This window comes from Kribbella swartbergensis, from assembly GCF_054784135.1.
On the sequence record NZ_BAAGPM010000017.1, the window covers coordinates 640,140 to 722,314 of the forward strand.

Sequence of the window (82,175 nt, forward strand, 5' to 3'; positions counted from 1 at the left end):
CGACCACAAGGCTTGAAGAACTCCCTCGTCGACAACGCGCACCCCGGGCTCCCGCCGTGCTGAGCGCAGCAACCGTTGCGTCACGATCCATTGCACCGAGCAACGAAGGAGGTCGGCGAAGCTCGGCTGCCGCGTTCGGGCGATGGCGGCGACGCACGCTGCCGAGAACTTCGGATGCGCGAGTGTCTCGGCGAGCGCGAGTGATGCCTTCACCAGAATGCGGCGGGTGGCGCCGACGGTGGGTGCGATGGTCGAGGCGCCGGCGCGTACGGCGTGGCCGTGACGTGCGAGCTCGGGTATCAGCGCGCCGGCCAGCGTACTCTTGCCGGCCCCCGGCAGGCCGCACAGCTCGACGACCAGTCCAGGCTCTTGCCTTTCAGGTCGAGTCTCACGCTTGTGGCTGAGCATGCGCCGGCACCGAAACTGTCAGCTCTGCTGCCGCGCGTCATCAGCTCCGAGCGCGGCGAGAACCCCGTCGACCATGGTGTGGAGGATGTCTCTGCTGCTGTCCAGTCGAAGCACGCGAGGTCCGTTGTCACTCGTCACTTGCCGGATCACCTCGTCGTACTCGACTCGGGCGTTCGCCAACGCGGCCAGCGCGGGCCCGCGCGGGAGGTGCCGGAGACTGTGCGCCTTGACTCGCGTCGTGATGCGCTCGACGAGCACAGAGTCGGGAGCGTCGACAACCACGATCAGGTCGAGCAGGCCGGCCAGCTGCAGTGACTTGGTGTGGCGCCAGCCGGCAAGCGGACCGCCGGCCGGCAGTCCCCGATCCCGGTCGGAGAGTCGTGCCAGCGTGTAGAGCGGGCCTTGGTCGAACACGATGGTCGTGCGATGTCGTTCGAGCATCCGCAGCCCCGCTTCGACCCTGGCGATCCAGGCGAGTTGCCGCCGGTTGAGCGAGCGGCCGATCCCGTCGCGCAGTGCGACCGATGCCACCGCGGGACCGGCGCGCAGAACGAACGGCAGGCGATCGATGCCGCGGTAGTGCTTGACGATCCGAAAGTCCGGGGTGCGGTCGGCGAGCGCGGCGGCGAGCGTGGATTTCCCGGCACCGGGCGGCCCGATCACCTCGAGCGCACGGGCCGCGTACTGCCGGCCGCCGGTCATAGCTCGGACCAGACGACTGCCTTGACCGCGGCCAGGACGTCGGTCCGCGGGCGGTTGGCGTCCACGACATGGCCTCGCGTCCCGGTCCAGTCGGCGTACCACACCTCCTGGCTACGCGGCCGGACGAAGTCGGGATCCTCGTCGGCGCGGGCCACCGCCACCTCAGGGTCGACTCGAAGGACGATGAGCACGTCCGGCTCACGGATGTGCTCGTAACACCGCCGCTCATGTGCGGCCAGAATCCGGGCCGGCGGGCCGACTGCCGGGAGGGTCTCGACAACGCCCGTACGGCGGCCGTCCATCGAGCGCAGCTGGGGGAGGGGGTAGCGATCGGATACGACGATGCCGCCGCGTGCCGTGAACCGCCGGGCCCGGCCGTACTCACGGCGGCGGTCCCGGGCGGTCAACAGGTGCCAGACCAGCCAGGGATAGCCTGGGAAGCCGTCGACGCCGGCCCATGGCGGGCGGCGGGTGGCGCGAAATGCGCCGAAGCGGCGACCGACGGCCATGGTGCCTTTCAGGACGAGTGTGGTGATCGACCTCGGCGGCTTCCCGAGATGGATCCGTTGTACGTCCAGGGCCTGCGCGAGCCAACCGGACAAGTTCTCGACCACGGTCGATTTCCCGGCACCGTCGCCCCCGACGACGGCGATGACGGCCCCGCCGCCGGCGAGTCGCTTGCGAGCCCGTCGACCCAGCACGTGCCGGCGAATACCCCACACGATTCGGCGCCAGACGCGCAGCATGACGTCGAGCGGCTCCGGCCGGCGGAGGTGCACCGTCAAGGCGCGCATCAGCCGGCGGGCAGCCGCCGCCCGCGTCAACGCGGAAACCTGTGGCTCCACGGCCGCACGGCAGTCCTGCCACAACGGTTCCCCGACGAACGGCAAGTGGTCTCGTACGACGCCTGCCAGCCGTTCCGGGTCGGCTCGTCCGGTGAGGTCGGTGAGCTCTCGCTGTTCGCTCGGGGACAGTCGTCCCCGGCCGCAGGCGATCGCGTCCCAGGTCGCGTGTTTGAGGATCATCCGGATGACCAGTACGGCGAGTTCGAACTCGACGGACGGTACGCGGAAGAGCGGGCCGTTGGCTGCGGACGCAAGGTAGGGTTCCTCGATCGGCAGTCGGCAGTTCTTCGTGGTGTCGTCGCCGATGACGAGCTGGTACTGGACGTGCACGTGAACGAGGCGTCCGGACTCTTGATCGAGCCCGTAGTAGTGCAGTACCGAGGGGCGCTCGCGTTTCGGTGGCAGTCGAGCTTCCTTGAAACCCAGGTGACACAGCACCTCGGTGAATCTCTGCACGTGACGGCGAGCTACCAGGAGGTCCAGATCGTTGTCGCCACTGGCCGACCGGTCGAGCGCCTCGTTGCTCTTCCAGTGGCAGTACGCGATGCGCTGGAGGTCGAGGATGTGGCACAGCCGCCGTACGAGGTCGAGTGCCGGTGTCGGCAGTCCCGCCGCCCGCTCGACAGCGGGCGGGTTCTGGACGTCAGTCATCCCCTCGGCCCCTCTCGGTCGACGACCATCCCCAGCCGAAGCCGGCGACGCCGCTGATACCGCGCCCGGCCGTCGGATCGGGGACTGCCCATGCCGGCGCCAAGGTCTTCCGTCGCCTGGGGCCAGTCTCATTCCGAGCGCCTGCGGCGGCTTGTGCCGGCCGCTCGACTCGTCGCCGGGGCACCGCGGCGCGGCGGCGTTCCAGCAGATACGTGACCGGAATGCCGACCATGATCCCGAGAGCCACGGCCAGCACCACGGTCTGCTGGGTTCGCGGTGAGGACGGGATGGGGGAGGCGTGGGCCTTCTCGAGGATCTCCATCGAGGCCGACGCGCTACCGGGGGGCCGGAGAGATTCCAGGTCGGCGTAATTGCGTTGCCATGTGGCAAGGGTCTTCTCTGCGAGGTCGATCCGCTTCTGCAGATGCTGCCGGGCGGCCGGCGTCGTCGCCGCAGCCTGCTGCTTCCGCAGACTGACGAGGTAGGCGTCCGTGGCCGTGATCTTGGCTTGCAGGCCGGTGAGCTGGGCGTCGACAAAGGCCCGCTTCTCGCCGGCGGCACGGCTCGGGCTGACGGCGAGAAGCTGATTGGCGACCGCGCCTGCGATCGCCTGGGCCTGCTGCGGGGAGGCCGCCTCGACGGTGACCTCGATCAGCTGCGGATCGCCGGCGGGACGCTCGACGTGAACCCGGCGGGCGAGTTCCTCCGGGCTGGTACCGAGCTGAAGGGTTTTGACGACTCCCTCCATCACCGGCCGCCTGCGGATCATGTCGGCGTACGTCCGGGCAACGGCCTCGGCGGACTTTATCGCTCTGGTGTCCACCTGGGACGCGCGCAGGGTATCGCCGACGAGAATGCTCGTCGTGCCCTGGTACATCGGCGTCATCCTGGCGGTGATCATGGCAGCGGCCGCCCCACCGACGAGGCCGAGAGCGGCGATCAGCCACCACAGCCGCTTGATCCCGCGCGCAAGTGCGCTGAACTCCGGTGTGCCGGGCTCGGCGGTCTCCGTCACGACGAACCCCCCTCCGCTGTGGTCACGGCGACCCGCCGATAGACCGTGTTCAACGAGTCGTGCATCGCGGTGATCCCATATCTGTTCTCCACCACACGCCGGCAGGCCCGGCCGATGTCGATGCGCTCCTGCGCGGGCATCGCCCGGAATCGCCGGATCTGCTCGGCGAAAGCCTCCGCATCGTCGGCCGGGACGAGCGGGATGAAATCCGCACCCCGGGCGATCTCCCGGTGAGGTGGAATGTCCGAGAGGACCACCGGCCGGCCGCAGGCCATCGCCTCGAGCACGGCCACCGGCAGACCTTCGCCGTACGACGTCGACACGCACAGGTCCGCATGGGCCACCTGCCGGTACACCTCGTCTCGATCGACGAGGCCGGCGAAACGCACCTCAGCCGGTTGACGAAGGGCATCGGCCGCGGCCTCCAGCCGTGGGCGGAGGGGTCCGTCGCCGACCACGACCAGGCGGCTGTCGCCCGGCTCGCTCCGCACGAACGCGTCGAGCAGGGTGAAGGGGTTCTTGATGTCGACGAGCCGCCCGACGGACACGATCGTGAAGGGGTCGCCGGCGCAGTTCATGCTCATGCCGCCGAGAGTGCGGTCGATGCGGGCGAGGTCGACGGCGTTGGGTACGACGGTGATCCTGGATCCGCCGAGCATCCGCAACACCCGGGGAAGTGTTTCGCGCACGGTCTCCGAACACAGCACGATGGCGGGAAACATGGCGAAGATCGGGACGAGGAGCAGCCGGTTGCGAAGGCGGTAGTTCCGGAACGAGTTCTGCATCGTGAACACGCATCGCGCCATGGACCGGCGGCGGGACAGGTTCGCGGCGAGCAACAGCGCCCCGCTGGCCGGCGCGTGCGCATGCACCACCTCGTAGTCGTCGTGGTCGAGCGCACGCCGCAGCACCTGGAGCCCGCGATGGACGGTTCCATCACAGTCCAGGAGGGTGACCTCGGGAGGTGGGACAACGGATGATCGGCGGAGCGCGCAGATGGTGATCCGGCGCTCATGCGCGAGCGGCAGGCAATGTTCGTGGTACTGCCCGTTGGTCGGCGCGACATTGACGAGGATGTGCAGAATGCTGCTCGGTCCAGGTGTTCGGCTCATAGCTGGTCTCTCCGCTCTTCCTTCCTCGACTGGGGGATCGGATCCGAGCTGCTGCTCGGCCGATGGGCGACCAGCGCGAGTCCCAGGCCGTAGAGCAGCCAGTAGTGACGCTGGTTCATGACCGGGACCGTCATCAGGATCGTCATGATCGAGGCCATCGATGCGACGAAGGCCAAGACCAGGCCGCCGTGTGCGTCGCCGACCGGGGTGAGGGCGCAGGCTCGGTAAAGTCGCCGGAACCACCATGCGATCAGGTACAGGAAGGCCAGGGTGCCGACCAGACCAACCTGTGCCAGCGACTGGATCCAAAGGTTGTGCGGCGCTTGACTGGTGGCGAGTGGGTCGTATCGCGCCGCGACATTCCGGAAGTTGTCGAGCCCGGTGCCGACCAATGGCGACGTGGCGAACTCGCGCAGGCCCGCCAGCGCGAGGTGCTGACGCTCGGCCAGCAGCGTCGCTTGATCCTCCGGCGACATGGTCCGCTCGATTCGGTCACCAAGCGTCTGCGAGAACCCCTGGAGGTTCAGCATGACCCAGCTGGCACTCGCCACCAGGACCGCCACGATGACGATGCGTTGCAGTGCGCGTCGCGCGCCTAGACCGGGCCGAAGGACGAGATAGGTGAACAGCCCTACGATCGCGCCCGCTGTCGCACCGCGCGACGCCGACGCCGCGAGTGGCCACAACAGCAGGTAGGACAGCACACCTCCGAGCACGACCGCCCACAGCAGCCGATCGCGATGCCACAAGGTGTTCACCAGATAGAGGGCGAAGGGCAACAGGTAGGTCGCCAGGTAACCGAGCCGGTTCGGGTTGTCGCTGATGAATGCGAGCACGCGATCGGCGCCCTGAATCCGTCCGGCCACCATTGCCTGGACCACAGCGGCCAGCGAGCCGGCCGCGAACAAGAGCACGGCCCAACGGACCATCAGAGCGTCGCGGGCCATCGTGAGCACCACGGGAAGCTGGATGAAGAAGATGAACGCGAACTGGCCGAGCTGTTCGACCGCCTCTTCCATGTTCGTCGCCCGGAACGTGCTCGCCACCGCGGCACAGAGAAAGACGTAGCCGGCGACGACCACGCCGGCCGGCGGTGACACGATGTGCCGCCCGCCGGCAAGGATGACGAAGCCGGTGGCCAGCACCAGCACGTCGTACACGCTCAATGCGCCGACGATCAGAAGGTTCAGCGGTGCCACGAAGGCGCTGAGCAGGAACAGGCACTCGGGCAGGTCGAGCGGCGGCCGGCCGAGGAATGCGGCCGCCGGTGGCGCAGCGATCCTTGTACTCACTGGGGCCTCATCCTCGAGTCCGCCCGAGCACGGTTCGGATGCGGGCGACCAGGCGCCGCCGCTGACTCGCCGACAACCCCGCCCGACTTGCCACCACGGTGAGGATTCCGGCCGTACAGGCAGCGCCGGCGATCAGCATCGGCCACGACTCCGTCGCCAGGTGCGGTTGCACCGCCAGTGCGGCGGCGAACAGCGCCACCGTCGTCACTGCGGGACGCAGGATCCCGTGCAGTTGTGCGGAGAGTGGACAGCCGAGAGACCGGCCCACCTGCCAGGGATACGCCAGCGTCAGAACCATGCGCCCGGCAACGATTCCCGCGCACAGCCCGACGATTCCACGGTCGTAGACGCCGACAAGGGCAGCGGCGAGCCCGATCGACACAATCGTGGACGCCGCACCGGTGAGCACTTTGACCCGGAGATCGAGCGTCGCATCGATCAGGAAACCGTCGTTCCGGATGAAACAGAACTGCCCGACCATCACGACGATGAGCAGCGTGGCCGACGCTCCCGCATAGTGCTCCGCGCCCACCCACACGCCGACGAACGAAGCGTTCCACAGCAGGATGGAGGCACCGACGACGGTGACAACCAGCCAGTTCATCGCCATCAGCTCGTTCCGCACCTGCATCGCCCTGCTGTGCTTGCCCGCGCCCACGAGCCCGGCCAGGCCCGGCGTCACGCCGTTCACGACCGCCACGAGGAGCCGGTTGAGCGACTCGGCCACGAACTTGCTGATGACGTAGACGGTGACCAGGCTCACCGACGCGAGCATTCCGAGGAGCAGTACGTCGCTGGCGGTCATCAACTGGATGACGAGCTTCCAGCCCAGGAACCAGGCGGACAGGCCGAGGAACCACCGCACGGTCGCTCGCGCCGGTCGCGCCAGGCCGAACCACGGTACGTACCGGTGGGCGATGGACCAGAACAGCACACCGGTCAGTACTGTGCCGGCCAGATTCGCCGCCGCCACACCGACGATGCCGGTACCCAGCAGCAGCGCGGTCGCCGTGAACCCGCCCCCGACCACGATCAGCGCAGCGGACAGTCCCATCCGCTTGTAGCCCAGGTTTTCGCCCTGGAGGACGGAGCGGGAGGAGCTGAGCACCGTGAGCACGATCGCGTCCATAACCAGCAGCGCGGCCGCCCAGCGGACCTCCGACACCAGATCGGACCGGACCCGCAGAACCACGGGGGCAAGCCACACGCCGAGAGCGCCCACACCGATCAGCACTGGAAGGAACAGCAGCCAGACCACGACCGCACTGCCCACGTAGCCTCGCTTCTCCTGGTCGTCGGCGACGTGCTGCCGATTCGCGACGGCGAACTGCAGCGCCTGCGACGACCGGCCGCTGGTTGCCCAGACGTATCCGGTCCACTGCCACAGCACGCGCCACGTGCCGTAGAGGTAGGCACCGAGACCGGCGACCAGCAGCGGGGTGAGCACCAACTCGACCACGCTGCGGGCGGCGAAGTCGAGTCCGGACGCGAGAGTGTTGAGCGACGCCCGGCGCGACAGGTTCCCGGTCGGCCGGCCCGGCGTGACGCTGCCGGCGACTTCGCGGTCGGATCCCATCGCTGTCCTTCCCTTGGACGAGCAGACGGCGCACCTGGTGCCTCTGGCTCGAACATAGGAACACTGCCCACGGCTGGGATGAGGGCGAGAGCGTATCCCTGACTACGTCGAACGGATGAGAAGCCTCCGGCGAGTACCGGCAGTCAGCGCCGGTGCGCGCCATCGGGCCCCGACAGCGGCGTGGACGCGTCGACGACATCGCGCCGTACGACCTGCTGAGGCGCGGGTTCGGTCACGGGCTCCGGCAGACCGAGCAGCCGCGCATATAGATCGTCGAGGCGGGCGCACATGGTCGCCTGGCCGAAGAATGAGAGCACCCGGCTGCGGCCCCCTTGCGCCATCCGCTCGGCAAGCTCCGGATGGTCGAGCAGCCAGACGACACCGGCAGCCAGCCCGGCCGGGTCGGCAGGATCCGCGAGGAGGCCGGTGGACCCCGGCTCCACGAGATCAGGGACTCCGTTCACGGCGGTAGCGACCACCGGGCGGCCGGAGGCCATCGCCTCGGTGAGTGCTCGCCCGAGCCCCTCGTACAGGGAGGAGATCACGAACACATCGAACCCGGCCGCGATCCGTGGCGCATCCGCGCGGAACCCGGTGAAGTCGATGGCAACCCCGAGGCGGTCCGCCTCTTCGCGGGCCTCCTGCTCCAGCGGCGCGCTCTCCAGCGTCCCATCGCCCACCATTGCGAACCGGACGTCCGGGCGCGCCTGGTGCACCAAGGCCGCCATCCGGACGAAGTCGAGTGGCGCCTTCTGCCGGCAGAACCGGCCCACCGTTCCCACCAAGGGTGCATCGCTCGGGATGCCGAGTTCGAGCCGCACCGACGGGTCGATGCGCCCGGGGATCCTGTCCAGGTCGACCGCGGAAGGGACCACCGTGATGGATCCGGGCCGCACGATCCTGCGCTCCACCGCCTCGCGCGCTATACGGGGTGAGACGGCAACGTACTGATGAGCGAGCGGCCGGGTCAGCCGGTCGAGGAGAAGGTACGCCGTTCGGCGCGCCCGGCTCATGAAATCGTGCGCGGAGAAGGCATGGAACGTGTGCACCACCACCGGTACTCGGGTGAGGCGTGCGGCGAGCCTGCCGAGCAGACCGGCCTTGGCGCAGTGTGTGTGCACGACTGTGAAACGCTCTTGGCGCATCAGCCTGACGAGACCGAACAGGGTCATCAGGTCGTGCAGCGGCGAGATGCGTTCGCGCAGGTGCGGCAGCTCGACAGTTCGGACGCCTGCCTGCCGCGCCTGCTCCCACAGCGGTCCGCCGGGCGCGGCTGCCACCCATGTCTCGTAGCGCTTCTCGTCCATCCCCGCGGCCGACAGCAGCGTATTGCCGCCGGAACCGCCGAAGAACCGGGTGATGACATGTAGCACCTTCACTCGTTCGGGTGCCGGCTGTGGGGGTAACGCCGATCCGGGCACGACGGTCGGTGGTGCGGCAGGCCAGGTAGCTCTCATCGAAGGGGACGCTAGCCTCCGCCGGACACTCGGGCACCGCGTCGCCGACGTACGCCGAGCTACGTCGATCGAGGGACGGCCACCACGGCGCGCGAGGTGAAGATTGCGTCAGCCGTGTCGCGAACGGAGGGAACGTGACGGATCGGATCACCGTGCTGGGCACCGGCTATCTCGGGGCAACCCAGGCGACATGTCTGGCCGAGCTGGGATTCGAGGTGCTCGGCATGGACGTCGACGCCGAGAAGATCGCCGCGCTGTCCAGCGGACGACTGCCCTTCTACGAGCCCGATCTCGAGCCGCTGCTGCGTAAACATGTCGAGTTGGGCAACCTGCGCTTCACGACTTCCTTTGCGGAGACCGCGACCTTCGGCGAGGTGCATTTCCTCTGTGTGGGCACGCCGCAGCGGAAGGGCGACGACGCCGCCGATCTGACCTTCGTCGATGCTGCCGTCGACGGACTGGCCCAGCATCTCGAGCGAGAGTGCCTCGTCGTCGGCAAGTCGACCGTTCCGGTCGGCACCGCGCAGCGGCTGGCCGGGCGGATCGCCGATCGCTCACCGGCAGGCCCGCTCGCGGAGATCGCCTGGAATCCGGAGTTCCTCCGCGAAGGCCATGCCGTCGATGACACCCTCCGACCGGAGCGCCTGGTGGTCGGCGTGCGTTCCGAGCGTGCCGAGCGGGTCCTGCGCGAGGTCTACGCGAAGCCGATCGCGGCAGGTACGCCGTTCCTCGTCACCGACCTGGCGACCGCCGAGCTGGTGAAGACCGCCGCGAACGCGTTCCTCGCCACGAAGATCTCGTTCATAAACGCGATGGCCGAGCTGTGCGAGTGTGCCGGCGCCGACGTGGTCCGGCTGGCCGATGCGATCGGCTACGACTCCCGCATCGGCCGCCGGTTCCTCGATGCCGGCCTCGGCTTCGGTGGCGGCTGTCTGCCGAAGGACATCCGGGGGTTCATGGCTCGCGCGACCGAGTTGGGTGCGGGCCAAGCGCTGCAGTTTCTCCGTGAGGTCGACGCGATCAACCTGCGCCGGCGGACCCGGGTCGTCGACCTTGCCCGCGAAGCATGCGGCGGTTCCTTGGCCGGCAGGCGCGTCGGAGTCCTCGGCGCCGCGTTCAAACCCAACTCCGACGATGTCCGGGACTCACCGGCGCTCGGCGTCGCCGGCCAGGTCGGTCGCCAGGGTGCCCAGGTCACCGTGTACGACCCACGGGCGAACGACAACGCCCGCCGGCTGTTCCCGGCCCTGGCCTACACCGACTCGGCCGTCGAGGCGTGCACGAACGCAGAGGTGGTACTGCACCTGACCGAGTGGCCGGAATTCCGCACGATGGACCCGACGATCCTCGACCCGGTCGTCGCGCAGAAGTACATCGTGGACGGCCGTAACGCGCTGGACGCCGACGCCTGGCGTCGCGCGGGATGGATCTACCGCGGCCTCGGGCGGTCCTGAGGTACGACAAACATCGATGCCGGAGGTGGCTCCGACCGCCGGATCAGGGCGGGCACGGTGCGCGCCATGACCTTGAGATCCATCCACAGCGACCAGTTCTCGATGTAGTCGTTGTCGAAGTCCACCCGGTCCTCGATCGAGGTGTCGCCACGCAAGCCGTGCACGGCCGCCCACCCCGTGAGTCCGCCGGGCACGCGGTGCCTGTCGTCGTAGCGGGAGATCTCCCGGGCGAAGCGCTGCGCGAAGAACGGGCGCTCCGGCCTCGGACCGACGATCGACATCTCTCCACGCAGGACGTTGACGAGCTGAGGTAGTTCGTCCAGCGACAGTGCGCGCAGGAGCCGGCCGACTCGTCCGACCCGATCGTCGTTGACGATCGTCCATCGGGTGTGTGACTCCGTCTCGTCCGCCGGGTGCATCGACCGGAACTTCAGCATCATGAACGGCCGGCCGCCACGACCCAGCCGTTCCTGACGAAAGATCACCGGGCGGCCGATTGCCATGCGTACGGCGAACGCGATCGTCAGCAGGAGCGGCGCCAGCACGGCCAGCGCGACACCGGCGAGGAGCACGTCCAGCATCCGCTTGACACGCCACGAAGGCCGGCAGGACGCGGGCGGCTGCAGGCGCACCAGCCGCCCGCGCCACACTCTGTCGTTCGTGGCGCACGTCCCGGCGGGGGGAGCGAGGTAGACGTCGAGCCCCCGCTCGCCGCAGGTGCGTTCCAGGTCGAGCATGTCCGGCCCGGGATCAGTGCCAAGTACCACCACAACGGCGTCGACCGGTGAATCGCCGTACCCGTCGAGTGCCGCTCCGGACCGGCCGCCCTTGCCACGGTCGACGATTCGCAACCCGTACGCAGGATGGTCGGCGAAGTCGCGGACAAGTCGCCGGCGATCAGAGTCCGCGCCGACCACGATCGCCCGCTGGAGGAGCATCCCGCGGGACCGAAGCCGGCGCACCGTTGCGTACGTCGCGACGCGTACGAGCGATGCCCCCGCGCCGAAGCCCAAGGCATAGGTCACCGCCCCGCGCTGGACGTCGTCGCGATCGACGAGCCAGCTGAACACGGACGACACGGCGATCGCCGTGAGTACCGATCTGACCAGCCAGGGAAGGTCGTCGAGGACGGACAGCGAGCACCTGAAACGATAGAGGCCCGCGGACGCCCAGCCCGCCATCGTGGCGATGAGGACGAGGAAGTGCATCGCGTCCGAAGGCAGTCCGATCAGTGCCGACAGGGCGACGAACGCCAGCACGTCTCCGCAAACCAGCAGTCCGCCCAGAGCACGCGACGATCGCCGCCGGGCTATTCCGGCGACGCCGCCGCCAACTGCGGCCGATGAGACGCGCGAGGTGACTCCGACTGTCACGTGAACCGATGCCCCTATCCAACCCCGACCGATCCCGCCGTCCGCTCCGCCTCGACCATGAGAGCCAACCCCTCATCGAGACCGACGGTGGGCCGGAATCCGAACCGTCGGCGCGCGAGAGTGCAGTCGGCGGCCGTATGGCGTACGTCGCCGCGCTGAGCGGGACGGCGGATGACGTCCACCTGCCCCAGCAGTCCGGAGACGATCCGCACCACCTCGTTCATCGAGGTGCGACTGCCGCCGCCGACGTTCGCGACCCCGGTCCACGACGATCGTGCGGCGGCCCGGAACGCGGCAACCACGTCTCCCACGAAGGTGAAGTCACGCGTCTGCTCCCCGTCGCCGAACACGGTGAACGTCCGTTGATGGAGCGAAGCGGTGATCAGCCTGGAGAAGGCCATGTCCGGTCGTTGCCGCGGACCGTACACGGTGAACAGCCGCAGCGAGACGGTCGGCACGTCGTACGCCACGCGATACAGCTCGCACAGATGCTCCGCCGCAAGCTTGGTGACGCCGTACGGCGATATCGGGCGCGGCCGGAGCGTCTCCGCAGTGGGATACGCCTCGGCGTCGCCGTACACCGACGAGCTCGACGCGTAGACCAGCTTCGAGGGCCGGACGTCGCGGACGGCCTCGAGAAGCCGCTGGGTGGCCAGCACGTTGTGGTCGACATAGGTCGCGAACCGCTCGCCCCATGACGGCCGCACCCCGGGCTGCCCAGCCAGGTGGAAGACCACGTCGGCACCCTCGAAGAGCGACGCGATCGCGGCGTGCTGCAGCGCCACGCGATGCAGCACGAAACGATCCCAGCCGAGGAGGTGAGCAACGTTCGCCTCCTTGTACCGAGGGTCGTAGTAGTCCGTGAACGCGTCGATCCCGACGACCTCGCAGCCATCGATCAGCAGCGACTCGCACAGGTGCGAACCCACGAACCCGGCCGCACCGGTCACGACAGCGCGCATCGTCCTGCCCCCATGGCGTCCGCCCTCTCCGCTGGCAGTGCCGACGCTAGGCGGGTCGAACCTTCGCGACCTCAGGCGGGGTGGTGACTCCTGATACGTCACATTGCCGAGAGCCTGCAACCGGTACGCGCGTCGTCCACCGGATGCATCACGCCTGGCTGCTGCAGATGTATGACGGCATCCGTTTCGCCAGGTTCGACAATCTCCTCAGTCGGCTGGAGAACTGACATTTGGTGTTGACGAAAGCTACCGCGCAGCGGCTCGTGCCACGGCCCGCCGGCATGGTCCCGCGGCATCGCAGGCCCCGGAGGACCCGGGGACCTCTCGTCGTGGCTGCCGCGGTTCTGGTCATCGTCGCGGCAGGGGTCGTGACGCAGGCGCTGTCGACACGCGATGCCGGCCAGCCGTCCTTCCCCGGTGCTCAGGGCTTCGGCGCGAGCACCCCTGGCGGACGTGGCGGAAGGGTTCTGCACGTCACCAGCCTCGAAGACTCCGGTCCCGGCACCCTGCGCGAGGCACTCAATGCGCGCGGACCACGCATCATCGTCTTCGACACCGGCGGCACCATCAAGCTGGCGTCATCCATCCGGATCAAGGACCCCTATGTCACCATCGCCGGTCAGACCGCGCCCGGTGACGGCATAGCGTTGCGCATGCGTAGCTCACAGGATTCCGGACTCCTGGACGTCAACACGCACGACGTGGTCATTCGCGGACTGCGACTCCGCCAGGGGCCACACAAGAAGGTGGACGCTGCGATCCCGCTCGAGCTCGCCGACGGCGCCAAGCGGGTCGTGATCGACCACAACTCGTTGTCCTGGGCCACCGACGAGGTGCTCACGACGTACGACCACAGCGCCGACATCACGATCTCGTGGAACATCATCGCCGAGGGTCTGTCGCACTCCCGTCACTACAGTGGGGAGCACTCGCGCGGGCTGTTCCTCTCCGGCGACGACTCGCGCAACATCACCGCCCACCACAATCTGCTCGCGCACAACATGCGGCGCAATCCGGAGGTGTCCATCGCCGGGGTCGCAGACATCCGCAACAACGTGATCTACGACTACGGGACGGTCGCCACGTTGGTGTCGGACAAGCGCAACTCGCCGGGGATGAACGTCGTCGGCAACTTCTACAAGCCAGGCCGGGACTCGTCGCTCGACGTACCCGAGATCCGTGGCTACCCCGAGGGTTCCGGCATGCCGTTGTGCGCGGCGGGGAATCTCCGGTCGAACGGTCAGCCGGCGCGCCTGAACGCCGATGCGAACAGGTGGCTCGTCTCCTCGGCGGCTCCCGCGCCGCCCGTGGCCACGACCAGTGCCTTGCAGGCGTACGACGACGTACTCGCCGGCGCAGGCAGCCGGGCACCGCGGCTGGACAGCGTCGATCGGCGAATCATCGCCGACGTACGCAACGGGACGGGTCACATCATCGACGACCCTGCCGACGTCGGCGGATGGCCGGACCTGACCCCGGGGACTCCCGCGGCAGACACCGATGCCGACGGAATGCCTGACGAGTGGGAGACCCGGCGCGGACTCGACGCGAACACCGACGACTCGGCCCGCGACCGCGACCGCGACGGCTACACGAACATCGAGGAATACATCAACGCGTTGCTCCCCACTCCACCGCACGCCGACTCCGCAGGCACCGGTGCATGTTCGCGCTCGTGAATCGGCCCATCCTCGAACAGGTCGCCGTGGGCACGACGCGGCAAGGTCTCATGCATTCGACGTAGTGCGCTGTCGCACTTTGTGCCGACCTACGCGGGACCGAAACGCATGATGATGGTGGGAGCCGAGGCCGGCGGAACGCCTCGGCAAGTGGAGCGCGTGCAATGAGGGGGCCGTCAGTGCCACATCCGCAACTCGGCTCAGTCCTGGTCGGCACGTGCGCGGTTCTCGGGGCCTTCCTCGTTGCCACGGCCGCGGATGCGGCACCCGTCGTGTACGAGGCCCGGGAGATCCGTTCCATCTACACGAGCGAGCTGGGTCTGGACCGGCCAAACGGCGTCGCCTACTCTCCGTCCGACCGGATGCTGGTCGTCCTCGAGGAGAAGGGGACGACCGCCAGGGCCGTCCGGGCCTCGACCGCCGGGGACAAGGTCGGCGAGGTCGACGTACCTGTGTCGATCGACGGCACCACAACGGCATTCGACCCGTCACAGCGCGGGCTCACGACGCTGACAGGCGGCAAGCTCGTATCCGTGCCGCTCACCGGCGCCTCGGCGGTCAGGCGCATCGATGCGGCACCGCTGCGTGTCCAGGAACCGGCTGGGCTGACGCTCGACCCCTCCGGAAACCTGGCCGTCCTGGACACCGCCGACGGGGAGATCGTCACCCTGCCGGCCGGTGCGAACCCCGGGGCCGCCCGCCACACCACACTGCGCGGGCTTGACGCGAAGAACCTCAGAGGGCTCGCCTACAACCCGGAGGACAGGCTGACGTATGTCGCAGACACTTCGGCCGGCCGGTTGTACGGGTTGAATCCGGGAGGCAACGTGGCGGCGACGTACGACATCGGCAACGTCGGCATCGCTGACCTCCGGTCGATGACCTTCGCTCCTACTGCAGACCCCACCGACAAGCCGGCCGCGCATGACCTGTACGTGGCCGACGGCGGCAGTGGACACACGCTCGGTCGCGTGGTGCAGGTCTCGTTGACCGCTGCGCAGCTGGCCAGTACCGCAACGACGACGGCTACCCTCGTCCGCACTATCGACACTTCGGCGTGGAACCCGCCGAGCCCCGACCCGGCGGGCATCGCGTACATTCCGAGCAGCGGACGGCTCCTGGTGAGCGACTCCGAGGTCGAGGAGATGCCGATCTACCAGGGCGTCAACCTCTGGCAGTCGACCCTCGTCGGCGCGGTTCAGGCCACACGCACCACCGTTGGATACAGCAACGAGCCCACCGGGGCCGGCTTCAACGGCACCAACAGCCGCATGTACATCTCGGATGACGACGCCGACCGCATTTTCGAAACCCGCCCCGGCACCGACGGCCGGCTCTGGACCTCCGACGATGTGGTCAGGAACTTCAGCGTCAGGTCGATCGGCAACAAGGACGCTGAGGGAGTGGACATCGATACGACCAACGGCGACGTCTACGTCATCGACGGTGTCGCGACCGACGTCTACCGGTACACCGCGAGCGGCACGTTCCTGGGCAATTTCGACGTCGGGCAGTACGGCGCCCGTGACCCCGAGGGCATCGCGTACGACGCGGTGCGCGACCACCTCGTCGTCGTCGATCACAGCTCGAGGGCGATCTACGAGATCACGAAGGCGGGGGCGCTGGTCAACGTCATCGACATGCGCTCTGTCAACAGCGTGAAGGCCGCCGGCATCACAGTCGCACCGGCGAGCAACGGGTCGGGTGCGTCCAACTTCTATGTGGTCGACCGCGGCATCGACAACGACTCGGCCCCGACCGAGAACGACGGCAAGATCTACGAGATCTCCGCGAACCTCTCGACGGTCGGCAACGTCGCGCCGGTCGTCGGTGCGGGTCCGGACCAGACCATCGCTCTGCCGAACGCAGCGAACCTCGATGGAACCGTCAGTGACGACGGGCGACCGAATCCGCCCGGCACGGTGACCAGCACCTGGTCGAAGGTCAGCGGTCCCGGCACAGTGGGCTTCGGCAACGCCAACGCGGTCGACACCACCGCCGCCTTCTCGGAGGCTGGCACGTACCTGCTGCGGCTTACGGCAGACGACTCGGCTCTCTCCGCTTCGGACGAGGTGACCGTCACTGTGCAGGCAACAGCCTCGGCGCAGGCCGTCGACGTTCCCGTGGCCGGCAGCTCCGACGACGCCGAGGAACGCGTTTCCACCGGCATCCCCGATCTCACCAGCAGCGATCTCGAACTGACCTTCGACGGCACCAGCAGTTCGGCCAACCAGGTCGTCGGCATCCGGTTCACCGCTGTCGACGTACCCCGGGGCGCGACCATCACGAAGGCGTACGTGCAGTTCGAGGTCGATGAAGTGTCGATGGGTGCCTCCTCGCTCACCATCAACGGTGAGGCGGCCGACAATGCCGTCACCTACACGGCTGCGACGAACGACGTCTCCTCGCGACCGCGCACCACCGCAACCGTGTCGTGGACGCCCCCCGACTGGGCCGTCGTCGGAGAACGCGGCGTGGACCAGCAGACGCCGGATCTCCAGCCTGTCATCCAGGAAATCGTCAACCGGAGCGGATGGGCGAGCGGAAACGCGATCGCCGTGGTCGTCAACGGCACCGGCAGACGCACCGCACAGGCCTTCGACAGCTTCCAGCCGGGAGCGCCTCTCCTGCACATCGAGTACACGACCTGAGCAGCGAATCCCGCACACCCACCCCGGCGGCGCCAGGCCCATAGCGGGAGGCCAATCCCGAAGCCACGTCCAGCGGCGAACGGCACGTACAGCGACGGTTGAGGGGAACGTGCCAGTCATCGAAGGCGCTGAGCAGAACCCACTCCCGCGGAATCCGGCCGTCAGCAAGACTGCACCGTGCGCCATCCGCAGTTCCGACAGGAGGTCACGCCACGAGACCCGAGCCCACAGCGACACCATCCCGTCGCAGCAACCCGAGACCCGATTCAACTGGCCCAGCATCCAGCCGTATGGTTCGGCCGAACTCAGGCCAGGCAAAGACGGATCGGTACGAAGGACACCCGTCGCAGCCAGCTCCTGGTAGGCGCGTTCAGCTTGAACGGAGTACATCACGAGAGTTGTCGCATCAAGGCCATGGCTCCATCGCCATGGCGCCGCCCGCCACGGCGGCGCAGCTCAACCACACGTCGGCACTTCGAGGTTTGAGTACGACTCGAAAGAGGCGCGAACGGGCGAGCGCGATGTAGCAGGGCGGCGGGTCTGTTCCTCGCAGTGTCTTGGGTGAGGGATTTCCATCGTCACGCCGGAGGGAGCAGTGAGGAGTGAGTTTCACGCGTTCAGTCCGGTGGGAGGTTGCCGTGGTCAGCCGATCGGCGGAACTGACTCCAGCCATTGCGGCTCGTCAGGCGGGCTGGCTGGCTGTGGGGTGTGCCGTTCGGCTGCGGGGGACGAACGCGGTCGAGGTCGTCCCGGGACTTCGTATACCCGCCCGCATGCCATGCACTCCAGCACCAGCCGAGGCTCCACGGCGTTGACCGCGAGCAAGAGAACCCGATCGTCGAACGGGCAGGAGAACACTGAGGCGTAATAGCCAACCGGGCGCTGGGGCGTAGCGCTATCCGCCCGCGTGGTGGGTCGACGGGGCTCGTACTCGATCCGTACGCGCCGACAGATCACGTCGTACATGCCGTGCTCGTCGAATGCGATCCGGAAGTGCCGCAAATCCCAGTTGAACCCTTGCTCCGCCAGGGCGGTCAATCGCTCCGAATCCTCGAGCTCGCCCAACTCCAGGCCGCCTTCCTCCGGCGCCGCGCGTTCGCCCGCGTCCCAGTCTCTCCAGCGGTAATGGCGACACGAGAGTGGGATCGGTCGGGCCTCCTGCATGACTGAACCGAACATCTAATGGGGATGTGTCCGCAACATTCCGTCTGCGTCGACCAGGTCAACGGTCACGGCTTTGTGACCGTCGTTCAGGGGAGCCGGCAAGGTGCCCCAGACGATCCGTTCACCTCCGGTGTGGTGGATCAAGTGCTCGGTGAGTTCGCTCGGCCCGCTGATGATGTCCATGTTCAAGACGACATCGGCTTCATTGGGGTATCCCAGAATGATTTCTCCCGTTGACGTCACTTCGTCGAACATCTGCTGGCGAGTACCTTCGTCATCTTGGCTGATGTGCACTCCGCCGTCGAAGTAGAAAGACACCCGGCTGCCGGCCCGAAGCTCGTCGTACACCTCCCTGACTTCCTCAGCCGACCGCACCATGAACCACCGGGTGCCACCCCCACCCCTGGCCAGCCGCTCAAGGACCACGACGTCAGCCCAGGGCTCACTCCAGCGTCGCGCCAGAACCTCATGCTTGCCCAACTGAAGAGACATCGCGGATGCCATGAGGCCCCACTTCGGTAGACGATACGAGCCGAATTCTTGCAGCCTGTCGAGCATCTGCTCGTCGCGACCGGTGCCGGCGGTGCCGGAGTAGCAGCCAGCGGTCATATGTCACGAGCCGGAACTCGCTGCAACACTTCGCTGCTGTGCCCCGCGTCCGGCAGTGAGAGGCGCTGGCTCGACCTCCAGGTCACGTCATTCATCGACGACCAAGCGATAGTTGGGGACCTCGGCTTCTCGCCGCAGGGTTCCCGCCAGCCCATCGGGCAGAGCACCAACTTGAGGCGGCAGTCCCCGGAGGCACTGGCCGCACCAGAAGGAGGACACGCCTTGAGTGTCATCCACTCCGTCCACCACGTAAACCAAGATGAGGCAGCGGTGTCCGCAAGCAGGACATTCAAGCTTGGCCAAATTCTCGGGCGCTCGCCATGCGGCGTCGAAGGCGCCGAGCCAGCGTTCAAATTCAGTCATCTCGTTACCAGAGGCTATTCCACCAAACGTTCGCGATCGCCTCGGCTCGCCGCTCCGTATACCGATACGTGCCTCGTGCAACGTCATCAGGAAAAGACCGAGGATCGGGGAGACCCATCTCGCAAGGTTGCCCACAACAGTTCAGCGGCAACGGTGCTCCGGGTGGCGGGCTGCGAGGCGGGCGGATCGTGGTGTCGTGCCATGCTGGCGGGGTGGAGGATGGGCTGATTGCGGGGCTTCGGTTGCCGTCGCCGGTGGTCGAGATTGACGACGGTCGATTGACTGCCGCAGGGGTGCGGGTTCTGCTGAAGCGGGACGATCTGATCCATCCGGAAGTGCCTGGGAACAAGTGGCGGAAGTTGAAGTACAACGTCGCGACTGCTCAGGAGTTGGGCTTCGAGACTCTGCTGACCTTCGGCGGGGCGTATTCGAATCACATTCGGGCGACCGCTGCCGTCGGGTACTACTGCGGTTTCAGCACGATCGGCGTGATCCGGGGTGAGGAGCATCTGCCGCTCAACTCATCGCTTCGGTACGCCGTCTCGCGCGGTATGCGGCTCACGTACCTCGACCGCGCGACGTACCGAGCGAAGACCTCAGACGCCGTCATCGATGCATTGCATCAGGAATTCGGCGACTTCTATCTCATCCCGGAAGGCGGCAGCAACGCTGATGCCGTACGAGGTTGCGCCGAACTGACGGCGGAGCTGGACCCGTCCTTCGACGTCCTGTTCTGTGCGGTCGGTTCCGGAGGGACGCTCGCCGGAGTGGCTGCCGGTGCGCGGCCCAGCCAGTTGGTGATCGGGATTCCGGTCCTGAAAGGTGGTGCATTCCTCGAGGACGACATCGCTGGGCTGCAACGGCAGGTATATGGCGCGCGTACCGGGTTCTGGCGGCTCGAGTGCGACTACCACTTCGGCGGCTACGCGAAGCGGACTCGTGAGCTGGTTCAATTCATCGACGACTTCGAGGCGCGGCACGGTCTGCGTCTGGACTGGGTGTACGAAGCGAAGATGATGTACGCAGTGTTCGACCAAGTGGCCCGCAACGGGTTTGCGAGAGGTACGACGATCGTGGCCTTGATCAGCGGCTCCGGCGAGGTGCCAGACATCTGATGATGGCTAAGCCTTGCGGCCACTCTCGATCGAGGGGGAGCAAGAGCTGCAGCGTGATGATCCGCCAGTCACCGGGGGAGCTGTTGGCCGTCGCACCGGACGAGGCTGTCTCGGGACTTGAGTGCCGGCCCGCATTCCCTCGTAGAAGGTGGCCTGTTGGACCTTCCGCAGGGCGAGGTCGGGTCGTAGGTTGCGTCTCGTGTGGGGCAACGCGGTCACGCACGCGAAGGGAGTCATTACGATGCGTAGAGGACGATTGCTCGCGACGGCGCTCGCCGGTGCGATGGTCGCGGCGTACCTGACCGGCATGGCGGCGACGGCTTCGACAGACTCAGGGACAGTGACGGCGAACGGGGTGGAAACCAGCTACCTGGTGCTGGCGAAGAAGGGTGCCTCGGCCGAGGCCGTCGCGCAGCGGTTGCGCTCAGCTGGCGCCACTGTCACCCACGTCAACGCGGCCATCGGGCTGGTCGCCGCGCGATCGTCCGACGCGCGTTTCCGCGAGAGCGCCGGCGCCCTTGCCGAGGTGCAAGGCGTCACGGCTGACGCTGCCATCGGCACCGCTCCACAGCGGGCCAAGGGTCCGGACCCGGTCGAGCAGGAACACATGTTCGACCGGAGCCGGGCGAACGGCACCGGCAAGGGCGTTCCGCCGGCCCCGGCGGACCACGACCCCTTCGACGGGCTGCTCTGGGGCATGGAGATGATCCAAGCGATCGAGGCGCACGCCGTCGAGCAGGGGGACAAGGTCCGCGTGGGCATCCTCGACACGGGCGTCCAGGGCGACCACCTCGACATCGCGCCGAACTTCGACGCCACGTTGTCGCGGAACTTCACCACCGACATCCCGGCGATCGACGGGCCCTGCGAGGAGGCCGGCTGCGTCGACCCGGCGAACGAGGATGACAACGGGCACGGCACGCACGTCGCCGGCACCATCGGCGCGGCACTCAACGGCCTGGGGGTCAGCGGTGTCGCGCCGCAGGCCGACCTGGTCAACATCCGCGGTGGTCAGGACAGCGGCTACTTCTTCCTCGGCCCGGTCGCCAACGCGCTGACCTACGCCGGCGACAACGGCCTGGACGTCGTCAACATGTCGTTCTACGTCGACCCGTGGCTCTACAACTGCGTGGGCGGCGCCCCGCAGGATCGCGCGTTCCCCCAGGCTGTCGCCGAACAGATGACGATCATCGAGGCGATGAATCGCGCGCTCGACTACGCCCATGGCAGGGGCGTCACCCTCGTCGGTGCCCTCGGCAACAACCACGAGGATCTGACCAAGCCCCGCCAGGATCTGTCGAGCCCCGATTACGACAACCCGGCCTACCCGTGGGACAACACGCCGTACGCGCGAACCATCGACAATGCCACCTGCTACGACCTGCCGGTCGAGGGGCCTCACGTCCTCGGTATCTCATCACTCGGCCCGTCAGGCACCAAGGCGGACTACTCCAACTACGCGACCGGCCTGTCGCCTGAGATCGAGCTGTCGGCCCCGGGCGGCTGGTACCGCGACGGGTTCGGCACGGACTCCTACCGCACCAACGGCAACCTGATCCTGTCTTCGGTACCGCTGGTGTCGCTCACGGACACCGGGGAGGTCGACAAGAACGGCAACGTCACCAAGCTCGGCCGCACCAACGGTGTTCTCAAGGCCTGTGACAACGGCAAGCAGAACGAGAACACCGCGACGTGCTCCTACTACGCCTGGTACCAGGGCACGTCGATGGCCGCTCCGCACGCCAGCGGGGTCGCCGCTCTCGCCGTGGGCGCCCACGGCACGGGCACGGCGGCCGCGAATTTCGGGCTCGCGCCCGACACGGTCCGTTCGCTCCTGATGTCCACCGCCACAAACCACGCCTGCCCGGTAGGAGGCGTGCAGTCTTACGAGCGCGAGGGCCGCTCCGCGGAGTTCACGGCGACCTGCTCGGGCACGGTGGACTTCAATTCCTTCTACGGGGACGGCATCGTCAACGCCCTGGGCGTCGTTCAGTGACTCCCTGAATTCGGCAGGCGGGTCCCGTCGCCTCAGGCATCGGGACCCGCTGTCGTCCACTCACGTCTGGCGGTTGCGGCCCGCTCGTAGTCTCGTACTGCGTTCGGCTGCGCAGCGTACGGCCGGTCTCCAACGCTGCCCGGCGGGCTCGCGTGCCCGCTCAGGCGGGGGAGGCCAGTTCTGGTATCGGACGAGAGGACCGGACTTGTCGATCGGACGACCGGGGAGATGCTGGAGTTGACGACACCTGGGGAGGTCCGCGCGCATCGGGCCAGACCTGACTATGCCCACGTGACGATGTGTGGCTACGTTCTTGCGACCTGCTGACATGGACTTTCGCGCGCGCCGAATTCCTGCCGCGAATGCAGCGCTCATCCAGCCGAATGCCTCGGTCGCGGACTCGGGCGGCGTCACTGCGGACAGCCGTTCGAGCAGCCGGGACATCGCTGGAGCGACGGCGGATCCCCAGCAGAACAGCAGAGCGGTGAGGACGCCCGGGTTGGGAGCGACCACAAGGGTGGCCAGTCCGATCGCGACGAACAGCATCAGGTGGCGTAGCTGGGCGCGATGGCGCTTGCGCAGGCCATAGAGTACGCCGCCAACGAGGGAGCCGAGGCTACCCACAGCCACGACGACGCCCGAGCGCGAGGTTGCCTGTGCTCCGCTGACCATTGCTACGACGCCGATGACCTCGCTGCTGAAGGCGAATACGAGCAGTGTTCCGGCGACCAGCACGCGGGGGACACCCGGCGAGATGATCCACCGCCGCCGGAGGCTCCGATGGGCGACCCTGAATCGATTGATTGGTCCGAGCGCGCCGCGACCTTTCTGGGCGGGATCACACCGCAGTCGTTCAACAGCCGGCGACTTCATGCCGCGGAGCTGGCCGGGGCGAGCGGCATCGCGTCGGCCAGCGGGTTGGCCAAGATCTGGTCGGCGACCGTCACACCGACCGACGGCGTGCGGCTGATCGGGGACGACATGGTCAAAGCGCTTCGCGAGCCGCGCAGCGTAGGCGTACCACGCTTCGTCACCGGACCGCCGCCGTACCAGGCCTGGGGCGCCGGCGTCATGATCCCGTCCGACTGGCAGCCGTACCTGTCCCCGACCTCCTTCGGCCACGACGGCGCCGGTGGCCAAGTAGCCTTCGCCGACCCCGACGCAAAACTCGGCTTCGCCTACCTCACCAATCAGCTGGGCGACTGGTCCCGCGGAATCGCCGTCATCGAAGCCTTGACCCGCGCCCTCGAGTGACCGTCGACCCCATCGACCCCCACCGCCACATCGTCGCGGCGATGACGGCCGCGCTGCGGAACCTTCTCGGACCAAGGCCCTCCCGAACGCGTAGGGCTGCCCGGCCTTTGAACGCGTAGACCACCGGCCGCCGGGACGGTAGGGCCCGAGTCTCTGGCGGAGAGACAGCTTGGCGTGTAGCGTGAAGTATCACTTCACACTACATCTGGAGTTGCTGTGATTAATCGGGTTGTTGAGATCGCTACACGTGTCGCGCTCGTCGGGATTGGGGTCTTCACCGCGGTGCCTGTGACGGTGCTGTTCAGGCAGGAGCAGTTGGAGTCCTACGGCATCGTTGATCCGGATCCGATGGTGCTCACGCTGCTGCAGCACCGAGGCGTGTTCCAGTTGCTCGCGGGTGCGGCGCTGGTGTGGGTTGCGTTTCGGCCCGACCTTCGCATCCCGATAGCCGCCGGTGTCATCGTGGCGAAAGGCGCGGCCCTGTTGTTGACGTTTTCGCGGCCGGAGGCGCAGGAGCAGGCCAGCAGGTTCATCCAGGGTTTCGACGTGGTGTCTGTCGCGGTCTTGCTGGCGATCATCGTCGCGAGCGCGGGGAAGTCATTGCCCGGGCAGCGCCGGGCTGACGCGAGTATGGAAGTGGCGCGGTGAGTCTGCGCCGAGTCCTGCGGGCTGTCGTGGTTGGTGTCGGCGCGATCGTGCTGGCAAGCGCGCTGGCCCTCGGCGTTCTGCTGGTCGTAGTGTCGCCACCGGTCGCGGACTTCGATCCCGAGGGTTGGCGGCCGGGCCCAGGTTTCGGGGTCGATCGGCGATCGTCGGTCAACGCGACCGCGGTCACGGTCGATGCGCCCTATGGGCCGGAGGACATCGCCGTCGACCGTAGCGGGGTGGTGTACACCGGCGATCGGCACGGCATGATCCGGCGGATCCGGCCGGATGGGTCGATCGAGGCCTTCGCGGACGTCGGAGGGCGGCCGCTCGGGCTGGCGTTCGACCGGCGTGGGAATCTGATCGTCGCCAACCATGGCAGGGGGCTGCAGGCCGTCGATCCGGACGGGAGGGTGAGGTTGCTGGCGGACGAGGCGGCCGGCCGGCCGATCCTCTTCGCCAACGACCTTGTGATCGATTCGGTCGGCGCTGTCTGGTTCTCCGATTCGAGCTTCCGCTACAACACGGCCACGCTTGGCGATGTGCCGTCGTACCTGGTGCCTGATCTCGTGGACGGGCGCGCCGCTGGTCGGCTGCTGCGGTACGACGCGCGCACGGGTCTGACCGAACAGGTGCTGGACGGCCTCTATTTTCCGAACGGGGTTGCGCTGACCGCTGACGAGACGGCGGTGTGGATTGCGGAGTCGACCCGCTACCGGATCCTGCGGTACTCGATCGGCGAACGGCGGACCGATGTGCTGGTCGACGACGTGCCCGGCGTTCCCGATGGCCTGAACCGCGACGCCGATGGGTCGATCTTGGTGGCGCTGTACGACCGGACGCCGGCGCTCGACGACCTGATCCTGTCGACGGCGCTCGGCCGCCATGTCATGATCCGGCTGCCGAACTCCCTGTTCGTCAACGAGGATGATCCGTTGACCGGCGCGATCCTGGTGCTGGAGGCGACCGGCGTCGTACGTCGTTTGCACACAGGCCTCGATCCGGCGGCGACGAACGTCGTACCCCATGAAGGCCGCTGGTATCTGGGTGCGTTGCTCACGCATCCGGTTCGGTCGACGGCGGCGCGTTGACAGCGCGGGGTTCCGTATAGTCGCCGACGTCAGGAGTTCGTAGAAAGAGGCCTTTGCATGCGGATGACCGAGCTCAGTGAGCGTTCTGCGGTGCCGATTCCGACGATTCGGTACTACATCCGGGAAGGGCTCTTACCGCCTGGAGAGTTCACCAGCCGGAACCAGGCGATGTACGACGACTCTCACGTCCGGCGCCTCGCGCTGATCCGCACGCTGGTCGAAGTGGGCGGCATGTCGATTGCCGCCGTCGGCAACTTGTTTCGGACTCTGGAGGCGAAACAGAGCGACGAGTTCGTGACGCTTGGCCTGGTGCAGTACGCCCTTGTCCGCGAGTCGGCAGCACGGGAGGAGGCGCTGGCTCCGGAGACGGTCGCACTGGTGCAGGAGCTGCTCGATCGTCTCGGCTGGCACGTCCGTGACCACCATCCGGCCCGATCGGTGCTCGCGGCAACGATCGAGCGCCTTCAGCGGCTCGGCTACGACGACGTCGTCGGGCTGATCGAGCAGTACGCCGCAGCGGCGCACGACTTGGCCGAGGCAGAGGTCGATCTCATGCTGGCTCGTGCAGGCACGGACGAGCGGGCGGGTGCCGTGGTCATGATCGGCGCCCTCGGCGACGCGATGCTCAACGCTCTGCGCCGCATGGCCCAGGAGGACGCCACCACGCGCGCCCTCCGCCCCGGCGAAGTCACCGGATCCACCAAACGCCGCGCTGGTCAGTGAAAATCCCGCCGGTGCTGCCTGGTGTGGAAGTCGGATCGTCACTCGCCTGCGCTCGAGTTGGCGGCGGCGGGGGCGTACTGGTCAGGCAGGGATGGCCAGCGTAGCGAGGCCCACTTCGACCATGTTGCGTGGTCTGGTGGGACTGGTGGAATCTCAGCACCCTGCAGTTCCTCGTCGTCCGGCGGTTGAAACTGAGCCCGCCACTGCTTCAGTTCAACGTCGCTCATGTGCCACGTTTGGTGGGGCGTAGTTGCGAACCGATTGGTGACACGCCTGCGTTGTTCCTCGTGGTCTATCGGCAGGTAGATGACTTGGCTGCGCGCGCCGACAGTGCCGGCGATCCAACGGAGCGCCGATCGTTCGTCCTTGCCCCAGAATCCGAAGTCGAACACGACGTTGGTGCCCAGCTCGGCGGCCCGCATGCCGAGCTGAATCAACTTGCCTTCAACGAGGTCACGCTTGTCTGGCGGGTTTTGATCGCCGAACAGCATGAGCTGCCACTCGTCTGGCGTCAGCCGGAGGGCCGACGCGCTGGCCTCCAGTTCCTTCGCGTGAGTTGTCTTTCCTGCGCCGGGAAGGCCAACGATCAAGTAGACGATTGCGGGTCCGACGCGCGGAGCGGTCGGCTTTGGGTGCTTGGGTGGGTACATGCGGCGGCTCCTGAGGGATGGCAGGGGCCGGGCAACGCGAGGCAGCCGCCCGGCAGGAAGCCGGCGGCGAGGAACCGTGGAATTTATCTACCGACTGTCCCAACGCCGTCAGCGAAACGGCGGGGACGAGTCACGGAAGCACCAGCGCACATGCCCAAAACTCTACCAATGAATGGTCGGGCCGCTGTGGCCCTGGCCGGCGCTCCCTGACAACGGTGAGGGTTTCTAAGCGGGGCCGTCCCCCGGACCTGGCCCTTGTCATGCGTCCGACAGGTTGGACTAGCGGGGGTACGGCATCACCGCCCGGCGGACAAGATTCGACCGCTCAGGCCTCAGTACCGCCGGTCAGGGGCCTGCTCTTGGGCGCGGGTTGCTGCGAGTGTGCCTAGTAGCGCGAGGGCTTCCGCGCTGGCCGAGCCAGGTTCGGCGTGGTAGACGACGAGCTGCTGGCCAGGGGAGGCGCGGACATCGAAGGCCTGCATGCGAAGCGTCAGTTCTCCCACCTCGGGGTGGTGGAACCGCTTGACCTCGACGCTCTTGCCCCGAGCATCGTGGCGCTCCCAGAGCTCGGTGAACTCGGGACTCTGCTCGCCGACCATGCGCAGGACATCCTGAATGCGCTGGTCGCGCGGCGAGTTGCCATGGAGCAAACGGAAGCCGGCGACAGTGTTGGCGGCGGTCGCCTCCCAGTCCGGGTAGAACGTGCGCGCCTCAGGATCCAGGAAGACCTTGACAAGCAGGTTGGGTCCCTGACGAAAGCCGTCGAACAGGGCGTAGGCCAGTTGGTTGCCGGCCAGTACGTCGTACGCGCGGCCCAAGACCAGCGCCGGGTTGTCCGGCCACATATCCATCAGGCGGAGCAGCTGCGGGTCCACTTGCTCGGGCGCGGCCGCCCGGTACGGGCTGGGCGTGAGGCCGGCGACGCGGTACAGGTGGAGCCGGGCGTCATCATCGAGCTGTAGCACCCGGCTCAACGCGTCGAGGACCTGCGCGGAGGGGTTGCGTTCCCGGCCCTGTTCGAGTCGCACGTAGTAGTCGACGCTCATCCCGGCCATCATCGCAACCTCTTCGCGGCGCAGTCCGGGTACGCGGCGCACGCCATACGTCGGCAGCCCAGCGTCTTCGGGACTGACGTGTGCACGCCGCGCTCGCAGGTAGTCGCCCAACGGAGTAGCAGCCATGACACCGATCCTAAGTTGGCCTGGCACCGGTTGGGTGGGTGCAGCACGCCCAGGTGCCTGGCGTCCTTCCTCCCCGGCGCGGGCGCAGCAATCGTGGTCGTCATGACATCACAGACGACCCCTCCCACAGCGCCGGACACCCTCAGCGAAGACAAGGCAGCTGCCACCGCGCCCTCGCAGCGCCGAAGCAAGCAGGGCAAGGTGATCGTGATCACCGGAGCCAGCAGCGGTATCGGCGAAGCGACAGCTCGTCGCCTGGCCACCGAGGGCCACACGGTGATCCTTGCCGCACGACGTACCGACCGCCTCGACAGGCTGGCCGGTGAACTCCGTGACGCCGGTCACCGAGCCGAGGCCCATGCCCTGGACGTCACTGATCGGAACGCGTTCCGTGACCTGATCGATAGCGCCGTCGCGCGGCACGGACGCATCGATGTCCTCGTCGGGAACGCCGGCGTCATGCTCCTCTCCACCCTCGATGCACTGCTCGTCGAGGAGTGGGACCGGATGTTCGACGTCAACGTCCGTGGCCTGCAGTACGGCATCGCTGCCGTCCTTCCGCACTTCAAGGCCCAAGGCGGCGGCCACGTCGTCACGGTCGCCTCCATCGGGGCCCACCAGGTCGTGCCCACGTCGGCGGTCTACTCGGCAACCAAGTACGCCGCCTGGGCTCTCACCGAAGGCCTGCGGCTGGAGTCGGACCCCAGCATCCGCGTTACCACCATCTCGCCGGGGGTCGTCGAGAGCGAGCTCGCCGACCACATCACCGACCCTCACGCTGCCGCGGCGATGGAAACCTACCGGGCGGCAAGCATCCCGGCCGACGCCATCGCGGGCGCCATCAGCTACGCGCTCGGCCAGCCCGAGGGTGTGGACGTGAACGAGATCATCATCCGCCCGACCGCCCAGCGGTAGTCACGCCGGGCCCTCCACCAACCACCAGGAGACGCACTGTGCCACGACCTCGCCTCCACACTGCCGTCACCATCGTCCTGGCGATCGCCATCTGGTCGACCGCGGAACTTCTGTGGACGCCCTCAGCTCCCACTCCCCGCACTGAGTCGATCTCAACCGCGTCGCCCGCAGCGCCGCTTGCCGATACTCCGCCGAGTACGGCGCGTCCGCCACGCGCGCCGGAGTCCGCCGTACCATCACGAGAGGAAACCCGTATGCCGAACAACGACGCAAACAAGTACGTCGGCCTCTGGGTCACAGCCGACAATCACGTCCGGCAGGAGCTGCTGCCCACCGGCCGGTACGTCGAAGCCAGGGGAACGCGCGAAGCCGCCTACACCGGCCGCTACGAGATCACCGGTGACCACATCGAATACTGGGACGACTCAGGATTCCAAGCAGATGGCGAGTTCCGTGACGACGTCCTCCACCACGGCGGCATGGTGATGCGTCGTTCCACGAAGTGAACCGCCGGCCTGAGCAAGATGCCTCCGGCACCATCCGCCTCAGCCGTTGACCCGCGCCTCCACAGCTGTGCGGAGGTGGGTCATGTTGGCCCTTTCCTCCTTGCGCATCTGGCGGAGGAAGAGCGGGAAGATCAGGCGGAACCAGCCGTGTGGCGTGGCGTCGAAGTCGGCGTAGAGCCTGGTGCCCGTCGCGGTGGGTTCGAAGCGGGCGGTGAAGGTGACCTCGATGGGGCCACCGTTGTGGTACGCCCACCGCAGCGGGCGGTCGTACTCGACGCACTCGACGTCGACCCACGGACTGCTCTTCCACTTGGCCCGGTACGTCGTGCCGAGCGCGATCGGGCCGTCGGTGATCTTCTCCATCGCTTCCACCCGGGGGTTCCACTCCAGCTCGTTGCGCAGGTCAACGAGGTAGTCGAACGCTTCCTCCGGTGTGCACCTGATATCCGAGGTATTACTGATCATCACCATGGCTGTCCCCCTTCTCCCCGAGCGCAGCACTTGCTGGGACAGCCGTCAAGCCCTGACTCGAGAGCGAGCCAGGGCTCGCGGGCGCTGTGCTCAGGCGTTGTGGCGTTGGTCGCGCCGCTTTGCGAAGGATGCCGCGCGCTGCAAGGCAGGACGTCGAGGCAAACGATCGAGGTCGCCGACGACGGACCGGGCTTTCCGCCGACAGTCCTCGATTCGGCCTTCCAACGCTTCGTTCGCGGCGACCCGGCCCGCACACCGGGCACCTCGGGCGCCGGCCTCGGCCTCGCGATCGTCCGCGCGATCATCACCGCCCACGGTGGCACCGTCGAGGCGCGCGACGACGGTCCCCTGGGCGGCGCCGCAGTTACAGCAACACTTCCGCTGAACCGACCGACTGGATGACCCGCCGAACCTTGTGCACGGGCCCGCCAACGGCTCCCAGGGGTGTGTAGGGGAGCGGCCGGCGGACGGCTGTCGCTCTGGTTGTGCGTGTCTACTTGGCGTACATCAGGGTGCCGAAGCCGGTTTGGTCGAAGCCGCCGCTGGTCGTGCCGTAGTCGCCGCCACCTCCTTCCGGGCGGACCTGTGCCGCCATCGCGGAGATGTACGGCACCGAGAGGTACTTACGCCTGGTGTAGTGGAAGTGCAGGATGTCCCACACCGGCCGGAGTTGGGCCCGGCTCGCGCTGGAGATGACCGTGTGTTCGTGGTAGGCGCAGTTCTGGCCGGTGCCCCAGGTGCACTTGGTGACGGTACGTCCTGGCCGAGCTTGTACTTCGCGACGTACTGCGCCGCCTTCAGGAAGCGGTTGTCGTCGTAACCGTAGAGGTCCTCGCCCTGGTTCCACGCCATCTCGCAGAAGGCGCCCATCTGCCCGATCCCCATGATCGTGTGGCCCTGGTCGCGACCCGGTTCCTGCCATTGGGCCGGCCCCTGGTCGTCGTAGACGAACGGCACGGCGTACCGGATCGACCCGTTGCCGGCACCGTTCTTGAAGTAGTTCACTGCCTGGTCGTACTTCGCGGCGTCGCACAGAGGATGCCGATGGCAAGGATCGAGTCCATCGTGCACAGGTCCCAGTTGGCCCAGTAGTTGGTGATGCAGGCGTCGTTGTGCTACTGTCGAGCGCGTCGCTGGCGGTCGGAGCGACCGCGCCCTGACCGACCCGTGAGCGCTACGACCGCGCCGAACCGGCTAGCCTACAGACCATTTGCTGTGAGCCTCGCCGGACCTCAGGCCTGCGACCAGGGCATCGACGTTTCAGGACCTCCTGCGCATCCCGGATCGGTGAGCTGATCCGGTGGTGGGTGACCGCCGTCAGCATGAGGAATCGGGCCTGGGCCGAGTCGAAGGCACCATCCAGCCAGTCCGCACGCTCCATGTCAGCCCTGCCCTCCTGGCGATGCGCCCACGGTGGTCCGAGCTGCGTTGCTGCTCCTTCGATGCTGCCGTGCAGGGTGCTTGATCCACAGCCCGGCCAGCGACCTTCCACGGTCGGGCAAGCGTGAATCCGCCGTACCCGCTGGCAGGTGCGCCCTCGACGGCGGAACGGGTCTGGAGCACCGGCGGCGTGCGTCACCGCCGAGGTGCGGCGGGCGGGTGTGTCAGCGGGGCATGCTGTTGTCGTGCAACGCCGACAGGCGGGCCTTCACGCTCAGCAGAGACTCGATGATGAAGTCCTCCCGGCCTTGGTCGAGACGGCTGAGGGGGACTGCGACGCTGAGCGCGTCGACCGATGTGCGTGAGAAGGGTAGCGCGACGCCGAAGCAGCGCACGCCCAGGCAGGATTCCTCGCTCTCCTCTGCGTAGCCGAGCTGCTTGGCTTTGTCGATGATCGCGAGCAGGGTGCCTCGGTCTGTGGTCGCCTTGGACGTGAGCGGCTCGATCTGGTGGGGGATGAGCGCGTCACGGACTTCTTCGGGCTGCTCTGCGAGCATCGCCCGGCCGAGGGACGTGGCGTAGGCCGGCAGGCGTCGACCGACGGCCGAGTACATGCGCAACGGGTGCTTGGACTCGCGCTTGGCGGTGTAGATGACGTCCGCGCCATCCAGACGACCCAGGTGCACCGTCTCCTCGGTGGCTGCCGCGATCTCGTCCATCACGGCGGACGCCTGCGAGAGGACCGGGTCGCCATCGAGGTAGGCCGAGCTGACCGTCAGGGTGTGGATCCCCAGCCGGTAGACGCTGCCGGTCGGGTCGGTCTCCAGCCAGCCGCGGGCACACATGGTGCGCAGAAGTGCGTGCAGGCTGCTCTTCGGGATGCCCAGGCGATTGGCCAGTTGCAGTTGGGTGCCGGGTCCGCGAGCGGCGATGTCGTCAAGGACATCGAGGACGCGCGCAGCAGACTTCACCTGCCCGGTGACGGAACTGCCGTTCGCCGTCTTCTCCATGCCCACCGAGACCTCCTAATTGGGGTGCAACCTTCTCCCGCTCGGTGAAGATTCTACACCACCGTCCACATATATGGACTGACTTCGACCCCTTGACCGTGATCGGGGCCACAGGTACGTTCAACCGAGTTCACGTGGCAGAACGTGGTTCAGATAGCGAGGAGATCGCGTTGATCGAAGTGAGGTACTCCGCATCGCCGTCCAGCGTGGAGACGGCGACGAATGCGGACCTGCGGGAGAACTTCCTCGTACAGAACCTGTTCCGCACCGGAGAGGTGAACGGGGTGTACACGCACGACGACCGGTTGGTCGTCGGCGGAGCGGTTCCCGGTTCCGGTCAGCTGGAGCTGCCGGCCTGGGACGTGCTCGGCACCGCGTCCCACCTTGAGCGCCGCGAGCTCGGCATCATCAACGTCGGGCAGCCCGGCCATGTGCTCGTCGACGGTGAGAAGTTCGAACTCCAACACCTCGACGGACTGTTCGTCGGCCGCGGCAGCGAGGTCGTCTTCGTCGGCGCCGAGGCCGCGTTCTACTTCGTCTCCGCCCTGGCACACGCGACCTACCCCACGACCGCGCTGAGCCACCGGGCGATCGAGCCGGTAGCGCTGGGCACGGCGCAAGGCGCCAACGAGCGCAGCCTCTACCGGTACGCCTGGGGCCAGGAACTGCAGACCTCGGTGCTCCAGTTCGGCGTGACAGTCATCGCCGACGGCTCCGTCTGGAACACCTTCCCGCCGCACCGGCACGACCGGCGGACCGAGGTTTACCTGTACGTCGACCTCGACGAGGAGGATCGGGTCTTCCACTTCCTGGGTCGGCCCGGCGCGACCCGCCATCTCGTGGTGCGGAACCGCGAGGCCGTCATCTCGCCGCCGTGGTCGATCCACTCGGGCGCCGGCACCGGCTCGTACGCCTTCATCTGGGCAATGGCCGGTGAGAACAACACCTACACCGATCTGACGCCGGTAGCGCTGGAGGAGCTGTGACCACGCAGACGGCCGTCGAACTCCGCTCCCCGTTCGACCTGCACGGCCGCTGCGCCGTCGTGACCGGCGCCGGCCGCGGCCTGGGACAGGCCGCCGCTCTCGGGCTGGCCCAAGCAGGGGCCGACCTGGTCCTGCTGGGCCGGCCCGGAAGCCAGTCCTCCACCCGGGACCAGGTGGCCGACCTCGGCCGTGACGTGGAGGTCGTCGACCTCGACGTCAGCGACCACGACGCCGTCCAGCGGGTCGGAGCCGAGGTGGCTGCCGATCGCCAGGTCGACATCCTGGTCAACAACGCCGGCATCATCGAGCGCGAGGACTCGGTGGCCGTGAGCCAAGAGTCCTGGAATCGGGTGCTGGACGTCGATCTGACCGGCGTGTTCTTCCTGTGCCAGCAGTTCGGGCGCCCGATGGCCGAGCGCGGACACGGCAAGATCGTCAACGTCGCCAGCCTCCTGTCCTTCCAGGGCGGGCTCCGCGTCGCGTCGTACGCCGCCAGCAAGCACGGGGTCGCCGGGATCACCAAGGCTTTGGCGAACGAATGGGGCCCGCTCGGCGTGCAGGTCAACGCCATCGCGCCCGGCTACATCGCCACCGACAACACGACCGCACTGCGTGAGGACCCAGACCGTTCCCGGTCCATCCTCGAGCGCATCCCGGCCGGTCGCTGGGGAGTGGCCTCCGACATCGCCGGATCGGTCGTCTTCCTGAGCTCGGCCGCCGCCGACTACGTCAACGGCCACGTCCTCGTCGTCGACGGAGGCTGGATGGCCCGCTGACCCCCGGCCCCGACAGCGCCGATCCGGCGCAGAAGTACGACTGCCGCGCCACCGCCCCACCCGGCAGCACCCGCAGCACCGCAGCAGCCGCACTCGGGCGGCAGTTCTCATTCCGTCAGTGTCACTCCGCCGGAGCGCCGGCACCGAAGAAATCGAGGATCGACCATGAAGTTCACCTCACGTCCCGCCGCGGCCCTCATCGGCCTGTCGCTGGTGACCACTGCGCTCGCGGGCTGCAGCGAGGAGGCCGGCGGCGGCAATGCCTCCGCCGGCGCGGACAGGTGCGAACCGTCCGAGGTCAGGCTGGTGGGCCAGGTCCGCAACGAATCCAACCCCTACGAGGCCTCGTGGCTCGCCGGCGGCGACGTCTTCGCCAAGTCGGTCGGCCTGACCCAGGAGCGCCTGACCTACGACGGTGACTCGACCAAGCAGCAGGAGCAGGTCAGCCAGGTCCTCGCCGGCGACACCAAATGCCTCGTCATGAACGTCCTGCCCAACGGCGATTCGGACACCACTCCGATCGTGAAGAGTGCCGACCGGGCCGGGGCCTACCTCGTCACCCAGTGGAACAAGCCGGCCGACCTCAAGCCGACCGACTACTCCAAGTGGCTCACCCACATCACCTACAACGGCGTCGAGTCGGGCCAGCAGATCGGTGACGCGCTCGCCAAGGCGATCGGAGGCTCGGGTGGCATCATCGCGTTGCAGGGCGTCCTCGACACTGCGGCAGCCAAGGACCGGTTCGCCGGCCTCGAGGCGTCGCTGAAGAAGAACCCCGGCGTCAAGCTGCTCGACCAGCAGGCCGCCAACTTCTCGCGCGCCGAGGCGCTCGCGGTGACCAAGACGCTGCTGACCAAGCACGGCAACAACGTCAAGGGCATCTGGGCAGCCAACGACGACATGGCGCTCGGTGCACTGGAGGCACTCCAGCAGGCCGGCCGCGCCGGCAAGGTGGCCGTCGTCGGCATCGACGCCGTTCCGGACGCTCTCACCGCGATCAAAAGCGGACACATGACCGCCACCGTCTCGAGCGACGGTGCCTGGCAGGGAGGGATCGGTCTGGCGATCGGGTACTGCGTTGCCACCGGCAAGCTGTCGGTGGACGACATCGCCGACGAGCACCGGGCGTTCTTCGCCGAGCAGTTCCTCATCACCAAGGACAACGTCGCCGACTTCCTGCAGCCGAAGACGAACCCGTCCGACTTCGAGTGCGGCAACGTCTTCAACCGCGTGGCTGGTCCCCTGTCGTGACCATGACATCGCGAGCCGCAACCGCGTCTCGCCCCCGGCCACGGCGGGGGGTGTCGTTGCGGGACGCCGGCCCACCGGTCGCCCTGGTCGTCATCTTCGTGGTCTTCTCGACCCTGAGCTCGCAGTTCCGCAGCATCGACAACGTCCAGAACATCATGGACGCCGCCGCGGTGCTTGCCGTCGTCACCTGCGGCATCACGTTCGTGCTGGTGATGGGGTCGATCGACCTCTCGGCCGCCGGCGTGATGGGCGCCGCGGCCCTGACCGTGTCGCTCCTGGTGGCGAACAATCGCAACGACAACGACTTCGGGATCCTCGGCATCCTGGTCGCGGTGCTGCTGGGCGCCGGCCTCGGCTGCGTGAGCGGGCTGGCGCTGGTCTTGCTGAAGGTGCCGTCGTTCATGGTCACGCTGGGCGTGTCGGCCATCGGGCTCGGTGTCGCGACCCTGATGTTCGCCGGCGTCCAGCCCAATGTCTCCGACACCATGCTCGAGAGCTGGGCGATCGAGCGCCTCCTCGGGTTCTCCTACCTGACCTGGATCGCCGCCGCCTGCCTGGTGGTGGGGTGGCTCATCCAGCGCTACACCCGGCTCGGTCGCTACGCCTTCGCCATCGGTGGCGCCGAGGAGGTGCTCATGCTGTCGGGGGTCAAGGTCGAACCGTACAAGGTCGCGGTCTTCACTCTCGCCGGAGCGTTTTACGGGCTCGGCGGGGTCATGGTGACCAGCCAGCTCGGCGCCGGCCTCGTCCAGGCCGGTGACGGGTACGACTTCTCGGCCATCACCGCCGCCGTCGTCGGCGGCACTCTGCTCACCGGGGGCCGGGGTGGCATCCTGCACTCCGCCGTCGGAGTCCTGCTCGTCGTGGTGCTCACGAACGGTCTCGTGCAGGTCGGGGTCAGCCCTTACTGGCAGAGCGGTGTCGAGGGCCTCATCGTCGTGGCCGCGGTGGCCGCGGCAGTCATCCCCCAGCGTCGAAGGAACCAGGTGGTCAAATGAGCGTTCACGTCGCGCAGGAGCCCACGACGTCCGCGTCGGTTCCGGTGCCGGCGCTGGAGGTCCGCGGCCTCGTCAAGCACTATCCGGGCGTGAAGGCCCTCGACGGCGTAGACCTGGTGGTGCGCCAGCACGAGGTCCTCGGTCTCGCCGGCGAGAACGGCGCGGGCAAGTCCACGCTGCTCAAGGCTCTGGTCGGTCTGGTCCGCCCCGACGCCGGTGAGATCTATGTCCGCGGCGAGCCGGTCAAGCTGCGCAGCGTCGTCGATGCCGCCAACCACGGCATCGGGATGGTGTTCCAGGAGCAGTCCCTGGTGCCCAACCTGACCGCTGCCGAGAACATCGTCCTCGGCAGCGAGGGGATCGCGGTCCGCCGGGGTGTCTACCGCTGGGACGCCATGCGTCGCCTGGCCCAGGAGCAGCTGGACAAGATCGGCTCGGACATCGACCCCCTCGCCCGCACCGACACGCTGACCTTTGCCGACCGGCAGATGGTCGAGATCGCGAAGGTGCTGCGCATCGAGGAACGGAGCCAGCACCCGCCGGTCATCATCCTCGACGAGCCCACCTCGGTGCTGGAGTCGAAGGAGATCGAGACCCTCTTCGAGCAGGTTCGCCGGCTGCGTGAGTTCGCCTCGGTCGTCTTCGTCTCGCACCGATTGGACGAGGTGCTGGAGGTGTGCGACCGCGTGACCGTACTGCGCAGCGGTCGGTCTGTCGGGGAGGTCGCCACGGCCGGTGCCGTGCCGCGCGAGCTGCACCGGATGATGATCGGCTCCACCGGGTCCGACGACCACTACCACGAGAACGCCGCCGTGCCCGTCCTCGCCGAGCAGCCCCGGCTGTCCGTGCGCGGACTGTCGGGCACGTCGTTCCGCGACGTCGATCTCGACGTCGCGGCCGGCGAGATCGTGGCGATCGTCGGCGTCCACGGATCCGGTCGCGAGGAGCTCTGCCGCGCCCTCTTCGGCGCCGAGCCGACGACGGCCGGTGAGATCCTGATGGACGGGAAGAAGCTCGACTTGACCGGCACCCGCGCCGCGTGCGCCGCCGGTATCGGCTACGTACCGGCTGAACGCAAGACCGAGGGCATGGTCGGCCCGATGTCGGTGGCCGAGAACATGACCCTGGCCAAGCAGAAGGCCCGCTGCTCGGGACCCCTCGTGGCGCCCAAGAAGCAGGCCGCTCTCGTGGACAGCTGGATCAGCCGGCTCTCCATCCGGACGCCAGGCCGCGACACCGCCATCCAGCGGTTGTCCGGCGGCAACCAGCAGAAGGTGGTGCTGGCCCGCTGGCTGGTCGGTGGTGACATCAGGCTCCTCCTGCTGGACCACCCCACGCGCGGCCTCGACATCGGAGCCCGGTCGGAGGTGTACCGACTGATGCGCGAGCTCGCCGCGAGCGGAGTGGCGACTGTGCTGCTGGCCGACAGCCTGGAGGAGGCCATCGGCATGGCCGACCGAATTCTGGTCATGAACGACGGACGGGTCGCGACCGAGGTCGCCTGCCCGAACGGCGGCAAACCGAGCCCCCTGGACCTCGTGAAAGAGATGGTATGAGCACCCCCGTCGTCATGAAGCCGGACGCTGGGCAGGCCACCGTGAAGGGTGGTCCCGGCCCGGCCCAGCGACTCACCAAGTTCATGCCGCTGATCGCCCTGGTGGCGCTGCTGGCCGCCCTGACCATCGCCGACCCGGACTTCCTGACCCAGCGGAGCCTGACCGCGGCATCGCGGACGGCCGCGCCGCTCATCGTGCTCGCCGCCGGGGCGACGCTCGTCGTCCTCTGCGGCGGCATCGACCTGTCCATCGCGGCGTTGGCCTCGTTGTCGACCGTCCTGCTCGCCCTGTGGCTGCCGGACCTCGGTGCTCTCACCACGCCCGCCGTCATCCTCGTCGCGGCGACGATCGGCGCGGCGCAGGGCGTGGCGCACGTGCTGCTCCGGATACCGTCTTTCATCGTCACCCTGGGCGGAATGAGCATCTTCTCCGCGGTCGCCCTCGTCGTCTCCGGTGCCGGCACCGTTCGGGTCGTGGACGACTCGACGATCAGCTGGCTGGACCTCTACATCGGGGGCTACGTGCCGATGTCGGTCGCCGTGGCGATCATCGTCGTCGCCGTCATCTCCGTCGTCCTCAAGGCAACCCCGTTGCACAGCTGGATCTCCGCCACCGGCTACTCCGAGTCGGCCGCGCGACTCGCCGGCACACCCGTCGACCTGGTCAAGGTCGGTGCCTTCTGCGTCTCCGGTGCCTGCGCCGGGCTCGCTGCGGTGATGCTGGTCTCGCGCCAGTTCAGCGGCAGCCCGACGATGGCCGACAACCTGCTTCTTCCGGCCGTCGCGGCGATCGTCGTCGGCGGCACCGCGATCACCGGCGGCCACGGCAGCGTGTGGCGAAGCCTCGCCGGTGCGCTCGTCGTGACGCTGCTCCGGGTGGGCCTGCCGATCGTCGGCGTACCGTCCGCCTACGAACAGATCCTGTACGGCGCGATCATCGTCGCCGCCGTCGCACTCACCCTCGACCGGTCGAAGGTGCTGATCATCAAGTAGCCGCGCCGAATCTTTGTTGCCACCGCCACGTTCTCCAGCCCGCACCTGTTCTCAGCCCACACCTACGGAAGGCCACCATGCCGCACGAGAACTCCGCCCTCTTGCCCGCCGTCCGCTCGTTCCTGTCCTCGCCCAAGCAGCTGCTCATCGACGGCGAATGGGTGGACGCGAAGGACGGCCGGACCTTCGCCACCGTCAACCCGTCCACCGAGGAGGTGCTCGTCCAGGTCGCGCAGGCGTCGGCCGTCGACGTCGACCGCGCCGTGGTGGCGGCTCGCACCGCGTTCGAGTCGCCCTCACCGTGGTCGAAGATGACGCCGCGCGACCGCTCCCATCTGCTGTGGCGCATCGGTGACCTGATCGAGGCCCACGCCGACGAACTGGCCCAACTGGAGGCCCTCGACAACGGCAAGCGCGTCGAGGCGGCCCGCGACGGCGACGTCGCGACCTCCGCCGAGCTGTTCCGCTACTTCGCGGGATGGGCGACCAAGGTGGAGGGCACGACCATCCCGATGTCGGTGCCTGGCCGAGATTTCCACGCCTACACCCGCCGCGAGCCGGTCGGCGTGGTCGCGGGCATCGTGCCGTGGAACTTTCCCTTGCTGATGGCCTGCTTCAAGATCGTGCCGGCCATCACGGCCGGCAACACCGTCATCCTCAAGCCTGCCGAGCAGACCCCGCTGACCGCACTCCGCCTCGGCGAGCTTCTGCTCGAGGCCGGCGTGCCCGCCGGCGTCGTCAACGTCGTTCCCGGCTTCGGTGACACCGGTGCCGCGCTCGTCGACCACCACGGTGTCGACAAGGTCGCCTTCACCGGCAGCACGGAGGTCGGCAAGAAGATCGCCGCCGCTGCCTCGGGCAATCTCAAGAAGGTCTCCCTCGAGCTCGGCGGCAAGGCCCCCAACATCATCTTCAACGACGCGGACCTCGACGCCGCCGTCGCCGGTGCGGTGCTGGGTGGCTACTTCAACGAGGGCCAGTGCTGCGTCAACGGCTCCCGCCTCTACGTCCAGCGCGACGTCTTCGACCAGGTCGTCGAGGGCGTGGCCGCGGCCGCGCGCGCCATCAAGGTGGGCGACGGATTCGATCCGGGCTCGGACATGGGTCCGCTGGTCTCCCAGGAGCAGCACGAGAAGGTGCTGGGCTACATCCGCGGAGCGGTGCAGGAGGGCGCTGTTCTCAGCGCGGGTAGTGCCGATGCCGTCGGTGACCGTGGGTACTTCGTCGCGCCGACACTCATCACCTCTGTCACCGAGCAGATGGCCGTGCAGACCGACGAGATCTTCGGTCCCGTCGTGACCGCGGTCCCGTTCGACACCGAGGACGAGGTCGTCGCGGCCGCCAACAACACGGTCTACGGCCTCGCGGCCGGAGTCTGGTCCAAGGACCTCGGCACCGCGCACCGCGTCGGCGCCCGACTGCGTGCCGGCACGGTGTGGCTCAACACCTGGCACGCTGATGACGTCACCCTGCCGCGCGGTGGCTTCAAGCAATCCGGCTGGGGCCGCGAGCTCGGATCGTTCGGCCTGGACGACTACACCGAACTCAAGACCGTCATCGCCGAACTGCGCTGAGCCCCATCACCGGAATCGCCGACCCGCGCTGAACACCACCGGAGTCCTCCGGGGGCACCGGGTCGGCCCAGTCGCCGTCCTCGACGATCCGCCGCCCGTGGACCGAGGGCGGCCCAGGTCGCGGTCGGGCTGCCCGTCGCGGGGAGGCCACCTTGCAGAGACCGGGCTGGTGCCTCAGCGCGCCCGGCGACCACCTCAGCTCCCGGGTGACCGTGGGGCAGCCTGCCCGGAACAGATTCGCATATATGAACGATCTTCCACTCTCGTTCACAAGCCTGGACTGAGTTCTTGACTCTGTGTGGTGCACGTCATACGTTCAGGCCCAGCAGAGGCCCGGCCCTCGCCTGCCACGTAGCCGAACCCCAAGGTGACCCCATGACCGTGACCAGCAGATCAGCCCCCGTGCCACTCGGCGCACGCTTCCATCGATTGTTCGCGGGGGCGTTCGCCCGCGTCGTCGCAGTGCTCGTCGCCCTGGCGTTCGCCGCCGGTTCGGCAGCCTCGGCGGCCGCCAACGCCCCGGCCCCGGCCGCGGCCGCCGCTGACGGACAGCTCAACATCCTGTTGTTCTACAAGCCCAACTTCCACGCCTCGCACGTGCAGGCGCGGCAGGCCGTCCGGGACCTGGTCACCGAGCTCGGCACGCAGTACGGCCAGCCCGTGGACATCCAGGAGACCGACGACCCGGCGGCCTTCACCACCGAGAATCTCGCCACCCGCGACGCCGTGGTCTTCGCGCAGACGGGCGGTGTGCTCTTCAACGCGGAACAGCGCACCGCGCTCGAGGCCTACATCCGCGGCGGCGGCGGCTACCTGGGCCTGCACTACACCGGTTGGTCAGTCGGCCAGAGCGAGCACGACGTCAACCCGTTCTACGCCCGCCTCGTCGGTGCCGTCTCCGAGGGGCACCCGGAGAACCCCGCCATCCGGCCGGGCCGGGTGGTCGTGAAGGACTCCAGCCACCCCCTGACACAGGGTCTGCAGGCCGAGTTCACCCGCAGCGACGAGTGGTACGACTGGGTCGTCAACCCGGCTCCCCACGTCCGCACCCTGCTCGAGGTCGACGAGACGTCGTACGGCATGGGTCGCCAGGGCACCTCGCACCCGATCACCTGGTGCCAGGAGATCGACGCCGGCCGGTCGTGGTACACCGGGATGGGTCACGAGGGCACGGCGTACGCCGAGGCACCCATCCGCACGCAGATGAAGAACGGCCTCGCGTACGCCGCCGGACTGCTGCCCGCGGACTGCTCGCCGCCGGTGAAGGACAAGGCCGGCGCCTGGAGCGGCGTGACGCCGTGGCCGTTGATGCCGATCAACATGGCGCTGACGTCCGACGGCAGGGTGCAGTCCTTCGGCAGCGTCGGAGGTTGGGGCAACGACACCACGCCGTACGACTGGACCGGCAACAGCTCGATCACCCAGGGCGGCCAGATGGAGGTCGACGTCTGGGACCCAGCCGAGCCGAGGACCCTGGCGAACCTCCGCAACGGCATCCTTCCGAACACCACCTATACGGACCTGTTCTGCTCCATGCAGGTGCAGAGCCCACACAATCACTCCACGATGACGGTCGGCGGTGACGACGGCCTGGGGGGCAACGCCCCGAACGACGGCGCCATCGGCGTCACCAGCTACTCCACCAACAACGGGCTGCAGAACGAGGCGCCCATGAACTACCCGCGGTGGTACCCGACCGGCACCACCATGCCCAACGGCGACATCGTCGTCCAGGGTGGCAGCCTCCGCGGCGGGCCGGGCGGACCCGGCGTACTTACCCCGGAGATCTACACCCCGGACAAGGGCTCCGGCTGGAAGACGCTCGACGGTGCCAGGAGCCCGGTGGCGTACGGCGACGGCGGGGCCGACCACCCCGGTGCGGACGAGAACCGCTGGTGGTACCCGCGCGCGTTCGTCGCGCCGGGCAGCGGCAACCTGTTCAACATCAGCGGGACGCAGATGTTCGAGCTCGACCCGTACGGAAACAACGGTGCCGGCCAGCTGACCCTGCGCGGCACGCTGCCGGCCGGCATCGCCAACCAGGGCGCGAACGGTAACCCGGTCGGTGCGACGTCCACGGCAACGATGTACCGCCCCGGCAAGATCCTCCAGGTCGGCGGCGGCTGGTGGGCCAACGGCGGCGGCCCGGCCGGCGCTCGGGCCGGCTTCACGGTCGACATCACCGGTGGCACCGCGAACCCGGTCATCGCGGCGACCGAGCCGATGAAGTACCAGCGCCACTGGGCGACCTCGACGGTCCTCCCCGACGGCGACGTGCTCGTGACGGGCGGCGGCCGCGAGAACAACGGCAACGGCGGATACGTCACGAACGCCGAGATCTGGGACCCCGAAACGGGTGACTGGACCGAGGTCGCCCTGCCGCACGAGCACGCTCGTCTCTACCACTCCACGGCCCTGCTCCTGCCCGACGGTCGCGTGATGATCGGCGGCGGCGGTGCTCCCGGTCCGCGGAACTACACGGACGTGGAGTACTACTCCCCGTCGTACCTCTTCGACGGCAACGAGCCGGCCGAGCGTCCGGTGATCACCACCGCGCCCAAGACGATCGGCTACAACGGCGACTTCCAGATCGCCACGTCCAGCACCGTCTCGCGCGTCACGCTGGTCCGCAACGGCTCGGTGACCCACGGCTTCAACAACGATCAGAACTTCCAGGACCTGAAGTTCAGCCAGGCTGGCGGAACGGTGACCATCACGTCTCCGGCCGACGGCACGTACGCGCCCCCCGGTGCCTACATGCTGTTCGTCTTCGACGCCGACGGCACCCCGTCGGTCGCCAAGATCGTGGACATCGACCCCAAGGTGAAGATGGACCAGCGGACCCCGCAGGTCGTCGACCAGTTCGAGTACCCGCGCCTGCCCATCGACTGGCGGGGCGGCAACCCGGCCCCGGTCGTCGACGTTGCCCCGGGCAACGCCCGGATGACTCCGTGGACGATCAAGAGCCAGGTCCAGCTCGTGCGCGGCACCGTTGCCGGCCAGGGTGGCCTCGGTCTCACCGGCTACCACCTCGGCCTCGGCACCTCGGGAAGTCTCGAGCGCACGCTCAAGGGCCTCGACCCCGGGCGTGAGTACCGGATCTCGCTGCGCTACGCCCGCGACAGCCGGTCAGCTGCCGGGGCGGGCCCAGCGACGGCCGCCCTGTCGATCGGTGACCTGAACGCCACCCTCACCGCTACGACGGACCTGCCCTCGACAGGCGCCTTCGGCACGTACGTCGGATCCTTCACGGCCGCGGCCCGTTCGCAGACGCTCAGCCTGAAGGCCCCGGGAACCGGCGCCGGCCTGATGATCGACAACCTCGTGATCATCGGTGTGGACCCGGGAGCGTCCGACGTCCCCATCCACTACGAGTTCGAGGAGGGCCAGGGCCCGACGGCCGCCAACACCGGCGACGCCGGCGGGGTCGGGGCCGCGGTCCTCACCGGCACCACCGGCTGGTCCGACAACGGCGTCTTCGGCAAGGCGATCAACCTGCCGGGCGGCAGCAACGCCAACGCGGTGGACCTGCCGGACAACCTGCTCCAAGGTGCGGCGGACTTCACCACCGCGTTCTGGGTGCGCCCCGACACGAAGAACGACTGGGTCGGTCTGTTCCACCTCGGCGACGGGCTCGGCGACGCCGGAAGCTTCTTCCAGATCCAGATGCAGACCCAGGCGGCAGGAAACACCGGCCTCGCGGCCACTTTCAAGGCGAAGGGCAACGCTCTCCAGGAGCGTGTCTACGCCAGTCCCACCAAGGACGTGGCCGCCAACCAGTGGAACCACGTGGCCTTCACCCGTCAAGGCGCGGTCGGCACGCTGTACCTGAACGGCGAGGCGATCGCGACCCGCAACGACCTGACGATCGACATGACCGACATCGGTCCGACGGCCAACAACTGGCTGGGTCGCAACGGCTTCCCGGACCCGGCGTTCGACGGTCTGATGGACGACGTCCGGCTCTACACGTCCACGCTGACCGCGGCAGATGTGGCTGCGATGTACGCCGCCGGTTCGGCGCTGCGCACGACGACGACCGTCAAGATCGAGCCGGTCTCGCCGTCGCCGTTCGCCCAGCCGGTGACGGTCTCGGCGGCCATCGCCGACGAGGCGGGCGCCAAAGCCAAGGGCACGGCCCAGCTGTGGGTCGACGGTTCCAGCGTCGGCTCGACCGTCGACGTGGTCGATGGAGCCGTGTCGTTCCCCGCGCTCACGCTGTCCCCGGGAGCGCACCAGATCGAGGTCCGCTTCGTCGCGGCCGAGGGCTGGCGCGACTCGTCGGCCACGGTGACGCATACGGTCGAGCGGCCACCGCCGGGCGTGGGTGTCCCGATCCACTACACGTTCAACGAGGGCCAGGGCACCTCTGCCGCCAATACGGGCAACGATCCGTCGATCGGCGCAGCGACCCTCGAGGGCGCGACGTCCTGGGCTTCCGGCGGCCGGTTCGGCAACGCGGTGTCGCTGCCGGGCGGTGCCGCGGGCTCGGGCAACCAGGTCCGGCTCCCGGACAACATCCAGGCCGGCATGGACGAGGAGTTCACCGTGTCGGTGTGGGCGCGTCCGGACGCGCTTCCGAACTGGGTGCCGCTGGTCCAGATCGGCAGCAGCACGGACACGTTCTTCCTGCTCCAGTCGTCCACGCAGGCTGCCGGGGCAACCGGGTTCGCGGCCACGTTCAAGGCACCCGGCAATCCGGTGCAGGAACGGCTGACTCTCGGTGCGGGCAACGACCTGCCGCTGAACGAGTGGACGCACGTCGTGTTCACGATGAGCGGCTCGACCGGCAAGATCTACTTCAACGGCAAGCTGCAGGCCACCCGCACCGACTTCACCGTCGGCATCGGTGACATCGGCGTAGGTGGCAACACCACGGCCAACCTCATCGGTGGGACGAGCTGGCCGGATCCACGATTCGACGGTCTGGTCGACGACTTCCGGATGTACGGCTACGAACTCAGCGCCGAACAGGTCGCGGAGCTCCACGCGGGTCCGGTGAACGCCGCCCCAGTAGGGGCAGCCGATGCCTACGGCACCGTGGAGGACAAGGTCCTCACGGTCAACGCGCCCGGTGTGCTCGCCAACGACACGGACGCAGACGGCGACACCCTGACCGCGGGCGGTCTCACCCAGCCGGCCAATGGCGCGGTCGTGCTGGCGGCCAACGGGTCCTTCACCTACACCCCCAAGTCCGGGTTCTCGGGCACGGACACCTTCACTTACCGAGCCTCCGACGGGACCGCCGCCTCGGCGCCGACGACGGTGACCATCACTGTGGAGGCGGGTGAGGAGCCGCCGGACAACACCGCCCCGGTCGCAGGCGAAGACGCTTACGAGGCCGTCGAGGGACAGCCCCTCGTACTGCCGGCACCAGGCGTCCTGGCGAACGACACCGATGCGGATGGCGATGTCCTCACGGCCATCGGTGCCACCCAGCCCATCAACGGCAGGGTGACGCTGGCTGCTGACGGCTCGCTCACCTACACGCCCGACGCCGGCTTCACCGGCAAGGACGTCTTCACCTACCGCGCAGACGACGGGGAAGACGTGTCCACCCCGACGAAGGTGACCATCACGGTGAAGGGCGGTTTGGCAACCACCGCCGTGGCCGGAGTCGCACTACCGACGACGTACGGCACGTCAGGCACCGTGTCGGTGGCAGTTTCGCCGACGGAGGCCACCGGGACGGTCAAGCTGTTGCAGGGGACAACTGTCCTGGCAACGGCCGCGGTCGCCGACGGGAAGGGGACGCTGGTGTTGCCCGCCAAGGCACTCCTGCCCGGGACGTACGACCTGACCCTGCGGTACGGCGGGGACGCCGCCCACCAGCCCTCCTCGTCGACGGTGGAGGTGGTCGTGACGAAGGTGGTTCCGACCATGGAGGTCACCGCGACGAAGCTGCCCGGCAACCGGGCGCAGATCACGGTGCAGCTGTCGGCCGCCGGCGACGTACCGGTGACCGGCGAGGTCAGAGTGAGGATCGAGGGTGGCGCGACGCTCGTCGGCACCGTCAGCGACGGCCGAGCGGTGTTCGAGTGGCCGAGGATCCCCAAGGGAGGCCAGTTGACGCTGGCGGTGGACTACCTAGGGAGTGACCTGGTCGAGGGGGTGAACGCGGAGCTCACCGTCAAGGTGAGCAGGTAGCAACGACACGGGCCCGGGGGAGTCCCCGGGCCCGTGTCGTGTGCCGGCTGCGTCGTCTGTTGGCGTATGCGTGTGCTGCTGTGTCGTCCTGCTGGCGTGTGGGTGTGTCGGCTGCGTCGCCTGGTCAGCTTTTGTCCAGTGCGGCCACCACCGCAGCGCGGGTGTCGTCCTCGCTGGCGAGCACGCCGCCGTTGGCGACAATGTCGGGCGTGATCTCGTTGAAGACCATGCGAACGTCCTGGCGCCGGGCGCCGAGGATCTCGACCGCACTGTCGGCCACCGCCTGGGCAAAGGCTCGGCGCTGCTCCAGAGACCGGCCGGCGAGCAGTTCGACGGTGATGTTGGGCATGGCGGCCCTTTCTTCTCGCAGTCATCCACAATGGCGACCTGGGTTCACTGATGTGAACGCCACGGTATCGCGCCGTCTTGGGCTGCCGCAATGGTCGACGCTGGGCGAGTTCGCATTCTTGACAACGATTCGACCCGCTGATTCACTCCCGGATATTCGCTATTTCGTACGACGTTCACATGAGTGAACTGCGTCGTCCGCCCCCAACCACACGAGGATGCAGACATGCGGCGTGAACGTGCGCGGTCCCCCCGGATGCAGGGCCACGAGCGCGACGCCCGTCCGGATCGGATGCGGTTGCGGGCGCGGGCGCGGTCGCGGTCGCGGCGGGTCGTGCTCGCCGGCGCCGCTGCCCTGGTCGTCGGTTCGGTTGGCCTCGCCGTCCCAGCGAGCGCCCACGTCATCGTCACTCCGTCCACGACGGCCGCAGGCGCCACTGCCGTCCTCGAGTTCAGCGTCGGGCACGGCTGCGAGGACTCGCCGACCACCAAGATCGCCATCCAGATGCCGGCCGAAATCACCTCGGTTACCCCCACCCGTACGGCGCTGTGGAAGATCGAGAAGAAGACCGAGAAGCTCGACCCACCCGTGGTCGATGCCCACGGCAACAAGATCGTGGAGCGGGTCGCGTCGGTCACCTTCAGCACCGACACCCCACTCCCGGACGGTCACCGCGACGTCTTCGAGCTCGCGGTACGGCTACCCGACACCGAAGGCGCCAAGCTCGTGTTCCCGACCATCCAGACCTGCGAGCAGGGGGAGTCGGCCTGGATCGAGGTCCCGCAGGACGGGCAGGACATCAAGGAACTCGAGTTGCCCGCACCCGGTTTCGTGGTCTCCGGGGAAGGGGAGGGCGGCCACCACGGGGCGACCTCCGCCGCATCGACCACCGGCGACTCGCGCTCCGACGAGGCACCTGATGCAGCGCCGGAGTCGAACGGTGGCAAGGCCCTGACGCTCGCCGCGCTGGTTGCCGGCGTGCTCGGCTCCGTCCTCGGTGGTGCGGCGTTCGTTCGGCAGCGCCGCCGGACATGATCGGCCCGCGACCGCGACGACGCGGAGCGGCCGCGTTCCTGCTCCTGGCGTTGGTCACCGCAATGCTGTTCGGCCTCGCGCAGCCGGCGAGCGCGCATGCCAACCTCGTCAGCACCAATCCGGCCGAAGGTGCGGTCCTCCAAGTTGCACCCAAGCAGGTCCGGTTCACGTTCGACGAGGCGGTGCGCGGCGTACCGGACGGTGTTCAGGTCTTCGACTCCCGTGGTGGGCTGGTCGAGGCGTCTGCGACCGTCAAGGGCGCCGAGCTCGAGGTCGGCCTGTCCGGACCGCTGGGCAACGGTACGACCGTGATCGTCTGGCGGGTCATCTCCGAGGACGGGCATCCCATCGGCGGCTCGCTCACCTTCTCGGTCGGCGCGCCCACCGCCGGCGTCACTCCATCTCCGAGCGACTCCGGCGGCACCCCGGACGTCCCCTGGGCGTTGACGCTTGCCCGCTGGGTGGGGTACCTCGGCCTCTTCCTCGCGACCGGGCTCGTCGCCTTCGCCGCGCTGTTCCTGCCCGCCGACCGGCAGGTCGACCGCGCACGGCGCCGTTTGGCCGTCCTTGCGCGTGGCGCCGCTGCCGCCGCGGTCGTGGCGTGGCTGGCAACACTGCCGCTCACCGCGATCTACCTGCTCGACGGCGGGCCGAGCTCGCTCACCCGCGGCAGAACGTGGTCCTCGTTGCCGCTGACCGAGTACGCCGTACCCGCGAGCGTCGTCGGCGGGTTGGTGCTGGCCGTGGCCTTGCTCGGTCGCGGGGTGGCTCCGCAGCAGCGACGTGTCGCTGCTGCCGTGGCGGCCACGGTCACGGTCGTGGCCCCCGCGCTGACCGGGCACACCCGCGCGGCGAGTCCGGAGGTCCTGGTCATCGGTGTCGATATGCTCCACCTGCTCGCGGGCAGCATCTGGCTCGGCGGACTGGCCGCGTTGGCCCTGACGTTGGCTGACCTCTCAGGTCGCGGCGCCGTCGCGGCCAACGTGCTCGCACGGTTCTCCGCCGTAGCGGCCGGTGTGCTCGCCGCCCTGGTCGCCACCGGCTCTGTGCTGGCATGGCGGATCCTCATGTCCTGGAGCGCGCTCCTCGACACGACGTACGGAAAGCTGCTCCTGGTCAAGATCGGCATCGTGCTGGTCGCAGTCGCCATCGCGGCCTGGAACAGGTGGTCGCTCGTGCCACGGCTCAAGCGGCCCACCAAGCAGCGCGACCGGCGAGTGCACTCCCGACCGGTGGTGCGTGCCACCGCGATCGAGGGTGCGGTTCTCGTCACCGCCCTGCTCGTCACCGGCTTCCTCGTCGACAAGAGTCCCGAGAGCGAGCCGGCGTCGGCGAGCACGGCGGCCAAGACCGAACCCGGCACCCGCACGACGACGCTGGGCGACATCCAGGTGCGGGCCACCCTCACACCCCTCAGCCGGGGGCCCAACACCGTCACCATCCAGCTGAGCTCGGCGGGCGGTGAACCCACCGAGGGTGTCGCGCCGCCGGTGGTGCGTCTGTCCTCCGACCGGGTGGCGCTGGGCGCCGTCCCGCTGACGCAGGTGTCACCCGGCCTCTACACGGCGCAGGTCGTGCTGCCGGCGCCCGGCACGTGGCGAATGCAGGTCTCACTGCGGGTCAGCGAATTCGCCAACCCCGTCAGCGACCTGGAGTTCATCACCAAAGGATGACCTCGCGGCACGGAGCGACTTCGGCGAGCACTCGACGCCGGTTGGGATCCGGCAGAACTGCGCGAGCAGTACAACGCGGCAGTGGCGGAGAAGCGTTCCGCCGAGCAGGCACTGGCGACGACGGAGAACGACCAAGGGATCAGTCGGGAGGAACTCGAGTCACTCATCGATCGGCTGGGAGACATGGCCCAGGCGCTCGATCGGGCCGACCGTGAGCAACTCGCTGAGCTGTACGCCGCGATGCGGCTGACTCTGAGGTACGACCACGTCGAGAAGACTGTCGACGTGGAGGTCGACCCGCTGGCCGACCGTGTGGATAAGTTGCGTGTCCGAGGGGGGACTTGAACCCCCACGCCCCGCGAAGGGCACTAGCACCTCAAGCTAGCGCGTCTGCCTATTCCGCCACCCGGACGAGTGGTCTGACCGCTCCGGGTGGGCCGGAGTGGTGCTGACCGGAGAACAGTAGCAAACACCACGGGTGGAATTCACATCGGGGGCTGGCGGGGGTCTGGCGGGCTGACTCGGCGGCTTCCCGGGGCGTAGTTTGAGATTCAAGCGCCGCTGGGGCGAGGGTGAGGGCGCGATCCGAGGGGGAGTGGCATGACCGATATCGACCTGTCCGCGATCGAGGCTGAGCGGGAGCGGATCAGGGCGACGTACCTCGGGGAGGGTACGGCGTCCTCGGCGCGGGGGTTGCACCATGTGGCGGTGTTGTGTGCGGATGTGGAGCGGACCGTGCGGTTCTACCAGGGGGTGCTCGGGTTTCCGTTGACGGAGATCGTCGGCAATCGGGACTACGAGGGGTCGAACCACTTCTTCTTCGACATCGGCAACGGCAACCTGCTGGCGTTCTTCGACTTCCCGGGTCTCGATCTCGGTCCGTACGCCGAGGTGCTCGGCGGGCTGCACCACCTGGCGATCTCGGTCGAGCCGGAGCGGTGGGAGCAGTTGAAGGCGAACCTCGACGAGGCCGGCGTGGAGTACCTGGAGGAGAGCGGTACGTCGGTCTACTTCCGCGACCCGGACGGCACCCGGGTCGAGCTGATCTCCGACCCGCTGGGCGAGATGTACGGCCTCAAGGTCCTCTGAGAGGTTCCCGGAGCAGCCGGGCGGCCTGACGCGCCCTCCGCAACGGCTCGGGCGTCCGGTGCCCGGCGAGCGACCGGGACACGACGTCGACGGCTGTGGTGACGTCGGTCCGCCACCCGGGATGAACGACGAGCGGCCGGGTGCCGCGTCTGGTGCGCAGCCAGCTTGCGACCTGCTCCGCTCCGGCGTACAGCGGCGACGTCGCGCCCGGTACGTCAGGCGGCCAGTCACCTGACGCGGTGAGCGGGCGGTGAGTGACGCCGACAGTAGGCAGCTCGAGTACGGCGCCCAGGTGCAAGGCTAGCCCTGCACCTCGGGGATGGTCGCGTCCGGTGCCGTCGAGAAGCAGTACGTCCGGCGACGGTGTGAGGCGTCGTACGACGTCCTCCAGCAGCGGACCGAGACGGAGAGCCAGCAGACCGGGGACGTAGGAGGCCGACGCCTGCCCGACGAGCACCTGACGCCCGGCGACGCGGCGACCGTCCATGACAACGGCGGCGGCCCACGCCGGATCACCGGCCGAGCCCACGCCCGACAGACCCCGGGGGAAGCAGACCCAGACGCCACCGACGAGCAACCTGGATGGAGGAACCCACTCCGCCGGGGTCGCCCTGGCGAGCGAGTGCTGTGACGAGACGAGGTCAGCCGGCGTGGTCGGCCAACTCATGGAGGAACCAGTCGCGGGCGAGGTCGGCCACGTCCTCGAGTGCGCCGGGCTCGGGGAACAGATGGGTGGCACCGGCGATGACCTCGAGGCGGTTCACGCAGCGCAGTTGCCGCTGGGACCGGCGATTCAACTCGAGTACGTCGGAGTCGCGCTCGCCCACGATCAGCAAGGTCGGCGCTGTCACGTCGGGAAGGCGTGGCCCGGCCAGGTCGACCCGCCCGCCGCGCGAGACGACCGCACCGACGTCGGCGTCGCCGCCGGCGGACCACAACGCCGCGGCTCCGCCGGTGCTGGCGCCGAAGTAGGCGACCGGGCCGAATCGGTCGCCGGCCCAGTCACGGGCGGCCGTCAACCGGTCGGCGAGCAGCGGGATGTCGAAGACGTTCCTGCGGTCGGCGGCCTCCTCGGCCGTCAACAGGTCGAAGAGCAGCGTGGCCAGACCAGCGTTGTCGAGGACCTGGGCGACGTACCGGTTGCGCGGGCTGTGGCGGCTGCTGTCGCTGCCGTGGGCGAAGATGACCAGGCCGCTCGCGGGTGAGGGCACGCCCAGCTCGCCGGGGAGTTCGACGCCGGGCGGCTCGATGGTGACCTTCATGACGGGGTTTTGCCGTCAGGGGCAGGGTGTTCGACCAGGGCGATCACCCGGGTGGTGATGAAGCGGGCGGTGCGGACGGGGGTGCCGCTGCGGGTGACCTCGACGACCTCCGTGAGGTTCCGGCTGGTGTTGATCTCGACCCGGCGGCCGGCCTTGGTCGCAGTGATCTCGTACGTCGACACGCCGCTGCCGGTGTCGACGACGATCTCCACCCGGTCGCCCTTCACACTTGTCCGATACCCGGCGGGTCGGATGTCATGCGGGGGTGGGGGAGGATGGGCCCATGACTTCTCCGACGACCAGTGACAGTACGGCGTACGCCCCTGACGCCGAGGTGGTGGAGCTCTGCAGCGAGCTGATCCGGATCGACACCACCAACTACGGCAACGGCAAGAGCAACGGTGAGCGGGTCGCGGCCGAGTACGTCGCGGCGAAGCTGGACGAGGTGGGGATCGAGTCCACCATCTACGAGTCGGAGCCGGGCCGGGCCACACTGGTGGCGCACTGGGAGGGTGAGGACCAGTCGGCCGACCCGCTGCTGGTGCACGGGCACCTGGACGTCGTGCCGGCCGACCCGAAGGACTGGAAGGTGGACCCGTTCGCCGGGGAGATCTTCGACGGGTGCGTGTGGGGCCGCGGCGCGGTCGACATGAAGGACTTCGACGCGATGGTGCTGTCGGTGGTCCGGGCCCGGCAGCGGGCGGGGGCGAAGCCGCGGCGGCCGGTCCGGCTGGTGTTCACCGCGGACGAGGAGGCCGGCGGTGTGTACGGCGCCCAGTGGCTGATCAACAACCACCCGGACACCGTCGCCGACTGCACCGAGGGGATCGGCGAGGTGGGCGGATTCTCGGTCACCGTGAAGGACGACCTGCGGCTGTACCTGATCGAGACCGCCGAGAAGGGCATGAGCTGGATGCGGCTCAAGGCTCGCGGTACGGCGGGCCACGGGTCGATGGTGAACAACGACAACGCGGTCACCAACCTGGTCGAGGCGGTGACCCGGATCGGTGCGCACGAGTGGCCGCTGCGGATCACGCCGACGGTCCGGGAGTTCCTGAAGACGCTGGAGGACGTGCTCGAGGTCGAGCTGGATCCGGAGGACATGACCGAGACGCTGGCGAAGCTGGGCAGCTTCAGCCGGATGTTCGGCGCGACGATCCGGAACACGGCCAACCCGACGATGCTGAACGCCGGTTACAAGGTGAACGTCATCCCCGGTGACGCCGAGGCGCACATCGACGGCCGCTTCCTGCCCGGGTACGAGGACGAGTTCTTCGCCACCATCGACGAGTTGATCGGCGACAAGGTGCAGCGGGAGGCCGTGGTCGAGGACATCGCGCTGGAGACCGAGTTCAGCGGGGGTCTGGTCGAGGCGATGAAGGCCTGTCTGGCGGCCGAGGACCCGCAGAGCCGGACCGCGCCGCTGTTGATGTCGGGCGGTACGGACGCCAAGTCGTGGAGCCGGCTCGGGGTTCGCTGCTTCGGGTTCGTGCCGCTGCAGCTGCCGCCGGACCTGGACTTCATGGGCATGTTCCACGGCATCGACGAGCGCGTCCCGACGAGCGCCCTCGAGTTCGGCTCCCGCGTCCTCGACCGTTTCCTCGACGAGGCCTGACTGGCGTAGCGCGCTTGGGCGTATGCCCATGGTGCTTGCTCAGCTCGTCGAGCCTTACACTGAGTCACAGGCAACTGAGGAGGTCTCGATGAGCACAGACAAGGCGGATCAGCCCGGCGCTCCGCTCGTTCGGCCCCAGCTCTCGCTCTCGGAGTTGCTGGCGGCCAAGAACACCGCGCCGATTCGCTCGCTCGACGACCTGGCTGCCGACACCTTCCAGTCGGACGAGGAGCTTGAAGAGTTCCTGGCATTCACCCATGCCGAGCGTCATCGCGAGATCGCCTGACCGGTGCAGCCAGTCATCCTCGACACCGACGTTGCTTCGCTCCTCCACAAGAGGAAGCTGACCGGCCCGTTGACCACGCGGCTGATCGGCCGCCAGCCGCTCATCACCTTCGTGACGCTGGGCGAACTCACCAAGTGAACGGAGATCCGTCACTGGGGCGCGAGCAGCAGGCAGGCGCTGGCGGATTGGCTGTCAGGAATCCCGGTTCTTCCGGGTGACGACTCCGTGGCGACCATGTGGGGCCGGCTGTCGGCCGCCGGTGTCGAGCGGGGGCGGCCGAGGCCGGTGAATGACATGTGGATAGCTGCGTGTTGCCTGACCTACGACCTTCCTCTGGCCACCTTGAACCTGAAGGACTTCGAGGACTTCAGGGCCTTCCACGGCCTACGGATCCTGGGGGCGGACTAGCCGGACGTCCCTATTTCTCGGGATACGCGGCGTGCTGTGATCAGCTGCGGAGGTGGGCCGGGCGGTGGGTGATTTCCTCGATGTCCTGGGCGGCTGCGAGGACCAGGCGGTGCGCCAATTCCGACAGCGCCCGGGCCGCCGCGAGTTCGTCGCCGATCTGCGGTACCTCGACATCGTTCGGGTGCCGGTACGCCGTACCGCGGCCGGCGATCTGTTCTCCGTCCGTCCGCAGCCGCGCCTCGGCGTGCGTCGTCCGCTGGTCCTCGAGCTCGTCGATCGTGATGTCGACCGTCCACTGCCGCACCGTCATCGGACTCACCTCATCTGCTAGCAGCTCTACCTTGAGCGTCGTACCGGAAGCCCTGGCTCACAAGAGGTTGAGGGTGGTGCGCAGGTTCGGGAGGTGCTCGATCAATGCCTTGGGCGGGGTCGGGGTCGTGACCAGGGAGAGCGTGAGCCGGTAGCGTAAGGGGGCCGGCACGAGGCGCTCGCCGGGGCGGAGCTCGGTGGCGAGTGCGCTGCGCGGCACCAGGGCCAGTTGGGTACGGCGCCGGGCCATGGCGACTGTGGTGCCGAGGGTGACGCCGCGGCGGGGTACGGCGCCGTGGGCGACCAGGCGGGCGTGGATCTCCTCGGCGCCGCGGTCGTAGGTCGAGAACGGGATCGACCGGTCCTTCAGCGGCTGCTTGCCCCGGCCCGGCAACGTCGCGCCGGGTGGAACGAACAGGACGAGTTCGTCCCGGCCGACGCGGCGCGCGACGGTGCCGCGGGGGAGCGTCATCTGGTCCGCGATGGCGATGAAGGCGGCGTCCATCGTGCCCTCGGCGACCCGTTCGACCAGGAAGTGGCCGTGGTCGACCTGCTGCTGGATGTCCAGGTCGGGCAGGTCCGCGTCGAGGATCGGGAACAGGATGGGCGCCAGGCTGGCGAAGGATCCGATCACCAGCCGGTGACCGGCGGCCGCCTGGCGGGTGGCGGCGTACACCTCCTCGAGGTGGCCGAGGATGTGGTCGGCCCGGCGGCCGAGTTCGGCGCCGGCCGGGGTCGGGCGGGCGCCGCGGGTGTCGCGTTCGAAGAGCCTGGTGCCGCACATGCGTTCCAGCCGGGCCAGCCGCTGCGAGGCGGACGGCTGCGAGATGCGCAGTTCGCGGGCCGCGGTGCCGACCGATCCGGTCCGGCCGATCGCCTGCACGAGCCGCAGGTCCTCGACCGATGGTAATGAGGCCATAGCTTCAGCCTATGGCAACCACCAAGGGTCTGCCGGCTACCCGGCCGGCTCGGCAACTCCAAGAATCAAGGACATGAGAGCTCGGAGCGAGGCGCTCGCACTGCTGGCGGGTGGCGCCGCGGCGGACCTGGCGTTCCGCATCGCGCAGGTTGCCTTGCCGCTGGTGATCCTCGACGAGACGGGCTCTGTCGCGGCCACCGGGCTGGTCGGCGGTGCATCCGGCGTACCCGTGCTGCTGTCGCCCTGGTGGGCCAGGAAGGCTCGGCAGTGGGTCGACTCGGGTCCACGCCTTGCCGTGGTCGCAGCCTTTACCGCAATCGCACTGGCCACTGTGCCGACCGCAGCCGCGCTAGGACGGCTCACACCCGAGTTGCTGGTCGTCAGCGGACTGCTGCTCGGGTGCGGCGAGGCTCTGTCGAACCCAGGGCGGTCAGCACTGCTGGCGGACACCGGAGACCGGTGGGGCGAGGGCAAGGCCGTCGTACTGCTCACCTGGCAGGACGGGCTGCGGAGGATCGGCATGATGGTCGGTCCGGTGATCGGAGCGTTCGCGGTGTCGACAGGCTTCACCAACGGCTTGCTGTGGGTGGAGTCGGTCACGGTCGTGGCAGCGGGGCTTCTGGCGTGCACTGTCAAGGCAGAGCGCGCTCCGGAGGGTACTGCGACCCCTTCGATCCGTGCGAGCCTCAAGGGCCGTCCTGACGTGCTCTACGGATGGATAGCCCGCGGGACCGGATGCGTGACCTGGTTCGCCTTCACGCTCGGCCTGTCGGTGATCGGTGCGCAGCGCGGTGAGCCGGGCGTCTACCTGGCCGCAGGCATGACCGGGTACGGCGTCGGGTCCATCATCGGTACGGCGATTTCCCTGGCGGTCGTACGCCGTCTCCCACCGGTACCGCTGGCAGCCGTCTCGTGGGCCTGCATGGGACTGTGCTGGGCAGGCATGGGCCTGTGGACGACGCTACCGGCGATCGCCGTACTGGGCGCTGTCTCGGGTGTGACCGTCGTACTGGGCATCGCCGCGATCTCCGTCCTCATCACCCAGTCCTCTCAAGGAGCCGAGCGCCGGGCGCTGCTGTCCGGGCAGACGGTGGTCGTCAACGCCGGGAGCTCGGCCGGGATGCTCGCCGGCGGACCGATCATCGCGGCGGCCGGCGCCGAGCCCACGTTGATCGGAGCCGGTCTGCTGACCACCGGCGTCGCGCTGATAATCCTGGTGATCCGCCGCCCCGGACGGTGCCAGACTGCTGACCATGCCGGAGATCGTGATCACGACCTTGGCCGAGCGGCCTGAGTACCGCGAGAAGCTGTACGACTTCGCCGACGCCTGGCCGGAGTTCATGCACAAAACGACCCGATCGGCCGCGGGTTGTCGCACGATCTGCTGGCGGCGATGCGGCAGGCGGTGAAGGCGAAGGGGCACAGCACGTTGTTCGCACCGGTGCGCCCGAACGGCAAGGCCGACGCCACGATGCCGATGACGGAGTACGTCGAGCAGGTCAGACCGGACGGGCTCCCGGTGGATCCGTGGCTCCGCGTCCACGTGAAGGCGGGCGGTGAGATCGTGCAGGTGGCGCCGCGGTCGATGGTGATCGCGGGTTCACTCGCCGAGTGGAGGAAGTGGACCGGCCTGCCGTTCGACCGGTCCGGCGACGTGATCGTCCCGAAGGCGCTCGTCCCGGTGCACGTCGACGTTGCGCACGACCACGCCGTCTACGTCGAGCCCGATGTCTGGGTCAGCCAGGACCTGTGAAACCCCAACTAGTTGGGGTGGCCGGGCCGGTCGTCCGGCGGGAGCGTCGGTGGCATGAGTACGACGGAACGCAACAAGGCCACTGTCCGCGACCTGATCGAGGGACTGTTCACCAAAGGCGACCCCGGCGCGGTCGACACCTACCTCGCCGAGGACTTCGTCAACCACGACCCGCCGTTCGGGGTCACGCCGGATCGGGAGGGGATGCGGGTCGCCGGAGCGATGATGCGCGCGGCGTTCCCGGACTGGCACAGCGAGGTGCACGAACTGGTTGCCGAGGGCGACATCGTGGTGGAGCGGTTCACCGCGAGCGGCACGCATCGCGGTGAGCTGATGGGGATCGCGCCCACCGGAAAGGCCGTCAGCCTGCCCGGGATCAACATGTTCCGGCTCCGCGACGGCCTGGTGGCCGAGCGCTGGGGACGCCTAAACGAACTCGGGTTCCTCCGGCAACTGGGCGTCGTACCGGATCAGCCGTAGCATCACGGTCATGGGGGCGGCGGATCGCCTGGAAGTGCTGATCCAGCGGTGCTACGCGGGGCTGGACGCCGATCAGCTACGCGCCGAGACACTCACCCGGCTGAGGAAGCTGATGACGGTCGACGCCGCCTTCTTCGCGACCGTCGATCCGGCCACGATCCTGTTCACCTCCGCGCGCGCGGACGAACCTCTCGGCGAGTCCACCGAGCAGTTCCTGCGCAACGAGTTCGGCCAGGACGACGTGAACAAGTTCGCCGTCCTCGCCGCCGCCCGCGACCCGGTGAACTCACTCGGCCACGCGACGAAGGGGGAGTGGCGCAGCAGCGCCCGGTACGTCGAGGTGATGCGGCCGCTCGGTCTCGGCGACGAACTCCGCGCCGCACTGGTCGCGAACGGCCGCTGCTGGGGCGCCATCTGCCTGCATCGCGAGAACGCCGCGGCCGGTTTCTCGGAGCAGGAGCTTCAGTTGGTACGGCGTCTGGGCCCGCACCTGGCCGAGGGACTACGACGAAGCCTGCTCCCGGGGCCGGCCGACGACGGTGATGCCGGCCCGGGGGTCGTGGTGCTCGACGCGGAGCACAACGTCGTGTCGGTGAGCGCGGAGGCCGAACACTGGATGGCCGAGCTGGATCCGGAGCGGCGGCGGGAACTTCCGGTCGCCGTGCTGGCGGCGGCCGCGCGATTGCAGAGGCTGCAGGAGCAGCCGGCGCTGAAGGTGAGGACCTCGAAGGGCCGGTGGCTCGTCCTGCATGCCTCGGTCCTGAAAGGGGTGGGCGAGCAGGTTGCGGTGGTGATCGAACCGGCCACGGCGGTGCAGCTTGGGTCGTTCCTGCTCGACCTGCATGGGCTGACACCGGCTCAGCAGCGCGTGACCGAGCTGCTGCTGAAGGGCTACTCGACCCGGCAGATCGTCGAGCGGTTGTACCTGTCGCCGCACACCGTGCAGGAGCACGTCCGGGCGGCGTACGACAAGGTGGGGGTCGGCAGCCGCCGAGAGCTGGTCGCGGCTCTGCTCACAGGGTCCGCATCACGCGGATGATGCGGCGGCGGAGCCACACCCGGCGGGAGCCGTCGGGGTAGCGGCGGAGGCGGGCCAGCTCCCAGCCGCCGTACTCGGCGTGCTCGGTCAGCAACCGGCGGACGGCACCGCGCGACTCCGTCCTGGACACCTCGAACTGCTGCAACTCGTACTCGGCCAAACCGCACCTCCAGCTAACTCACGACACATCCTCCAGCGCTGCGACGATCGCGGGCGGGAGGGTGAGCTCCTCCACACCCAGGACCGACTTGAGCTGCATCGCCGTCCGGGCCCCGACGATCGCCGCCGACACACCCGGCCGGTCCCGCACCCAGGAGAGCGCCACCTCGAGCGGTGTCCAGCCGAGCCCGTCGGCGGCTCGCGCGACTGCCTCCACGATGCCCGACGCGCGGCCGTCGAGGTAGGGGTCGACGAATCTGGACAGATGCTGAGATGCCGCCCGGGAGTCCGCCGGGATCCCGGTGCGGTACTTCCCAGTCAACACACCCCGGCCAAGCGGCGACCAGGCCAGGATCCCGATCCCCAGCCCGCCGGCCGCCCGGATCGCGTCCGCCTCGGCGTCCCGGGCGAGCAGCGAGTACTCCACCTGGTTGGACACCGGCACAGCGCGGCCCGGCCAGGCCTGCTGCCAGGTGACCGCCCGGGCCGACTTCCAGCCCGCGTAGTTCGAGACGCCGACGTACCGGACCTTGCCGGAGTTCACCGCGTGGTCGAGCGCCGACAGCGTCTCCTCCAGCGGCACGTCGTCGGACCAGGTGTGCAGCTGCCACAGGTCGATGTGGTCGACCTTCAGCCGGCGCAGCGAAGCCTCCAGGTCGCGCAGCAGGGCACCGCGGGAGGTGTCGGTGATCCGCTCGCCGCGGCGGACGCTGAAACCGGCCTTGGTGGCGATCACCAGGTCGTCGCGGTCGACCACGTCGCCGAGCAGCGAACCGATCAGTCGCTCGCTGTCACCGTCGCCGTACGCGGCCGCGGTGTCGATCAGCGTCCCGCCTGCCGCCACGAACGCGGCGAGCTGCTCGCGCGCCTCGTGCTCGTCGGTGTCACGCCCCCAGGACATGGTGCCGAGGCCGAGACGGCTCACCGCCAGTCCGCTGTGACCGAGATAGCGCTGCTGCATGAACCCGAGCCTATTGCGGGGCACCGACAACGGCTCGTTAGGCTCGCCTGTCATGCGACTCGGACTCAACATCGGCTTCGTCTTCGGTGGCGACGACCATCTGGATCATCTGAGGCTGGTGCAGGAGGCCGAACGACTCGGCTTCTCGGTGACCTGGGCCGCGGAGGCCTACGGCTCGGACGCCGCCACGCTGCTGTCCTGGATCGCCGCCCAGACGAAGACCATCGACGTCGGCGCCGCGGTGTTCCAGATCCCGGCCCGGACCCCGGCGATGACCGCGATGACCGCCGCGACCCTGGACCGGCTCTCCGGCGGCCGGTTCCGGCTCGGCCTGGGCGTGTCCGGGCCGCAGGTGTCCGAAGGCTGGCACGGCGTGCGGTTCGACAAGCCGCTGGCCCGCACCCGTGAGTACGTCGCCATCGTGAACGCGGCGATGCGGCGTGAGACGGTGGCCTTCGAGGGTGAACACTTCACGCTCCCGCTGCCGGGCGGCCCGGGCAAACCGCTCAAGCTGTCCATCCACCCGCTCCGCGACCACGTGCCGGTGTACCTGGCCGCGGTCGGCCCGAAGAACCTCGAACTGGCCGGCGAGATCGCCGACGGCTGGCTCGGCATCCTCAACGACCCCGCCTATCTGGGAGAGCAGTTGAAACACATCGCGACGGGCCGCCAGGTCCGTCAGGAGGGACTCGACGGCTTCGACGTCGTCGCGTCCGTGCCGGTGATGACCGGTGACGACCTGCAGGCCGCGGCCGACCCGATCCGCGGGTACGCCGCCCTCTACATCGGCGGCATGGGCAGCCGGGAGAAGAACTTCTACAACGCCCTGGCGGTCCGGATGGGGTACGCCGAGGAGGCCAAGCGGATCCAGGACCTGTACCTGGACAGGCGGCACCGGGAGGCGATGGCCGCCGTACCGCAGGGGTTCATCGACTCGATCTCGCTGCTCGGCGGCAAGGAGCGGATGGCCGACAAGCTGACCGCGTACGCCGAGGCCGGCGCGACCACCGTGGCCCTGACGCCGTTCGCGCCGACGGTGGACCAGCGGATCGCCGACCTCCGCACGGTCGCCGAGGCCCTGGACCTCGCCGGAGTAGGTGACTGAGTGACCATCTGGGAAGCTGTCGTGCTCGGCATCGTCGAGGGGCTCACCGAGTTCCTGCCGGTGTCCAGCACCGGGCACCTCACCATCGCCTCCAAGATGCTCGGCCAGCCGATCGACGACCCGGCGATCACCGCGTTCACGGCGGTGATCCAGTTCGGCGCGATCGCGGCTGTGGTGCTGTTCATGTGGAAGGACATCCGGACGTACGCCGTCGCCTGGTTCAAGGGGATCCGGCATCCCGAGTACCGGGGTGACTTCGATCACCGGATGGGCTGGTTCGTGATCGTCGGCTCGCTGCCGATCTGCGTCGTCGGGTACCTCGGCCGGGAGATCATCTCGGGTCCGTTGCGCAGCATGTGGTGGGTCGCGGTGTCGCTGATCGTCTGGTCGGTCGTGATGGTCGCGGCCGAACGGCTGAGCAGCAAGAACCGGCCGCTGACCCGGATCACGCTGATCGACGCGGTCGTGATGGGTGTCATCCAGTGCCTGGCGCTGATCCCCGGTGTGTCCCGGTCCGGCGCGACGATCTCGGCCGGCCTGTTCTGCGGGCTGGACCGGGTCGCGGCGACCCGGATGGCGTTCTTGCTGGGCATTCCGGCGCTGGTCGGCGCCGCGGTGTTCGAGCTCCCGCACGCCCTCGACGGATCCGTCGGCCTGGTCCCGGTGCTGGTCGGGACGGTGGTCAGCTTCGTCGTCGCCTACGCGTCGGTCGCCTGGCTGATCAAGTTCGTGGCCAAGCACACGATCGAGATCTTCGCCTTCTACCGCGTCCTGCTCGGCATCGTCATCGTCATCCTCCTCGCCACCAGCACCATCACCGCCACGTAGCGGACTAGAGCCAGCCGACCTTGCGGAAGAAGCGGTACATGGTGAAGCAGGCGACGGCCATCAGGAGCAGGACGGCGTAGTAGCCGTAGTGCCAGCGCAGCTCGGGCATGTTGTCGAAGTTCATCCCGTAGATCCCGGCCACCATGGTGGGGACGGCGGCGATCGCGACCCAGGCCGAGATCCGGCGCATGTCGTCGTTCTGCTGCACCGAGACCCGGGCCAGGTGCGCGCTCAGCGCCGAGCTGAGCAGCGTGTCGAGGGCCTCGGTCTGGTCCGAGACCCGGTTGACGTGGTCGGCGACGTCGCGGAAGAACGGCGCGGCCTTCGGGCTGATCCCGGGGACACCGTGGGCGAACTGCTCCATCGGGTCGCGCAGCGGCTGGATCGCGCGGCGCATCTCGAGCACCTCGCGCTTGAGCTTGTAGATCCGTTCGGCGTCGCTGGTGCGCTCCGACGAGAACACCGAGCTCTCGACCTCGTCGACGTCGATCTCGACCTGTTCGGCGACCTCCTCGTACCCGTCGACGACCGAGTCGCAGATCGCCCACAGCACGGCGGCCGGCCCGTGACCGAGCATCGACGCGCGTTCCTCCAGTTGCTGCCGGGCGGTGGCCAGCTCGCCGCCTTGACCGTGCCGGACGGTGACGACGTACCGGGGACCGATGAAGACGCTGACCTGGCCCGTCTCCACGGCGTCGCCCTCGTCGACGTACCAGAGGGTGCGCAGGACCACGACGATCGCCTCGCCGAAGCGCTCGACCTTGGGCCGCTGATGGGCCTTGAGGGCGTCCTCGACGGCGAGTTCGTGCAGGCCGAACAACTGCTGCACCCGGCGCATCTCGGCGTCCGACGGCTCGTGCAGGCCGACCCAGCCGAAGCAGCGGCCGTCGTCGTCGATGGCCTGGGCAACGGTCTCGGGATCCCGGGGCAGGTCCCGCCGTTCCCCCTCGGCGTACACGCCGCAGTCCACGATCACGCCACCATCATGGCACCAGGCACGACCCGGCTTGCGTTGACCGGATAACGTGCACGTCATGCCCACGGTGATCCTGGTCCGGCACGGCCGCAGCGCCGCGAACACCTCCGGCACCCTGGCCGGCCGCACGCCGGGGGTGAAGCTGGACGAGACCGGCCTGCGGCAGGCCGAGGCGGTCGGGCAGCGGCTGGCGGAGCTGCCGCTGGCGGCGATCGTCACCTCGCCGCTGGACCGCTGCAAGCAGACCGCGGCGGCGATCGCGAAACACCACGAGGCGTTGCGCCCGGCAACCGACCGGCGCCTGACCGAGTGCGGGTACGGCGACTGGACCGGGCAGAAGCTGACCACGCTGATGAAGGACCCGCTGTGGCCGGTCGTCCAGCAGCACCCGTCGGCCGTGACGTTCCCGAACGGGGAGTCGATGCGGGCGATGCAGCAGCGCGCGGTGGACGCCGTCCGCGAACACGACGCGGCGCTGGCGAAGAGCCACGGGGACGGCGCACTGTGGGTGGCCGTGTCCCACGGCGACGTGATCAAGGCGATCGTCGCGGACGCGCTGGCGCAGCACCTGGACACGTTCCAGCGGATCGTGGTCGACACCGCGTCGACGACAATCATCACCTATACCGCCACCCGCCCGTTTCTGGTGCGCCTGAACGACTCCGGCAGTGAACTCGCCTCGCTGGTCCCGAAGCCGCAACCGAAGTCGCGCCGGACCAAGAAGCAGTCCTCGGACGCGGTAGTAGGCGGACGGTAATAGGGTTCAGATATGGCGCGAGTTGTGCATTCCTACGACGACCCGGATCGGTTCGTCGCCGGGACCGTGGGTGAGCCCGGTTCGAGGACGTTCTTCCTGCAGGCGCGGGCCGGGACCCGGCTGACGTCGGTGGCCTGTGAGAAGGAACAGGTGATGGCGCTCGCGGAGCGGCTGGACGTGATGCTGGACGAGGTGGCCCGGCGGTTCGACCGGGATCCGGTGACTCCGGCGGGGATCGACGACACCGATCCGCTCGAGCAGCCGATCGAGGAGGAGTTCCGGGCCGGCACGATGACGCTGGCCTGGGAGGCGGACTCGGAGCGGGTGGTGATCGAGGTGTTCTCGGTCGTCACCGGCGAGCAGGCCGAGCTGGAGGAGACCGACCCGGTCACGGCCGCGATGGAGTCCGACGACGCCGAGGTGTTCGTGGTCCGGATCACCGAGGAGCAGGCCCGGGCGTTCGCCCGCCGGGCGGTCGCGCTGGTCGCGTCCGGCCGGCCCAGCTGCCCGTTCTGCGGGCGGCCGATCGACGTGGAAGGGCACATCTGCCCGCGCGCCAACGGCTACCGCAGGCATCTGCCGGAATGATCTCGCTCGACCTGCTCGCCCAGGGGGAGTTGTCCCTGCACGGCCGGTTGGTGGCCGCGTCGAACGGCACCTTCCAGGGGTCGGTGGCCAAGGACGGCGAGACCGCGACCGTGGTGTACAAGCCGGTGCAGGGGGAGCGGCCGCTGTGGGACTTCCCCGACGGGACGCTGGCTCAGCGCGAGTACGCGGCGTACGTCGTCTCGGAGGCGCTCGGCTGGTCGCTGGTGCCGCCGACGTTGCTGCGGGACGGGCCGCTCGGTGAGGGCATGGTGCAGTTGTGGATCGACGAGGCCGAGCTCGGGCCGGAGGAGACCGAGCTGGTCGACATCGTTCCGCAGGGCCGGGTGCCGGACGGGTGGATCGGCGTACTGGACGCGCTCGACGGCCGGCACAACCCGGTGACGCTGGTGCACGCGGACAACGAGGCGTTGCGGAAAATGGCCGTGTTCGATGCCGTGGTCAACAATGCCGACCGCAAGGGGGGGCATGTGCTGAACCCGGGCGACGGCCGGGTGTTCGGTGTCGACCACGGTGTCACCTTCAACGCGGACGACAAGCTGCGGACCGTGTTGTGGGGCTGGGCCGGTGAACCGATCCCGGCCGACCTGCTGGACGACGTACGCAAGCTGGCCGATCAACTCGCCGGCCGGCTCGGGCAGGAGTTGTGCGAGCTGATCACCGCGGTCGAGTTGACCGCGACTCGTGAGCGCTGCGCGACGCTGCTGAAGACCGGCCTGCATCCCTACCCGAGTGACGACTGGCCGGCCATTCCCTGGCCTGCCTTCTGATTGGTCAGGTACGTGCTGGGACTGGCGCCGCGTTCGCGTTTGAAGGCGGCGCTGAAGCTGAACGCGTCGGCGTACCCGACCCGGCGTGCCACCGAGGCGACGGTCGCGCCGGGCTCGGCGAGCAGGTCGGCCGCCAGTGTCATCCGTAGTTCGGTCAAGTAGGCGAGTGGTGCCTGACCGGTCAGCTCGGTGAAGCGCCGTACCAGGGTCGTGCGGGACACGGCAGCCACCTCGGCGAGGCCGGCGAGCGTCCACGCTGCCGCCGGTGAGCCGTGCATGGCATGGAGAACCGGCCCGACCACATCGTCTCCGAGCGCGTCGTACCAGGGCGGCTGATTGCCCTCGAACCAGTCGCGCAAGGTGCAGACCATCAGCCAGTCGAGCAGCCGGTCGAGTACGACGTGACGGCCGAGGGCGCCGGCGGCGACGCGCTCCTGCAGGTAGTCGCGCAACGGTGAGCAGTCGTGATCCTCGGTGATCACGACGAGCGGTGGGAGTTCGTCGAGCAGCCGACGGGGGAGCTCCTGCCGGACGTGGTACGCGCCGGCCAGCAGGACGGTGCCGTGGTCGACCGGCCCGGGGGAGTCGATCCGGCCGTCGCAGCTGACATCCAGGGCCTGGCCGGCGCGGGAAGGATCGTCGGTGAACACGAACGGGCCCGGCCCACGCACGACCGCGGTCTCGCCCGGCCTGATCAGCCGCGGTTCGGCACCGTCGACGACGAGCCAGCCGTCGCCGCGTAGTGGGGCGCAGAGGGTGAGAGCAGCGCCGTCGGTGAAACGGAGCGCGTAGGGCCCGGCGAGCACGGGCGTACCGAGGACGGCGCCCTCGGCACGCAGGCCGCGCAACAGGTCGGCGAGAGGATCCACGACAGCCACGATAGGTGGGCCGGACGGACATGCACGCGGTCCGGTCGCCCATGGGTTCCGGCGCCGGGGCCGGATTGACTCTGGGTATGACGATTTTGGTGCTAGGGGCAACAGGTAAGACCGGCCGCCGGGTGGTGCCGAGACTGCGGGAACGTGGCGCCGACGTGCGGGCCGCTTCGCGGTCGGGCGAGACCCGGTTCGACTGGACCGACCGGACCAGCTGGGCGGACGCCGTCCGCGGTGTCGAGACGGTCTATCTGGTCGCGCCGGAGGACCCTTCCCCGATCGGGCCGTTCGTCGCGCAGGCGGTGGACGCCGGGGTACGACGCTTCGTCGCGCTGTCCGGCCGGGGAATGGACAAGGTAGCCGGCCGGTTCGGGGCCGGCATGGCGGAGGCCGAGCGAGCGGTCCAGGCCTCCGGGGTGGGGTGGACGATCCTGCGCGGGAACAACTTCGACCAGAACTTCAGCGAGGACCTCTGGCACGCGCCGCTGCTGGCCGGCCGGCTCGCCCTTCCCGCCGGTGACCTGCGCGAGCCCTTCGTGGACCTCGAGGACCTGGCGGACGCGGCGGTGGCGGTGCTGACCGGGCGGGATCACGACGGGCGAATCTACGAGCTGTCCGGGCCGGACTCGATCACCTTCGGCGACGCGGTCGAAACGATCGCCAAAGTCTCCGGCCGGCGGATGCAGTACGTCGCCGTGACCCCGGCCGAGTACCACGACGAGCTGGTCGCCGAGGGGTGGCCGGAGGAGGCCGCGGTCGAGCTGAACGCGTTGTTCGCGATCATGCACGAGGGACATCTGGCGGAGCCGACCAAGGACATCGAGGAACTGACCGGTCGCCCGGCGACGAGCTTCGAGTCCTATGCGCTCCGGGTCTGGGGTGCGGAAGGGTAGCCGAGGGCCCGGCGCCGGGCCGGCCGGACCGGGGAGTGAACCGTGTCGCGTCGGCGAAAAGCCGGCTGACATAAGCTCTCGGTCATGCAGGCGTGGACTGAACCAGACATCCCGGTCGTGCCGGGTCCGGCCCGGCGACTGCGCCTTTACGACACCGCCTCGGGCGGGCCGGTCGAGGTGCCGCCGACCGACGGCGGGACGGCGCGGATGTACGTGTGCGGGATCACGCCGTACGACGCCACGCACATGGGTCACGCGGCGACGTACGTGACGTTCGACCTGATCAACCGGCTGTGGCGGGACGCCGGGTACGACGTCCACTACACGCAGAACATCACCGACGTCGACGACCCGCTGCTCGAGCGGGCGACCGCGACCGGGGTCGAGTGGACCGATCTGGCCGAGCAGGAGATCCAGTTGTTCCGCGACGACATGGCCGCGCTGCGGGTCATCCCGCCGCAGGACTACGTCGGCGTGGTCGAGTCGATGGACCTGGTGGCGAGCGCGGTCCAGGACCTGCAGCGCGCCGGTGCGGTGTACTCGGTCGACGGTGACCTTTACTTCGCGGTGAAGGCGGATCCGTCGTTCGGCAACGTGTCGGGGTACGACCGGGAGACCATGCGCGCGCTGTTCGCCGAGCGCGGCGGGGATCCCGACCGCGAAGGCAAGCAGGACCCGCTGGACAGCCTGCTGTGGCGGCACGAGCGGCCGGGTGAACCCGCCTGGGACTCGCCGCTCGGCCGCGGGCGGCCGGGCTGGCACGTCGAGTGCTCGGCGATCGCGCTGGAGCACCTCGGGATGACGTTCGACGTCCAGGGCGGCGGCTCGGACCTGATCTTCCCGCACCACGAGATGTCGGCCAGCGGTGCCCAGGTGGCGACCGGGAAGTACCCGTTCGCCCGGGCGTACGTGCACCAGGCGATGGTCGGCCTCGACGGCGAGAAGATGTCGAAGTCCAAGGGCAACCTGGTGCTGGTGTCGAAGGAGCGCCTGGCCGGTGCCGACCCGATGGCGATCCGGCTGGCGCTCCTCGCGCACCACTACCGCACGGACTGGTTCTGGACCGCGTCGGAGCTGCTCGACGCGCAGGAGCGGCTGGACGTGTGGCGTGGCGCGGTCACCCGCGGTTCGGGTCCTGACGGCGCGGCCGCGGTGGACGCCGTGCGGGCGGCTCTCACCAACGACCTCGACACCGTCGCCGCGCTGTCCGCGATCGACACCTGGGCCGAGACGAACGGTGACGACACGGAGGCTCCGGCGCTGGTCGCTCAGGCCGTGGACGCGTTGCTCGGGATCAAGCTGGCCGAGTAGTGGGCGGCGATGTCGTCGCTCGTGGTCAGCCACACGTCGGGCTGTGAGGCGAGGAACTCGAGCGCCTGGTCCAGGTACTTGGCGCGGAACGCCTGCCCGATGACGAACGGGTGCAAGGCCAGCGGCATCACCCGGCCGCCGTGCTCGGACTCGGCGCGGAGTACGTCGTACTGGTCCTTGATCATCTGGACGAAGTCCGGGCCGGTGATGCCGCGCGGGAAGATCAGCAGGTCGTTGAGCTCGACGGTGTACGGGACGCTGAGCATGCCGGGGACGTTGAGCCGGTAGGGCTGGTCGTCGTTGGTCCAGTCGAGGACATAGCTCAGCCCGAGTTCGGCCAGCAGTTCCGGGGTGTTGTGGGTTTCGGTGAGCCCCGGCCCCATCCAGCCCTTCGGCCGGCGGCCGGTTGCGGCCTCGATGGTGCCGACGATCTCGGTGAGGACCTTGCGTTCCTCGTCCGGTTCCAGGCCGGTGTGCAGGATCGAGTTGGTCGAGCCGTGGGCGAGCCAGGCCCAGTCGCGCGCCACGCCGGCCTCGATGATCTGCGGGTTGTGCTCGGCAACCATCGAGTTCAGCAGCACGCTGGCGCGGACGCCGTACCGGTCCAGGATGTCGATCATCCGCCAGATGCCGACCCGGGCGCCGTAGTCGCGCCAGCCGTGGTTGAGCGGGTCGGGGGTGAGGTGGATCGGCCAGATGCTGGTGGACGGCTCGCCGGGAAGGAAGTGCTCGACGTTGAGGCCGACGTAGAAGGCGACCCGCTTGCCGCCGGGCCAGGTCAGTGCCGGTCGTTCGGTGATCGGGGTGTAGTCGAAGAGCGTCATACCTGGACGGTAAAATCTGACATCAATGTCAGGTTCAAGTCCCGCGGGAGGATCGGTCGTGCGGATCGGCGAACTGGCCCGGCGGACCGGTGTGAGCGAGCGGTCGCTGCGGTACTACGAGCAGCAGGGCCTGCTGGTGTCTGACCGGACGCCGGGCGGACAGCGGGAGTATCCCGAGCGGGCCGTCGACCGGGTCATCCTGATCCAGGAGTTGTACGCCGCCGGGCTGCACAGCAAGAAGATCGCCGAGCTGCTCCCGTGCATGCGCGATCCCGACGGCGGCCCGAACGAACGGGCGACCCCAGATCTCGTCACCGAGCTGGCCGCCGAACGGGACCGGATCGACCGGATGATCGCGGACCTGACCAGGTCCCGGGCGGTGCTGGACGAGGTGATCTCGACCGCCGCCCGGGAGCTCTAGCTACCCGGTGACCGGGTGATGGGTCTTGACCGGAGTCGGCGCCGGAGCGGCCGGGGGTTGGTCGAACGGAGCCGGCAGGGTCGGCTGCGGCGTCGGCTTCGGGGTGTGCTTTGCGGCCGGCGTGGAGCAGGTGGCGGACGCGAGCCGGATGACCTGGGCGCCGTTGCCCAGGTTGATGGTCAGGCCGGTCATCGTGAACGAGCCGTCCGGCCGCTTGGTCCGCTCGTTGACGGTGATCGTGGCCAGCGGAGCGGCCGGGATCGTCACCTCCTGCTTCGTGGTCGGCACGGAGATCGTCTGACCGAGCAGTGTGAGTGAGCCGATGTCGACGCCGCCGTCATCGCCGGAGCACCAGACGTTGACGGCGTCGATGCCGAGCAGCGCGCTGGGTGGCGTGAGGAGGAGATTGCACAGCTCCGGCAGATTCTTGACCGGGAGGTCTGCCGTGCTCGGCGTCGGCAGCGGCAGGCCGAGATTCGGCAGCGGCAGGTCGGGGATCGGTAAGTCGTCGGCGCCCTGCGCGGGGAGGTTCGCGCAGGTCTCCTTCAGCTCCGGCGGGACTTTCACCTGGCTGAGGACGTCCGGACCGACGATGACGTCGAACAGTTCGACCGACGCCGAGTCGTTGCCGGCCGTCGCGGTGCCGGCCCGGACCGAGAGCAGCGGGTTCTGCGGCAGTTCGAGCGCGGACGAACTGTGCCGGCGGCCGTCGGTCGATTCGGCGTAGGGCGTCTTCGCGATCGGGACCTCTCCTTCCGCACTGACGGCGTACGCCGACGACGGCCGGGCGGCCGCGTTGCCCACCGGCGAACTGGCGACCAGGCTGAACGTCACCACGCCGGTCACGGCCGCGGCGGTCAGGATGGTCGGTGCGAAATGTCGTCGCATGGTCAGTCCTTATGTGCTGTCGATCAGGACGAGCGTCCCGAGAGGAACCTTCTGGAGGAGCGCGAGCGCCTTCTTCGGCACGCGGACGCAGCCCGCGCTGACGGCCGCGCCGAAGACGTCCGGCCGCGGCCAGCCGTGGATCGCGACCGTGCCGGGTCCGCCGCCGAACGTGTCGAGGGTGGGACTGTGCGCGCCGAGCGGCAGCACCACCGGCGAGGCCGATCGCTTGTTGTCGATGATGGAGCCGAGCAGGAAGGTCCGGCCCGGTGGCGTCGGCGTCTTCCGGGCACCCACTCCGGCCTTCCAGATCCCGAGGCGCCGGCCCTGCCGGAACAACTCGATCGTGCGCGAGCCGGTGTGGACCCGGATCAGGTACGGCGTCGTGGCCCGCTCGAGATCCTGGTCGGGCAGCCAGCCGGTCGAGCGGTTGGGTTTGGACGGCAGCAGGACGCGGACCCAGCCGTCGGTCTGCTCGACCACGGGCAGCCAGGTGGGCCCGAACTGCGTCGGCCCGATCTTGGCGAACGGGTCCGCATCCGGCGCGGTGTAGACCGGCGTCTCCGCCCGCGGATGCACGACCAGCCCGCCGGTGCCGGCGAACGGCTCGGGATCCAGCGGGGCGGTGCTGATGGTCGCGTGCGTCGTCGAACTCGCCAGCGTGCTGAGGTCGACGTCTGGCGTGCGGTTGCCGAGCAGACCGACGACCGCGACGGCGCCGAGGACGACGAGCACGGCCAGCGCCCCTACCGAGCCTCCACCTCGCTCGTCAGCCCGTGACCTGCGCATCCCGCTCCCCGTCCGATCCCCACACGCCCGCAGGCGCCGTCGTCCGACGAGAATAGGACGATCCGCGAAGTTACGCCACGGTAGAGTAACCGCCGGATCAGCCCGACGCCGATGTCCCGGGCCCAGCGCGTGCCCTTAGTCCGGGTGATTCTTGTTCCGCCGCTTCAGGTAGCGCTCGAACTCGGCCGCGATCGCGTCGCCGGAGGCCTCGGGCAGGTCGGCGGTGTCGCGCTGCTCCTCCAGGGAATGTACGTACTCGGCGACCTCCGGGTCCTCCTCGCTGAGCTCGTCGGCACCGCGCTGCCAGGCCCGGGCCAGCTCGGGCAGGTCGCCCTCGGGGATCTGCAGGTCCAGCAGCGCCTCGATCTTGCCGAGCAGGGCCAGCGACGCCTTCGGGCACGGGCTGCCGGCGATGTAGTGGGGGATCGCCGACCAGATCGACACGGCCGGTACGCCGAGGCCGCCGCAGGCGTCCGCGAACACCCCGGTGATCCCGGTCGGGCCCTCGTACGTCGACGGCTCGAGGCTCCACGACGCGGACAGCTCCGGGTCGGACGACGACGCCGAGACCGGGATCGGCCGGGTGTGCGGCGAGTCGGCGAGCAGTGCGCCGAGGACGACGACGAGTTGCGCGTTCGACTCGTCGACCAGCTCGAGCAGCTCCTGGCAGAAGGCGCGCCAGCGCATGTTCGGCTCGAGACCGCGGATCAGCAGCACGTCCCGGCCGGTGTCCTCGGGGCGGGCCAGGTACACCCGGGTGGTCGGCCAGGTGATCCGCCGTACGCCGTCGTCGTCGAAGCCGACCTCGGGCCGGATCACCTGGAAGTCGTAGTAGTCGTCGGGGTCGATCGCGGTGACGAGCTCGGCGTTCCACTCGTCGATCAGGTGGTCGACCGCTCCGGTGGCCGCCTCGGCCGCGTCGTTCCAGCCGGCGAACGCGGCGATCACGACCGGGTCCCTCAGGTTCGCGAGATCAACCACTCGCAGGCCCCCTGTCGTCTCTGTGCCATCCTCCGGCGGGTCGCCGGAACCGGACTGCCAGCCTACGTGCTCACGCGCGTCCCGTGCGCGCGGTTTCACGCCCAGCGGAAAGTGTCGGCAGGCCGACTACGATGTGAGATCGGTGTCCATACCCGATCCTGGGAGGATTCGTGTCGAGAGCCGACCTGCGGCAGCTGCTGAGTGAGCGCGTGGTGGTGGCCGACGGGGCGATGGGCACGATGCTGCAGTCGTACGACCTCACGCTGGACGAGTTCGAGGGCCACGAGGGCTGCAACGAGATCCTGAACCTGACCCGCCCGGACGTGGTCCGCGAGATCCACCGGGCGTACTTCGACGTCGGCGTGGACTGTGTCGAGACGAACACCTTCGGTGCGAACTTCGGCAACCTGGGGGAGTACGGGATCGCCGACCGGATCTACGAGCTCAGCGAGGCCGGCGCCCGGCTGGCCCGGGAGGCGGCGGACGCCGCGTCGACCCCGGACCGTCCGCGGTTCGTCCTCGGCAGCGTCGGCCCCGGCACGAAGCTTCCGACCCTCGGTCACACCACGTTCACGACCCTGCGGGACGCGTACGCCGACACCGCGCGCGGACTGATCGACGGTGGAGCCGACGCGATCCTGATCGAGACCACCCAGGACCTGCTGCAGACCAAAGCCAGCGTGATCGGTGCCCGGAAGGCGCTCGACGCGGCCGGCTCCACCATCCCGGTGATCGTCTCGGTCACGGTCGAGACCACCGGGACGATGCTGCTCGGCTCCGAGATCGGCGCCGCGCTGACCGCCCTCGAGCCCCTCGGCATCGACCTGATCGGCCTGAACTGCGCGACCGGCCCGAAGGAGATGAGCGAGCACCTCCGCTACCTCGCCAAACACTCGACCATCCCGCTCACCTGCATGCCGAACGCCGGCCTGCCGCAGCTCACCGCCGGCGACGCGTTCTACCCGCTGACGCCCGAGGAGCTGGCCGACGCGCACGAGACCTTCGTCGACAGCTACGGCCTGTCGCTGGTCGGCGGCTGCTGCGGTACGACGCCCGAGCACCTGCGTCAGGTGGTCGAGCGGGTCGGCGGCCGCCCGATCCACCGACGCGAGCCCCAGCGCGAGCCCGGCGTCTCCAGCCTGTACCAGCACGTCCCGTTCCGGCAGGACACGGCGTACCTGTCGATCGGGGAGCGGACGAACGCGAACGGGTCGAAGGCGTTCCGCGAGGCGATGCTGGCCGAGGACTGGGAGGGCTGCGTCGAGATCGCCCGGGCGCAGATCCGGGACGGCGCGCATCTGCTCGACCTGTGCGTCGACTACGTCGGCCGGGACGGTGTCGCCGACATGAAGGAGATCGCCGGCCGACTGGCGACCGCGTCGACGCTGCCGATCATGCTCGACTCGACCGAACCCGCCGTACTGCAGGCCGGGCTGGACATGCTCGGCGGGCGGTGCGCGCTGAACTCGGTGAACTTCGAGGACGGCGAGGCTCCCGGGTCGCGGTTCGCCCGGATCGCGTCGCTGGCCAGGGAGTACGGCGCTGCCGTGGTGGCGCTGACCATCGACGAGGAGGGGCAGGCCCGGACCGCCGCGAAGAAGGTGGCGATCGCCGAGCGGTTGCTGGACACCCTCGAGCGCGACTACGGGATCGCCGGTCACGACGTCCTGGTCGACTGCCTGACGTTCACGCTGGCGACCGGGCAGGAGGAATCCCGGCGGGACGGGATCGAGACGATCGAGGCGATCCGGGAGCTGAAGCGGCGGCGGCCCGATGTGCAGACCGTGCTCGGGCTGTCGAACATCTCGTTCGGGCTGAACCCGGCGGCGCGGCACGTGCTGAACTCGGTCTTCCTGCACGAGTGTGTGCAGGCCGGGCTGGACTCGGCGATCGTGCACGCGAGCCGGATCATGCCGGTCGCGAAGATCCCGGACGACCAGCGGGAGGCGGCGCTCGACCTGATCTACGACCGCCGGCGCGACGGGTACGACCCGTTGCAGCGGCTGCTGGAGTTGTTCGCCGACGTGAAGGCGTCGGATCTGAAGGCGAGCAAGCTGGAGGAGCTCGCCGCGCTGCCGGTGGCCGAGCGGCTGAAGCAGCGGATCATCGACGGTGAGCGCAACGGCGTCGAGGCCGACCTGGACGAGGCGCTGGGTTCGAAGAGCGCCCTCGACATCATCAACGACGACCTGCTCGCCGGGATGAAGGTGGTCGGCGAGCTGTTCGGCTCCGGCCAGATGCAGCTGCCGTTCGTGCTGCAGTCGGCGGAAGTGATGAAGACGTGTGTCGCGCACCTCGAGCCGCATATCGAGAAGACCGACGACGAAGGCAAGGGCACGATCGTGCTCGCCACGGTCAAAGGCGATGTGCACGACATCGGCAAGAACCTCGTCGACATCATCCTGACCAACAACGGATACACGGTGGTCAACCTCGGCATCAAGCAACCGGTGAACGCGATCCTGGAGGCGGCCGAGGAACACAAGGCCGACGTGATCGGCATGTCCGGCCTGCTGGTGAAGTCGACCGTGGTGATGAAGGAGAACCTCGAGGAGCTGAACCAGCGCGGCCTGGCCAAGCGCTGGCCGATCCTGCTCGGCGGCGCCGCCCTGACCCGGGCGTACGTCGAACAGGACCTCGGCTCCATGTTCGAGGGCGAGGTCCGGTACGCGCGCGACGCCTTCGAAGGGCTGCGGTTGATGGACGCCGCGATGGCGGTGAAACGTGGTGTGCCGGGGGCAGCGCTGCCCGAACGGCGCGAACGCCGGGTCCGGTCCGCGACGCGCGTCCTCGACCGGCCGCTCGACGAGGTGCCGGCCCGCTCTGATGTTGCCGTGGACAACGTCGTACCGACGCCGCCGTTCTGGGGTTCGCGGGTCGTGAAAGGCATTCCGCTCGCGGAGTACGCCGGCTACCTGGACGAGCGGGCCACGTTCCTTGGTCAGTGGGGACTGCGTGGCACGCGGGGAGCCGACGGGCCGTCGTACGACGAACTGGTCGAGACCGAGGGACGGCCGCGGCTGCGGTCGTGGATGGACCGGATCCTGACCGAAGGGATCATGGAGGCGGCCGTCGTCTACGGGTACTGGCCGTGCTACTCCGAGGGCAACGCGCTCGTCGTCCTGGATCCTGCCGACCACTCCGAGCTGCACCGGTTCGAGTTCCCGCGGCAGCGGCGGGACCGGTTCCTGTGCCTGGCGGACTTCTTCCGGCCGAGGGAGTCCGGTGAGCTCGACGTGGTCGCGTTCCACCTGGTGACGATGGGGGCGAAGGTCGCCGAGGTGACCGGTGAACTGTTCGCACGGAACGCGTACCGGGACTACCTGGAGTTGCACGGGTTGTCGGTCCAGTTGACCGAAGCGCTGGCGGAGTACTGGCACGCCCGGGTCCGCGAGGAACTCGGGTTCGGCGGTGAGGACGGCGACCTGGACGGCATGCTCCGGGACCAGGCCTACCGGGGGTCGCGGTACTCATTCGGGTACCCGGCATGTCCGGACTTGGAGGACCGCGAGAAACTGGTGCGGTTGCTCGAGCCGGAACGGATCGGCGTACACCTATCTGAGGAGTTGCAGTTGCACCCCGAACAGTCCACCGACGCCCTGGTGGTCCACCACCCCGAAGCCAAGTACTTCAACGCCTCATGAGTCTCCAGGCAGTGTTATGGGACATGGACGGGACGCTGGTCGACTCCGAGAAGGTGTGGGCGGAGGTGCAGATCGAGCTGCTCGGGTCGCTCGGGGCGATCTGGACCGTCGAGGACTGCCTGCAGCTGGTCGGCAGTGATCTGCGCGACGCGGTGAAGGTGTGGATGGCGCGGATCCCGGACGGCGTGATCACCGCCGAGGCGCTCGCGGAGCGGATGTTCGGCGAGGTGATCGAGGCGCTGCGGCGTGAGGTCGAGTTCCGGCCCGGCGCGATGGAGTTGCTCCAGGCGTTGCGCAAGGAGGACGTGCCCTGCGCCCTGGTGTCGGCGTCGTACCGCTTGATGATCGAGGCTGTCCTCACGCACCTGCCGCCGGACCTGTTCGACGTCATCATCGCCGGTGACGAGGTGACGAACGGCAAGCCGCATCCGGAGCCGTACCTGACTGCGGCGGCGAAACTCGGCGTCGACCCGACGCAGTGCGTGGTGATCGAGGATTCGAACACGGGTACCGAGGCTGGTACCGCGGCCGGCGCCTACGTGGTCGCCGTACCGCAGTGGGTGACGATCCCGGAGGCACCGCGGCGGCTCGTGGTCGACTCGCTCGAACCACTCACCCCGGAGTCACTGCGCACTCTGCTCCACTGACGAGTTACCGTCACTTGGTGCCCTCGGGGGCAGTTACTGGGGTATCGGGCTGGGGAAGGGTGAGATGGTGATCGGGTCGTGGGGCCGGCGGGTCGCGGTGACGGTCGCGCTCGGGCTGGCGTTGGCCGCGTGTGGCGAGCCGGACGACAACGCGCCGCACCAGGGCAGCGAGACACCGAAGGCGATGATCGTCCGGGTCGCGACCACCGACGCGATCAGCTCACTCGACCCGGCCGGGCCGTACGAGGTCGGTTCGCGGACCGTGCAGGCGAACCTGTACCAGACCCTGCTGACGATCATGCCCGGCAAACCGACCCCGGTCCCGGACGCGGCGGACTGCCAGTTCGACTCGCCGACGACGTACACCTGCAGCTTGAAGGAAGGGCTGACCTTCCCGAACGGGCACGAGCTGACGTCCTCGGACGTGAAGTTCAGCTTCGAGCGGATGCTGCGGCTGAAGACGCCGAAAGGCCCGGCCGCGCTGTTCTCGTCGCTGACCTCGGTGAGTACGCCGGACGAGCTGACCGCCGTGTTCAACCTGAAGCGCCCGGACGCGCGGCTGCCGTACCTGCTGACCACGACGGCCGGGTCGATCGTCGACGAGGAGTTCTACCCGGCGAACAAGCTGCTCGACACCAAGGCGATGGGCAGCGGTCCCTACCAACTGACGGCGTACCGGCCCGGTGACGAGATCACGCTGACCCGCTTCGACCGGTACAAGGGACCCCGCGGGGCACGGAACGACGGGGTCGAGCTGACCCTGCTGAAGGACTCGACCGCGTTGTACCAGGCGATCACCGGCGGGAAGGCCGACCTGGCCTTCCACGGGTTCGGCCCAAGTCTGCTGGACAAGCTGCGGAAGAACGACCAGGTCCAGGTGGTCGAGTCCGATTACGCCGCGATCCGGTTCTTCTCCTTCCAGATGAAGTCGCTGACCGCGCGCAAACCTGCCGTCCGACGGGCCGTCGCGCAGCTGATCGACCGGCCGGCGATCGTGAAGAAGGCGTACGGCGATCACGTGACGCCGCTGTACTCGGTCGTGCCGCCCGGCTTCGGCGGACAGGTGGACGCGTTCAAGACGGAGTACAGGGACCCGAGCAAGGCCACGGCCGCGGCGATCCTGAAGCAGGCGGGGATCGCCGTACCCGTGCCGCTGACGGTCGGCTGGACGCCGGTGGAGTACGGCGCCGGCGCGAAGCAGGAGGTGCTCGAGCTCAAACGCCAGCTGGAGGCCTCGGGTCTGTTCAAGGTGACGCTGCGGAGCGCGGAGTGGCCGCAGTACCAGCAGCTCGCCCGGGCCGGTGCGTACGACGTCTACCACGGCGGCTGGATCCCGGAGTACCCGGACGCGGACGACTACCTGGCGCCGTTCGTCCGGACCGGCGCGGTGTTCAACAACGGCTACCGGTCATCGGCCGCGACGGCGCTGCTGGAGCAGGAGACGACCGAGCAGAACGGACTGGAGCGCGAGAAGCTGCTCGGTCAGCTACAGGGTGTGCTCGCGAAAGAGGTACCGGTGATCCCGACCTGGCAGGGACGGTTCACGGTGGTCGCCGGGAAGAACCTGGAAAACGTCGACACGGCGCTGAATCCGCTCTCGTTCCTGTACCTGTCCGGACTCCGTCTGTAGTCACCGGCGTGACACAAATATGCCATGACAGTAACGGTTCGCGAAGCCCTGACGACCGTGGGTGCGACCTCGTGGTTTACTGCCGAAAGTCCACGATACGGGACGATTTCCTGACGATCACGATCGGGCAACGCAGCACTTTTCGCGTTTGACTCCGGCGTGTAATGGCGGCAGGTTAAGGCGGCAGCCATACCGGTCGTCGTCCCAGGTCCAACCGAAGGAAGCAGGGGAACCCATCGCGTGAGCACGCCACTCGAGGTCGAGCCCGGATCGTCGGCAGCCGAGCCGGAGGCCGTACTCGAAGGCGTCCGCAAGATCGAGGGCCGCTCGCTGTGGCAGATCTCGTGGATGCGGCTCAAGCGGGACAAGGTCGCCATCTCCGGCGGCGTCTTCGTGGTCTTCCTGGTCCTGGTCGCGATCTTCGCGCCGCTGATCTGCAAGATCGTCGGAGTTTCGCCGAACGAGTTCCACCAGGACCTGGTCGACCCGTCGCTGCAGACGCCGATCGGGAAGTGGAACGGGATCAGCTGGGACCACCCGTTCGGGATCGAGCCGGTGAACGGCCGGGACATCTTCGCGCGGATCGTGTACGGCGCCCGGATCTCCCTGCTGATCGCCTTCCTGGCCACCCTGCTGTCGGTGGTCATCGGCACCACGATGGGCATCATCGCCGGCTACTTCGGCGGCTGGGTGGACACCCTGATCAGCCGTTTGATGGACATCTTCCTGGCCTTCCCGCTGGTGCTGTTCGCGCTGGCCCTGGTCGGCGCGGTCCCGGACTCGGCCTTCGGCCTGACCGGTGACGCGCTGCGGGTGGCGCTGATCGTGTTCATCATCGGGTTCTTCAGCTGGCCGTACATCGGCCGGATCATCCGCGGCCAGACGCTGTCGCTGCGGGAGCGGGAGTTCGTCGACGCGGCCCGGAGTCTGGGCGCGCGCCGGCCGTACATCCTGTTCACCGAACTGCTGCCGAACCTGGTCGCACCGATCCTCGTCTACGCGACGCTGCTGATCCCGACCAACGTGCTGTTCGAGGCCGGTCTGTCGTACCTCGGTGTCGGTGTCCGGCCGCCCACGGCGAGCTGGGGCGACATGCTGTCCGGCGCCGCGAACTGGTACCAGGTCGCGCCGCTCTACATGGTTCCGCCCGGGCTGGCCATCTTCGTCACGGTGCTGGCCTTCAACCTGTTCGGCGACGGGCTGCGGGACGCCCTCGACCCCCGCTCGCGATAGGACTTCTCTCCAACCAGGGAGCCTGGCTCTCACGAAAAAAGGGGTGCAAGAAGAGATGAGATGGAATCGCATCACGACGGCAACAGCCGTCAGTGCGGCCGTCGCACTGAGCCTGGCGGCCTGTGGGGGCTCCGGCAACGGCGGCGGCGGCGGTACCGGCGGTGGTGGCGACGCCACCAAGGCCGAGTACAACGCGGCCGTCGGCAAGGTGTTCAAGCCGACCGACCAAAAGGGCGGCACGCTCCGGATGGCCATCAGTGAGAAGTGGGACTCCACGGACCCGGGAGACACCTACTACGGCCTGTCCTGGAACTTCCTGCGCAACTACGCCCGGCCGCTGATGGTCTTCAAGTCCGCTCCCGGTGCCGAGGGCACCGAGGTCGTTCCGGACCTCGCCGAGGCAGCGGGCGTCCCGAGCAACAACGCGAAGACCTGGACCTACAAGATCCGCAAGGGCGTGAAGTTCGAGGACGGCACCGAGGTGACGTCGAAGGACGTCAAGTACGCCGTCGCGCGTTCGATGGACAAGACGACGTTCCCGAACGGCCCGACGTACTTCAACGACTTCCTGCTCGACGTCCCGAAGGACTTCAGCCCCTACAAGGACAAGGCGCTGGCCGGCATCGCGAAGGCGATCGAGACGCCGGACGACCAGACGATCGTCTTCCACCTGAACAAGCCGTTCGCCGGCTTCGACTACTTCGCCCAGTTGCCGGCCACGGCCCCGGTGCCGCAGGCCAAGGACACCGGCACGAAGTACCAGCTGCACCCGATCTCCACCGGTCCGTACAAGTTCGAGAGCCACGACCCGAACAAGGGCATCACGATGGTTCGCAACGAGATGTACGACCCGGCGACCGACCCGAACTCGGGTCGCAAGGCGCTGCCGGACAAGATCACCATCGCCTACAACGTGAACCAGGCCGACATCGACAACCGGCTGCAGTCCGGTGACCTCGACGTCGACATGGCCGGCACCGGTGTGACCGCGGAGACCCAGGCGAAGGTGCTGGCGAACCAGGACCTCAAGGCGCACGCCGACAACGCCCCGGCCCCGCGGCTGTGGTTCACCGTGCTGAACAGCGACGTCAAGCCGCTCGACAACATCGAGTGCCGCAAGGCCGTGCTGTACGCCGCCGACCACGAGGGCTATCAGCGCGCGTACGGCGGCCCGGTCGGCGGTGACATCGCCACCAACCTGATGCCCCCGCTGGTTTCGGGCGCGGAGAAGTTCGACACCTACGGGTTCGAGACCGACAAGAACGGCAACGTGGACAAGGCCAAGGAAGCGCTGACGAAGTGCGGCATGCCGAACGGCTTCAGCACGAACATCAGCTACCGGGCGGACCGGCCGAAGGAGAAGGCCACCGCGGAGTCGCTGCAGCAGTCCCTGGGCCGGGTCGGCATCAAGCTGACCACCAAGCCCTACCCGACCGGTGACTACACCAAGCTGTACGCCGGCAAGCCGGACTTCGCGAAGGCCAACAACCTCGGCCTGATCGTGTACGGCTGGGGTGCTGACTGGCCGGACGGCTTCGGCTTCCTGAGCCAGATCGTCGACAGCCGGGTCATCCGCGCCGCCGGTGGTAACACCAACCTCGGAGTCAAGATCCCCGAGGTGGACCAGATGATCGACAAGGCGCTGGAGACCACCGACAAGGCGGCCCGCGAGAAGATCTGGGTCGACGTCGACAAGAAGGTCATGGAGCAGGCGGCCGTGCTGCCGGGTATCTGGGCCAAGGGCCTGCTGTACCGGCCGGACACGCTCACCAACGTGTTCATCAGCGACAGCCAGAACATGTACGACTACACCGCACTCGGTGTGGCCCCGAAGTAGTCGCCCGCCGTCCTATCGACACTTCCCACTCAGAGGTAGGTGAAGGCTAGCGGTGGCCGGTGATCCCTGCGGATCACCGGCCACCAGGCCGACCAGGTGTTCGCATACTTAGTCCGCCGGGTGATCGGGGCAGTGGTCCTGCTCTTCATCGTCACGGCCGTCACGTTCTCGATCTTCTTCCTGGTACCGCGGCTCGGCGGCGCGAGCGCGGACGACCTCGCGTCGCGCTACGTCGGCAAGAGCGCGGGGGCGGAGCAGATCCACGCGACGGCGGTCAAGCTCGGCTTCACCGACCCCCTGTACGAGCAGTACGGCCGGTTCGTCAAAGGCCTGGTCGTCGGCCAGGAGTACAACTACGGCCCGTCCACCGAGCACTGCCCGGCGCCGTGCTTCGGCTACTCGTTCCTCACCCAGCAGCCGGTCTGGCCCGACCTCGTCGACCGGATTCCGGTCACCGCGTCGCTGGCGTTCGGCGCCGCCCTGATCTGGTTGCTCACCGGCGTCGGTACCGGCGTGATCTCCGCACTGAGACGTGGGTCGGTCCTGGACCGGTCACTGATGTCGGTCGCGCTCGCCGGTGTGTCGCTGCCGATCTTCTTCACCGGCCTGCTCTCGCTGTCGATCTTCAGTTACTGGCTCGGCTGGACCGCTGAGGGCGGGTCCAACCCGATGGACGCCTCGAACCCGATCAGCTGGGCCTACGACCTGATCCTGCCGTGGGTGACGCTCGCGTTCCTGTACGCGGCGGCGTACGCGCGACTCACCCGGGCCGGCATGCTCGAGACGATGAACGAGGACTTCGTCCGCACCGCCCGGGCCAAGGGTCTGACCGAGCGGACGGTGGTGATGAAGCACGGTCTGCGGTCCGCGCTGACGCCGATCCTGACCATCTTCGGTCTCGACCTGGGTCTGCTGCTGGGCGGCGCGATCCTGACCGAGACGACCTTCTCGCTGCCCGGTATCGGCCAGTACGCCGTCATCGCGCTGCGGGCGAACGACCTGCCCAAGGTGCTCGGGGTGACCCTGGTGGCCGCGTTCTTCATCGTGCTGGCCAACCTGATCGTTGACCTCCTGTACGCCGTCGTCGACCCGAGGGTGCGCATCTCGTGACCGAACCTCAAGACCATGCCCAGGACAGTGCTCAGGACCATGCCCAGGACACTGTCCAGCGGATCGATCGCGGCGAGGCCTTCCTCGACGTCCGTGACCTCAGGGTGCACTTCCCGACCGACGACGGGCTGGTCAAGTCGGTCGACGGCGTCTCGTTCACCCTCGAGCGCGGCCGGACGCTCGGCA

At 68.5% G+C, this 82,175-nt stretch carries 78 protein-coding genes, 1 tRNA gene and 1 pseudogene (1 of these 80 only partly in view); 47 read left to right on the forward strand and 33 right to left on the reverse strand.

Going from position 1 to position 82,175, the window contains the following annotated elements; all coding sequences use genetic code 11:
* From ACYVOK_RS14945 to ACYVOK_RS14980, 8 genes are all read right to left on the reverse strand, one after another.
* Positions 1 to 408 carry the 5' portion of a P-loop NTPase family protein gene (locus ACYVOK_RS14945; RefSeq protein WP_460662990.1) on the reverse strand. 357 nt of this gene lie to the left of the window's left edge, so only the first 408 of its 765 coding nucleotides appear in the window; the start codon lies at positions 406 to 408; its stop codon lies off the left edge, out of view.
* An 18-nt stretch (positions 409 to 426) separates the two neighbouring features.
* Positions 427 to 1,110 (reverse strand): AAA family ATPase, encoded by a 684-nt coding sequence (locus ACYVOK_RS14950; RefSeq protein WP_460662991.1) that lies wholly within the window; start codon positions 1,108 to 1,110, stop codon positions 427 to 429.
* Positions 1,107 to 2,606: a hypothetical protein gene (locus tag ACYVOK_RS14955; protein ID WP_460662992.1), complete on the reverse strand. Its 1,500-nt coding sequence runs from the start codon at positions 2,604 to 2,606 to the stop codon at positions 1,107 to 1,109. Before ACYVOK_RS14955 ends, ACYVOK_RS14950 begins: the two co-directional genes overlap by 4 nt.
* Positions 2,599 to 3,621 carry a YveK family protein gene (locus ACYVOK_RS14960; protein WP_460662993.1) on the reverse strand — a complete coding sequence of 341 codons (1,023 nt, stop codon included), beginning with the start codon at positions 3,619 to 3,621 and terminating at the stop codon, positions 2,599 to 2,601. The genes ACYVOK_RS14955 and ACYVOK_RS14960 overlap by 8 nt, the downstream gene beginning before the upstream one ends.
* Entirely contained in the window at positions 3,618 to 4,733 is a 1,116-nt protein-coding gene (locus tag ACYVOK_RS14965) for a glycosyltransferase family 4 protein (RefSeq protein ID WP_460662994.1), read from the reverse strand. Before ACYVOK_RS14965 ends, ACYVOK_RS14960 begins: the two co-directional genes overlap by 4 nt.
* Complete coding sequence (locus ACYVOK_RS14970; protein ID WP_460662995.1) at positions 4,730 to 6,025, reverse strand: O-antigen ligase family protein; 1,296 nt, start codon at positions 6,023 to 6,025, stop codon at positions 4,730 to 4,732. Before ACYVOK_RS14970 ends, ACYVOK_RS14965 begins: the two co-directional genes overlap by 4 nt.
* Positions 6,026 to 6,032: 7 nt before the next feature.
* Positions 6,033 to 7,601 (reverse strand): lipopolysaccharide biosynthesis protein, encoded by a 1,569-nt coding sequence (locus ACYVOK_RS14975; protein ID WP_460662996.1) that lies wholly within the window; start codon positions 7,599 to 7,601, stop codon positions 6,033 to 6,035.
* A 143-nt stretch (positions 7,602 to 7,744) separates the two neighbouring features.
* The gene (locus ACYVOK_RS14980; RefSeq protein WP_460662997.1) at positions 7,745 to 9,058 is read right to left on the reverse strand and encodes a glycosyltransferase family 4 protein; all 1,314 of its coding nucleotides are present in this window, start codon (positions 9,056 to 9,058) and stop codon (positions 7,745 to 7,747) included.
* A gap of 134 nt (positions 9,059 to 9,192) precedes the next feature.
* On the opposite strand from ACYVOK_RS14980, the gene ACYVOK_RS14985 reads away from it, so the two are divergent.
* On the forward strand, positions 9,193 to 10,512 hold the full coding sequence (locus tag ACYVOK_RS14985) for a UDP-glucose dehydrogenase family protein (protein WP_460662998.1): 1,320 nt from the start codon (positions 9,193 to 9,195) through the stop codon (positions 10,510 to 10,512).
* On the opposite strand, the gene ACYVOK_RS14990 is transcribed toward ACYVOK_RS14985, so the two are convergent.
* Together ACYVOK_RS14990 and ACYVOK_RS14995 are read right to left on the reverse strand one after the other, a co-directional pair.
* Positions 10,488 to 11,771: a sugar transferase gene (locus tag ACYVOK_RS14990; protein ID WP_460662999.1), complete on the reverse strand. Its 1,284-nt coding sequence runs from the start codon at positions 11,769 to 11,771 to the stop codon at positions 10,488 to 10,490. The genes ACYVOK_RS14985 and ACYVOK_RS14990 overlap by 25 nt on opposite strands.
* Before the next feature lie 128 nt (positions 11,772 to 11,899).
* Positions 11,900 to 12,847, reverse strand: coding sequence for an NAD-dependent epimerase/dehydratase family protein (locus ACYVOK_RS14995; protein ID WP_460663000.1), 948 nt, complete (start codon positions 12,845 to 12,847; stop codon positions 11,900 to 11,902).
* Positions 12,848 to 13,176: 329 nt separating this feature from the next.
* On the opposite strand from ACYVOK_RS14995, the gene ACYVOK_RS15000 reads away from it, so the two are divergent.
* Both ACYVOK_RS15000 and ACYVOK_RS15005 read left to right on the forward strand, forming a co-directional pair.
* On the forward strand, positions 13,177 to 14,526 hold the full coding sequence (locus tag ACYVOK_RS15000) for a pectate lyase family protein (RefSeq protein ID WP_460663001.1): 1,350 nt from the start codon (positions 13,177 to 13,179) through the stop codon (positions 14,524 to 14,526).
* Positions 14,527 to 14,690: 164 nt separating this feature from the next.
* Positions 14,691 to 17,177 carry a PKD domain-containing protein gene (locus tag ACYVOK_RS15005; RefSeq protein WP_460663002.1) on the forward strand — a complete coding sequence of 829 codons (2,487 nt, stop codon included), beginning with the start codon at positions 14,691 to 14,693 and terminating at the stop codon, positions 17,175 to 17,177.
* Positions 17,178 to 17,819: 642 nt separating this feature from the next.
* Here the strand turns inward: ACYVOK_RS15005 and ACYVOK_RS15010 are convergent.
* The 3 genes from ACYVOK_RS15010 to ACYVOK_RS15020 form a co-directional block, all read right to left on the reverse strand.
* Entirely contained in the window at positions 17,820 to 18,356 is a 537-nt protein-coding gene (locus tag ACYVOK_RS15010; RefSeq protein WP_460663003.1) for a hypothetical protein, read from the reverse strand.
* Positions 18,357 to 18,950: a hypothetical protein gene (locus ACYVOK_RS15015; protein WP_460663004.1), complete on the reverse strand. Its 594-nt coding sequence runs from the start codon at positions 18,948 to 18,950 to the stop codon at positions 18,357 to 18,359. It lies immediately after the preceding gene.
* Between the two features lie 87 nt (positions 18,951 to 19,037).
* A complete protein-coding gene (locus ACYVOK_RS15020; protein ID WP_460663005.1) occupies positions 19,038 to 19,313 on the reverse strand; it encodes a hypothetical protein in 276 nt (91 codons plus the stop codon).
* Between the two features lie 68 nt (positions 19,314 to 19,381).
* Here ACYVOK_RS15020 and ACYVOK_RS15025 point away from each other — a divergent pair, with 68 nt between their 5' ends.
* The 6 genes from ACYVOK_RS15025 (at position 19,382) to ACYVOK_RS15050 (ending at position 26,137) form a co-directional block, all read left to right on the forward strand.
* Complete coding sequence (locus ACYVOK_RS15025; RefSeq protein ID WP_460663006.1) at positions 19,382 to 20,428, forward strand: 1-aminocyclopropane-1-carboxylate deaminase/D-cysteine desulfhydrase; 1,047 nt, start codon at positions 19,382 to 19,384, stop codon at positions 20,426 to 20,428.
* A gap of 241 nt (positions 20,429 to 20,669) precedes the next feature.
* Positions 20,670 to 22,424, forward strand: a complete 1,755-nt coding sequence (locus ACYVOK_RS15030; RefSeq protein ID WP_460663007.1) for a S8 family serine peptidase — start codon at positions 20,670 to 20,672, stop codon at positions 22,422 to 22,424.
* A gap of 567 nt (positions 22,425 to 22,991) precedes the next feature.
* Positions 22,992 to 23,678, forward strand: coding sequence for a serine hydrolase (locus tag ACYVOK_RS15035; RefSeq protein ID WP_460663008.1), 687 nt, complete (start codon positions 22,992 to 22,994; stop codon positions 23,676 to 23,678).
* A gap of 216 nt (positions 23,679 to 23,894) precedes the next feature.
* Positions 23,895 to 24,326 (forward strand): hypothetical protein, encoded by a 432-nt coding sequence (locus tag ACYVOK_RS15040; RefSeq protein ID WP_460663009.1) that lies wholly within the window; start codon positions 23,895 to 23,897, stop codon positions 24,324 to 24,326.
* Complete coding sequence (locus tag ACYVOK_RS15045) at positions 24,323 to 25,414, forward strand: SMP-30/gluconolactonase/LRE family protein (RefSeq protein ID WP_460663010.1); 1,092 nt, start codon at positions 24,323 to 24,325, stop codon at positions 25,412 to 25,414. Before ACYVOK_RS15040 ends, ACYVOK_RS15045 begins: the two co-directional genes overlap by 4 nt.
* Before the next feature lie 57 nt (positions 25,415 to 25,471).
* The gene (locus tag ACYVOK_RS15050) at positions 25,472 to 26,137 is read left to right on the forward strand and encodes a MerR family transcriptional regulator (RefSeq protein WP_460663011.1); all 666 of its coding nucleotides are present in this window, start codon (positions 25,472 to 25,474) and stop codon (positions 26,135 to 26,137) included.
* Between the two features lie 38 nt (positions 26,138 to 26,175).
* On the opposite strand, the gene ACYVOK_RS15055 is transcribed toward ACYVOK_RS15050, so the two are convergent.
* Positions 26,176 to 26,787, reverse strand: a complete 612-nt coding sequence (locus ACYVOK_RS15055; RefSeq protein ID WP_460663012.1) for an AAA family ATPase — start codon at positions 26,785 to 26,787, stop codon at positions 26,176 to 26,178.
* Positions 26,788 to 27,119: 332 nt separating this feature from the next.
* Entirely contained in the window at positions 27,120 to 27,968 is an 849-nt protein-coding gene (locus tag ACYVOK_RS15060; protein WP_460663013.1) for a helix-turn-helix domain-containing protein, read from the reverse strand.
* Between the two features lie 102 nt (positions 27,969 to 28,070).
* Between ACYVOK_RS15060 and ACYVOK_RS15065 the strand changes: the two genes are divergently transcribed.
* Positions 28,071 to 28,883, forward strand: coding sequence for an SDR family oxidoreductase (locus ACYVOK_RS15065; RefSeq protein ID WP_460663014.1), 813 nt, complete (start codon positions 28,071 to 28,073; stop codon positions 28,881 to 28,883).
* A gap of 254 nt (positions 28,884 to 29,137) precedes the next feature.
* Positions 29,138 to 29,389: an Atu4866 domain-containing protein gene (locus tag ACYVOK_RS15070; RefSeq protein ID WP_460663015.1), complete on the forward strand. Its 252-nt coding sequence runs from the start codon at positions 29,138 to 29,140 to the stop codon at positions 29,387 to 29,389.
* 39 nt (positions 29,390 to 29,428) lie between these two features.
* Here the strand turns inward: ACYVOK_RS15070 and ACYVOK_RS15075 are convergent, their stop codons facing one another.
* Positions 29,429 to 29,860 (reverse strand): SRPBCC family protein, encoded by a 432-nt coding sequence (locus ACYVOK_RS15075; protein WP_460663016.1) that lies wholly within the window; start codon positions 29,858 to 29,860, stop codon positions 29,429 to 29,431.
* A 99-nt stretch (positions 29,861 to 29,959) separates the two neighbouring features.
* Between ACYVOK_RS15075 and ACYVOK_RS15080 the strand changes: the two genes are divergently transcribed.
* Complete coding sequence (locus ACYVOK_RS15080; RefSeq protein ID WP_460663017.1) at positions 29,960 to 30,262, forward strand: ATP-binding protein; 303 nt, start codon at positions 29,960 to 29,962, stop codon at positions 30,260 to 30,262.
* A gap of 91 nt (positions 30,263 to 30,353) precedes the next feature.
* Here the strand turns inward: ACYVOK_RS15080 and ACYVOK_RS15085 are convergent, their stop codons facing one another.
* Together ACYVOK_RS15085 and ACYVOK_RS15090 are read right to left on the reverse strand one after the other, a co-directional pair.
* Positions 30,354 to 30,521 carry a hypothetical protein gene (locus ACYVOK_RS15085; protein ID WP_460663018.1) on the reverse strand — a complete coding sequence of 56 codons (168 nt, stop codon included), beginning with the start codon at positions 30,519 to 30,521 and terminating at the stop codon, positions 30,354 to 30,356.
* Positions 30,522 to 31,464: 943 nt separating this feature from the next.
* Complete coding sequence (locus ACYVOK_RS15090) at positions 31,465 to 32,250, reverse strand: IclR family transcriptional regulator (RefSeq protein ID WP_460663019.1); 786 nt, start codon at positions 32,248 to 32,250, stop codon at positions 31,465 to 31,467.
* 179 nt (positions 32,251 to 32,429) lie between these two features.
* Here ACYVOK_RS15090 and kduI point away from each other — a divergent pair, with 179 nt between their 5' ends.
* From kduI to ACYVOK_RS15130, 8 genes are all read left to right on the forward strand, one after another.
* Positions 32,430 to 33,236 carry a 5-dehydro-4-deoxy-D-glucuronate isomerase gene (gene kduI / locus ACYVOK_RS15095; protein ID WP_460663075.1) on the forward strand — a complete coding sequence of 269 codons (807 nt, stop codon included), beginning with the start codon at positions 32,430 to 32,432 and terminating at the stop codon, positions 33,234 to 33,236.
* Entirely contained in the window at positions 33,233 to 34,012 is a 780-nt protein-coding gene (gene kduD, locus ACYVOK_RS15100; RefSeq protein WP_460663020.1) for a 2-dehydro-3-deoxy-D-gluconate 5-dehydrogenase KduD, read from the forward strand. Before kduI ends, kduD begins: the two co-directional genes overlap by 4 nt.
* Before the next feature lie 165 nt (positions 34,013 to 34,177).
* Positions 34,178 to 35,263, forward strand: a complete 1,086-nt coding sequence (locus tag ACYVOK_RS15105; RefSeq protein WP_460663021.1) for a sugar ABC transporter substrate-binding protein — start codon at positions 34,178 to 34,180, stop codon at positions 35,261 to 35,263.
* Positions 35,264 to 35,313: 50 nt separating this feature from the next.
* Entirely contained in the window at positions 35,314 to 36,261 is a 948-nt protein-coding gene (locus ACYVOK_RS15110) for an ABC transporter permease (RefSeq protein ID WP_460663022.1), read from the forward strand.
* Positions 36,258 to 37,817, forward strand: coding sequence for a sugar ABC transporter ATP-binding protein (locus ACYVOK_RS15115; protein ID WP_460663023.1), 1,560 nt, complete (start codon positions 36,258 to 36,260; stop codon positions 37,815 to 37,817). Before ACYVOK_RS15110 ends, ACYVOK_RS15115 begins: the two co-directional genes overlap by 4 nt.
* Positions 37,814 to 38,809 carry an ABC transporter permease gene (locus ACYVOK_RS15120; protein WP_460663024.1) on the forward strand — a complete coding sequence of 332 codons (996 nt, stop codon included), beginning with the start codon at positions 37,814 to 37,816 and terminating at the stop codon, positions 38,807 to 38,809. The genes ACYVOK_RS15115 and ACYVOK_RS15120 overlap by 4 nt, the downstream gene beginning before the upstream one ends.
* A gap of 77 nt (positions 38,810 to 38,886) precedes the next feature.
* On the forward strand, positions 38,887 to 40,383 hold the full coding sequence (locus ACYVOK_RS15125; RefSeq protein ID WP_460663025.1) for an aldehyde dehydrogenase family protein: 1,497 nt from the start codon (positions 38,887 to 38,889) through the stop codon (positions 40,381 to 40,383).
* Positions 40,384 to 40,758: 375 nt separating this feature from the next.
* Positions 40,759 to 46,530: a LamG-like jellyroll fold domain-containing protein gene (locus tag ACYVOK_RS15130; protein ID WP_460663026.1), complete on the forward strand. Its 5,772-nt coding sequence runs from the start codon at positions 40,759 to 40,761 to the stop codon at positions 46,528 to 46,530.
* A gap of 124 nt (positions 46,531 to 46,654) precedes the next feature.
* On the opposite strand, the gene ACYVOK_RS15135 is transcribed toward ACYVOK_RS15130, so the two are convergent.
* Positions 46,655 to 46,879 carry a tautomerase family protein gene (locus ACYVOK_RS15135; protein ID WP_460663027.1) on the reverse strand — a complete coding sequence of 75 codons (225 nt, stop codon included), beginning with the start codon at positions 46,877 to 46,879 and terminating at the stop codon, positions 46,655 to 46,657.
* A 225-nt stretch (positions 46,880 to 47,104) separates the two neighbouring features.
* On the opposite strand from ACYVOK_RS15135, the gene ACYVOK_RS15140 reads away from it, so the two are divergent.
* The 3 genes from ACYVOK_RS15140 (at position 47,105) to ACYVOK_RS15150 (ending at position 49,932) form a co-directional block, all read left to right on the forward strand.
* A complete protein-coding gene (locus ACYVOK_RS15140) occupies positions 47,105 to 47,914 on the forward strand; it encodes a YcnI family copper-binding membrane protein (RefSeq protein ID WP_460663028.1) in 810 nt (269 codons plus the stop codon).
* Positions 47,911 to 49,587: a copper resistance CopC/CopD family protein gene (locus ACYVOK_RS15145; protein ID WP_460663029.1), complete on the forward strand. Its 1,677-nt coding sequence runs from the start codon at positions 47,911 to 47,913 to the stop codon at positions 49,585 to 49,587. Before ACYVOK_RS15140 ends, ACYVOK_RS15145 begins: the two co-directional genes overlap by 4 nt.
* 81 nt (positions 49,588 to 49,668) lie before the next feature.
* Complete coding sequence (locus tag ACYVOK_RS15150; RefSeq protein ID WP_460663030.1) at positions 49,669 to 49,932, forward strand: hypothetical protein; 264 nt, start codon at positions 49,669 to 49,671, stop codon at positions 49,930 to 49,932.
* Here the strand turns inward: ACYVOK_RS15150 and ACYVOK_RS15155 are convergent.
* Positions 49,914 to 49,999 (reverse strand) — tRNA-Leu (locus ACYVOK_RS15155). The genes ACYVOK_RS15150 and ACYVOK_RS15155 overlap by 19 nt on opposite strands.
* Positions 50,000 to 50,187: 188 nt before the next feature.
* Between ACYVOK_RS15155 and ACYVOK_RS15160 the strand changes: the two genes are divergently transcribed.
* The gene (locus ACYVOK_RS15160; protein ID WP_460663031.1) at positions 50,188 to 50,676 is read left to right on the forward strand and encodes a VOC family protein; all 489 of its coding nucleotides are present in this window, start codon (positions 50,188 to 50,190) and stop codon (positions 50,674 to 50,676) included.
* Here ACYVOK_RS15160 and ACYVOK_RS15165 read toward each other — a convergent pair.
* The 3 genes from ACYVOK_RS15165 to ACYVOK_RS15175 are packed head-to-tail and all read right to left on the reverse strand — an operon-like array spanning position 50,663 to position 52,165.
* A complete protein-coding gene (locus ACYVOK_RS15165) occupies positions 50,663 to 51,343 on the reverse strand; it encodes an endonuclease V (protein ID WP_460663032.1) in 681 nt (226 codons plus the stop codon). The genes ACYVOK_RS15160 and ACYVOK_RS15165 overlap by 14 nt on opposite strands.
* A complete protein-coding gene (locus tag ACYVOK_RS15170; RefSeq protein ID WP_460663033.1) occupies positions 51,318 to 51,938 on the reverse strand; it encodes a dienelactone hydrolase family protein in 621 nt (206 codons plus the stop codon). Before ACYVOK_RS15170 ends, ACYVOK_RS15165 begins: the two co-directional genes overlap by 26 nt.
* Positions 51,935 to 52,165, reverse strand: coding sequence for a hypothetical protein (locus ACYVOK_RS15175; protein WP_460663034.1), 231 nt, complete (start codon positions 52,163 to 52,165; stop codon positions 51,935 to 51,937). The genes ACYVOK_RS15170 and ACYVOK_RS15175 overlap by 4 nt, the downstream gene beginning before the upstream one ends.
* Before the next feature lie 56 nt (positions 52,166 to 52,221).
* Between ACYVOK_RS15175 and ACYVOK_RS15180 the strand changes: the two genes are divergently transcribed.
* From ACYVOK_RS15180 to ACYVOK_RS15195, 4 genes are all read left to right on the forward strand, one after another.
* On the forward strand, positions 52,222 to 53,553 hold the full coding sequence (locus ACYVOK_RS15180; RefSeq protein WP_460663035.1) for a M20/M25/M40 family metallo-hydrolase: 1,332 nt from the start codon (positions 52,222 to 52,224) through the stop codon (positions 53,551 to 53,553).
* 88 nt (positions 53,554 to 53,641) lie between these two features.
* The gene (locus ACYVOK_RS15185) at positions 53,642 to 53,839 is read left to right on the forward strand and encodes a hypothetical protein (RefSeq protein WP_460663036.1); all 198 of its coding nucleotides are present in this window, start codon (positions 53,642 to 53,644) and stop codon (positions 53,837 to 53,839) included.
* Positions 53,840 to 53,842: 3 nt separating this feature from the next.
* Complete coding sequence (locus ACYVOK_RS15190; RefSeq protein WP_460663037.1) at positions 53,843 to 53,977, forward strand: hypothetical protein; 135 nt, start codon at positions 53,843 to 53,845, stop codon at positions 53,975 to 53,977.
* Positions 53,978 to 53,983: 6 nt separating this feature from the next.
* Positions 53,984 to 54,247: a PIN domain-containing protein gene (locus ACYVOK_RS15195; RefSeq protein ID WP_460663076.1), complete on the forward strand. Its 264-nt coding sequence runs from the start codon at positions 53,984 to 53,986 to the stop codon at positions 54,245 to 54,247.
* A gap of 40 nt (positions 54,248 to 54,287) precedes the next feature.
* Here the strand turns inward: ACYVOK_RS15195 and ACYVOK_RS15200 are convergent, their stop codons facing one another.
* Both ACYVOK_RS15200 and ACYVOK_RS15205 read right to left on the reverse strand, forming a co-directional pair.
* Entirely contained in the window at positions 54,288 to 54,557 is a 270-nt protein-coding gene (locus tag ACYVOK_RS15200) for a DUF1876 domain-containing protein (protein ID WP_460663038.1), read from the reverse strand.
* A 57-nt stretch (positions 54,558 to 54,614) separates the two neighbouring features.
* The gene (locus ACYVOK_RS15205) at positions 54,615 to 55,475 is read right to left on the reverse strand and encodes a LysR family transcriptional regulator (protein ID WP_460663039.1); all 861 of its coding nucleotides are present in this window, start codon (positions 55,473 to 55,475) and stop codon (positions 54,615 to 54,617) included.
* Positions 55,476 to 55,548: 73 nt separating this feature from the next.
* On the opposite strand from ACYVOK_RS15205, the gene ACYVOK_RS15210 reads away from it, so the two are divergent.
* The 4 genes from ACYVOK_RS15210 (at position 55,549) to ACYVOK_RS15225 (ending at position 58,747) form a co-directional block, all read left to right on the forward strand.
* Positions 55,549 to 56,769, forward strand: a complete 1,221-nt coding sequence (locus ACYVOK_RS15210) for an MFS transporter (RefSeq protein ID WP_460663040.1) — start codon at positions 55,549 to 55,551, stop codon at positions 56,767 to 56,769.
* Positions 56,770 to 56,868: 99 nt separating this feature from the next.
* The gene (locus ACYVOK_RS15215; protein ID WP_460663041.1) at positions 56,869 to 57,228 is read left to right on the forward strand and encodes a hypothetical protein; all 360 of its coding nucleotides are present in this window, start codon (positions 56,869 to 56,871) and stop codon (positions 57,226 to 57,228) included.
* A gap of 54 nt (positions 57,229 to 57,282) precedes the next feature.
* Complete coding sequence (locus ACYVOK_RS15220; protein ID WP_460663042.1) at positions 57,283 to 57,708, forward strand: ester cyclase; 426 nt, start codon at positions 57,283 to 57,285, stop codon at positions 57,706 to 57,708.
* Positions 57,709 to 57,718: 10 nt separating this feature from the next.
* Positions 57,719 to 58,747, forward strand: coding sequence for a LuxR C-terminal-related transcriptional regulator (locus ACYVOK_RS15225; protein ID WP_460663043.1), 1,029 nt, complete (start codon positions 57,719 to 57,721; stop codon positions 58,745 to 58,747).
* Here ACYVOK_RS15225 and ACYVOK_RS15230 read toward each other — a convergent pair.
* The gene (locus ACYVOK_RS15230; RefSeq protein WP_393158946.1) at positions 58,722 to 58,907 is read right to left on the reverse strand and encodes a DUF5703 family protein; all 186 of its coding nucleotides are present in this window, start codon (positions 58,905 to 58,907) and stop codon (positions 58,722 to 58,724) included. The two genes, ACYVOK_RS15225 and ACYVOK_RS15230, sit on opposite strands and share 26 nt — an antisense overlap.
* Positions 58,908 to 58,925: 18 nt before the next feature.
* Complete coding sequence (locus ACYVOK_RS15235) at positions 58,926 to 59,867, reverse strand: aldo/keto reductase (protein ID WP_460663044.1); 942 nt, start codon at positions 59,865 to 59,867, stop codon at positions 58,926 to 58,928.
* Positions 59,868 to 59,919: 52 nt separating this feature from the next.
* On the opposite strand from ACYVOK_RS15235, the gene ACYVOK_RS15240 reads away from it, so the two are divergent.
* Both ACYVOK_RS15240 and ACYVOK_RS15245 read left to right on the forward strand, forming a co-directional pair.
* Complete coding sequence (locus ACYVOK_RS15240; RefSeq protein ID WP_460663045.1) at positions 59,920 to 60,972, forward strand: LLM class F420-dependent oxidoreductase; 1,053 nt, start codon at positions 59,920 to 59,922, stop codon at positions 60,970 to 60,972.
* Positions 60,973 to 61,800 (forward strand): undecaprenyl-diphosphate phosphatase, encoded by an 828-nt coding sequence (locus tag ACYVOK_RS15245; protein ID WP_460663046.1) that lies wholly within the window; start codon positions 60,973 to 60,975, stop codon positions 61,798 to 61,800. It begins immediately after the preceding gene.
* 4 nt (positions 61,801 to 61,804) lie between these two features.
* On the opposite strand, the gene corA is transcribed toward ACYVOK_RS15245, so the two are convergent.
* A complete protein-coding gene (gene corA / locus ACYVOK_RS15250; RefSeq protein WP_460663047.1) occupies positions 61,805 to 62,776 on the reverse strand; it encodes a magnesium/cobalt transporter CorA in 972 nt (323 codons plus the stop codon).
* 58 nt (positions 62,777 to 62,834) lie between these two features.
* Between corA and ACYVOK_RS15255 the strand changes: the two genes are divergently transcribed.
* Genes ACYVOK_RS15255 through ACYVOK_RS15265 form a run of 3 tightly spaced genes read left to right on the forward strand, consistent with a single transcriptional unit; the run spans position 62,835 to position 64,909 of the window.
* A complete protein-coding gene (locus ACYVOK_RS15255; RefSeq protein ID WP_460663048.1) occupies positions 62,835 to 63,533 on the forward strand; it encodes a histidine phosphatase family protein in 699 nt (232 codons plus the stop codon).
* A gap of 12 nt (positions 63,534 to 63,545) precedes the next feature.
* A complete protein-coding gene (locus ACYVOK_RS15260) occupies positions 63,546 to 64,121 on the forward strand; it encodes a DUF3090 domain-containing protein (RefSeq protein WP_460663049.1) in 576 nt (191 codons plus the stop codon).
* Positions 64,118 to 64,909 carry an SCO1664 family protein gene (locus ACYVOK_RS15265; protein ID WP_460663050.1) on the forward strand — a complete coding sequence of 264 codons (792 nt, stop codon included), beginning with the start codon at positions 64,118 to 64,120 and terminating at the stop codon, positions 64,907 to 64,909. The genes ACYVOK_RS15260 and ACYVOK_RS15265 overlap by 4 nt, the downstream gene beginning before the upstream one ends.
* Here ACYVOK_RS15265 and ACYVOK_RS15270 read toward each other — a convergent pair.
* Complete coding sequence (locus tag ACYVOK_RS15270) at positions 64,864 to 65,778, reverse strand: AraC family transcriptional regulator (protein WP_460663051.1); 915 nt, start codon at positions 65,776 to 65,778, stop codon at positions 64,864 to 64,866. The genes ACYVOK_RS15265 and ACYVOK_RS15270 overlap by 46 nt on opposite strands.
* Before the next feature lie 86 nt (positions 65,779 to 65,864).
* Here ACYVOK_RS15270 and ACYVOK_RS15275 point away from each other — a divergent pair, with 86 nt between their 5' ends.
* Entirely contained in the window at positions 65,865 to 66,677 is an 813-nt protein-coding gene (locus ACYVOK_RS15275) for an NmrA family NAD(P)-binding protein (RefSeq protein WP_460663052.1), read from the forward strand.
* An 84-nt stretch (positions 66,678 to 66,761) separates the two neighbouring features.
* Positions 66,762 to 67,988: a cysteine--1-D-myo-inosityl 2-amino-2-deoxy-alpha-D-glucopyranoside ligase gene (gene mshC, locus ACYVOK_RS15280; protein WP_460663053.1), complete on the forward strand. Its 1,227-nt coding sequence runs from the start codon at positions 66,762 to 66,764 to the stop codon at positions 67,986 to 67,988.
* Here mshC and ACYVOK_RS15285 read toward each other — a convergent pair.
* Positions 67,946 to 68,812 (reverse strand): polysaccharide deacetylase family protein, encoded by an 867-nt coding sequence (locus tag ACYVOK_RS15285; protein WP_460663054.1) that lies wholly within the window; start codon positions 68,810 to 68,812, stop codon positions 67,946 to 67,948. The genes mshC and ACYVOK_RS15285 overlap by 43 nt on opposite strands.
* Before the next feature lie 58 nt (positions 68,813 to 68,870).
* On the opposite strand from ACYVOK_RS15285, the gene ACYVOK_RS15290 reads away from it, so the two are divergent.
* Positions 68,871 to 69,233 carry a MerR family transcriptional regulator gene (locus tag ACYVOK_RS15290; protein WP_460663055.1) on the forward strand — a complete coding sequence of 121 codons (363 nt, stop codon included), beginning with the start codon at positions 68,871 to 68,873 and terminating at the stop codon, positions 69,231 to 69,233.
* Here ACYVOK_RS15290 and ACYVOK_RS15295 read toward each other — a convergent pair whose 3' ends face one another.
* From ACYVOK_RS15295 to ACYVOK_RS15305, 3 genes are all read right to left on the reverse strand, one after another.
* Positions 69,234 to 70,121 carry a hypothetical protein gene (locus ACYVOK_RS15295; protein WP_460663056.1) on the reverse strand — a complete coding sequence of 296 codons (888 nt, stop codon included), beginning with the start codon at positions 70,119 to 70,121 and terminating at the stop codon, positions 69,234 to 69,236.
* A 9-nt stretch (positions 70,122 to 70,130) separates the two neighbouring features.
* Positions 70,131 to 70,907 carry a L,D-transpeptidase gene (locus tag ACYVOK_RS15300; RefSeq protein WP_460663057.1) on the reverse strand — a complete coding sequence of 259 codons (777 nt, stop codon included), beginning with the start codon at positions 70,905 to 70,907 and terminating at the stop codon, positions 70,131 to 70,133.
* A gap of 135 nt (positions 70,908 to 71,042) precedes the next feature.
* The gene (locus tag ACYVOK_RS15305; protein ID WP_460663058.1) at positions 71,043 to 71,888 is read right to left on the reverse strand and encodes a PAC2 family protein; all 846 of its coding nucleotides are present in this window, start codon (positions 71,886 to 71,888) and stop codon (positions 71,043 to 71,045) included.
* Between the two features lie 170 nt (positions 71,889 to 72,058).
* On the opposite strand from ACYVOK_RS15305, the gene metH reads away from it, so the two are divergent.
* From metH to ACYVOK_RS15340, 7 genes and pseudogenes are all read left to right on the forward strand, one after another.
* Positions 72,059 to 75,532: a methionine synthase gene (metH, locus tag ACYVOK_RS15310; RefSeq protein ID WP_460663059.1), complete on the forward strand. Its 3,474-nt coding sequence runs from the start codon at positions 72,059 to 72,061 to the stop codon at positions 75,530 to 75,532.
* Positions 75,529 to 76,179: an HAD family hydrolase gene (locus tag ACYVOK_RS15315; RefSeq protein ID WP_460663060.1), complete on the forward strand. Its 651-nt coding sequence runs from the start codon at positions 75,529 to 75,531 to the stop codon at positions 76,177 to 76,179. The genes metH and ACYVOK_RS15315 overlap by 4 nt, the downstream gene beginning before the upstream one ends.
* A gap of 64 nt (positions 76,180 to 76,243) precedes the next feature.
* Positions 76,244 to 77,809: an ABC transporter substrate-binding protein gene (locus tag ACYVOK_RS15320; RefSeq protein WP_460663061.1), complete on the forward strand. Its 1,566-nt coding sequence runs from the start codon at positions 76,244 to 76,246 to the stop codon at positions 77,807 to 77,809.
* A gap of 240 nt (positions 77,810 to 78,049) precedes the next feature.
* Positions 78,050 to 79,042 carry an ABC transporter permease gene (locus ACYVOK_RS15325; RefSeq protein WP_460663062.1) on the forward strand — a complete coding sequence of 331 codons (993 nt, stop codon included), beginning with the start codon at positions 78,050 to 78,052 and terminating at the stop codon, positions 79,040 to 79,042.
* A gap of 55 nt (positions 79,043 to 79,097) precedes the next feature.
* On the forward strand, positions 79,098 to 80,879 hold the full coding sequence (locus ACYVOK_RS15330) for an ABC transporter substrate-binding protein (protein ID WP_460663063.1): 1,782 nt from the start codon (positions 79,098 to 79,100) through the stop codon (positions 80,877 to 80,879).
* Positions 80,880 to 80,975: 96 nt separating this feature from the next.
* A complete protein-coding gene (locus ACYVOK_RS15335) occupies positions 80,976 to 81,989 on the forward strand; it encodes an ABC transporter permease (protein ID WP_460663064.1) in 1,014 nt (337 codons plus the stop codon).
* A pseudogene (locus ACYVOK_RS15340) lies at positions 81,986 to 82,175 on the forward strand (hypothetical protein); the annotation flags it as partial. The gene ACYVOK_RS15335 and the pseudogene ACYVOK_RS15340, both read left to right, overlap by 4 nt.

What these genes read in the sequence shown, in the direction of transcription:
- ACYVOK_RS14950 (WP_460662991.1), bottom strand. Translation starts at nt 1,110, where the DNA reads ATGACCGGCGGCCGGCAGTACGCGGCCCGTGCGCTCGAGGTGATCGGG.
- ACYVOK_RS14955 (WP_460662992.1), bottom strand. Translation starts at nt 2,606, where the DNA reads ATGACTGACGTCCAGAACCCGCCCGCTGTCGAGCGGGCGGCGGGACTG.
- ACYVOK_RS14965 (WP_460662994.1), bottom strand. Translation starts at nt 4,733, where the DNA reads ATGAGCCGAACACCTGGACCGAGCAGCATTCTGCACATCCTCGTCAAT.
- ACYVOK_RS14975 (WP_460662996.1), bottom strand. Translation starts at nt 7,601, where the DNA reads ATGGGATCCGACCGCGAAGTCGCCGGCAGCGTCACGCCGGGCCGGCCG.
- ACYVOK_RS14980 (WP_460662997.1), bottom strand. Translation starts at nt 9,058, where the DNA reads ATGAGAGCTACCTGGCCTGCCGCACCACCGACCGTCGTGCCCGGATCG.
- ACYVOK_RS14995 (WP_460663000.1), bottom strand. Translation starts at nt 12,847, where the DNA reads ATGCGCGCTGTCGTGACCGGTGCGGCCGGGTTCGTGGGTTCGCACCTG.
- ACYVOK_RS15005 (WP_460663002.1), top strand. Translation starts at nt 14,691, where the DNA reads ATGAGGGGGCCGTCAGTGCCACATCCGCAACTCGGCTCAGTCCTGGTC.
- ACYVOK_RS15010 (WP_460663003.1), bottom strand. Translation starts at nt 18,356, where the DNA reads ATGTTCGGTTCAGTCATGCAGGAGGCCCGACCGATCCCACTCTCGTGT.
- ACYVOK_RS15015 (WP_460663004.1), bottom strand. Translation starts at nt 18,950, where the DNA reads ATGACCGCTGGCTGCTACTCCGGCACCGCCGGCACCGGTCGCGACGAG.
- ACYVOK_RS15020 (WP_460663005.1), bottom strand. Translation starts at nt 19,313, where the DNA reads ATGACTGAATTTGAACGCTGGCTCGGCGCCTTCGACGCCGCATGGCGA.
- ACYVOK_RS15030 (WP_460663007.1), top strand. Translation starts at nt 20,670, where the DNA reads ATGCGTAGAGGACGATTGCTCGCGACGGCGCTCGCCGGTGCGATGGTC.
- ACYVOK_RS15035 (WP_460663008.1), top strand. Translation starts at nt 22,992, where the DNA reads ATGGCGCTTGCGCAGGCCATAGAGTACGCCGCCAACGAGGGAGCCGAG.
- ACYVOK_RS15050 (WP_460663011.1), top strand. Translation starts at nt 25,472, where the DNA reads ATGCGGATGACCGAGCTCAGTGAGCGTTCTGCGGTGCCGATTCCGACG.
- ACYVOK_RS15055 (WP_460663012.1), bottom strand. Translation starts at nt 26,787, where the DNA reads ATGTACCCACCCAAGCACCCAAAGCCGACCGCTCCGCGCGTCGGACCC.
- ACYVOK_RS15060 (WP_460663013.1), bottom strand. Translation starts at nt 27,968, where the DNA reads ATGGCTGCTACTCCGTTGGGCGACTACCTGCGAGCGCGGCGTGCACAC.
- ACYVOK_RS15065 (WP_460663014.1), top strand. Translation starts at nt 28,071, where the DNA reads ATGACATCACAGACGACCCCTCCCACAGCGCCGGACACCCTCAGCGAA.
- ACYVOK_RS15070 (WP_460663015.1), top strand. Translation starts at nt 29,138, where the DNA reads ATGCCGAACAACGACGCAAACAAGTACGTCGGCCTCTGGGTCACAGCC.
- ACYVOK_RS15075 (WP_460663016.1), bottom strand. Translation starts at nt 29,860, where the DNA reads ATGGTGATGATCAGTAATACCTCGGATATCAGGTGCACACCGGAGGAA.
- ACYVOK_RS15090 (WP_460663019.1), bottom strand. Translation starts at nt 32,250, where the DNA reads ATGGAGAAGACGGCGAACGGCAGTTCCGTCACCGGGCAGGTGAAGTCT.
- ACYVOK_RS15105 (WP_460663021.1), top strand. Translation starts at nt 34,178, where the DNA reads ATGAAGTTCACCTCACGTCCCGCCGCGGCCCTCATCGGCCTGTCGCTG.
- ACYVOK_RS15115 (WP_460663023.1), top strand. Translation starts at nt 36,258, where the DNA reads ATGAGCGTTCACGTCGCGCAGGAGCCCACGACGTCCGCGTCGGTTCCG.
- ACYVOK_RS15120 (WP_460663024.1), top strand. Translation starts at nt 37,814, where the DNA reads ATGAGCACCCCCGTCGTCATGAAGCCGGACGCTGGGCAGGCCACCGTG.
- ACYVOK_RS15125 (WP_460663025.1), top strand. Translation starts at nt 38,887, where the DNA reads ATGCCGCACGAGAACTCCGCCCTCTTGCCCGCCGTCCGCTCGTTCCTG.
- ACYVOK_RS15130 (WP_460663026.1), top strand. Translation starts at nt 40,759, where the DNA reads ATGACCGTGACCAGCAGATCAGCCCCCGTGCCACTCGGCGCACGCTTC.
- ACYVOK_RS15135 (WP_460663027.1), bottom strand. Translation starts at nt 46,879, where the DNA reads ATGCCCAACATCACCGTCGAACTGCTCGCCGGCCGGTCTCTGGAGCAG.
- ACYVOK_RS15140 (WP_460663028.1), top strand. Translation starts at nt 47,105, where the DNA reads ATGCGGCGTGAACGTGCGCGGTCCCCCCGGATGCAGGGCCACGAGCGC.
- ACYVOK_RS15145 (WP_460663029.1), top strand. Translation starts at nt 47,911, where the DNA reads ATGATCGGCCCGCGACCGCGACGACGCGGAGCGGCCGCGTTCCTGCTC.
- ACYVOK_RS15160 (WP_460663031.1), top strand. Translation starts at nt 50,188, where the DNA reads ATGACCGATATCGACCTGTCCGCGATCGAGGCTGAGCGGGAGCGGATC.
- ACYVOK_RS15165 (WP_460663032.1), bottom strand. Translation starts at nt 51,343, where the DNA reads ATGAGTTGGCCGACCACGCCGGCTGACCTCGTCTCGTCACAGCACTCG.
- ACYVOK_RS15170 (WP_460663033.1), bottom strand. Translation starts at nt 51,938, where the DNA reads ATGAAGGTCACCATCGAGCCGCCCGGCGTCGAACTCCCCGGCGAGCTG.
- ACYVOK_RS15180 (WP_460663035.1), top strand. Translation starts at nt 52,222, where the DNA reads ATGACTTCTCCGACGACCAGTGACAGTACGGCGTACGCCCCTGACGCC.
- ACYVOK_RS15185 (WP_460663036.1), top strand. Translation starts at nt 53,642, where the DNA reads ATGAGCACAGACAAGGCGGATCAGCCCGGCGCTCCGCTCGTTCGGCCC.
- ACYVOK_RS15200 (WP_460663038.1), bottom strand. Translation starts at nt 54,557, where the DNA reads ATGACGGTGCGGCAGTGGACGGTCGACATCACGATCGACGAGCTCGAG.
- ACYVOK_RS15205 (WP_460663039.1), bottom strand. Translation starts at nt 55,475, where the DNA reads ATGGCCTCATTACCATCGGTCGAGGACCTGCGGCTCGTGCAGGCGATC.
- ACYVOK_RS15210 (WP_460663040.1), top strand. Translation starts at nt 55,549, where the DNA reads ATGAGAGCTCGGAGCGAGGCGCTCGCACTGCTGGCGGGTGGCGCCGCG.
- ACYVOK_RS15215 (WP_460663041.1), top strand. Translation starts at nt 56,869, where the DNA reads ATGCGGCAGGCGGTGAAGGCGAAGGGGCACAGCACGTTGTTCGCACCG.
- ACYVOK_RS15220 (WP_460663042.1), top strand. Translation starts at nt 57,283, where the DNA reads ATGAGTACGACGGAACGCAACAAGGCCACTGTCCGCGACCTGATCGAG.
- ACYVOK_RS15225 (WP_460663043.1), top strand. Translation starts at nt 57,719, where the DNA reads ATGGGGGCGGCGGATCGCCTGGAAGTGCTGATCCAGCGGTGCTACGCG.
- ACYVOK_RS15235 (WP_460663044.1), bottom strand. Translation starts at nt 59,867, where the DNA reads ATGCAGCAGCGCTATCTCGGTCACAGCGGACTGGCGGTGAGCCGTCTC.
- ACYVOK_RS15240 (WP_460663045.1), top strand. Translation starts at nt 59,920, where the DNA reads ATGCGACTCGGACTCAACATCGGCTTCGTCTTCGGTGGCGACGACCAT.
- ACYVOK_RS15255 (WP_460663048.1), top strand. Translation starts at nt 62,835, where the DNA reads ATGCCCACGGTGATCCTGGTCCGGCACGGCCGCAGCGCCGCGAACACC.
- ACYVOK_RS15260 (WP_460663049.1), top strand. Translation starts at nt 63,546, where the DNA reads ATGGCGCGAGTTGTGCATTCCTACGACGACCCGGATCGGTTCGTCGCC.
- ACYVOK_RS15265 (WP_460663050.1), top strand. Translation starts at nt 64,118, where the DNA reads ATGATCTCGCTCGACCTGCTCGCCCAGGGGGAGTTGTCCCTGCACGGC.
- ACYVOK_RS15275 (WP_460663052.1), top strand. Translation starts at nt 65,865, where the DNA reads ATGACGATTTTGGTGCTAGGGGCAACAGGTAAGACCGGCCGCCGGGTG.
- mshC (WP_460663053.1), top strand. Translation starts at nt 66,762, where the DNA reads ATGCAGGCGTGGACTGAACCAGACATCCCGGTCGTGCCGGGTCCGGCC.
- ACYVOK_RS15285 (WP_460663054.1), bottom strand. Translation starts at nt 68,812, where the DNA reads ATGACGCTCTTCGACTACACCCCGATCACCGAACGACCGGCACTGACC.
- ACYVOK_RS15295 (WP_460663056.1), bottom strand. Translation starts at nt 70,121, where the DNA reads ATGCGACGACATTTCGCACCGACCATCCTGACCGCCGCGGCCGTGACC.
- ACYVOK_RS15300 (WP_460663057.1), bottom strand. Translation starts at nt 70,907, where the DNA reads ATGCGCAGGTCACGGGCTGACGAGCGAGGTGGAGGCTCGGTAGGGGCG.
- ACYVOK_RS15315 (WP_460663060.1), top strand. Translation starts at nt 75,529, where the DNA reads ATGAGTCTCCAGGCAGTGTTATGGGACATGGACGGGACGCTGGTCGAC.
- ACYVOK_RS15320 (WP_460663061.1), top strand. Translation starts at nt 76,244, where the DNA reads ATGGTGATCGGGTCGTGGGGCCGGCGGGTCGCGGTGACGGTCGCGCTC.
- ACYVOK_RS15330 (WP_460663063.1), top strand. Translation starts at nt 79,098, where the DNA reads ATGAGATGGAATCGCATCACGACGGCAACAGCCGTCAGTGCGGCCGTC.